At 62.0% G+C, this 115,343-nt stretch carries 99 protein-coding genes and 8 pseudogenes (1 of these 107 cut by a window edge); 43 read left to right on the top strand and 64 right to left on the bottom strand.

The genetic code is table 11. The annotated features are described in order from the left end of the window. Nucleotides 1-1,205: 1,205 nt before the first annotated feature. The 3 genes and pseudogenes from OKW40_RS24350 to OKW40_RS24340 form a co-directional block, all read right to left on the bottom strand. The gene (locus OKW40_RS24350) at nt 1,206-1,496 is read right to left on the bottom strand and encodes an FAD-dependent oxidoreductase (RefSeq protein WP_429492055.1); all 291 of its coding nucleotides are present in this window, start codon (nt 1,494-1,496) and stop codon (nt 1,206-1,208) included. Next, a complete protein-coding gene (locus OKW40_RS24345; protein WP_429491910.1) occupies nt 1,432-2,505 on the bottom strand; it encodes an NAD(P)/FAD-dependent oxidoreductase in 1,074 nt (357 codons plus the stop codon). The genes OKW40_RS24350 and OKW40_RS24345 overlap by 65 nt, the downstream gene beginning before the upstream one ends. A 1,641-nt stretch (nt 2,506-4,146) precedes the next feature. Next, a pseudogene (locus tag OKW40_RS24340) lies at nt 4,147-4,538 on the bottom strand (transposase); the annotation flags it as partial. A gap of 11 nt (nt 4,539-4,549) precedes the next feature. Between OKW40_RS24340 and OKW40_RS24335 the strand changes: the two are divergent. Further along, the gene (locus OKW40_RS24335; RefSeq protein ID WP_429491908.1) at nt 4,550-5,479 is read left to right on the top strand and encodes a tyrosine-type recombinase/integrase; all 930 of its coding nucleotides are present in this window, start codon (nt 4,550-4,552) and stop codon (nt 5,477-5,479) included. 250 nt (nt 5,480-5,729) lie between these two features. Here the strand turns inward: OKW40_RS24335 and OKW40_RS24330 are convergent, their stop codons facing one another. The 5 genes from OKW40_RS24330 to glnT all read right to left on the bottom strand — a co-directional run bounded on the left by OKW40_RS24330 (nt 5,730) and on the right by glnT (nt 11,779). Further along, on the bottom strand, nt 5,730-7,091 hold the full coding sequence (locus OKW40_RS24330; RefSeq protein ID WP_429492053.1) for an ammonium transporter: 1,362 nt from the start codon (nt 7,089-7,091) through the stop codon (nt 5,730-5,732). 291 nt (nt 7,092-7,382) lie between these two features. After that, nucleotides 7,383-8,744 (bottom strand): FMN-binding glutamate synthase family protein, encoded by a 1,362-nt coding sequence (locus OKW40_RS24325; protein WP_429406338.1) that lies wholly within the window; start codon nt 8,742-8,744, stop codon nt 7,383-7,385. Between the two features lie 49 nt (nt 8,745-8,793). Next, nucleotides 8,794-9,483 (bottom strand): protein glxC, encoded by a 690-nt coding sequence (locus OKW40_RS24320; RefSeq protein WP_429491906.1) that lies wholly within the window; start codon nt 9,481-9,483, stop codon nt 8,794-8,796. Next, complete coding sequence (locus OKW40_RS24315) at nt 9,471-10,379, bottom strand: class II glutamine amidotransferase (protein ID WP_429491904.1); 909 nt, start codon at nt 10,377-10,379, stop codon at nt 9,471-9,473. Before OKW40_RS24315 ends, OKW40_RS24320 begins: the two co-directional genes overlap by 13 nt. Nucleotides 10,380-10,390: 11 nt before the next feature. Next, the gene (glnT, locus tag OKW40_RS24310; protein WP_429491902.1) at nt 10,391-11,779 is read right to left on the bottom strand and encodes a type III glutamate--ammonia ligase; all 1,389 of its coding nucleotides are present in this window, start codon (nt 11,777-11,779) and stop codon (nt 10,391-10,393) included. A gap of 190 nt (nt 11,780-11,969) precedes the next feature. Here glnT and OKW40_RS24305 point away from each other — a divergent pair, with 190 nt between their 5' ends. Then, on the top strand, nt 11,970-12,572 hold the full coding sequence (locus OKW40_RS24305; RefSeq protein WP_184063039.1) for a helix-turn-helix domain-containing protein: 603 nt from the start codon (nt 11,970-11,972) through the stop codon (nt 12,570-12,572). A 231-nt stretch (nt 12,573-12,803) separates the two neighbouring features. Here OKW40_RS24305 and hutG read toward each other — a convergent pair whose 3' ends face one another. After that, complete coding sequence (gene hutG, locus OKW40_RS24300) at nt 12,804-13,598, bottom strand: N-formylglutamate deformylase (RefSeq protein ID WP_184063041.1); 795 nt, start codon at nt 13,596-13,598, stop codon at nt 12,804-12,806. A 24-nt stretch (nt 13,599-13,622) separates the two neighbouring features. Next, entirely contained in the window at nt 13,623-14,588 is a 966-nt protein-coding gene (locus OKW40_RS24295; RefSeq protein ID WP_184063043.1) for a LysR family transcriptional regulator, read from the bottom strand. A 202-nt stretch (nt 14,589-14,790) separates the two neighbouring features. Here OKW40_RS24295 and OKW40_RS24290 point away from each other — a divergent pair, with 202 nt between their 5' ends. The 6 genes from OKW40_RS24290 to OKW40_RS24265 all read left to right on the top strand — a co-directional run bounded on the left by OKW40_RS24290 (nt 14,791) and on the right by OKW40_RS24265 (nt 21,487). Then, entirely contained in the window at nt 14,791-15,978 is a 1,188-nt protein-coding gene (locus tag OKW40_RS24290; RefSeq protein WP_102633961.1) for an NAD(P)/FAD-dependent oxidoreductase, read from the top strand. A gap of 22 nt (nt 15,979-16,000) precedes the next feature. After that, the gene (locus tag OKW40_RS24285; protein ID WP_429492051.1) at nt 16,001-16,774 is read left to right on the top strand and encodes an electron transfer flavoprotein subunit beta/FixA family protein; all 774 of its coding nucleotides are present in this window, start codon (nt 16,001-16,003) and stop codon (nt 16,772-16,774) included. Beyond that, a complete protein-coding gene (locus OKW40_RS24280) occupies nt 16,771-17,703 on the top strand; it encodes an electron transfer flavoprotein subunit alpha/FixB family protein (protein WP_429355301.1) in 933 nt (310 codons plus the stop codon). Before OKW40_RS24285 ends, OKW40_RS24280 begins: the two co-directional genes overlap by 4 nt. Next, nucleotides 17,703-18,377 carry a HutD/Ves family protein gene (locus OKW40_RS24275; protein WP_429491900.1) on the top strand — a complete coding sequence of 225 codons (675 nt, stop codon included), beginning with the start codon at nt 17,703-17,705 and terminating at the stop codon, nt 18,375-18,377. Before OKW40_RS24280 ends, OKW40_RS24275 begins: the two co-directional genes overlap by 1 nt. A gap of 11 nt (nt 18,378-18,388) precedes the next feature. After that, nucleotides 18,389-20,056 carry an electron transfer flavoprotein-ubiquinone oxidoreductase gene (locus OKW40_RS24270; RefSeq protein ID WP_429491898.1) on the top strand — a complete coding sequence of 556 codons (1,668 nt, stop codon included), beginning with the start codon at nt 18,389-18,391 and terminating at the stop codon, nt 20,054-20,056. A 276-nt stretch (nt 20,057-20,332) separates the two neighbouring features. Next, on the top strand, nt 20,333-21,487 hold the full coding sequence (locus OKW40_RS24265; protein WP_429488527.1) for an IS110 family transposase: 1,155 nt from the start codon (nt 20,333-20,335) through the stop codon (nt 21,485-21,487). A gap of 388 nt (nt 21,488-21,875) precedes the next feature. Here OKW40_RS24265 and OKW40_RS24260 read toward each other — a convergent pair whose 3' ends face one another. Beyond that, complete coding sequence (locus OKW40_RS24260; RefSeq protein WP_128598348.1) at nt 21,876-22,169, bottom strand: DUF1330 domain-containing protein; 294 nt, start codon at nt 22,167-22,169, stop codon at nt 21,876-21,878. 250 nt (nt 22,170-22,419) lie between these two features. Here OKW40_RS24260 and OKW40_RS24255 point away from each other — a divergent pair, with 250 nt between their 5' ends. The 6 genes from OKW40_RS24255 to OKW40_RS24230 all read left to right on the top strand — a co-directional run bounded on the left by OKW40_RS24255 (nt 22,420) and on the right by OKW40_RS24230 (nt 28,785). After that, nucleotides 22,420-23,022 (top strand): amino acid synthesis family protein, encoded by a 603-nt coding sequence (locus tag OKW40_RS24255; protein WP_102633966.1) that lies wholly within the window; start codon nt 22,420-22,422, stop codon nt 23,020-23,022. After that, nucleotides 22,991-23,809, top strand: coding sequence for an alpha/beta fold hydrolase (locus OKW40_RS24250; protein WP_429491895.1), 819 nt, complete (start codon nt 22,991-22,993; stop codon nt 23,807-23,809). Before OKW40_RS24255 ends, OKW40_RS24250 begins: the two co-directional genes overlap by 32 nt. A gap of 1 nt (nt 23,810) precedes the next feature. Further along, on the top strand, nt 23,811-24,734 hold the full coding sequence (locus OKW40_RS24245; protein WP_429491893.1) for a flavin reductase: 924 nt from the start codon (nt 23,811-23,813) through the stop codon (nt 24,732-24,734). An 11-nt stretch (nt 24,735-24,745) separates the two neighbouring features. Next, entirely contained in the window at nt 24,746-25,783 is a 1,038-nt protein-coding gene (locus OKW40_RS24240) for an LLM class flavin-dependent oxidoreductase (RefSeq protein ID WP_429491891.1), read from the top strand. Between the two features lie 12 nt (nt 25,784-25,795). Further along, complete coding sequence (locus tag OKW40_RS24235; RefSeq protein WP_429491889.1) at nt 25,796-27,265, top strand: aldehyde dehydrogenase; 1,470 nt, start codon at nt 25,796-25,798, stop codon at nt 27,263-27,265. Nucleotides 27,266-27,372: 107 nt separating this feature from the next. Then, entirely contained in the window at nt 27,373-28,785 is a 1,413-nt protein-coding gene (locus OKW40_RS24230) for a purine-cytosine permease family protein (protein WP_429491887.1), read from the top strand. A gap of 86 nt (nt 28,786-28,871) precedes the next feature. Here the strand turns inward: OKW40_RS24230 and OKW40_RS24225 are convergent. The 12 genes and pseudogenes from OKW40_RS24225 to OKW40_RS24170 all read right to left on the bottom strand — a co-directional run. Continuing rightward, a pseudogene (locus OKW40_RS24225) lies at nt 28,872-29,969 on the bottom strand (methyl-accepting chemotaxis protein); the annotation flags it as partial. 505 nt (nt 29,970-30,474) lie between these two features. Further along, nucleotides 30,475-31,923 carry an MFS transporter gene (locus OKW40_RS24220; RefSeq protein ID WP_429491885.1) on the bottom strand — a complete coding sequence of 483 codons (1,449 nt, stop codon included), beginning with the start codon at nt 31,921-31,923 and terminating at the stop codon, nt 30,475-30,477. Between the two features lie 37 nt (nt 31,924-31,960). Next, nucleotides 31,961-33,421: an NADP-dependent succinate-semialdehyde dehydrogenase gene (gene gabD, locus OKW40_RS24215; RefSeq protein WP_429491882.1), complete on the bottom strand. Its 1,461-nt coding sequence runs from the start codon at nt 33,419-33,421 to the stop codon at nt 31,961-31,963. Nucleotides 33,422-33,534: 113 nt separating this feature from the next. Further along, the gene (locus OKW40_RS24210; RefSeq protein WP_429491880.1) at nt 33,535-34,695 is read right to left on the bottom strand and encodes a porin; all 1,161 of its coding nucleotides are present in this window, start codon (nt 34,693-34,695) and stop codon (nt 33,535-33,537) included. 154 nt (nt 34,696-34,849) lie between these two features. Beyond that, nucleotides 34,850-35,557, bottom strand: coding sequence for a GntR family transcriptional regulator (locus OKW40_RS24205; protein ID WP_184063065.1), 708 nt, complete (start codon nt 35,555-35,557; stop codon nt 34,850-34,852). A gap of 12 nt (nt 35,558-35,569) precedes the next feature. Beyond that, a complete protein-coding gene (locus OKW40_RS24200; protein ID WP_184063068.1) occupies nt 35,570-36,658 on the bottom strand; it encodes an ABC transporter ATP-binding protein in 1,089 nt (362 codons plus the stop codon). A 25-nt stretch (nt 36,659-36,683) separates the two neighbouring features. After that, nucleotides 36,684-37,478, bottom strand: coding sequence for an ABC transporter permease (locus OKW40_RS24195; protein ID WP_102634259.1), 795 nt, complete (start codon nt 37,476-37,478; stop codon nt 36,684-36,686). A gap of 1 nt (nt 37,479) precedes the next feature. Next, nucleotides 37,480-38,364, bottom strand: coding sequence for an ABC transporter permease (locus tag OKW40_RS24190; protein WP_027194702.1), 885 nt, complete (start codon nt 38,362-38,364; stop codon nt 37,480-37,482). Between the two features lie 80 nt (nt 38,365-38,444). Further along, entirely contained in the window at nt 38,445-39,476 is a 1,032-nt protein-coding gene (locus OKW40_RS24185) for an ABC transporter substrate-binding protein (protein ID WP_128598245.1), read from the bottom strand. A gap of 238 nt (nt 39,477-39,714) precedes the next feature. Next, nucleotides 39,715-40,671 (bottom strand): flavin reductase family protein, encoded by a 957-nt coding sequence (locus OKW40_RS24180; RefSeq protein WP_429491878.1) that lies wholly within the window; start codon nt 40,669-40,671, stop codon nt 39,715-39,717. Beyond that, nucleotides 40,664-41,557, bottom strand: coding sequence for an alpha/beta fold hydrolase (locus OKW40_RS24175; RefSeq protein WP_429406367.1), 894 nt, complete (start codon nt 41,555-41,557; stop codon nt 40,664-40,666). The genes OKW40_RS24180 and OKW40_RS24175 overlap by 8 nt, the downstream gene beginning before the upstream one ends. Before the next feature lie 315 nt (nt 41,558-41,872). Further along, nucleotides 41,873-42,559 (bottom strand): GntR family transcriptional regulator, encoded by a 687-nt coding sequence (locus OKW40_RS24170; protein WP_102634254.1) that lies wholly within the window; start codon nt 42,557-42,559, stop codon nt 41,873-41,875. Nucleotides 42,560-42,795: 236 nt separating this feature from the next. Here OKW40_RS24170 and OKW40_RS24165 point away from each other — a divergent pair, with 236 nt between their 5' ends. Further along, entirely contained in the window at nt 42,796-42,930 is a 135-nt protein-coding gene (locus OKW40_RS24165; protein ID WP_429491875.1) for a hypothetical protein, read from the top strand. Between the two features lie 1,093 nt (nt 42,931-44,023). Here OKW40_RS24165 and OKW40_RS24160 read toward each other — a convergent pair. From OKW40_RS24160 to OKW40_RS24140, 5 genes are all read right to left on the bottom strand, one after another. Continuing rightward, nucleotides 44,024-45,148, bottom strand: coding sequence for a porin (locus tag OKW40_RS24160; RefSeq protein WP_429491873.1), 1,125 nt, complete (start codon nt 45,146-45,148; stop codon nt 44,024-44,026). A gap of 789 nt (nt 45,149-45,937) precedes the next feature. Beyond that, nucleotides 45,938-46,648, bottom strand: a complete 711-nt coding sequence (locus tag OKW40_RS24155; protein WP_184063074.1) for a TetR/AcrR family transcriptional regulator — start codon at nt 46,646-46,648, stop codon at nt 45,938-45,940. A gap of 594 nt (nt 46,649-47,242) precedes the next feature. Next, entirely contained in the window at nt 47,243-48,208 is a 966-nt protein-coding gene (locus OKW40_RS24150; RefSeq protein WP_429491871.1) for an NAD-dependent epimerase/dehydratase family protein, read from the bottom strand. A gap of 24 nt (nt 48,209-48,232) precedes the next feature. Continuing rightward, entirely contained in the window at nt 48,233-49,849 is a 1,617-nt protein-coding gene (locus tag OKW40_RS24145) for a flavin-containing monooxygenase (protein ID WP_429491869.1), read from the bottom strand. Between the two features lie 560 nt (nt 49,850-50,409). Further along, nucleotides 50,410-51,945, bottom strand: coding sequence for a class I adenylate-forming enzyme family protein (locus tag OKW40_RS24140; protein ID WP_429491867.1), 1,536 nt, complete (start codon nt 51,943-51,945; stop codon nt 50,410-50,412). Between the two features lie 270 nt (nt 51,946-52,215). Between OKW40_RS24140 and OKW40_RS24135 the strand changes: the two genes are divergently transcribed. Beyond that, nucleotides 52,216-52,893 (top strand): nitroreductase, encoded by a 678-nt coding sequence (locus OKW40_RS24135; protein WP_184063082.1) that lies wholly within the window; start codon nt 52,216-52,218, stop codon nt 52,891-52,893. A gap of 271 nt (nt 52,894-53,164) precedes the next feature. Beyond that, the gene (locus OKW40_RS24130) at nt 53,165-53,353 is read left to right on the top strand and encodes a hypothetical protein (protein WP_184063084.1); all 189 of its coding nucleotides are present in this window, start codon (nt 53,165-53,167) and stop codon (nt 53,351-53,353) included. A gap of 92 nt (nt 53,354-53,445) precedes the next feature. Here OKW40_RS24130 and OKW40_RS24125 read toward each other — a convergent pair whose 3' ends face one another. Beyond that, a complete protein-coding gene (locus OKW40_RS24125; RefSeq protein WP_429491865.1) occupies nt 53,446-54,207 on the bottom strand; it encodes an SDR family NAD(P)-dependent oxidoreductase in 762 nt (253 codons plus the stop codon). A gap of 82 nt (nt 54,208-54,289) precedes the next feature. After that, on the bottom strand, nt 54,290-55,408 hold the full coding sequence (locus tag OKW40_RS24120) for an NADH:flavin oxidoreductase (protein ID WP_429491863.1): 1,119 nt from the start codon (nt 55,406-55,408) through the stop codon (nt 54,290-54,292). A gap of 100 nt (nt 55,409-55,508) precedes the next feature. Between OKW40_RS24120 and OKW40_RS24115 the strand changes: the two genes are divergently transcribed. The 3 genes from OKW40_RS24115 to OKW40_RS24105 all read left to right on the top strand — a co-directional run bounded on the left by OKW40_RS24115 (nt 55,509) and on the right by OKW40_RS24105 (nt 58,359). After that, nucleotides 55,509-55,919 (top strand): winged helix-turn-helix transcriptional regulator, encoded by a 411-nt coding sequence (locus OKW40_RS24115; RefSeq protein ID WP_429491861.1) that lies wholly within the window; start codon nt 55,509-55,511, stop codon nt 55,917-55,919. 182 nt (nt 55,920-56,101) lie between these two features. Next, the gene (locus tag OKW40_RS24110; RefSeq protein ID WP_429491859.1) at nt 56,102-57,529 is read left to right on the top strand and encodes an aldehyde dehydrogenase family protein; all 1,428 of its coding nucleotides are present in this window, start codon (nt 56,102-56,104) and stop codon (nt 57,527-57,529) included. An 89-nt stretch (nt 57,530-57,618) separates the two neighbouring features. Continuing rightward, nucleotides 57,619-58,359: an NADPH-dependent F420 reductase gene (locus OKW40_RS24105; protein ID WP_429491857.1), complete on the top strand. Its 741-nt coding sequence runs from the start codon at nt 57,619-57,621 to the stop codon at nt 58,357-58,359. 179 nt (nt 58,360-58,538) lie between these two features. Here the strand turns inward: OKW40_RS24105 and OKW40_RS24100 are convergent, their stop codons facing one another. The 12 genes from OKW40_RS24100 to OKW40_RS24045 form a co-directional block, all read right to left on the bottom strand. Beyond that, nucleotides 58,539-59,366, bottom strand: a complete 828-nt coding sequence (locus tag OKW40_RS24100) for an SDR family NAD(P)-dependent oxidoreductase (protein ID WP_429491855.1) — start codon at nt 59,364-59,366, stop codon at nt 58,539-58,541. 154 nt (nt 59,367-59,520) lie between these two features. Next, nucleotides 59,521-60,510, bottom strand: a complete 990-nt coding sequence (locus OKW40_RS24095) for a branched-chain amino acid ABC transporter permease (RefSeq protein ID WP_429491853.1) — start codon at nt 60,508-60,510, stop codon at nt 59,521-59,523. A gap of 2 nt (nt 60,511-60,512) precedes the next feature. Beyond that, entirely contained in the window at nt 60,513-61,385 is an 873-nt protein-coding gene (locus tag OKW40_RS24090; RefSeq protein WP_429357110.1) for a branched-chain amino acid ABC transporter permease, read from the bottom strand. Nucleotides 61,386-61,387: 2 nt separating this feature from the next. Next, nucleotides 61,388-62,104 carry an ABC transporter ATP-binding protein gene (locus OKW40_RS24085; protein WP_184069174.1) on the bottom strand — a complete coding sequence of 239 codons (717 nt, stop codon included), beginning with the start codon at nt 62,102-62,104 and terminating at the stop codon, nt 61,388-61,390. Beyond that, nucleotides 62,088-62,906, bottom strand: coding sequence for an ABC transporter ATP-binding protein (locus OKW40_RS24080; protein ID WP_429408424.1), 819 nt, complete (start codon nt 62,904-62,906; stop codon nt 62,088-62,090). Before OKW40_RS24080 ends, OKW40_RS24085 begins: the two co-directional genes overlap by 17 nt. A gap of 104 nt (nt 62,907-63,010) precedes the next feature. Continuing rightward, nucleotides 63,011-64,342: an ABC transporter substrate-binding protein gene (locus tag OKW40_RS24075; protein WP_429491850.1), complete on the bottom strand. Its 1,332-nt coding sequence runs from the start codon at nt 64,340-64,342 to the stop codon at nt 63,011-63,013. 302 nt (nt 64,343-64,644) lie between these two features. After that, on the bottom strand, nt 64,645-65,247 hold the full coding sequence (locus OKW40_RS24070) for a hypothetical protein (protein ID WP_429491848.1): 603 nt from the start codon (nt 65,245-65,247) through the stop codon (nt 64,645-64,647). Nucleotides 65,248-66,156: 909 nt separating this feature from the next. Further along, nucleotides 66,157-67,278 (bottom strand): thiolase family protein, encoded by a 1,122-nt coding sequence (locus tag OKW40_RS24065; protein WP_429491846.1) that lies wholly within the window; start codon nt 67,276-67,278, stop codon nt 66,157-66,159. After that, nucleotides 67,271-67,564, bottom strand: coding sequence for a hypothetical protein (locus OKW40_RS24060; RefSeq protein ID WP_429491844.1), 294 nt, complete (start codon nt 67,562-67,564; stop codon nt 67,271-67,273). Before OKW40_RS24060 ends, OKW40_RS24065 begins: the two co-directional genes overlap by 8 nt. 29 nt (nt 67,565-67,593) lie before the next feature. Next, a complete protein-coding gene (locus OKW40_RS24055; RefSeq protein ID WP_429491842.1) occupies nt 67,594-69,786 on the bottom strand; it encodes a 3-hydroxyacyl-CoA dehydrogenase NAD-binding domain-containing protein in 2,193 nt (730 codons plus the stop codon). A 595-nt stretch (nt 69,787-70,381) separates the two neighbouring features. Further along, complete coding sequence (locus OKW40_RS24050; protein WP_184066926.1) at nt 70,382-71,341, bottom strand: alpha/beta hydrolase; 960 nt, start codon at nt 71,339-71,341, stop codon at nt 70,382-70,384. 179 nt (nt 71,342-71,520) lie between these two features. Further along, nucleotides 71,521-71,883: a flavin reductase family protein gene (locus tag OKW40_RS24045; protein ID WP_429491840.1), complete on the bottom strand. Its 363-nt coding sequence runs from the start codon at nt 71,881-71,883 to the stop codon at nt 71,521-71,523. Nucleotides 71,884-72,544: 661 nt separating this feature from the next. Here OKW40_RS24045 and OKW40_RS24040 point away from each other — a divergent pair. From OKW40_RS24040 to OKW40_RS24030, 3 genes and pseudogenes are all read left to right on the top strand, one after another. Next, nucleotides 72,545-72,916, top strand: coding sequence for an AMP-binding protein (locus OKW40_RS24040; RefSeq protein ID WP_311734903.1), 372 nt, complete (start codon nt 72,545-72,547; stop codon nt 72,914-72,916). Next, nucleotides 72,868-73,119, top strand: a pseudogene (locus OKW40_RS24035) (AMP-binding enzyme); the annotation flags it as partial. The gene OKW40_RS24040 and the pseudogene OKW40_RS24035, both read left to right, overlap by 49 nt. Before the next feature lie 84 nt (nt 73,120-73,203). Then, nucleotides 73,204-73,467, top strand: a pseudogene (locus tag OKW40_RS24030) (glutathione S-transferase family protein); the annotation flags it as partial. A 43-nt stretch (nt 73,468-73,510) separates the two neighbouring features. On the opposite strand, the gene pqqD reads toward OKW40_RS24030, so the two are convergent. The 3 genes from pqqD to OKW40_RS24015 all read right to left on the bottom strand — a co-directional run bounded on the left by pqqD (nt 73,511) and on the right by OKW40_RS24015 (nt 76,327). Continuing rightward, entirely contained in the window at nt 73,511-73,792 is a 282-nt protein-coding gene (gene pqqD, locus OKW40_RS24025) for a pyrroloquinoline quinone biosynthesis peptide chaperone PqqD (protein ID WP_429357079.1), read from the bottom strand. A 161-nt stretch (nt 73,793-73,953) separates the two neighbouring features. Continuing rightward, nucleotides 73,954-74,028 (bottom strand): pyrroloquinoline quinone precursor peptide PqqA, encoded by a 75-nt coding sequence (pqqA, locus tag OKW40_RS24020; protein WP_090805708.1) that lies wholly within the window; start codon nt 74,026-74,028, stop codon nt 73,954-73,956. A gap of 313 nt (nt 74,029-74,341) precedes the next feature. Next, nucleotides 74,342-76,327, bottom strand: coding sequence for a sigma-54-dependent Fis family transcriptional regulator (locus OKW40_RS24015; RefSeq protein WP_429491838.1), 1,986 nt, complete (start codon nt 76,325-76,327; stop codon nt 74,342-74,344). A gap of 369 nt (nt 76,328-76,696) precedes the next feature. Here OKW40_RS24015 and OKW40_RS24010 point away from each other — a divergent pair, with 369 nt between their 5' ends. From OKW40_RS24010 to OKW40_RS23995, 4 genes are all read left to right on the top strand, one after another. Further along, on the top strand, nt 76,697-78,424 hold the full coding sequence (locus OKW40_RS24010; protein WP_429491836.1) for a methanol/ethanol family PQQ-dependent dehydrogenase: 1,728 nt from the start codon (nt 76,697-76,699) through the stop codon (nt 78,422-78,424). 116 nt (nt 78,425-78,540) lie between these two features. Then, a complete protein-coding gene (locus OKW40_RS24005; RefSeq protein WP_429491834.1) occupies nt 78,541-79,812 on the top strand; it encodes a c-type cytochrome in 1,272 nt (423 codons plus the stop codon). 86 nt (nt 79,813-79,898) lie between these two features. Then, nucleotides 79,899-80,213 carry a high-potential iron-sulfur protein gene (locus tag OKW40_RS24000; RefSeq protein ID WP_429491832.1) on the top strand — a complete coding sequence of 105 codons (315 nt, stop codon included), beginning with the start codon at nt 79,899-79,901 and terminating at the stop codon, nt 80,211-80,213. Nucleotides 80,214-80,405: 192 nt separating this feature from the next. Then, entirely contained in the window at nt 80,406-80,816 is a 411-nt protein-coding gene (locus OKW40_RS23995; RefSeq protein ID WP_184066908.1) for a GFA family protein, read from the top strand. A 9-nt stretch (nt 80,817-80,825) separates the two neighbouring features. Here OKW40_RS23995 and OKW40_RS23990 read toward each other — a convergent pair whose 3' ends face one another. Together OKW40_RS23990 and OKW40_RS23985 are read right to left on the bottom strand one after the other, a co-directional pair. Further along, the gene (locus tag OKW40_RS23990; protein ID WP_429491831.1) at nt 80,826-81,233 is read right to left on the bottom strand and encodes a GFA family protein; all 408 of its coding nucleotides are present in this window, start codon (nt 81,231-81,233) and stop codon (nt 80,826-80,828) included. Nucleotides 81,234-81,263: 30 nt separating this feature from the next. Next, nucleotides 81,264-81,548, bottom strand: coding sequence for a hypothetical protein (locus OKW40_RS23985; RefSeq protein ID WP_184066902.1), 285 nt, complete (start codon nt 81,546-81,548; stop codon nt 81,264-81,266). Nucleotides 81,549-81,630: 82 nt separating this feature from the next. Between OKW40_RS23985 and imuA the strand changes: the two genes are divergently transcribed. The 8 genes from imuA to OKW40_RS23945 all read left to right on the top strand — a co-directional run bounded on the left by imuA (nt 81,631) and on the right by OKW40_RS23945 (nt 95,740). Continuing rightward, nucleotides 81,631-82,338, top strand: coding sequence for a translesion DNA synthesis-associated protein ImuA (gene imuA / locus OKW40_RS23980; RefSeq protein ID WP_184029676.1), 708 nt, complete (start codon nt 81,631-81,633; stop codon nt 82,336-82,338). Further along, complete coding sequence (locus tag OKW40_RS23975) at nt 82,268-83,737, top strand: Y-family DNA polymerase (protein WP_429357073.1); 1,470 nt, start codon at nt 82,268-82,270, stop codon at nt 83,735-83,737. Before imuA ends, OKW40_RS23975 begins: the two co-directional genes overlap by 71 nt. Before the next feature lie 19 nt (nt 83,738-83,756). Beyond that, nucleotides 83,757-86,906 (top strand): error-prone DNA polymerase, encoded by a 3,150-nt coding sequence (locus OKW40_RS23970; protein ID WP_429491829.1) that lies wholly within the window; start codon nt 83,757-83,759, stop codon nt 86,904-86,906. A gap of 47 nt (nt 86,907-86,953) precedes the next feature. Continuing rightward, nucleotides 86,954-87,913 carry an SOS response-associated peptidase family protein gene (locus OKW40_RS23965; protein WP_429491827.1) on the top strand — a complete coding sequence of 320 codons (960 nt, stop codon included), beginning with the start codon at nt 86,954-86,956 and terminating at the stop codon, nt 87,911-87,913. Between the two features lie 231 nt (nt 87,914-88,144). After that, nucleotides 88,145-90,541 carry a phosphoketolase family protein gene (locus tag OKW40_RS23960; protein WP_429491825.1) on the top strand — a complete coding sequence of 799 codons (2,397 nt, stop codon included), beginning with the start codon at nt 88,145-88,147 and terminating at the stop codon, nt 90,539-90,541. A 33-nt stretch (nt 90,542-90,574) separates the two neighbouring features. After that, complete coding sequence (locus tag OKW40_RS23955; protein WP_429491823.1) at nt 90,575-93,070, top strand: glycogen/starch/alpha-glucan phosphorylase; 2,496 nt, start codon at nt 90,575-90,577, stop codon at nt 93,068-93,070. Next, nucleotides 93,060-95,156, top strand: coding sequence for a glycogen debranching protein GlgX (glgX, locus tag OKW40_RS23950; protein WP_429491821.1), 2,097 nt, complete (start codon nt 93,060-93,062; stop codon nt 95,154-95,156). The genes OKW40_RS23955 and glgX overlap by 11 nt, the downstream gene beginning before the upstream one ends. Nucleotides 95,157-95,272: 116 nt before the next feature. Beyond that, on the top strand, nt 95,273-95,740 hold the full coding sequence (locus tag OKW40_RS23945; RefSeq protein WP_090805706.1) for a DUF4440 domain-containing protein: 468 nt from the start codon (nt 95,273-95,275) through the stop codon (nt 95,738-95,740). Between the two features lie 123 nt (nt 95,741-95,863). On the opposite strand, the gene OKW40_RS23940 is transcribed toward OKW40_RS23945, so the two are convergent. Genes OKW40_RS23940 through OKW40_RS23920 form a run of 5 tightly spaced genes read right to left on the bottom strand, consistent with a single transcriptional unit; the run spans nt 95,864 to nt 101,143 of the window. Continuing rightward, nucleotides 95,864-96,244, bottom strand: coding sequence for a potassium channel family protein (locus tag OKW40_RS23940; protein WP_184066878.1), 381 nt, complete (start codon nt 96,242-96,244; stop codon nt 95,864-95,866). 52 nt (nt 96,245-96,296) lie between these two features. Next, entirely contained in the window at nt 96,297-97,310 is a 1,014-nt protein-coding gene (locus tag OKW40_RS23935; RefSeq protein ID WP_090804186.1) for a DUF2955 domain-containing protein, read from the bottom strand. A gap of 7 nt (nt 97,311-97,317) precedes the next feature. Next, nucleotides 97,318-98,454 (bottom strand): HlyD family secretion protein, encoded by a 1,137-nt coding sequence (locus tag OKW40_RS23930; RefSeq protein WP_429491819.1) that lies wholly within the window; start codon nt 98,452-98,454, stop codon nt 97,318-97,320. Continuing rightward, nucleotides 98,451-99,992, bottom strand: coding sequence for a TolC family protein (locus OKW40_RS23925; RefSeq protein ID WP_184066959.1), 1,542 nt, complete (start codon nt 99,990-99,992; stop codon nt 98,451-98,453). The genes OKW40_RS23930 and OKW40_RS23925 overlap by 4 nt, the downstream gene beginning before the upstream one ends. Before the next feature lie 29 nt (nt 99,993-100,021). Continuing rightward, nucleotides 100,022-101,143 (bottom strand): AI-2E family transporter, encoded by a 1,122-nt coding sequence (locus OKW40_RS23920; protein ID WP_429491817.1) that lies wholly within the window; start codon nt 101,141-101,143, stop codon nt 100,022-100,024. 210 nt (nt 101,144-101,353) lie between these two features. Between OKW40_RS23920 and OKW40_RS23915 the strand changes: the two genes are divergently transcribed. Continuing rightward, nucleotides 101,354-101,629, top strand: a complete 276-nt coding sequence (locus OKW40_RS23915) for a hypothetical protein (RefSeq protein ID WP_429491815.1) — start codon at nt 101,354-101,356, stop codon at nt 101,627-101,629. On the opposite strand, the gene OKW40_RS23910 is transcribed toward OKW40_RS23915, so the two are convergent. The 4 genes and pseudogenes from OKW40_RS23910 to OKW40_RS23895 all read right to left on the bottom strand — a co-directional run. Continuing rightward, a complete protein-coding gene (locus OKW40_RS23910) occupies nt 101,592-101,993 on the bottom strand; it encodes a GFA family protein (protein WP_429491813.1) in 402 nt (133 codons plus the stop codon). The genes OKW40_RS23915 and OKW40_RS23910 overlap by 38 nt on opposite strands. A gap of 93 nt (nt 101,994-102,086) precedes the next feature. After that, complete coding sequence (locus OKW40_RS23905) at nt 102,087-102,515, bottom strand: YybH family protein (RefSeq protein WP_429491811.1); 429 nt, start codon at nt 102,513-102,515, stop codon at nt 102,087-102,089. 183 nt (nt 102,516-102,698) lie between these two features. Next, nucleotides 102,699-103,631 carry a hypothetical protein gene (locus OKW40_RS23900; protein WP_090804177.1) on the bottom strand — a complete coding sequence of 311 codons (933 nt, stop codon included), beginning with the start codon at nt 103,629-103,631 and terminating at the stop codon, nt 102,699-102,701. 132 nt (nt 103,632-103,763) lie between these two features. After that, nucleotides 103,764-103,895: pseudogene (locus OKW40_RS23895) on the bottom strand (tautomerase family protein); the annotation flags it as partial. A 354-nt stretch (nt 103,896-104,249) separates the two neighbouring features. On the opposite strand from OKW40_RS23895, the gene OKW40_RS23890 reads away from it, so the two are divergent. After that, nucleotides 104,250-104,981, top strand: coding sequence for a GlcG/HbpS family heme-binding protein (locus OKW40_RS23890; RefSeq protein ID WP_184066861.1), 732 nt, complete (start codon nt 104,250-104,252; stop codon nt 104,979-104,981). A gap of 156 nt (nt 104,982-105,137) precedes the next feature. On the opposite strand, the gene OKW40_RS23885 is transcribed toward OKW40_RS23890, so the two are convergent. The 3 genes and pseudogenes from OKW40_RS23885 to OKW40_RS23875 all read right to left on the bottom strand — a co-directional run. Then, nucleotides 105,138-105,566 carry a YciI family protein gene (locus OKW40_RS23885; RefSeq protein ID WP_184066858.1) on the bottom strand — a complete coding sequence of 143 codons (429 nt, stop codon included), beginning with the start codon at nt 105,564-105,566 and terminating at the stop codon, nt 105,138-105,140. A gap of 106 nt (nt 105,567-105,672) precedes the next feature. Continuing rightward, nucleotides 105,673-106,711: pseudogene (gene pstS / locus OKW40_RS23880) on the bottom strand (phosphate ABC transporter substrate-binding protein PstS). Between the two features lie 268 nt (nt 106,712-106,979). Beyond that, a pseudogene (locus tag OKW40_RS23875) lies at nt 106,980-107,147 on the bottom strand (LysR family transcriptional regulator); the annotation flags it as partial. Nucleotide 107,148: 1 nt separating this feature from the next. Here OKW40_RS23875 and OKW40_RS23870 point away from each other — a divergent pair. Both OKW40_RS23870 and OKW40_RS23865 read left to right on the top strand, forming a co-directional pair. Next, a pseudogene (locus tag OKW40_RS23870) lies at nt 107,149-107,587 on the top strand (SDR family oxidoreductase); the annotation flags it as partial. A gap of 280 nt (nt 107,588-107,867) precedes the next feature. Next, entirely contained in the window at nt 107,868-108,170 is a 303-nt protein-coding gene (locus OKW40_RS23865; protein ID WP_184029736.1) for a DUF4148 domain-containing protein, read from the top strand. A 231-nt stretch (nt 108,171-108,401) separates the two neighbouring features. Here the strand turns inward: OKW40_RS23865 and OKW40_RS23860 are convergent, their stop codons facing one another. The 3 genes from OKW40_RS23860 to OKW40_RS23850 all read right to left on the bottom strand — a co-directional run bounded on the left by OKW40_RS23860 (nt 108,402) and on the right by OKW40_RS23850 (nt 109,379). Next, nucleotides 108,402-108,590: a hypothetical protein gene (locus OKW40_RS23860; RefSeq protein WP_018418322.1), complete on the bottom strand. Its 189-nt coding sequence runs from the start codon at nt 108,588-108,590 to the stop codon at nt 108,402-108,404. 115 nt (nt 108,591-108,705) lie between these two features. After that, a complete protein-coding gene (locus OKW40_RS23855; RefSeq protein ID WP_429491808.1) occupies nt 108,706-109,008 on the bottom strand; it encodes a hypothetical protein in 303 nt (100 codons plus the stop codon). Continuing rightward, nucleotides 109,005-109,379, bottom strand: a complete 375-nt coding sequence (locus tag OKW40_RS23850; protein ID WP_090804170.1) for a phage holin family protein — start codon at nt 109,377-109,379, stop codon at nt 109,005-109,007. Before OKW40_RS23850 ends, OKW40_RS23855 begins: the two co-directional genes overlap by 4 nt. Nucleotides 109,380-109,603: 224 nt before the next feature. On the opposite strand from OKW40_RS23850, the gene OKW40_RS23845 reads away from it, so the two are divergent. Beyond that, nucleotides 109,604-110,005 (top strand): DUF6566 family protein, encoded by a 402-nt coding sequence (locus tag OKW40_RS23845; RefSeq protein WP_429491806.1) that lies wholly within the window; start codon nt 109,604-109,606, stop codon nt 110,003-110,005. 148 nt (nt 110,006-110,153) lie between these two features. On the opposite strand, the gene OKW40_RS23840 is transcribed toward OKW40_RS23845, so the two are convergent. Together OKW40_RS23840 and OKW40_RS23835 are read right to left on the bottom strand one after the other, a co-directional pair. Beyond that, on the bottom strand, nt 110,154-110,399 hold the full coding sequence (locus OKW40_RS23840) for a hypothetical protein (RefSeq protein WP_018418326.1): 246 nt from the start codon (nt 110,397-110,399) through the stop codon (nt 110,154-110,156). Nucleotides 110,400-110,517: 118 nt separating this feature from the next. After that, a complete protein-coding gene (locus OKW40_RS23835; protein ID WP_429491804.1) occupies nt 110,518-111,927 on the bottom strand; it encodes a 3-deoxy-D-arabino-heptulosonate 7-phosphate synthase in 1,410 nt (469 codons plus the stop codon). A gap of 371 nt (nt 111,928-112,298) precedes the next feature. On the opposite strand from OKW40_RS23835, the gene OKW40_RS23830 reads away from it, so the two are divergent. From OKW40_RS23830 to OKW40_RS23820, 3 genes are all read left to right on the top strand, one after another. Further along, entirely contained in the window at nt 112,299-113,549 is a 1,251-nt protein-coding gene (locus OKW40_RS23830) for an MFS transporter (RefSeq protein WP_429491802.1), read from the top strand. 332 nt (nt 113,550-113,881) lie between these two features. Next, on the top strand, nt 113,882-114,745 hold the full coding sequence (locus OKW40_RS23825; RefSeq protein WP_429491801.1) for a TetR/AcrR family transcriptional regulator: 864 nt from the start codon (nt 113,882-113,884) through the stop codon (nt 114,743-114,745). 212 nt (nt 114,746-114,957) lie between these two features. Further along, nucleotides 114,958-115,343, top strand: the 5' end (the start) of a protein-coding gene (locus OKW40_RS23820; RefSeq protein ID WP_429491799.1) for an acyl-CoA dehydrogenase. 2,113 nt of this gene lie beyond the right edge of the window; the window shows 386 of its 2,499 coding nt (coding positions 1-386); it begins with the start codon at nt 114,958-114,960; its stop codon lies off the right edge, out of view.

The following is a 115,343-nucleotide window of genomic DNA, read 5'->3' as shown; positions in this document are numbered from 1 at the left end:
CGCCCAGCGCCGCGACGACCGCATCGACGATGCTATGGTCGCTGCAAACTGCGTGAGCGTTCGCCAGGTCTTCAGGAACAGCACGGTCAATCAGAACGACAATCTGCTCTCCGCTGCGCGTCATGATGCCCGATTCCCGCGTACAGAAATCGCGAGCGCGCCTACATACAACATGCCTGACGGTCAGCGCGGTTGCGGTGCCGTAAGCGCTTTCAATGTGCGCGAGGTTACGGATTGACGCCACGATGCACAGTGGGTTCCCGCGTGCAGTGCTCTCGGACACCAGACTTTCGTTCGCTGCCTCGCATGTGCCCTGCACATTTTCCTCCTCCGCTATCGAAAGCGATCTGACCTCCGTTGGCCGGCGGACGAGCCGAAGGCGATTGCTCATCGCGGCACCGTAGGCCGCGATGCGTGACGGAAGGCAAGCTCGTGCACGCAGGCTGTTCTACCGCTCAGTGCTCCTCGAATCACTTCGAGACGTGCACGGCCAGAAGGTTCTTTAGCACTGCGCCGCAGCACAAAGGTGCACACATCCGGGTTATCAAGCGCGCTGCCGCTTGATCGGCGGCAAAGATAGTTGAATTAGTGACCACAAGACATCATCGGGTATCGGTTTAACCATTGCATCCTTCCAAGGAGGCAACGATAAGGGAAGCGGAGCATAGTCCGGGCAACAGCTCCGTCGGCCTATTGATTTACGCTTTCGTGTTCAACACAATGCCCCGCAACCTGCATGGCGGGTCTTTCTGGCTGTGGCGGGAAGATGCACCATGACCCGTCACGGTGGCGAAAAAAGAACATTGCCCTTGAGCCCGCCCCATTGTCTGCGACGACACAAACGTAGCGCCCGTGTCCGGATCGTCCGACGTGACTGACTCTAAACCCTCGTTTGGGATCGGGTGCCAGCCAATCCTGAACCATATTTCTCAACGACCTTCCTACGCTTCCCATGACTTTCTCCATCCTGTTTCAACCTCAGTGCGGCGATCGTACGGATCTCGCAGATGTGACGCTCTCTTTCCAGCTGTGCCTTGCCAGCTGTCAATCATGGATTGCGGCGCTCCCGCATTCGGCATGTTGAATCCCGCCGGCGCCCCGCAAATCGATTCAACGCTTTGATGCGATCACCGCGTATCCGCTGCGCGAGTTCCGCCGTTTCGTCACTCGCCGTGACATTGTCGGCAAACATGCTCTTCTGCCGTTTATGCCGCTCGCAAAACTGCCTCGCTGTTAGTACTTCTGCTGAACCTTTGGGAGCTGAGTTCGCTTTCATAGCTCGATGAGCCATTCGTCACCAGATCCGCAAGGATGCCCGACGAGACGGCAGCCAGCGTGAGGCCCAGATGCCCGTGCCCGGTGGACACAAAGATGGAACGATGGCCTGGAACGCGCTCGATGACCGGCAAGGAGTCCGGTGTACTGGGGCGCTCACCGCTGCGGTACCTCGAATCCTGGTCGAGCTCTGAGACCCGGCAGGGATTTGCGCACGCGATCCAGCGCGGATAACAGCAGGTCGGGCCGCGCTCGGAAACCTGGCAGCCCGAAGTGACTGAGGCCGGAAATCCTGGCTCCGCGTTCACTCGGCGTCAGAATCACGCCAAGGCCTGATAGCGAAACAGGCCTACTGATAAATCCGGGCTCGACGTCCAACTCGATGTGGTACCCGGTTTCGGCAACTAGCGGAATGCGATGATCGCAATCTGCCAGAAGCCGGTTCGAGTGTGCGCCGGTCGCGAGAACAACGGTTCCGGGTGAGTAGTCTCCCCGGGCACACTTCACGGCGACCTTTCCGCATCCTGCGCTATTAAGGCCCTGTACCCTGTCGAAGCACAGGAGCCCGCCGCGTTGGACAAATACGTCCGCAAGACTGGCAACAAACGCAGCGGTATCTGTCACGTGAGCCGCCCCTGCCAGGAAGGTAGCTCCGGCCGCACTTGGCCCAAGCGCGAGACGGCAAATCGCAGGCTCTAACGCGGCCAGTTCTCCGCCAGACACTATCCTGACAGCCGCGCCGAGCGACGTGCGAATCGAGTTCAGACATGTTGCCCGATCGACTTCGCAAGAGGAGAGATGAACCGCCAGGTGACCGCATCTGCTGAGGGGCGGCAGGTCCGAGCCAAGCAGCAGTTCGAGAGAACGAAGTGAGTCCCGACAGAGTTCATGAAGTAGGTCCGTGCCATGCCAGACGATGTCCGACCGCGTTGCTCTCGCGTATTGAACACACCACGAAAGCAGGCCTGGAGCTGATCGCCAATCGAGGGCGGCAGACGAACTAGCCTTGAAGAAAGCGGCGGGAAGCTCCGGAATGCGATAGTACGTGCTGGACGGGAATGCGTCTGGGTAGATCACGCCCGCACTGACAAAGCTGCAGCCCTGCGCGACAGACTGCTGGTCCAGCAGCATGACCTTCAACCCACGCTGTTGAAGTTCCAATGCCGCGGTGATTCCTATTACTCCCGCTCCAACGACGATTGCATCCAACTTGAGACTCCATGCCGTCACAAAAAACCGCGGTAACGAAATGTCCGGCTTCCTCGAGACAATTCCGCTTAGCCGATGTCGAGGGCCGGTGATGGTTAAACAAATCGGCGGTCGGCGGGCCGAAAGCCAGAACCCGCATCTAGCATCGCGCTTGCGTGCCACGCTTGCACCGTCGGCTCAATATCTGCGATACATGCTAATCCCGCACATTCTTGTCCCGCAGCGCAAGTTCACGACTTCGGAATATTGCTACTACAACGCGAGCCCACTGGATGCGGCGCCGTCCGCCCGTAGATTTCCCGAGGTGACTTGGGCGGTTAGTGCCACAAATCGAGCTTTGCACATTTCCGTTGCAACAGCCACTGTGAGCAATAGATGGCCGATAATCGCGAATAGCCAGACCGCCCCTCGGATTAACGCAAAAAAAATGCGTTTTCTCAGACGTTCATCTTCCCGAACGCGCCACATCCTGTTCAGGATGAGTGACCGCTGAATCGTCTGAACTGCTCGCCGCCCAAGTGTTCACAGAAAGCGTCCACTCACGATCGTTGCGACGACGCAGAGCTCCCCGACCGATCCGGCAGGCTCCGCTGGCGCGTCGATTCGCGTGGGCATCGACCGCTGGCACGAACGTGGACGATCTTCCCTCTTTCTCTGACCGTCGAAATTCGCGTTGCACGCGTCACACTTACTGTCACAGGCCTCCCGCCCGGCAAGCCGAATCGGTGCGGATGTGGGCAGTTCGTGAGCAGGATTTTCGGACGGCTCCATATTCACCTCGATATGCTAAACATCCACACGTACTTTTCGCTGCACGCCGCGTAGCCGCGCGTGGCGCGGAACACGCATTCACCGGTTCCCGGCCGGCACGTGTTCGATGATCGCAGCGAACCGGCCACGCAACCACGATCAGGACGTGGAAAAACTGACCGCGATCAACGATCGCTCACCCACAGCACACGAAGAAAGTCCCTGGCGCATCGTCGGTGGCACCGACCGAGCTCTGAATGTTCAGCCTGACGCTTGTTTTCACCCTCAGTCCCGGGCATACGAAATCTCGGCGATGCGTATGGCAGGTCTCTCTGGATCGGGTGGAAAGACGCACCATTTTCCGTTTCGGTGTCGAAAAAAGAACATCGCCCTTGACCCGCCTCCGTTGTCTGCGACGACGCAAACGTAACGTCCCGTGCTGGATCGTCCGTAATGGCTGACTCGAAATCCTCTCTTCGGGTCGGGCGCCAACCCTCCACCATATTTCTCAACGACATTCCCACAATCGTCATAACTTCCTCATCCTTTGTGAAGGTCATGGCCTGATCAATGAAGGCTTCATTTCCGTTCGGTTAGGCTAACGTCGGCATATTCGAATACCTATGTATGTAGCCGACCCGCTCTCGTCGGGATACGTCGGCAAGATTGCCGAACGGCATTGCGATTGGTTACGCGCTTTAGGCGCCTTCAGTACCTCTGTATAGCCACCGGCTCACAGCACCCGATCCGCGGCGAAGATCTGCGCACCGGGGCCAAACACGAATCTGATTCACGCGAATAACGCTCGTCGGATAGGAGTAGAGCCGGTGATAAATATCCCTCAAAGCGCATGACGTGCAATCCGCACTGCACTCAGGCACAGAATTAAGGGTCGCGCTCGCGCGAGCCGCCCACCCAGCTGCGCGCGGCGAACGGGTATCGAACGCCTTGCGGGTAAGCGGGCCGGTACTTCATGGGCTTGAACAGCGACTCGGAACAGGGGTTGTCGTTGCTCACGCCCGGGCGACTCAACGACGGCATGACACCCAGCGCCTGGAGTGTGGCAAGCATCGCCGCGCCTTTCATCGGGCCGCCGTTATCCGAATGCAGAATCACCCGGTCAGGCTGTATCGCTTCACGCGGGCAGAGGTCCCTGAGAACCTCGCTGGTCAGCGCGCTGCTTTCCTCCGCATAGATCTGTCAACCCACGATCTTGCGAATACATCCAGAAACAGGCACAGATAAAAGTAATGCCCACGGATCGTCGTCGGCAAATACGTGATATCGCAGGAATACAACTGGTCAATATATTGCCATGCACAGCCCGGGGTGGAAAAACCCCAAGCACGCCGACCAGTGGACCAATACCCTCGACACTTACGCGATGCCCGTCATCGGCAAGCTCGATGTCGGGCTTGTCGATACCCAGCATATCGTGCAGATCCTGGAACCGATCTGGGTCAGCAAGAACGAAACTGCGTCCCGCGTACGCGGCCGCCTGGAGCGCGTGCTGGCGTGGGCCAGAACCCGCGGCCTGCGCACCGGCGACAACCCGGCGACCTGGCGTAATCATCTTGATACCCTGTTGCCCCGTCCCGCCTCGGTACAACGGCAGAAACATCACGCAGCCCTTCCCTTCAAGGACATCCACGCGTTTGTCACCGGGCTGCATGCGCAGCCCGGCGTGACGGCGCGAGCGCTCGAATTCACGATTCTTACTGCGACGCGCACCGGCGAGGTCATCGCAGCCACCTGGGAAGAGATCAATCTGCGGGAGGCGGTATGGATCATTCCGAAGACACGGATGAAGGCGAAGCGCGAACACCGGGTCCCGCTGTCCAGCCGCGCGATCGAACTTCTGACGCAGATGAAGAAAGCACGCAGGAGCGATTTCGTTTTCCCGGGATGGAAGGCGGGAACCGGCCTGTCGAACATGGCCATGCTTCAGTTGCTGCGCAAGGCAGGCTATCCGGAACTGACGGTTCACGGATTCCGCTCCACGTTCCGCGACTGGTGTGCCGAAATGACTGCCTACCCTCGCGAGCTCGCCGAAGCAGCGCTTGCGCATACGCTGAGCAACAAGGCAGAAGCCGCCTACTTCCGCAGCGACATGTTTGAGAAGCGGCGCGAAATGATGCAGGCCTGGTGCCATTACATCAGCATGGCGCCAGCCGGAACACGGCGACCTCGCACCGCCGGACCCGACCGAGCCGCGGAGCCCTCGCGGGAGGTTGTTTCCGGCTAACGTGGAGCATGCATGCGACCATGCCTGGTTGTCCAAGGTGCGGTCGACATTTTGGGGCCACAGGACGGGAATTTTCGTTGCAGCTGCTGGCGAGATGGTCTCTCACTCTACGCTTGATTGCCGACGTCTATCGCTCGAATCAACATTCGTGACATGCAGCATAAGAGCCGGCACCTTTCATGTCCCTTGTCACCGGCCACGTAGTGCCAATTTTTGCACCCCAAAGCCAGCTCCTTCACGCTGCCGAATGTCAGGAATGGTAGGCTGATTCCCCATGCGAACTGACATCGAGCCCTTCCCGCTCACCCTCCTGTTCGATACGCAGTCCGACCGTCATGTCGACCAGCTTGAACGCGACGATCGATACCACCGCCGACCAGACCAGGGAGATACCCACGCCCCAACACTGCGCGATCAACTGGGCGAACATATCGTAGTCGCCGACCTTGTTAGCGACATAATCGTAGACACCGGTGCCACCGAGTCTCGGCGACGCAAACACGCCCGTCAGCAGTGCGCCAACCACTCCCCCGAGACAGTGCACACCAAACACGTCGAGCGAGTCGTCGACACCAAGCAGACGCTTTAGCCCGTTCACGCCCCAGTAGCAGACGGCCCCGGCTATCAAGCCCATCACGATCGCCCCCATGGGCCCGACGTAGCCGCATGCGGGCGTGATCACGACGAGTCCGGCAATCGCGCCGGACACCGCGCCGAGCATCGACGGCTTCTTCTTCAGCACCCATTCCACCAGCGTCCACGATACGGTGGCCGCGCATGTGGCGAGCAGGGTCGTGATGAACGCCAGCGTGGCCGCGCCACTGGCTTCGAGGTTCGAGCCGACGTTAAAACCGAACCAGCCGACCCACAGCAGCGATCCGCCCACCATTGTCATCGTGAGGTTATGCGGTGCCATCGTTTCGCGACCGAAACCGGTACGCTTGCCGATCATGACCGCGCCGACCAGCGCCGCGATGCCCGCGTTAATGTGCACCACCGTGCCGCCCGCAAAATCGATCGCACCCTTCTGGAACAGGAAGCCCGCGGTCGCGGTCGCCTTTTCGCCCGCGGCAGCGCTTGTGTAGGCATCGGGACCAGGCCAGTACCAGACCATATGTGCAATCGGAAGATATGAGAACGTGAACCACAGCACCATGAAAAGCAGCACCGCGGAGAATTTGGCGCGCTCAGCGATGCCGCCGATGATCAACGCCGGGGTAATCGCCGCGAACGTCAACTGGAATGACACATAGATGAATTCCGGAATCACGACACCCTTGCTGAACGTCGACGCCGTCGAGTCCGGCGTAATGCCGGCAAGAAACGCCTTGCTCAAACCGCCGAAGAAGGCATTGCCCTCGGTGAAGGCGATGCTGTAGCCATACACGGCCCACAATACGCCAAGCAGGCAGAACACCACGAGTGTCTGCATCAGCACGGACAACATGTTCTTGGCACGCACCATGCCGCCGTAAAACAACCCGAGGCCCGGCGCGGCCATCATCACGACGAGCAGAGTGGCGACGATCATCCAGGCGGTATCGCCCTTGTTCGGCACTGGTGCGGCTGCGGCGTTCTGCGAGTACACCGGCACAGCGAACGCCAGCATCATGAGTAACGCAAAAACCCTGTTCAGTCTTTTCATTGCGCGATCCTGTAGAAAACGTCGAAGCGTGCTCGTGCGCGATGGACCATGCGCAAGCAGGCGGTGACCGTGATGAGTGTGGGGTAAAACAGAATCCAATGGCGACTGCTACGCTGGTCTAAACCAGCGGCGATACCCGACCGCCTCGGCGCGGTCCTGCGTTAGCGCCGCACACAATGCATCAACCTCCGCGACAGTCCCGACGCCCGGCGTTACTCGCATTGCGAGCCCCGCACCGGGCGTCGAATCCTGCACCGATCAGTACGTCTGCCCCGGAATCCACGACGTACCGGCGAGCGGAATACGCGCCATGGCAGCGGCTTCCACCGTCAACGCAACGAGGTCCTCCGGCTCGAGGTGATGCACGTTCTGCTTGCCGCAGGCGCGCGCTATCGTCGTCAGTTCCATGTTCAGCGTCTTCAGGTAGTTGCGCACGCGGCGCGATCCTTCTTCCGCCTGCACGCGCTGTTCGAGCACGGCGTCCTGTGTCGTCACGCCGACCGGGCACTTGCCGGTGTGGCAGTGATGACAGAACCCTGGCGACGTGCCGAGCGCGGCATAGTCCGCAGTCGCCGGATGCAGCGCGCCGTTCTGGAAGTACGTGTCGCTATTGCAGCCGAGCGCCATCAACATGCCCTGCCCGATCGCGACCGCATCGGCGCCCATGGCGAGCGCCTTGGCCACGTCCGCGCCGGAGCGGATACCGCCCGACACGACCAGTTGCACCGTGCCCTTCATGTTCAGGTCCTCGAGCGCGTCCACGGCCTGACGAACCGCAGCCAGCGTTGGAATACCCACGTTCTCGATGAAACACGTTTGCGTGGCGGCGGTGCCGCCCTGCATGCCGTCGATCACCACGACATCGGCGCCGGCATGCACGGCCAGCTTGACGTCGTTGAACGTGCGCGTCGCGCCGACTTTCACGTAGATCGGTTTTTCCCAGTCGGTGATTTCGCGCAATTCCTGAATCTTGATCGCCAGATCGTCGGGACCGGTCCAGTCCGGATGACGGCTCGCCGAGCGCTGGTCGACGCCCGCGGGCAGTGTGCGCATGGAGGCGACGCGCGGGTTCACCTTCTGCCCGAGCAGCATGCCGCCGCCGCCCGGCTTCGCGCCTTGACCGATCACGACTTCGATCGCATCGGCGCGGCGCACGTCGTCGGGATTCCAGCCGTAACGCGACGGCAGGCACTGATACACTAGCGTCTTCGATGAGCGTCTTTCTTCCTGCGTCATGCCGCCGTCGCCGGTGGTTGTGGACGTGCCCATCGCGGTGGCCGCCTGGCCGAGCGCTTCCTTCACGTTCGCCGACAGCGCGCCGAAGCTCATGCCCGCAATCGTGATCGGAATATCCAGCACAACGGGCTTCTTCGCGAAGCGCGTGCCGAGCACCGTTTGTGTCGTACACTTCTCGCGATATCCTTCGAGCGGATAGCGCGAGAGCGACGCGCCGAGAAACAGCAGATCGTCGAAATGCGGCACGCGGCGTTTCGCTCCGAGACCGCGAATTTCATAGAGTCCGCGCTGCGCGGCGGTGTGGATGTAGTCAATTGTCTTGCGGTCGTAGCCTTGCGACTCTTCCTGCTGCAAGCGGGCGAAATGGATGGGTTTGGCTTCCATGGAAATCTTCTCTGTGAACTGGTTGTTCGGTTGCAGCTGCAGGCAGCGCTCAATACTCCTGGTCCGCGTCAGCGTTCCAGTGGTAGAGCGTGCGCGCCGATGCAATGCGCTTGAACGAGCGCGGATCGTGATCGAGGCCCGCCGCGTCGAGCAACGCTTCGACCGCCGTCACGTCCGCGTCGGTCATCGGTTCGTACTGCGCATCCGCGCCGAGCGACTTCACCTCGCCACGCACATACAGCACGGCTTCGTACAATGAGTCGCCCAAGGCATCGCCCGCATCGCCGCAGATCACCATGCGCCCCGCCTGAGCCATGAAGGCGGAGAAACTGCCCACCGAGCCGCCGACCACGATATCGCCGCCCTTGAGCGAAATCCCGCAGCGCAAGCCCGCATCGCCGTCGATCACGAGCAGGCCGCCATGTGCGGAAGCTCCCGCGCCGTTCGATGCAAAGCCCTTCACGTGGACCTTGCCGCTCATCATGTTTTCCGCGACGCCGGTGCCGGCGCTGCCTTCCACGATGATCGTCGCGAGCTGGTTCATGCCGCCCACGTAATAACCGGCGTGTCCTTGCACCGTGACCGTCACGTGCGCGTTGACGCCCACCGCGATGTTGTGCGCGCCGTTCGGCGACGCAATGTCGACCTTCACGCCTTCGAGCGCTTCTTTCGCGCCATGCAGGTACTGGTTCAGCGCGCGGACCGACGACCCCTCAAGGTCGAACTTCATGCTTTCCATACATACATCTCCTCGGGTGCGGGTTCGAATACCCTGGCGTTTTTGATATCCGGCAAGTGCGCGAGCGAGCGGAACTCGGAGGCAATCGCGACGTAGTCGTCGTTTTCCGCGACCACCGCGGGTTTGCACGCGAACGGATCGCGAATCAGCGCGAGTTCGGTCGAGGTGCCCATCAGGAACGTGTAGAAGCCGTCGAGTTCTTCGAAGCCCTTCTGCAACGCGACCGGCAGTTCATCCCCTTCACGCAGCCGCCATTCGAGAAAGCGGCACGCGGCTTCGGTGTCGTTGTCCGTCTCGAAGCGGATACCTTGCGGCTCCAGCTTGCGGCGCACGCCATGCGCATTCGAGAGCGAGCCGTTATGCACGAGGCAGAAGTCTTCGCCGGCCGTGAACGGGTGCGCGCGATCCGGCGTGACCGCCGACTCGGTCGCCATCCGCGTATGGCCGACGAGATGCGAGCCGGTCAGCTTCGAGAAGTCGTAACGTTGCGCGACGTCGGCAGGTGAGCCGATGTCCTTGTACAGATCGATCGAACGTCCGGTGGACAGCAGAAACAGCTTCGGAAAATGCTCGGTGAGCCACGCCTTTACAGCGTCAACATTGCCATTCACCGTCAGCACCGCATGATTGCCTTTCGCCTCAACGCGCGCATTCATTTCGATCGCGCCGTTGAGCGCATCGATCAACGCGTTCCAGTCGAAGTCGTTTCCCGCGTCAGTAAAGCCCGCATACAGGCTCAGCTTGCGCTGGCTTTCGTCGACCGCGCTGCCGAACACGGCGAGTCCGGCCGAGTCCGGGCCGCGCTCGGTCATGCCGATCAGCATCGGCACCATCAATTGACCGAGTTGCGCGCGCAGTGCCTGCGTCTTGACCAGCAAGCCTACAATTCCACACATAGTCGTACCCCTTAGAAGAATTCCAGATAACTTTTCATTTCCCAGTCCGAGACATGACGCATGTACTCGAGCCATTCCATCCGCTTGAGCTTGATGAATTCGTCGGCGACGGGGCCGAGCGCATCGCAGATCAGTCGATCACTTTCGAGTGCGTCGAGCGCCTGTTCGAGGTTCTGCGGCAGGATGCCGATCTGGTGCTCGCGCAACTTCGCGGGCGACCAGTCGTAGAGGTTTTCATTGGCCGGTGCACCCGGTGGCAATTCACGTTCGACGCCGTCGAGACCCGCCGCGATCACGGCGGCCGTCGCGAGATACGGATTGCACGCGCCGTCGGGCAGACGCAGTTCGATGCGCTCGCCGGGCATGCGCACCATCGTCGAGCGGTTGTTATCGCCATAGCTGATGTAGGCCGGCGCCCATGTCGCGCCCGTCAGCGAGCGGCCCACCACGAGACGCTTGTACGAATTGACGGTCGGATTGCATAGCGCGGCGAGTGCCGGCGCATGCGCGAGCAGTCCCGCGGTGAACTGGTAGCCGAGCGTGGACAACCCCATGCCGAGCTTGTCGCTTTTGTCCGAGAACAGATTGCGCTCGCCATCGCCGATCGACATATGCATGTGCATGCCGTTGCCCGGACGGTTCGCGAACGGTTTGGGCATGAACGAGCAGATCATGCCTAACTCGTTTGCGATCTCGGAGGCGGCCATCTTGAAGAACACGTAGTGATCACACGAAGTCAGGCAATCGGTATACGTGTAGTTGATTTCGAACTGGCCGTTCGCGTCTTCGTGATCGATCTGATAGACGTCGATGCCGACCGAGCGCATCGATTCGGTGAGCCTTTCCAGGAAGACCCGCGTACGCGACAGTCCCTTGTAGTCGTAGCACGGCTTGGCGAGCGTATCGCTCGGGTCGCACGGTTCGATCGCGCCCGTCACCGAGCGCTTGAGCAGCGAGAACTCCGGCTCCAGTCCGGTGAAAAGCGTCCAGCCGCGTTGTGTCATGCGCGCGACCTGCTTCTTCAGCGTGACGCGCGAGTCGTATGCCCACGGCTGCCCGTCGACGTGGCCGTCGCAGACGATTCGCGCGAGACCGTCCTGCCAAGGCACCGGCGTGAGCGTCGACAGATCGCCCACCGCCATGTAGTCCGGACCGTTCGGCTCGATGCCCACGCCCCAGATCGCGAAGCCCGCAAAGCCGGCGCCCGCCTTCAGCACACCCTTGAGATGCGCGACCGGGACCGACTTGGCCTTCGCGACCCCGTGAATATCCACGAATTGCGCCAGCACGTATTTCACGCCGCGTTGCGTGAGATAGTCCTGGGCCTCTTCAGCCGAGCCAAAGCGGGGCACGCTACCCAACTCGTTGACCGGCAGCTTGCTCGCATCGTTCAGGTTCATCGTCACTCCTTGCACCACCATCGCTGGCTGATTGGCGAGTCATGCCCCATTGCACGACCCCACTGCGAGCCTGTTCGCAGCATCAATACAAATTTATTACCGTGCAACAATAGTTCCCAACAAGAAACATTCAGGGCGCAATGCGGCCTTTCTTATCTGCTACCCTCACGCCTTTCAACGAGGTTCAACCATGCAAAACGGCGAAGACAGCAAAAACTCGCTCGAACGCTATCTGGGTGCCACGATCCGCGAACTTCGCCAGCGCCACGGGCTGACCATCGCCCAGGTGTCGGAGCAGGCCGGGATCAGCCGCGGCATGCTCTCGAAGATCGAGAACGCCCAGACTTCCACCGGGCTCGACGTGCTCAACCGGATCGCCAATGCGCTCGGTGTGTCGATGTCCACCCTGTTCCGCCGCTTCGACGTTCCCGAAGGCGGCGCCCAGCTCGTGAAGAAGGGCGAAGGCATGGAGGTGGTCCGTAAAGGCACCAAACGCGGCCACACCTATCACCTGCTTGCCTACGACCAGGGCCCCAAAAAACTGTTCGAGCCGTTCCTGATCACGATGGACGATGAATCGGAAACCTTCCCCGTCTTCGAACACCAGGGCACCGAGTTCATCCACATGCTCAAGGGTGTCATCGAGTACCGGCACGGCCAGCAAACGTACATCCTGCATCCCGGCGACACCCTCACCTTCCAGGCCGACGTGCCCCACGGTCCCGAGCGGCTGATCAAAATGCCGATTCAGTTCCTGTCCATCTTCGTGTACGGCGAAGGTGACCGGGACTGATGCGCCTTCATTCGCCGCTACCTCTTATGCAACCTCCATGCCATGATTACCCGTAGGAACATAAGATTCATGATGGGAAACACTTTGGGCGAACCGACGGCATGAAACGGGTGACTTCCGCGGATCCTCACCGCATCAAAGCAGTGCGGTTTACCGACCTGCGCGGTGCCTCGCTGCACAGGAACGGCACCTCGGGTTCAGATACATCAACAGCATGACTTATACAAGTGGTCACAGGTGCTCGAGCGCATTCAGCGCGCCGCCCACCATGCGTTGCAGCGTCGGTTGAAGCGCCGCGGCGCGCGCGTCGTGATAGGAGAACGGCGCGTCTTCATTCATGTAGATGCACTGACACATTTCAAGCTGAACCGCGTGGATACCGCGCTCGGGTTCGCCATAGTGACGCGTGATATAACCACCCTTGAAGCGCCCGTTCGCGACCCACGTATAGGCGCTGTCCGCAGCGGCTCGTTCGGCTGCGTTTTGCACGAGCGCGTTTGCGGTGCGGCCGTCTTGCGTCCCGAGATTGAGATCCGGCAACTTCGCGTCGAAAAGGCGCGGCAGTACGCTCGCGATCGAATGTGCTTCCCATAACAGTACATTCGGATGCCGCTCGCGCAGCCTCGCCAACTCCGCTTGCAATGCCGTGTGGTATGGCTGCCAATAGGCAGCCACGCGGCGTTGCTTCTCCGCCTGATCGGGTTCCTGGCCGGGCCGGTAAACCGCTTCGCCCCGAAACGTTTCCGTCGGACAAAGGCCCGTCGTCGTTTGGCCGGGGTACAGACTCTCGTCGTTCGGCGGCCGGTTCAGGTCGATCACGTAGCGCGAGAGTCGCGCACCCAGCAAGGTCGCGCCCAGCGCTTTCGCAAAGTCGTAGAGACGGTCGAGATGCCAGTCGGTGTCCGCCACACTCAGTGCCACCTCCGAATACCCATGCTTCAACGACGACGGAATCTCCATGCCGAGATGCGGGATCGAAATCAGCAATGGCGCATCGCCGATATGCAGCTTGTAAAGCTCGCTCATCGTTGACTCCTTTAAATTTATTTCTCAGCGCAGCGCGCCATCGGGCAAATGCGGCAATACGCGGGCCAGCGCCGGCCGGATACTGTGATCGAGCACGCCACGTGTGAGTGTGATGATCTCCGACGCGAAATCGTCCCATTCACCCTGACGATGCAGCAGAAAAAAATCACGACGCCCAAGACGGCTATCGGGCAGCGGCAATACGGCAATGTCGTCGAGATAATGACGCGCCTGCCACAAACAGAGCGGCGTCGAAATGGCGAATCCGAGCCCGGCGGCCACGAGACTCAATAGCGGATCGGTCGCGTCGAATTCATAGCGCCGCGCGCTCTCTATGCCAAGATGCCGCGCGAACCGCTCAACCTGCTGGCCGATCACGGAGCGCGCCGTATAGCGGATCAGCGGCAATTCCACTGCGAGCGTGCGCCAGTCGACGTTCTTGCGCTGATCGAGATAACGTCGCGCCACGACGGCCACGAAGGCTTCCGAAAACAGCGGGACTTCGACAATCCGTGCGTCGCTCAATAACGTCTGCGTGCAGATCGCCACGTCCAGTTCACGGTCGTGCAGCTGCTTGCTGAGGCCCGGCGTCAGACCAGACCAGAGCGAGATCTGCCGCGCCGAGCCCGATACCGCCCGGATCAGTTCGGGCCCCACGGTGGCCGCGAACGAATCCACGCAACCGAGCCGCACCGGCAGCTTGCCTGCATGCGACGCATCGCCGACGCGTGCGCTCACCATCTGCGCATGTTCGATCAACGGACCGGCCAGTTCCAGCAATGCGCGTCCAGCGATATTGGGGCGTGGCGGCCGGCTTTCGCGATCGAACAGATCGACGCCTTGATCGCGCTCCAGCGCGCTAATGGCCTGGCTGATCGCGCTCTGGCTTACGCCCAACTGCTTCGCCGCGCCCGTCATGGACCCCGCCTCGCAGACTGCGATGAAAGCCTGCAACGCGCGCAGGTCGATGGGAGGTTGGGTTCGTCGCATGAAAACTCCGCTGGTTATCGCGTCTGGCGCCTTTCGCCTTCTTGCCCTCTTTTGTCACGGAAGAGCGTGCATGATGCTTTTTTTCTGCCGGCACTTGCCGACCATGAGCAATCCACGGTCTGCACCATAAGTTTGCCTAATACAAAAGTCCCGTGGGGTTCGGTTGCCTAGAATCGGCTCCATCTTCAACGCAGAGGTTCACATGAGCCATTACGATTTTGTTGTGATCGGAGCCGGTGTGATCGGAGCCTCGGTAGCCCATCATCTGGCCGCGCTCGGCGCGAAAAGCGTGCTTGTGCTTGAACGCAGCACCATTGGCGCGGGCACGACGTCACAGTCGTCCGGTCTGTTGCGCACCCATTATTCGGTGAAACAGAACGTCGAACTGGCTCGCTCGTCGTGGTGGGCTTTCAACAATTTCGCCGAATATGTTGGCGACGACGAAGCGTCGTGCGGTCTCGTCAAATGCGGCTACATGATTTCCGCACCGGACGGCGGCAAGATCGATCCGCTGCGCGCATCGTTGACCGCACAGCAGGACATGGGTATCGAGGTCCAACTGCTGGACCGGGCCGAGGCGCGCGAACGCCTGCCGATCGCGCAATTCGACGACGCCGCGTTGATCGGCTACGAGCCGGAAGCGGGCTTCGCCGACGCGTATCTGGTTGCGACCAGCTTCGCTCGCGCGGCGCGCCGGCAAGGCGTCAAGATCATGGAGGGCGTGAGCGTCACCGGCGTAGTGCGCGAAGGCCGCAAGGTGGTTGGGGTTCAGACGTCGGCGGGCTCGTTCAGTTGCGGCGCGCTGATCAGCACGCAGAACATCTGGACGCCGGAGATGGCCGCGTGGATGGACGTCGAATTGCCGGTCAAGCCTGAACGTCATACGGTGCTTGCACTGGAATGCGACGCAGCCGCCTATTCGTTCAAGATGCCCGCGTTCAAGGATCTTGGCTCAGCCGGGATGCTTTACTACCGCAGCTATGGCGGCAGCCAGATGCTCGTGTCCGAAGGCGTGGTCGGCGAAACGTTGAATGCGCCGGAGACCGAGCAAGGCGATATCTCGCTCGATTACGTCGGAGAAGTCGGAGCGCAAGTCGCCGAACGCTTTCCCGCTTATGAGACCGCAGGTCTGGCGTCGTCATGGACGGGTGTGTACGACGTCACGCCCGACTGGAATCCGGTGCTCGGCTCAGTTGGCGATATCGAAGGACTGGTGGTGGGATTCGGTTTCTCGGGACACGGTTTCAAGCTGTCGCCGGGGGTCGGTAAGATTCTCGCGCAGCATGCGCTCGGACTGCCCACTGACGTTTCGCTGGACCCCTATGCGTTGAGCCGGTTCGCGAGCGGCGCGCTGCTGGTCGGCAAATACGGCGCGGGCGCCGTGTCCTGATCCGGAGCCTATCCACATGACCATTCGAATTCTCGTTCCCGTCAAACGGGTCGTCGATGCCAACGTGCGCGTGCGGGTCAGCACGAGCGGCGCGATCGACACAACCGGTTTGAAGATGTCGCTCAACCCCTTCGACGAATGCGCGGTCGAAAAGGCGCTGCAACTGAGGGAGGCAGGCGTGGCCTCCCAGGTAACGGTGGTGACGTGCGGCCAGTCCACCAGCCAGGACGTGTTGCGCACCGCCCTCGCGATGGGCGCCGACGACGCCGTGCTGATCGACACTGGCGCCGCCAGCGCCACCGTGGACTCGCTGGCCGTCGCGCGCTCGCTGCGCGCGTACATGGCAACGAGCGACTTCGGCCTCGTCCTATGCGGCAAGCAGGCAATCGACAACGACATTGGCGGCGTCGCCGCCATGCTCGCGGCGTTGCTTGGCTGGTCCCAGGCGCTGAACGCAAGCGCGTTGTCCGCACGCGACGCTCACTGGCAGGTGACGTGTGGCGATGACGGCGGCACATCCGTGTGGGAACTGGACGGTCCGAGCGTTATCAGCGCGGACTTGCGTCTGGCCGAGCCGCGTTGCGTCACGCTGCCGAGCATCGTCAAGGCGAAGCAGAAACCGCTTGTGACGATCGACGGCGCATCGCTCGGCGTCGATCTGACGCCGAGCACGACGATCGTCGAACTGCGAGACCCGCCTGTGCGCGAGGGCGGCATCAAGGTCGCGAATACCGTCGCGCTGCTGGATGCGCTCGCCGCACAGCGTCCGTTGGACAACCTGGGAACACCGGTATGAGAAGCCTTGTGGTAGGGGAATGGGAGCATGGCGAGCTCGCGGAATCGACGCGGCGCGCCGTCACTGCGGCGTTGCAACGTGGTTTGCCGGTCGACGTCCTGGTACCGGCAGCAGGCGCCCACGCTGCGGCCAGCATCACCGGCGTGGAGCGCGTGCTCGCCATCACGGGCGATGTGGCTCATGTTCAGGTACCCGAAACGCTCGGCATGCAGCTTCAGGCCGTCTCTCACGATTACACGCTGATCGTCGCGAGTCACCGCAATCTCGGCCGCAGTGCGTTGCCGCGTGCCGCTGCGCTAACCGATGGCGCGTTTCTCGCGGACGTGACCGGCATCGACGCGCAAGGCCGCTTCACGCGAGGTCTTTATGCGGGCAGCGTCATCGCCAAAGTATCGGTCACAGCGCGCGTGACGTTTGCCACGGTACGAACCTCATCTTTCGTTGCGGCGCGGGCATCGGGCGGTGCCGCCGCGATTGTCGAAACGGAACCGGTCGCCGCGTTCAAGAAAACGAAGCTACTGGAGCGCCAGGCATCCGGACAATCCGGACGCGATCTGAGCACGGCACGTGTCGTCATCTCGGGCGGCCGCGGACTGGCATCGAAAGACAACATGGTCCGTCTCGGCGAGTTCGCCGATCGCATAGGTGCCGCACTCGGCGCATCGCGAGCCGCCGTGGATGCGGGTTATGCGCCGAACGCCACGCAAGTGGGACAGACCGGCAAAACCGTCGCACCCGATGTGTACTTCGCATTCGGCATTTCCGGCGCGATCCAGCATCTGGCCGGCATGAAGGATTCGAAGGTGATCGTCGCCGTCAACAAGGATCCGGACGCGCCGATTTTTTCGGTGGCGGATTACGGCATCGTCGGCGATCTGTTCGATGTATTAAGTGAACTCGAAGCCCACGCCGGCGCAGGGGCAGCGTGATGGAACTCGACCTTCCGAACCCCATCTCGCGCGATAGCGGCGAAGCGCTGGGTCATCTGAAAACGCATCGTGCCGACGACAACCTGCCGTCGGTCCGCTTTCTCGACTGCACGTCGGTCTCGCCCGAACCATGGGTCAACGGCGGCGGTACGACCCGCACCCTCGCTCGTGGTGCGAATCCGGCGGGCGTAGCCGACTGGCGCGTGAGTCTGGCGGACCTTAAGGGCGCCGCGCGGTTTTCGCAATTCCCTGGCTTCGAACGCACGCTGCTGCTGATCGACGACGGCACAGTCGATCTGCATTCGCAGGATGGCCAGTTGCTCGCGCGAACCGGCCAGCCTGTGCAGTTCTCCGGCGACCTGCATGTATGGGTCAGCTTGCCGACGAAGCCCGTTCAGGTACTCAACGTGATGGCCCGGCGCGAAGCCTGCCGCACGCAAGTCAGTGTAGCGACGAACGCGCTGCGGATCACGCCAGCAAGCGTGCAACTGTTGATCAGTCTCTCCGGACGATGGAGCCTGTCGAGTGAGTTGCTGAAGAACGTCACGCTGTCGCCGATGCATGGCATCTGGATCGAAGGCCGAAGCGAGGAGCTGGATCTGCATCATGTCGGCCCCGGCGCAAAGCTGGTGTCGATTGCGATCGAACCGAACGTCCGGACGCCCGCGCAATAAGGCATTCGACCATGCACAACCTCATTGAGCAGTACGGTCCTCGCGAGTCGATGGAATATGACGTCGTCATCGTCGGCGGCGGCCCTGCGGGCCTGTCGGCGGCCATTCGCCTGAAGCAGCGCGCCGCCGAACGAGGCGCTGACATTGGCGTGTGCGTCCTCGAAAAAGGCTCTGAGATCGGGGCCCATATTCTGTCGGGCGCGGTGATGGACCCGCGCGCGCTGACCGAGCTGATCCCGGACTGGAAGGAAAAAGGCGCGCCGCTGACGGTCGACGTGACCGAAGACCGCTTCCTGTTCCTGTCGGCGACGGGCGCGAAGAGCGTGCCGACCTGGGCGCTGCCGGACAATTTCAAGAACCACGGCAACTACGTGATCAGCCTCGCGAACGTGACGCGCTGGCTGGGTCAGCAGGCCGAGGCGCTCGGCGTCGAGCTATTCCCGGGCTTTCCGGCGGCCGAAGTGCTGTACAACGACGACGGCTCGGTCAAGGGCGTCGCGACCGGCAACCTCGGCATCGGCAAGGATGGCGAACCGACCGGGAACTTCCAGCTCGGCATGGAGCTGCACGCGAACTACACGCTGTTCTGCGAAGGCGCGCGCGGCCACCTCGGCCGCCAGTTGAACGAGAAGTTCAAGCTGCGCGACGGCGTCGATCCGCAGGTCTACGGCATCGGTATCAAGGAGCTGTGGGAGATCGATCCCGCCAGGCACAAGCCGGGTCTGGTGATGCACACGGCCGGCTGGCCGCTCGAAAACGACACCTACGGCGGCTCGTTCCTCTACCACATGGACAACAACCAGGTCGTGGTCGGCTTCGTGGTCGGCCTCGGCTATTCGAATCCGTATCTGTCGCCGTTCGAGGAATTCCAGCGCTACAAGACGCATCCGGCGATCCGCGCGATTCTCGAAGGCGGCAAGCGCGTGTCCTACGGCGCGCGCGCGATCACCGCGGGCGGCCTGATGTCGTTGCCGAAGCTGGTGTTCCCGGGCGGTGCGCTGGTCGGCGACGACGCGGGGTTTCTCAACGCGTCGCGCATCAAGGGTTCGCACGCCGCGATCAAGACCGGCATGCTCGCCGCCGATGCCGCGTTCGACGCCGTCCAGGCCGGCCGTCAGTCGGACGAACTGAGCGCCTACCCGGAAGCGTTCAAGACGTCGTGGCTCTACACCGAGCTGTATCGCGCGCGTAACTTCAAGCAGTGGATGAGCAAGGGTCTCTACCTCGGCACGCTGATGGTCGGTCTCGAGCAGAAGCTGCTCGGCGGCAACGTGCCGTGGACGCTGCATCATCAGCATTCCGATCACGAGATGCTGAAGCCGGCTTCGCAGTGCAAGCCGATCACGTATCCGAAGCCGGACGGCAAGCTGACGTTCGATCGGCTGTCCTCGGTGTTCATCTCGAACACGAATCACGAGGAAAATCAGCCGGCGCACCTGACGCTGAAGGATCCGACCGTGCCGGTGAACGTGAACTGGCAGACCTACGCGGGACCGGAGGCGCGTTATTGCCCCGCTGCAGTGTACGAGTTCGTGAAGAACGACGATGGCAGCGAGCGGCTCGTCATCAATGCGCAGAACTGCGTGCACTGCAAGACCTGCGACATCAAGGACCCGACACAGAATATCGTGTGGGTCGTGCCGGAAGGTGGCGGCGGCCCCAATTATTCGAACATGTGACCATGTCAAATTAGAAAGCGGCTTCAACTTTGAAGCCGCTGTCTCGTAAATACTGACGAATCAACAAGCATTTGCCACCACCACCATGGCACGGGGCCCTTTTCAACGTATTACAAAGAAACGAGAGTAAGCGGTTCGCGTCGACGGTCGCAGGCAGTGACTGACATAAACATCAAAGCAGCCTCTTGAACGACACTAGATCCTATGCACGAAGGAGCCACTAAACACGCCGATCATAAAATCAGCCCGTGTGGATCTTACTCAAAGGAGAGAATCATGCGCACAGATCATGCAGACACGACCCATCCCGAAGCGCTTGTGCTGGCAGTCTCGCTGGAACTGGCTGCGACAAAGTGGAAGGTCGCGCTGCACGACGGCCGCCGCGACAACCCGGCAGTGCACACAGTGGCGGAGCCACAAGCCGCATCCCGCCTGCAGGCTGTGCTGGCCCTGATTGCCCAACACAGGGAGAAGTGGGCACTGCCGGCGGATGTGCGGGTCGTCGTCAGCTACGAAGCCGGCCAGGACGCATTCTGGATCTATCGCGCGCTGCAGGCTCGCGGGATCGAATGTCATGTCGTCGATCCCGCGAGCATTCCCGTTGAGCGTCACAAGCGCCGCGCGAAGACCGACCGGCTCGATGCCATCAAACTGGTCATCAACCTGCGTGCGTGGCTGCGCGGCGAACGCGACCGCATGCGGGTAATCCGCGTGCCGTCACTGCAGGACGAAGCCTCCCGCCATCTGATGCGTGATCGCGGACAACTACAAAAGGAAGTGCTGCAGCATCGCGACCGTATGCGCAAGCTGCTAGCCACGTTCGGTTGCTGGGATGAGGTCGGCAGCAGGAAGTTCGCCGACCGCCTCATCCGCGGCGAGGTACGGTGTCACGATGGCGCGCCGCTGCCACCCGAGTTCCACGAACGGCTCGTACGCGAGTGTGAACGGCTCGCACTGGCTGAGGAGCAACTGGCGGCACTCGAGAAGACGCGCCAGACCAGTCTGCCCGAGCCTGCGCGCACCCGGATCAGTCATCTCACGCGCCTGAACGGCATCGGGCAGGTTGGGGCCTCAAGACTGGCGCTGGAACTGTTCTGGCGGGAGTTCAGCAACCGCCGTCAGGTCGGCGCGTGCGTGGGCCTCGTCCCGCAACCCTACGACAGCGGCGAGAGCCAGGTGGACCAGGGCATCAGCAGACAGGGCAACCGGCGGGTCCGGGCCCTGCTTGTCGAGATGGCCTGGTCCTGGATTCGCTACCAGCCCACGAGCGCGCTGACGCAGTGGTTCAACCACCGCACCGAGGGCACAGGCCCGAACCGCCGGGCCCGACGGATTACGATCGTCGCGGTGGCACGGCGCCTGGCGATTGCGCTGTGGCGCTATCTGAAGGATGGCGTGATTCCCGCCGGAGCACAGCTGAAATCCGCCTAACCCCTCAGACTCCCGGGAGGTTTGTTCAACGATGTGAGATGAAGCAAATATGGTTTGAAGCGAGCATGCCCGTGTGAAGGACTGGTTGCGCAGCCAGCAACCGATTTTCTAGATGGGGCATGCTCCCGGCGATCTTACCGGCGTAACGCGCATACAGGATGAGGCTGGTTTCATGCCAGCGGATAGAAGTTGGTGAGACGTCAGGTCTCACGGGCGCAAGGATCGACTTCAACCATCGGTGGGTTCAGCGCAACGGCGCCCACTCGCGGTACGAACTGTGAGGAGAGTTCGCTTATCGATGATCAGTCAGTCTGTAAAACGGCTTGACAAGGGACTACTCATAGAAGACCTTCATGATCTCGCTTGCGCAATACGGCCCCCCGCAAGCCTATCCGCCGTCTAAGCCCTCGACAATCGACACTTGCGCGATGCAGTGTCCGTCTCGCGCCTGCTTGGCCGACTGATATTCGGGTGAACTGTAGCAATCCAGCGCTGTTTGCATGTCGCTGAACTGGATAACCACGTGGCGCTCGAACGACTCCCCTTCGAGCACTTTCGACGCGCCTCCACGCGCCAGGAAAACCGCCCCGAATTTCTTGAATGCCAGCGGTGCGATGTCGGTGTAATCCTTGTATTTCACAGGGTTGAGCACGGTGACATGAGCAATCCAGTATGCAGTCATCTTTCCTCCTTTCCACCTTCAAAGATCTCTTAGCCATTACCGCCTGACACGCTGACGTCGAATTTCCGGCTCCTTCGCGCGACGCTCGTCAGCGCACATTGCCCCTCGCACGAGTGCATTTCATGTCCTGAGCGCGGGCGACGCCATTTTCTGGGCCGCCATCCGTGCGCTAGGGTTAACACTCATGGTACGCCGTACTATGGCATACCACAATACTTTACATCAACAACTGACCTTGGGACACCTTGCTATGAGCCTGATTCGCAAATCTATTCTCCATGTCGAGACGGTCTTCGTGGATGGCGACAAAGCCGCCGCGAAGCCGCTGAAGATGATCGGCGCGGCGGCCGTCATCAAAAACCCGTGGGCAGGCCGAGGCTATGTCGAAGATCTGTCGTCCGAGATTCGCGCAATCGCGCCGCAACTCAGCGAGCACCTCACGAAGCTCATCCTTGACGAGGCGGGGTCAGGCGAAGCGGTCGAGGCGTTCGGCAAGAGCGCGATTGTCGGCCTCGACGGTGAGCTCGAGCATGCGTCCGCGCTGATCCACACGCTGCACTTCGGCAACATCTATCGCACGGCCGTCGGCGCCAAGTCGTATCTGGCTTTCAACAACACGCGCGGCCCGGCAAATGCGCCGCTGCTGATCCCGATGATGGACAAGAACGACGAAGGCCGCCGTTCGCATTACCTGACGCTACAGTTCGCGATCGCCGATGCGCCGGCGCCGGACGAACTGGTTATCGCAATTGGCGGCGCGACCGGCGGCCGTCCGCATCACCGCATTGGCGATCGTTACAAAGATCTGGCAGAACTCGGAAATGACCTCAACAATCCTGCATCTGTCAAGTAATCGCGTCGCGCACTATCTCGAGCAGGGAACTGGGGAGCCACTGGTCCTGATTCATGGGGTGGGCATGCAGGCGCGTGCGTGGCACCCGCAGATCGACGATCTGTCGGCCGAATTCAGGGTGATTTCGGTCGATATGCCCGGGCACGGCACGAGCACCGCGCTGGACGCGAATGCCGGATTGCAGCAATTCGTGAATTGGGCCATCGAATTCATCGAAGCACTGAACGCAGGCCCCGTCAATCTGGCGGGTCATTCGATGGGTTCATTGATTGCCGCGGGCGTGGCCGTCACACGGCCCGATCTGGTCAGGCGCGTAGCCGTTCTGAACGGCGTGTATCGTCGAACACCGGAGGCCCGCGACGCCGTACTGCAACGCGCGGCCGAACTTCGATCGGGAACCATTGACGTCGAGACACCGCTCAAGCGCTGGTTCAATGCCGGGGAAACGCAGCACATCGCGGCGCAAAAGGTCGAGTCCTGGCTGAAATCCGTCGATCCGGCAAGTTACGCCACGGCCTATACGGCCTTCGCGAGTGGCGATGAAGTGTATGCCGACGGCTGGCATACGATTGCCTGCCCTGCTCTCGTGCTCACCGGTTCGGATGATGCGAATTCGACCCCGGAGATGGCAGAACAGATGGCCAGTGCCGCCCACAACGGTCGTGCCGTCGTAATCCGCAACGAGCGCCATATGGTGAACCTGACCGCCCCCGAGGAAGTCAATCGCGCCCTCCGCGCCTGGCTGCAGACCGAGCATCTCGCCGAAACGTTAAAATCGGAAGTGTGATATGACCCAAGAGACCGCCAGAATCAATCCTCGCGAACTGCGCGATGCATTCGGCGCCTTCATGACAGGCGTCACGATTGTGACGACGGCAGGAGACGACGGCAAGCCGCTCGGCTTTACCGCAAACTCGTTCTCGTCAGTTTCGTTGGACCCGGCCTTGCTGCTCGTGAGCATCGCAAAGACGTCGAGCAACTACCAGACGTTTTCCACGACGGGACACTTCGCCATCAACATTCTCGCGGAAGGCCAGAAGGATCTATCCAATACCTTCGCGCGGCCCAGCGACGATCGCTTCGCCGACGTGAACTGGCATCTGAGCGCGAACAACAACCCGCTCATCGGCGACGTCAGTGCGTGGTTCGACTGCACAACGCACACGGTGATCGATGCGGGCGACCACGCGCTCATCGTCGGCAAGGTCGAGGCATTCCACTCTGCTGGCTACGCGGGCCTCGGCTATTACCGCGGCGGCTATTTCACGCCCGCCAAGGTATCGGCCGAAGTGATCGCCGGCCCGAAAGTCATCGTGAGCGCGATCATCGCGCGGGACGACAAGGTGCTGCTCACGCGGGACGCGGACAACAGATGGCGTCTGCCTTCGAAAGAAATCGGCAAGGAAGGCGCCGACAAGGCACTCGCCGAGATCTTCGCGAAGTACCAGCCGGACGCATCGGCAAGCTTCATCTATTCGGCGTACAACAACACCGAAACCCACTACCAGTACATCTCGTTTCTCTGCAGCGCGCCGGATGAGGCCGCTGTTGCGGGCGAATTCGTGAGCCTCGAGGAGATCGGCTCGAATCAGTTCCAGGACGCCGCCGTCGCCAGCATGCTCGAACGCTACCGCAAGGAAAGCCAGTTGAAGAGCTACGGCATGTACTACGGCGACCATAGCCAGGGCACCGTCCGCCCGCTTCTTTCCTGAAAGGTTACCCCATGCGTTTTTCACTTTTCGTGCACATGGAGCGCGTCTCCGACCAGACCAGTCAGAAACAGCTTTATGACGAGATGGTCGAGCTTTGCCAGATCGCGGACCGGGGCGGCATGCACGCCGTCTGGACCGGCGAGCACCATGGCATGGACTTCACGATCGCGCCCAATCCGTTCCTCAACCTCGTGGATCTGGCCAACAAGACCCAGAACGTCAGGCTGGGCACCGGCACGGTCATCGCGCCATTCTGGCATCCGATCAAGCTTGCTGGCGAAGCGGCGATGACCGACATCATCACCAACGGCCGTCTGGAATTGGGCATCGCGCGCGGCGCGTATTCGTTCGAATACGAACGTCTGCTGCCAGGCCTCGATGCATGGGGTGCCGGCCAGAGAATGCGCGAACTCATTCCGGCAGTGAAAAAACTGTGGGAAGGCGATTACGCGCACGAAGGCGAGTTCTGGAAATTCCCTCCGACAACGTCGTCTCCGCTACCGCTCCAGCAGCCGCACCCGCCACTCTGGGTAGCCGCCCGCGACCCGAACAGCCACGAGTTCGCCGTGGCGAACGGCTGCAACGTCCAGGTCACGCCGTTGCATATGGGCGACGAAGAAGTGGAGAAGCTCGCCGGCCATTTCAACGCGGCATGCGAGAAATTCAGCGACATGCCTCGCCCGCAGATCATGTTGCTGCGCCACACCTATGTCGCGAGCAGCGAGGACGACGCGCAACTGGCGGCCGACGAAGTGAACGTCTTCTATAACTACTTCGGCGCATGGTTCAAGAACGAACGTCCAGTGAGCCGTGGCATGATCAAGTCGCTGAGCAAGGAAGAAATCGCCGCTCACCCGTTCTACACGCCACAAGCCATGCGCAAGAACAACGTCATCGGTACGCCCGATGAGGTGATCGCGCGCCTGAAGGCATACGAAGCGCTCGGCTTCGACGAGTATTCCTTCTGGATCGACACCGGCATGAGCTTCGAGCGCAAGAAGGCGTCGCTCGAACGGATGATCAACGACGTGATGCCGGCCTTTCAGTGAGGACGTAATTCCATGAGTTTTCATTTTCAGCTTTATATCGACGGCCAGTTCGAATCGGGCGCCGCGACGTTCGGAAGCGTGAACCCGGCTACGGGCGAAGTGTGGGCGCAGATGCCCGAGGCCAGGAACGACGAGGTCAACCGCGCCGTGGACGCCGCCAGCCGTGCGCTGACCGATCCTGCGTGGGCCGGCATCACCGCGTCGGCCAGAGGAAAACTGCTGTACAGGCTTGCCGAACTCCTCGAAAAGGCTGCGCCGCGACTCGCTGAAATTGAAACCAACGATACCGGCAAGATCATCCGCGAGACGTCCAGCCAGATCGCGTACGTGGCGGAGTACTACCGCTATTACGCGGGCATTGCCGACAAGCTCGAAGGCAGCCATATTCCCGTCGACAAGCCGGACATGCAGGTCTGGCTCGACCGCCAACCCGTTGGCGTGGTGGCCGCGATCGTTCCATGGAATAGCCAGTTGTTCCTCTCCGCAGTGAAGCTCGGGCCGGCGCTTGCCGCCGGCTGCACGGTGGTGCTCAAGGCATCCGAGGAAGCGCCCGGCCCGTTGCTCGAATTCGCCCGCGTGGTCCACGAAGCCGGGTTCCCTCCGGGTGTCGTCAACGTGGTCACGGGCTTTGGCGCGCAATGCGGCGCCGTGCTCAGCAGCCATCCGAAGGTGGACAAGGTGGCCTTCACGGGCGGGCCGGAAACGGCGAAGCATATTGTCGCGAACACGGCAAATAACCTCGCCAAGGTTTCGCTGGAGCTGGGCGGCAAATCGCCGTTCATCGTATTCGCTGACACCGACATTCAAAGCGCCGTGAATGCACAGGTCGCGGCCATTTTCGCTGCCAGCGGTCAGAGCTGTGTCGCGGGCTCGCGTCTGTTGATCGAAGCATCCGTCAAGGACGAGTTTCTTGCGTTGCTGGTCGAACGCGTCTCGCGCATTCTCGTCGGCTTGCCCAACGACATGGCAACGGAATACGGGCCGCTTTGCACCGAGCGGCAACTGCGTAATATCGAGTCGGTCGTTGCAAGCTCCGTGCGCCAGGGCGCCAAAGTGTTGACGGGGGGCAAGGCTATCGAGCGCGCCGGCTTCTACTACGCGCCCACGATTCTGGACTGTACCGGTGTCGCGAACGCGGACAGTATTACGACGGAACTCTTCGGGCCGGTGCTTTCGGTAGATACGTTCGCCACCGAACAGGAAGCAATCGAAAAGGCAAACAGCACAGCCTACGGTCTTGCAGCCGGCATCTTTACTACCAATCTCACGCGTGCCCATCGCGTTTCAAAGCGCGTTCGATCGGGCATCGTCTGGATCAACACGTATCGGGCGGTTTCGCCGCTCGTCCCATTCGGCGGCTTCGGACTGTCGGGGCATGGCCGTGAAGGCGGATTCGCCGCTGCGCTCGAATACACGACGACGAAGTCCGTGTGGCTTCGCACCTCGGACGACCCGATCAGCGACCCGTTCGTGATGCGCTAGACGGGCGCGCTCCCCTGCCGTATCGATTCAAAGTCGTAAAGGCTGCGCTGTCGCCACACGCATTGCGTTCGTGGTGCGGCGCAGTCTGGTATAAAAATGGAGACATGATGACAAACCCGGCGAACGATAACAGCGTTCTGACCATCGAAAGCAACTCGATCGAGTATGTTGCGCCGGAAAACCGGCACGGCAAACCGGTCGATCTCTTCACCTTGTGGTTCTGCACGAATGTCGCGCCGCTGGCCGTGATTTCCGGCGCTACCTCAGTGCTGATTTTCCACCTGGATCTGGTGAGCGCCATTCTTGCCATCGTCGTCGGGCAATTCTTCGGCGCGATTTTCCACGCCCTCACCTCCGCGCAGGGGCCGCTCGTCGGCGTGCCGCAGATGATTCAGAGCCGTGCGCAATTCGGCCGGTATGGGTCGTTGCTCGTGGTGGGATTCACCACGCTGATCTATCTCGGGTTCTTCGTTTCGAACATCATTCTCGCGGGCAAGACGCTGCACGCCGCTATCCCGCCGATTCCCGTGCCGGTTGCGACAGTGATGGGCGCCGTTCTCGCGACGCTGGTCGGCGTGATCGGCTATCACTTCATCCATCGCTTCAACAAGGTTGGTGCGTGGTTCATGGGCAGCGCGCTCCTGATCGGCATGATCCTGATGGCGCCGGGCCTCGACGCCCACGTCTTCCAGCAGGGCCATTTCGATCTCTCCGGCTGGTTCGCGATGTTCGGACTCTGCGCGGTGTGGCAAATCAGCTTCGCACCGTATACGTCCGACTATTCGCGCTACCTGCCGAGCTCCACCGGGTTCGTCAAGACCTTCGCATTCACCTACTTCGGCACGTCGCTGGGAACGATCTTCGCATTCGTGTTCGGCGTGGTCGCCGTGAGTACCGGCCATACCACCGACGCCATGCAGGCCATCCGCACGCAGACGGGCATGTTCGGCTATGTGCTGATCTTCCTCTTCCTCGTCAACATCATCGGCCATAACGGCATGAATCTGTACGGCGCTGTGCTGTCCTTCATCACCGCCGCGCAAACGTTCCGTCCGCACTGGATGCCTGGCCGCAACGTTCGCGTCGTCGTGTCGACGATCCTGCTGATCGGGTCCACCGTCACCGCGTTGTGGGCGTCGAGCAACTTCATCGCGATCTTCCTGAATGCAATCTTCGCGATGCGCATCGTGCTCGCGCCGTGGATTGCGATCAATCTCGTCGACTTCTACCTCATCAACAAACGACACTACCACGTCGCTGAAATCATCAGCAGTGACGGCGGCATGTACGGCTCGTTCAATGTGACGGCGATCGCACTGTACGTCTTCGGCATTGCGGTTCAGGTGCCGTTCATGGAAGAGAGCTTCTTCCACGGCCCTTGGGCGTCGCTGCTTGGCGGTGCGGACGTTTCCTGGATGGTCGGCCTCGTTGCGACGGCGCTTGCCTACTACCTGCTCGCGCCGACCAACGGTTCACGCTCCCCGCGCCGCGCTCCAGCAGGCGCCACGGCGTCCGAGTAACCGCGCCCGTTGAATCGCGTTTATTGAATTGCGATCTTCAGCCGGCTCGTTGCTGCAACGAGCCGGTTCTGCGTTGCCGCTACGGTCTACGCGTGTTGCCCAGCGTGATCCGCGAGATTGAATACCGCAACGGCATTTTTCAGATCCATCGCGTGGTCTTCCAGCGACTGGGCCGCCGCGGCAGCCTGCTCGACGAGCGCCGCATTCTGCTGCGTGACCTTGTCCATCAGGTTCACAGCCTGGTTCACCTGCTCGATGCCCCTGCTTTGTTCGTCGGATGCTGCCGCGATCTCGCTTACGATGTCGGCCACCTGCCTGATCGCGAGCTTCACTTCGGTCATCGTGCCGCCTGCGTTATGCGCCCGCCTCGCTCCGCTCTGGATTGTCTCCACCGATGACCCGATCAGTTCCTTGATTTCCCGCGCCGCCGTTGCCGAGCGCTGGGCGAGCGCGCGCACCTCGTTCGCCACGACGGCGAAGCCGCGTCCCTGATCCCCCGCGCGCGCGGCTTCGACCGCCGCATTCAAGGCCAGTATGTTCGTCTGGAAAGCGATGCCTTCGATCACGCCGGTGATTTCCGAAATCTGGTCCGAGCTGCCGCTGATGCGTTCTATCGTCTCGACCATGCCGTGCACCGCTTCATTGCCGGCGTCCGCCATGCTGGACGCGCGCGTCGCCAGTGTACTGGCCTGACGTGCGTTGTCCGCATTCTGGCGCACGGTTTCGGTCAGTTGCGTCATGCTCGCGGCCGTCTCCTCCAGCGAACTCGCCTGCTCCTCGGTGCGCGAAGACAGGTCGAGATTACCAACGGCAATCTCGCTGGACGCAGACGCAATGCGATCGGCGCTGGAGCGAACTCCGCCCACGATGCCCGCGAGACTCTGGTTCATCGCCTTCATGGCCAGCATCAATTGTCCGGTTTCGTCCGTCGACGTCGCTTCGATGCGATTCGTCAGATCGCCTTCGGCGACACACGTCGCCACCGATACGGCCTGTTTCAACGGCCGGGAAATCGTGCGCGATAGCCATCGTCCTGCGAGAATCGACGCTAGCACGGCAATCGACGACGCGCAGAGCACGCTAGCGTAAATCGAGGTGCGCAGCGAATCGAGCTGCGCACGATTCGCCGACACTCTCTGCTGCTCATAGCTTTCCAGCTTTCCGACCGCCGCAATCAGTTTTTCGGTTCCCAGATATGAGCCGAAACTCTCGGTCAACGTGGAGAGGTCGCTCACGTTCACCGAAAAAGCGTCCACCTTCTTGCGCATCTCCACGAGCGGGTCGACGACCGTTCTTACCCACGCGTCGTATTCCCGCTGACCTTCGTTGACCAGTGCCGCACCTTCGGGCGTGGGATCCATCGCGCGGAGCTTCGTCAATTTTTCGCCAAAGTCTGGGCGGTGATCGACGATCCATTGCCTGTGTGACGCCTTCCCGTTGAGGTTGTTCGCCAGAACCGCCCAGATTATGTTGAGATAGTCGCCCGTCCCGTCTTTCAAAAGACGCAACATCTGTTCCGATGCTTCGATCTCTTTCTGCTTCTGATCAATGGCCCGAACGCTGTAAAGACAAACGCACGCGCTGACAATAAAAACGAAAATCGCGCCTGAAAACGCGATGAAGATCTTGCTGGAGATGGAGACGCTTTTAATGATTTTCATGTTGAAACTGGCAAGTTGTGGTTGTAGTTCAGTCTCGTATCGGCCTTGTGCGATTGCCCGGTACCATCAGCACGGCGATTGCCGCCAGCAGACCCGCGGCAGCAAACACAAAGAAGTTCCACGCGAGCACGACGTCCCATTGCGCCAGAACGCCACCGATCAATGGTCCCGCGATCGCGCCGAAGCGTCCTATGCCGAGCGCCCAGCCGATTCCAGTCGCCCGACTGTGAGGCGGGTAGTACTGCGTGATATAAGCGCCAAGCAGCATGGTGTTGCCGATCGTGCCAACCCCCGCGATGCTGACCAGCACATACGTGAGCACCACGCCATGGGCAAACGGCAACGCGCATAGGCTCGCAGCCGCCAGCAGATACAACACGCTGACCACGCGTTTCGAACCGATGCGATCGGCCAACGCACCGCCGGACAGCGAGCCCAGCGCGGCGGCAAGATTGAGCGTCATGAGCAATGCGAGGCTCGACCCGAGCGGATAGCCCGCCTTGCGCATGAGTTGCGGCAGCCACGTGCTCAGGCCGTACAGGAGAAGCAGGCCCATAAACATCGCGAGCCAGAACGCCAGCGTGGCATGAATGAAGGAGCGATCGAACAACGAACGCACAGGCGCGGGGGCGCTTTTTTCAGCGATACGTACTGCGTCGCCGCCGCACTCGTTTTCAAGCCACGCGTGCCGGATCCGCAGCGCACGCGCCAGCGACCGCGCTTCGTCAAAACGTTTTCGTGCAATGAGGAAATCGATCGACTCCGGCAACGAAGGCCCCGCCGCGAGCACCAGCAGCAGAGGCAGCGCGCCCAGGCCGAACAGCCATCGCCAGCCATGCGTCGGCAACCAGGCGATCGCGAGCAGCGCGACGAGAATGCCGCCGAGCGAATAGCCGGTGTAGATCAACGCGTAGTTGAACGAGCGCCGGTGCGGTGGAGAATATTCGACGGTGAGCGCCGCGGCGGTCGGCACGACGCCGCCCAGCCCCAACCCGCCCACGACACGCGCGACGACGAAGACCGTGGGCGTGGGCGCCAGCGCCGCCGCAGCCATCATGGCCGAGAACAGCGCCACGCTGCCGAGTAATACCCAGCGCCGGCCGATCAGGTCGCTCACCGTGCCGGCACACATCGCGCCGATCATCATGCCCGCTAATGAGCAACTCGCAATCGCGCCCAACTGGAATGGCGAGAGCGACCAGTTCGTGCCATGCGTCAGCATGGGCAGCACGGCGCCGTAAATTGCGACGTCGTAACCTTCGGCGAGGATCATCGCCAGACAGATCGCGACGACGCGTATCGTTACCGGCAACGGTATGCTCACCGCGCCGGGTTCGGTGCGATCGAGCGCCGTGTCGTGCAAACGTATCGTTACCGGCAACGGTATGCTCACCGCGCCGGGTTCGGTGCGATCGAGCGCCGTGTCGTGCAAACGGGCCGCGCCCGCTTCATTGTTTCCGGATGACCAGGTATTCATGTTCGAGCGTCCGCTTTTGCACCCCGCTTTTTTCAGGTCAAACCGCCATGCACAGATATTTGATGACGACATAATCGTCGATGCCGTAGTGCGAACCCTCGCGCCCCATGCCCGACTGCTTCACGCCACCGAACGGCGCGACTTCGTTCGAAATCAGGCCCGTGTTCACGCCGACCATCCCGTACTCCAACGCTTCCGCAACCCTCCAGACGCGGCCGATGTCCCGGCTGTAGAAGTACGATGCGAGACCGAACTCGGTGTCGTTCGCGAAGCGGATCACCTCGTCGTCGCTGCTGAATCTGAAGAGCGGCGCGAGTGGGCCGAAGGTCTCGTCTTTTGCGACTCGCATCGCCGGGGTGACGTCCCGGAGCACCGTCGGTTCGAAGAAGCCGTGGCCGAGCGCATGACGCTTGCCGCCCGTGACGACGGACGCGCCCTTCGCGAGCGCATCCGCGATGTGGGCTTCAACTTTCTGCACCGCTGCCTCGTTGATGAGCGGGCCTTGCGCGACATCGGGTTCGGTGCCGCGTCCGACCTTCAGGCGGCTGACCGCTGCGGCGAGCTTTTCCGCGAACTGGTCGTACACGGTGTCGTGCACGTAGAAGCGGTTCGTGCACACGCACGTCTGCCCGCTGTTGCGGTACTTCGATGCGATGGCACCCTGGACGGCCGCATCGACGTCGGCATCGTCGAACACGATGAACGGCGCGTTGCCGCCGAGTTCGAGCGACACTTTCTTGACCGTCGACGCGCACTGGCTCATCAACAGGCGGCCCACCGGCGTCGATCCCGTGAACGAGAGCTTGCGCACGACGGGATTCGACGTCAGCTCCGCACCAATCGACTTCGGGTCACCCGTCACCACGCTGAACACACCGGAGGGCACTCCTGCACGCTGGGCCAGCACGGCCAGCGCCAGCGCCGAGAACGGCGTCGCTTCGGCGGGTTTGATGACGATGGTGCAACCGGCGGCGAGCGCGGGTCCAACCTTGCGGGTAATCATCGCGGCCGGGAAATTCCACGGCGTGATCGCGGCGCACACACCCACCGGTTCCTTCACCACGACGATGCGCTTGTCGCTCGCCGGCGTCGGAATCGTGTCGCCATACACGCGCTTGCCTTCTTCCGCAAACCATTCGAAGAACGACGCGGCATAGCCGATTTCACCCTTCGCTTCCGCAAGCGACTTGCCCTGCTCCGTCGACAGGACCAGCGCAAGATCATCGGCGTTCTCCATCATCAGATCGTGCCATTTGCGCAGAATGGCGCCGCGTTCTTTCGCGGTCTTTTTGCGCCACGCGGGCGAGGCCGCGTTCGCTGCGTCGATCGCCTGACGTGTTTCGCTCGCGCCCATCAAAGGAACGTTGCCGACGAGCGCGCCCGTTGCGGGATCGCGAACCTCGAATGTTTCGGCGTTGGCTGCGCTTTGCCATTCGCCGTTGACGTAGGCCTGTTGTCGAAACAGCAGCGGATCCTTCAACCGGGTTGCCAATTCCATGGTCATTCCTAAAGGGGTTGCAAAAAAGTGTCGCGCACCCCGATGCTGGTCAGGGCGCGCGATATCAAGCTGGGTCGAAACCGTGCTCCGCGCCAGGACGGAGCACGCTGCTATCAGAACTGGTGATACATACCGATACGCACCGCGGTCTGATGATTGTTCGACGACGCCGATCCCACCGCGCCATCGAAGATGTCGGCATTCGACGCCGCGCCCGCTGCCTTTTGCCAGACGCCCATCGCGTATAGCGAGGTGCGCTTTGACAAGGCATAGGCCGTCGTGAGTCCCACCTGGTGGTAAATCGGAATCGACTGGTCGTAGCCGACGTTGCCGTGCGTGTACACGTACTGCGCACCGACGTACCACGCCGACGTCAGGTTGTAGCGGCCCCACGCTTCGTAGTTCGCAAAAATCACCGTGCCCTGCGTGCCGTTGGCGTCGTTGAACTTCGTGTTGGTGTAATCCAGACCGAGCGTCGCCGAACCCAACGCGTAATTGATCGCCGCACCGAAGATCTGCTCATTGGCCGGATTGCCCACGTAGCTAAACGGGCCGCTCGCGCCAATCGCCGCGCCGGTGGTGTTGCTCACGTAATTTCCGTCGGTCAGAAGTGTCGCGGGATGCTTCGCGTACAGGTAAGCGCCCGCGATGTTGAACCCGCCAAAAGCGTAATTCGCCCCAAGGCTCCACAAGCCGGTCGTTCCACGGCCGGGCGCGTTCGTATTGGTGAACGAATAGAGGCCGCCAAAGGTCAGGCCGCCGATCTTCGGACTCGCGTATTTGATCGAATTGTCGACGCGAAAAGAGTTGTCCGTGTTGTCGATGTCACCAGCATGAACGAGCGGTCCCCCGAGTTGTCCGGGCGCGGTGAGCGGTTGCAGATAATCGACCACCGAGTCGTACTGGCGCCCGAGCGTGACCGTGCCGAGGTGCGCATCCGAAAGCCCTACGTAGGCCTGACGGCCGAACAGGCGTCCGCCCTGGCGGCTTTGGCCGTTTTCCGTGCTGAAACCCGATTCCAGCTTGAACAGCGCGCTCAGACCGCCGCCGAGATCCTCGCTGCCCTTCAAACCCCAGCGGCTGCCATAGACGCCGTCATACGTACCGTCGCGCATGCGCCAAAGCGAATGGCCGCCGCTGTTGCTGACGTAGTCGATGCCCTCGTCGATCACGCCATACAGCGTGACGGACGATTGCGCGTGCGCGTTCAACGCGACGAAAGCGCTCCCCGCCAATAACCACATAGCAATGTTCTTCTTATTACGACGTTTCATGCCTTCTTCTCTCCTTGTCAAATGCGCTGCTAACCCGCCACGAAACGTGGGGGCGTGTGGGTGAACGTGCTTTTTTCTTCTGAACGCTTCGTCGTACCGAGCCGTTTTTTCTTTTCTATCGCCGCTTCTGCGCAAGGAGCAAAGGGCCCGAAGATTACCCCGCGCGTTTCAGGAGCAAGAGGCCCTGCCCTTCAACCAACAGCTTCCTGGCGATTTCCGCCACCCCGCTGATGTGCGTGACGGCGGCGCTGTGCGCGGCGACCGCGTCCCCCGCGCGTATCGCGGCCAGGATCTGACGCATTTCCAGAACTGCCTGGCTGCCGCGATCGTCGGACGCGATGGTCAACGCTCGCAGACGGTTGATTCTTGCCGTCAGCGACTGGACGATTTCCCACGCGACATGTTTGTGGCCCGCGGTGAACATGCGCTCGTAAAACGCTGTCGTGAACGCCAGCACTGCGCGATAGTCCCGGTCATCGAAAGCGAGCTGAATGCTGTCGATCAGTGCGTCCAGATCGTCGACGGTGCGTGCGTCGGCAAGCCGCGCACAGGCGGACGCCGCTTCGCCCTCCAGCAGGCCGCGAATTTCGTAAATCTCCGTTGCGGTCTTGAGATCGAGCACGGCAACGATGGGCCCCTGATTCGGCAGGGTATCGACGAGCCCCTCCGTCTCCAGATGGCGCAGCACTTCGCGCACGACCGTGCGGCTCACGCCCAGCTCTTCACACAAGGTCCGCTCGACCAGCCGGGCGCCTGGCTGAAAACGCGCGTCCAGGATGGCGCTACGCATTTTCTCGAGCGCAAGCGCTCTGAGCGTGGTCGTTCGGCGCTCAACTTTCAGGGACGAGATCGGTTGGTGCATTGCTGTATCCGATCAAGCCTGCGCGAACAGCCTCGTGTCGCGCGCATCCCAGTCGATCCAGGCCTGCGTGCCGATGACGATCCCACTGTCCCGATGATCTCCCGCAGGCATCCGCACTGACATGTCCTGTGCCCACGGCGTCGTCACCGAGTAGTGCATGGCGTCGCCGAGATAGGTGATGTCTCGCACGGTAACTGGCAAGCCCGCCGTGTTTTTGGCCGCCCCGGCAGCGCGAATGCGGATCTGCTCGGGGCGAACCATCAGCGTGCCGTCGCCGCCCACCGAAAGCGTGGCATCGCCGGTGGCCGCGATTGCATGGCCGCTCGGGAAGACGGCGCTCGATTGCGCCGCGTCGCGCGCGGTGATGCGAACAGGCAGGAAGTTCGAATTGCCAATGAAGTTGGCGACGAAGCGCGAAGCCGGATTTTCATAGAGCTCTTCGCCGGTTCCGCATTGTTCGATGCGGCCCTTGTTGAACACAGCGATACGATCCGAAAGACGCAACGCCTCTTCCTGGTCGTGCGTCACGTAGAGAATCGTCACGCCGGTCTCCTGGTGGATGCGGCGCAATTCGAGCTGGATTTCCTCGCGAAGCTTCTTGTCGAGCGCGGACAACGGTTCGTCCATCAGCAGCACAGGCGGGTCGTACGCCAGCGCGCGCGCAATCGCCACCCGCTGTTGCTGGCCGCCCGAGAGCTGGCCGGGCATGCGATCGCGGAACTCCGCGAGATGAAGCAGCGCGAGCATCTGCTCGACCTTCTTCTTGATCTCCGCCTCGGGGCGGCGGCGCACCCGCAAGGGGAAAGCCACGTTTTGCCCGACGGTGAGATGCGGAAACAGCGTGTAGCGCTGAAACACCATGCCAATGTTGCGTTTATTGGGCGCGACCGACAGCAGCGGTTTGCCGTCGAGCAGCACGCGACCCTCAGTCGGCTCCTGAAAACCCGCGACGATATAGAGCGTCGTGCTCTTGCCCGAGCCCGACGGCCCGAGGAAGGTCATGAACTCGCCCTTGCGCACATCGAGCGAAACCTGGTCGATGGCAACGACGTCGTCGTAGGTCTTACGCAGGCGCTGGATTTGCAGGAATGCGGAAGTCATGGCTAATCACCTCATTGTTCGGGCGTTATCGGGCGCGGCGCAGCACTGCGCCCGCCAACATCAAAACGGTCGTCAGTCCAACGAGCAGCGAGGATGCTGCCGCGACGACGGGAGTCAGGTCCTGCCGCAGCGTCGCCCAGATGCGCACGGGCAGCGTCTGCAAGGTCGGACTCGACATGAAGATCGACACCACCACCTCGTCCCACGACGCAAGGAACGCGAAGATCGCCGCGGCGAACAGGCCAAGCCGGATCGCCGGCAATGTAACGCGCAGCTTCACTTCGAGCGGCGATGCCCCGCAGATCAACGCTGCGTCTTCCAGTGCGGTATCGAAGCTCGACAGCGAGTTGCTGATTGAAATGATCGAAAACGGCAAGGCGATGATCAGATGGCCGATCACGAAGCCGGTCATCGTGCCGGTCAGGCCGATGCGCAGAAAGAACGCATAGAGCGCCACAGCCAGCACCACCACGGGCAGCACCATCGGCGTCAGAAAAAACGCCTTCACCGCGTTGCGGCCGCGAAACTTGCCGCGAACGAGCGCAAGCGATGCAAGAAAGCCGATCAGCACCGACAGCACTGTCACGATCACCGCAAGTTTGGCGCTCGTGAGCAGCGAGTCGAGCCATCCCGGGTCGGTGAAAAGCTGGCGGTACCACTCCAGCGTCCAGCCCGGCGGCGGAAAGATCAGCCACTGCGAATCGCCGAACGACAAGGCGACGATGAACACGATGGGCAACAGAAGGAAAAGTGCAACGGCAGCGCCGATTGCAAGCAGCGCCCAGCGCAACGCACCTAAACGGTCGAAATCGAGCAACATGTCAGAGGCCTCCAGCAGTGGCGCGCGCGCCGCCTGTGAACCGCAGTTGAAGCGCGTAGAGCGAGAGCGTCACGGCGAGCAGCACGAAGGCGGCGGCACCGGCGAGACCCCAGTTCAACAACTCCTGCACGAGCTGGGCCACCAGTTCGGCGAGCATCATGTATTGCGCGCCGCCGAGCAATGCTGGGGTCACGAAGTAGCCGAGGGCCATGACAAATACCATCAATGCGCCCGATGCGATGCCCGGCATCGCCAATGGCACAAGGACGCGCCAGAAGGCCTGCCAGCGACTCGCGCCGCAGACCGCCGCGGCGCGCAGTGTCGAGGGGTCGATGCTGCGCAGCGTCGCGTGCAGCGGCATGACGAGAAATGGCAGCATGATGTACGTCATGCCGATCGTCACACCGATCAGGTTGTTCACGAGCGGCAGCGGCTCGTGGATGAGGCCGATCGCCATTAACATGCGGTTGATCGGGCCCGTCGACTGAAGCAGAACCATCCAGGCAAACGTGCGCGCCAGCAGGTTGGTCCACATCGAAAGCAGCATGATCGAAAACAGCAGCGAACTCAGCCTGCGCGGCGCAATGGCGAGCAGCCATGCGGTCGGGAAACCGATCGCCACCGTCACCACGGTCACGACGGTCGCGACCAGGAACGTGTTGCCGAACACGCGCAGGTAGGTGGAAGAGCCGAGAAGCTGCTCGTAGTTGTGCAGCCCCGGTGTGGGCTCCAGCACGCTGCGCAGCAGGAGCGAAAGCACCGGCAGCATGAAGAAGATCACGAGGAGCACGAGCCCCGGTATCAACAGGCGAATGTTGCGCCAGTCGCGACGCCGACGCGTGGGTGTCGCCGGCGGATGGGCCGCGGTACTCAGAACATTGGGCATGGTATCTCCTGCATTCTCCAGTTGCTGCTACGCGCCTTCTGCCTGACCGCCGCTTCGGGGCACGCCTCTTTCGCTGACGCTTATTTCGATTGCCACGCGTACCAGCGCTTCGCAATCGCGTCGCGATTGTCCGCCCAGTACTTCATGTCCAGGTCGATCTGGGAGGTCTTGTACTGGTCCGGCATCGTCTTCGCGACTGCAGCAGGCATCAGCGCCGCCGACTTCACGTTGATCGGCGCGTAGCCCGTATCCTGCGCGAACTTTGCCTGCGCCTGCGGACTCGTCGCGACGGCGAGGAACTTCATCGCCTCGGCCTTGTGCTTCGCGCCCTTCGGGATCACGAGCATGTCCGCGGCAGTCAGGTTCTGGTTCCACGAAACGCCGACCGGCACGCCCGTCTGTTCGAGCGCATGCAGACGGCCGTTCCAGAACATGCCGACGGGCGCCTCTCCCGATGCGAGCAGTTGCTGCGACTGTGCGCCGCCGCTCCACCAGACGATGTCGCTCTTGATCGAGTCGAGCTTTTTAAATGCGCGGTCGAGGTCGAGGGGATAGAGTTTGTCCGGCTGCACGCCGTCGGCAAGCAGCGCAATTTCGAGCACGCCGGGTGCGGACCACTTGTAGAACGTTCGTTTGCCGGGAAATTTCTTCGTGTCGAACAGATCGGCCCACGCCTGCGGCTGCGCGCCCTTGAAGCTCGATTTGTTATAGCCGAGTACGAACGAGTAATAGAAGCTGCCCACCGCATCGGCGCTCGAGAAGCGTGGATCGAGCTCGCCCTTCTTGACCACGGTGTAGTCGATAGGCTCGATCAGCCCTGCCTTTTGCGCGGCATAGGCAAAGTCGCCCTCGACGTCGACGACGTCCCAGCTAACATTGCCGCTGTCCACCATCGCCTTGAGCTTGCCGTAGTCGGTCGGACCATCCATCAGCACGGTGATGCCGCTCCCCTGGGTGAAAGGCTGCGCCCAGTCCTTTTGCTGCGACGATTGCGTCGTGCCGCCCCAACTCGTGAACACGATGGGATCTGCGGCAAGCGCCGGCGTCGCCATGAACGCTGCCGCGCACAGCGCGAACAGCGGAGAAATCATCAGACTGCGGGTGCGGGTCATATCGGTATCCTTCAAGTCGGTTTGGTCGCGCTAAATTGACTGCGTGGTCGTCGAATCGGTCGTCTCTGCGGCCAACGGCGAAGAACGCGCTGGCTTCATGTTGCTGTTTTCCATCTTTTCCTTTGTCTCCCCACTGCGATGCTGGATTGATGGATCTTTTTGGTGGATTAACCCCAGACAAACCGGTCGTCGCAAAGCGTATCCGGATGACGGCGGCAGCCGTGCGACACCGGGCATCTCAATGTGCTGTCGCGAGCGTCTGGACCTGTCCTGCCTCTGTGTCGCCGACGTAGATGCCGAAGGCGTCTTCGCTGCGCTCGCGCACATAGCGCTGCAGCATCGAGCGCACGGCGTCGTCGCGCAGTTCGCTCCATGGAATCCGTGGCAGCGGGACGATGTGGATCGCGGTGTCCATCATTGCGGCGAGGCTGCTGCTCACGCGTCCCCGGTAATAGACGTGGACGCTCGCCGACGGACCACTACCCGATTCGAAAACGGCAAAAATGAAATCGAGATGCGCGGTGAGACCGAGTTTCGCCAGCACGCCGCGCAGGCTCCCCGCATCACTTTCGGGTTCGAGCTTGACGCCGGTCGGCAACTGCAAACCGTTTTTCGTTTCAAGCAGCACCAGGCCGTCGCGATGCTCGAGAATTGCGCCGACCTGGGCGCGCGCGCCGGTTGCCGCGAGCGCGTCCTGCGAGAGACTGAAGTTCACGTACGCGCCACGGCAGTAACCCAACGGCGACGAATTCGTATGCACGAAGTCGACCACGCGCCCGATCAGAATGATGTGATCGCCGGCATCCACGACGTCGTGCGTCCTGCAATCGAACGTCGCCGCCGCGCCCTCCATGATCGGCGCGCCCGTTGCGCGGACGCGCCATGAGACCTGCGCGAACTTGTCGACCGACTTCGACGCGAAGACGCCCGACACGGCCTTCTGCTCCCCCGCCAGCACGCTGACTGCGAAGTGATTCGTGGTGGCAAAGACCGCGTGGCTCGACGCGCTCTTCGCGATGCACACGAGGATCAGCGGCGGATCGAGCGAAACCGAGGCGAACGAGTTGGCCGTGAAGCCGCGCGGGGAACCGTCCGGCTGGATCGTCGTGACAACAGTCACGCCGGTGACGAATGCGCCGAGTGCGCGGCGAAATTCGAGAGTGTCGAAAGTCTGTTCGATGATCGGCTCAGACATGGTCTTCCCCCACGTTCGTTGCATTTGCCCCGTTTCGTTGCGCTGCTTCGGCGAAAAAAGCAAGCAGGCGTGCGGTGACTTCTTCTGGATGGCTAACGTTCATCATATGACGCGCACCCGCAATCACCTCGGCCCGACCGAACGGCGCGGCCTCCGCCATCGCCCACGACATGTCCGGACTCGAGTTCAGATCTAGCTCGGCGGTCAGGAACAAGGCGGGCACAGCGAGGCTCGTCAACCGACCGACGTGGACGTCGTCCGAGCAGGCGAAGAGACCGTAAGTCCGCGCATAGCCGACCGGATCGACCGAGAGCAGCAGGTGCCGCACCGCTTGCGCCGCCTGCGTCAGATGCGCCGGCACCGGGTCACCGAACCAGCGTTTGAGCGTGGCGTCGACGCCCGCAATCGCGCCCGTATCGGCCGGTGTATCGCCGAGCGTCGCGGCGCGCGACATTACTGCTTCGCGTTGTGCAGGCGAGCGGTCGTAGACCGCGTTCAGTGCAGCGACGCTCAGCGTACGCGGCGCACGAGTCAGCGCGAACTCGAGTGCGACGAGTGCGCCCATCGAATGACCGGCGACGTGCGCCTGCTCGATGTCGAGGCCGTCGAGCAGGCGTTCGAGCTGGGCGGCGTAATCATCGAGCGTCGGCTCGGCCGGAGGCAGAGCACTGGCGCCATGACCGAGCATGTCGTAGACCACGACTTCGTAGTTTGCCGCCGTCAACGGCTCGATCTGCGACGACCATACGCTCTGATTCATCCCCACGCCGTGAATCAGGACAACTGTTGCCGGCGCTTCGCCCGACTTCGGCGCATGCACGCTGTAGCTCGTCCCTGCAATCTCGCCGCGCGCTGCGGCAAGCCTGGGCGTCCGGTCAGGATTCATTCGGCTCATGCTCCACAAGATTATGGTATGCCATACTACAGCAAACTTTTCGCGTCAAAATATTATGGAATACCATAATTTCGAACGGAGAACTGGCTGGCATGGACGTTGCTGACGGCACGCGGTTGCCGGTCGGAGCCTCGCGCTGAAAAACCAGGAGCGCCTCGCGGCCGGGTCGAGCGAAGACAACGCCGCGAGCGAACGGCGCGTTATGGGGAGTGGAGTGGGAGTGGTCTGGCGCTCGGAAGGAGCGCGCGGAGCGCGCCGCGGAACCGCGGCGCAGACAAGCGGTAGAGAATCGTCAGGCCGTTCGCGTCAAGCTTCGGCCGCCCCTTCGCTTCGTTGAGCAAGCGCCGCAAGCGCAAGCTCCGCCGTGCGCCTGATATGCGCGATCGAGGCGGAAGACGCGGCATCGCCGTCGCGCCGTTCGATGGCATCAAGCATCATGTTCATCTCGCGATTCGACTCCTGGCTGCGTCCCGGCGTGGCTATCGTGAGTGCGCGCAATCGATTGATCCGCGCATTGAGCGTCTTGACCACGGCCAGGGAGACGGTCCGTTGCGCGCCCTCGAACAACGCCTCGTAGAAGTGTTCCGTGTAGGCGAGCACCGCTGGCAAGTCTTTGACCTGGAACGCTGCTTCGATCTGTTTGCGGATCTCCCGCAGTCGCCTCACGAGTTCGGGTGTGGACTGCTCGGCACACGCGCGTGCGGCATTCGCCTCCAGTAGCCCGCGCAGTTCGTATATTTCGCTAACCTGGCCGGCATTCAGTTGCGCGACGACCGGCCCTTGGCGCGCGATAACATCCACCAGCCCCTCGGTCTCGAGGTGCCGCAATACTTCGCGCACAATCGTGCGGCTCACCCCCAACTCGTCGCACAGCGTGCGTTCGACGAGGCGTGCGCCCGGCTGGAAATACCCCTGCACAATTGCGTCGCGCAGCTTGTCCAGCGTCAGTTCACGAAGGGTTTTGGTTTCGCGGACAACTTTAAGATCTGACATAAGTAAAAAAATGGACAGAGAAAGCTCGGGTCACACCATGGCGTGATCGGAGCGTGGAATGCCATATTATCCACCATAAAGGAAGAGATTAGATGCGGTAAGGAGCGCGGATCGCACATTGCCGGTATGCAAAGTGCAGCCATAAGCGTTAAACATGTCTCCTCCGGCGCGAAGACGCACTCGACTTCGCAGACTCCGTCCTCTGCATCCTGAGCTGGCGCATCTTCTGGCTCACGATGATCAGCCGCGCAGTTCCACAGGCCACGCCCGAAGCGGTATTCACGAAAACGGAAATCGAGTTACTGGATCGCCTGGATCTCGCCTGGGCGTTCATCGAAGCTGCGGCGTGCGACTTATTACATGATGCGTGATGACCAACCATTCGAGGTAACGCGATGCTTTAGCCAGGTTTGGCGGGAGACTGAGAGCCCGGTAGAGTCGTTGGTCCGAAACCATTGAGTTGATTGTGCCCAGTCCCCGGCCATCCCGCTGCTGCGAACACCGAGACGCCCAGGTCATGAGCCGATAGCTGTCTGGTACCGCCATGCGGGCGACCATGGAATTGACATGTATCCCTCTGGACATTGGCCCGGCACCGACGATTCTCTGGAGCTCGACTGAGCCAGGGGTGAATACCGGAAAGCGGAGGTTCACCTTGATCCCGATGAGTGACTGGTGCGGATCAGTTCCGCAGCCAGACGACGAGAAACCGGACGCGCCACCAAGCTTCGCATTGCCAGGATGGCCAAAAAAAGTACGCGATGCAGGGCTCGGTCCTTGAGGGGAAGATTTATTCACTTACTCCAGTCTTGCAATGGGTGACAACTCCGCGGACCTGCGTAGGCTTCACTCCGTCTGGCAGCGATGGCCGGTTTCAAGGTCAAACGATCATGCGCTCACATGAGGTCGTGGCCGCAAATCGGCCATGGTGGATATCCGCTGCATTCACCCGTCACGGATCGCTGGATCGGCCTCCCCATAACTCCATTCGAATCCTCTGCCAACCCGCTTTACCGTGCCCGCCGATGTTTCCGCGAAATGCGCGGCAAATACTGTCGCGCCCGTTTCTAGTGAGAAGCGGCAGACGATGTTCATGAGCCTGAGCAGCGGTCCACCGCCTACGGACATGGCGGACAAACGCAGGCCGGGCCAAGCGCGCTGACGGAGGCGCTCGCTATGGTTGACAAAACGGGGGGCGTTATTAGCGCAAGCGTGCTTTCAACACGCGATCGCAGTCGCCGGCCATCAAGCCGCGAAGTCGCTCGAGCTGCGCGCCACGTTGAACCTCCTGCGCCTGTGGCAAGCACAAGGCAAGAGTGAGGCGGCCCGCCAGCGGCTCGCTGGAACCTATGGCGCTTTCGCGGAAGGCTTCGACTCCACCGACTTGCGAGAGGCGAAGGCGTTGCCCGAAGAGCTATGAGCTGTCTCGTGCAATCGCCACGATGCAAGCCGGGGGCCCTCGCCTCAGAATTTCGTCCGCATCCCCACCACCCCGAACACTTGCGTTTTCGTGCTGGAAGGCGACAGCGAATAGATCTGTGCGAACTTTGCATCGCCGGCCGCGCGCTGGTAGGTGCCGACGAGAAAGAGGTCGGTCCGCTTGCTCAGGAAATAATCGATCCCGACATTGATCTGGTGCCATTTCGGGTCGACAGGTTGTGGGTGATAGCTGCCTGATGTGTAGATGTAGGCCGCGCCGGCGAGCAAGTCGGGTAACACATAGTCCACCAGCGAGACCTCGAAGTTGTTCAGGTCTAGCCTGGACGTATCGAGGTAGTCGAAGCGCGACTTCGTATAGAGCACGGACGCGCTTGCCGCGCCGAACTTATAGGCCCCGCCTGCGCCGAACATCCACTGTTTGGCGACGCCTGCGCCGGTCGCCGGATTAGTGATGAACGGCGAAGTGAAGCCGTAGTCGCCGGAAACGGCGCCGCCGGTGTTATTCGGATCGTTCGGCTTTGTGACCTGGTTATAGGCCGCGCCGAGCGACAGCCCGCCGTTGTGGTACGACACGCCGGCGCTGTAGCTGCTGTTGTCCGAGAACCCGTCAGCCTTGTTCGAGAAGCCATACAGCGCGGCGACTTGCAACCCGCGATAGTCGAGACTCTTGAACTGGACAGCGTTGTTGATGCGGAACGTGTCGAACACGTTGTCGTTGTCGCCGATATGAGTGCCGTAAGCGGCGAACTGGCATGCCGACTCGTAGCCATAGAGGGTTGCGGCGCCGAGGTCGTATTGCCTCCCGATCGTGAGCGTGCCGATCCTATCGGACGACAAGCCGACGAACGCCTGCCGCCCGAACATGCGCCCGCCCTGCCCAAGCGATCCATTGGTGATACTGAAGCCGTTCTCCAGCGTGAAGATGGCATGCAGCCCGCCGCCGAGGTCCTCGGTTCCCTTCAGTCCGAAGCGTGGCGCCTGCATCGGGCCGTTTGCCACGTACCATGAAGAGGCGCCTTTCTGATTATTCGCATAGGCGATGCCCGTCGAGATCAAGCCGTAGAGGGTCACGCTGCTCTGGGCACTCGCCAGCCCGGCGAAGCTCAGTAGGCCCGACGCAACAAGAAGATTGGCCAATTTAGATTTCACGCGTCTGTCTCCATTCCATTTATTTAGTAAGACTGACTACCGTCTCTATGCCGACGGATTCACATTCCGCCGTGTTCTGAACGAGCCGATGACGCCCCCTGCGGTCTATGGCCATCCGGCGCGACATCTGCCGTTCAGTGCGGTTCGCGCGTGCCGGCTTCCGCGCAATTCGTCATCGCCTCAATTGTTTGGCGTGGGCGTAACCGCCCACCTTGCGGCGCAGTTCCTAGCCCTCCCTGGCAAGAACGCCATGCATTCTTCGGCAAGTCGCTGAGGGTCAAGAGCGAGACCTTGCTGTGCCACCGCAGCGGGCGTTTGGAAGTCCGGCCCATTGGTAGCCATTAGAGCCTATCGGCGCCCATAAGTAAATTGCAATTCACTTTTGGTTTACCCGAACTGTGCTGCCAGTAACGACCTGCGAGTTTGTGCTGCGCAGACGCGAAGAATCGGGGGGTGAACCGTTAGACACCGCAGCCCGTCGCAATACACGAAGCGCAACGATAGGCGTCAGTCGAAGTTGAGTTGAGCCACGAAAGACGGACTCTGTGTCGGCACGGGCAAGCATCGAAAGCCTCGTGCGACGGATATCCAGGCGGAGATGTGGAGTTCGTGAAGACTGGGCGCACGCCCAGACAATTGGTGCGCGAGTTCTCGAGCCGACAGCAGAGGATCACCAACTGGGTGGCGCAGCCGGTCCCCGAAACGTGCATGCGCTGAACGCGACTTCGCGCGTGGCCTCCGGCCCCCCATGCATTTCGAGGCCTCAACCACTACATAAGATTCGCCGGCTCAGCGGCGCTCCGATTTTGCACGACGCCGTACCGGATCGCGGCCGGGTTCCTTGTCTGCGGGAGACGCGGCTGTTGTCTCAGCGGCGCCGCCTCTCACACCGTTCAGGACCAGTCGAGTCAGTACCTCAATAGCGGCCCCGTCGTCAATCAGCCGGTCTGGGAAGTCACCGGCGCGCGCAGTCCAGTTGTAGCCGGTGTATTCGAGCATCGAACACAGTGCCGAAGCAATCAGTTCGCTATCGAGCCCGGCGCAATAGCCTTCCTTTTGGAGGAGCTTGATCACGCTCGACATGCCTCGTATGCCCTGTTGCCTCACACCATGCCACGCACGAGCGAACTCGCGATCCGCCATCGACATCTGAAATGCTGCAGTTGCCACAGGCCAGTCATCGCGATAGATCTTCCAGAACGCACCTAACCGCTCTTTCAGGTGTTCAAGCGGGTCCCCACGCGTGTTCAAGGGGCGGTTTACTTCTGCCTTGAGGCGCGTGCGAAATTCGTCAAGCAGCTCGTGCAGCAGTGCTTCCTTGCTTGGATAGTATTTGTAGAAGGCACCCGGTGAGCGGTTGACGCTCGCCATGATGTCGGCGATTTTCGCGTTCGAAAACCCATCTACTGCCAACGCGCGCTTCGCCGCAAGCTTGATCGCTTCTCGCGTCGTATTGCCCTTCGGTGTCCGCCGGGTCGCCGGCTCGATGAGTTCGTCCATAACGAGAACAATCGTCCATTAGTCTGACCGGCACTTGGCCGGAATATTCGTCAATTGCGGCTTCCCGCTGTTCAACGGCTTTTCGACATCACTCAGTCTCGAGGAATCCAGGTCACGCCGGGGCGCCCGCCCCCCCAGATTCAACGCCCGAGTGCGTGTCAAAGCGCCGCCTGAGCCGCATGGATCGGGAGTTTCCGCTGACGTCCCCGGGACGCGTAATTGTAATTCAGATTCACTTTCGCCGGCATCGAAACCATGCACGCCCTTTCGGCCATGCCGAGAGCGTCTAGCCAGGACTGGCGGGTAACGGCGGGGACGAACACCGTAGAATTTACTGTTCACTTTTGGAGGTGCGGTGCTTTGACTCGTACGTCGGGAAAGCCAGCCGCGTGATGGAGTGCTCAGTGCGGTCAACTGCCGGCAGGATGGGCAGGCCATCGAAAGTGGCGGGCTCGAGAAACTCGGCCTGCCGCGGGAACGTGAGGTCCTCATGCGCGGCGCGGATTACTCGGCCACCGAAACTCCGGTGGCCGCCACCGCGTGGGCCGGCGGCCCACTGACCTCATCGCCTTGCGCTGCTCTCAAGCACGAAAATCAGACGTCGTGGGATTGCAGCCATTGCACATAATCAGCAACGCCGGTCGCAACCGACCATCGTGGTTCATAGCCGAGCGCACGCACGCGCGTTATGTCCAGATAGCGTTGGTCGCTCGAAGGCCCATGAGGGTGCAGCGGCAACGGCGGTATCGCGCCTGGGAACAGCGCGTTGACTGCATCAGCGAATTCGTCCAGCCGCGTGGTTTTGCCACTGCCCACGTTGTAGACCTTGTGCTCCGGGGCAATCGCCTGATGGACCAGCGCCATGCCGTATGCATGGTCCTTGACATAGTTGAAGTCCCAAGCCATGTCCGCGCATGGCAAGCGCCCTTTGTCCGAGGTCAGATCCATGGGGACGCCGCGCACGGCGGCGTGAACCATCCGCGCGACGACGTTGATCATCTTGTTGTAGAGCGGCCCGTATGTGCCGTCGATTCTCACGATTCGGATGTCGAGGTCCGTCTGGCGCTGAAAGATGGCGGCGATCGCCTCGAGCAATTTCTTGGGCCCAGCCTGAATGTAGTGATGGTCCTTCTGTTCAGTGATGGCGATCGGGCCGGCCTCGCTATACGGATAGTATTTTGAGTCCAGGCCCCAGTAGATGTCGCTGGAACTCGTGATTGTCAGCTGTCCGACATTCATGATTCGACAGGCTTCGATCACATTGAGCGCACAAGCCGTTCGTAAATGGACTTCACGCGCCGGCGACATCGATTTTGGGGCATACCCCGACGCGTCGAATACCTTATCGGGCTTGATACGGGCAATCGCATCGAAGACGTCATAGCTGACGGTCAAATCAATTCGTTCCTGCTGCGGGGCCTCTCCGAAAAACTCCCTGAGTTCCGCAGGCGAGCGTTCAGCTCTGGCACCTGCAATCACAATCTCTTCGCCCCTCGCGGCAAGCTCGCGCGCGACATGCATCCCTATGAAGCCAGTACCGCCCAGGACAAGCGTTTTCATTCAGGACTTCCTTTTATCCGTGTTTCAGGAGAGCACGAACCCGCGGTATCCGGCATCGGCCACCTCGTTCAGAATCTTGCGGTAAGCCGGTACCCCGCCCACGTAGGGCATGAAGATTCGAGGCTTGCCGGGGATATTGGCGCCGACGTACCACGAATTGCCGCGTGGGTAGAGGGTGCGATCGGCCACCTCGTTGACGTGGTGAACCCACTCGTTCTCCGCCTCGAGGTCGCAAGCGACGTAGGCCCTTTTGGTCTCACGCGCGTGCTGAATGAGCCGAGTGACCCAATCGACGTGCTCTTCGATGGAGTGCACGACGTTGCTGAGCACCGATGGGCTGCCGGGCCCCGCGATGATGAACATGTTCGGAAAGCCCGCGCACGATACGCCCAGGTAGGTGCGTGGACCGTGCTGCCACCTTTCCCCCAGCGTCACGCCTCCGACTCCGCGGATGTCGATGGCACGCAGCGCACCCGTCATGGCGTCGAAACCGGTCGCGAACACGAGGATGTCCAGCTCATACACTTGGGCGCTCGTGCGCAGCCCACGCGGGGTCACTTCCTCGATCGGCGCAGCCTTCACGTCGATCAGCGTCACGTTGGGGCGGTTGAATGTTTCGTAGTAGCCGGAGTCCACACAAAGGCGCTTCGTGCCGAAGCGCAGCTCCTTCTTGGGGCAAAGCAGCTCGGCCACATTCGGGTCGCGCACGATCGCACGGATCTTGGAGCGCACGAAGTCGGAGACATACTCGTTGGCTTTTTCATTGACCAGCAGGTCATTGAATGCGCGGAGCATCCGGAATCCACCACCGGCACCGCGCCAGCGGAACTCGAACTCGCGCAGCCGCTCCTCTTCTGAAACCTCGAGGGCCGATTTGTCGACTGCCTCCAGATACAGGCCGTTGTTGGCTTCTCTCGCGCGAGCCCGCCGCTCACGGTAGTGGGCCTTGGCATGGCGGACGGCCTCATCGTCGAGCGGCTCGTTCTGCGACGGCACGCTGAAGTTGGCGGTGCGCTGGAAGACTGTCAAATGGTCGGCCTGCTCCGCGATCAACGGAATCATCTGCACACCGCTAGAACCCGTGCCTATCACCCCTACCCGCTTGCCAGCGAAATCCACGCCCTGTTTCGGCCAATCGGCGCTGTGATACCAGGTGCCGGCGAAGCTGTGCAGGCCCTTGAAATTCGGGGCTTGCGCGATCGAAAGGCATCCAGTGGCCATAACACAGAACTGCGCGTCGAATGACTCACCCGCGTCTGTCTCCAGGGTCCATCGCTTTGCCCGTTCGTCAAATACTGCCCGCGTCACACGCGTGCGAAACTGGATGTCCCGCCGCAGGTCGAATCGCTCGGCGACGTGGTGGATGTAACGCAAAATTTCCGGCTGCGTCGCGTAGCGCTCGCTCCAGGTCCATTCCTGTTCGAGCTCCTGGTCGAAGGAAAATGAGTAGTCGAGGCTTTCTACGTCGCACCGCGCGCCAGGGTAGCGGTTCCAGTACCAGGTGCCGCCGACGTCCTCGCCGGCCTCGATCACGCGGGCAGTCAGGCCCGCCTTGCGGGCGCGGTGCAACTGGTAGAGGCCGGCGAAGCCGGCCCCGACGATGACGACATCAAGCGACTTTTGTTGATTTGATGCATTCATTCCGGGGTCTTCCGATTCAGGTTGACAAAGCAGTAGCGCGCTGCGATCGCACCTCAGGAGCATCGGGCGTTCGATGCAGCCCGCGCGCGGTGATATCTTCGAGCAGCCCTCCCCACGCGGTGCCTAAACATCTGTCCTGAAATCCTCCGATTTCTGTGCACGGTGATGGGTCCAGCGCGGCCCATGAAACGTATTACAATGCATGGCGCACAAAAAGTAAATCTAGATTCATTTATCGGAAACCCTTATTTGAAGTGATGGTAGCTTCGTCGAACTGGCGCTTGGTTAGCCGACCATGCCGCCCCTTCACCGCGGGAGAGTCGCGGCCATGCGTGCAGACCAAAGCGAGAGGCGATCAAGCAGCGCGCCATGCGCGCGACATCGATGGCTTTGCCGCCGCGAAGGCCGCGGACGTCATGGCGCAGGCGGATTCAACCCCCGGTGGTCCTACTATTTCAAGATGAAGGAGTCGATCAGCAATGCGTCATACGCCGCAGCCAACCAAGGTCTGAGGACAAGCAACTTCGGTGGGAGAAATTCCGTCCGATGCGGTTTTCCGGCTAACCGGCTCTGCTCTTTTCAGCGGCAAGCCACGCTTCCCGCAGTTGGTTCTTTTGAACTTTGCCGATACTTGAAAGTGGTAACGGCTCGCTGCGGATGTCGTAGCTGCGTGGAACCTTGTAGCCGGCAATCTGCGCCCGGCAATGTGCGTCCAGTTCTGAGATGCTCAAACTCGCGCCAGGTTTCGGAACAACCGCGGCATGCACCCGATCTCCCCAGCGCTCATCGGGCAGACCCAAGACTGCGCAGGCGTCTACCGAAGGGTGCGAAGCCAACGCGTTCTCGACTTCGGCGCAATAGATGTTCTCGCCACCACTGATGATCATGTCCTTTATCCGATCGACGATGTACAGAAAACCGTCCTCGTCTAGATAGCCCGCATCACCGGAATAGAGCCAACCGTCAACGAGCGTCTGGGCGGTCTTCTCGGGCGCCTTCCAATAACCGCGCATGATAGCCGGGCCGCGCAGCAGGATCTCGCCCGCTTCCCCCGGTTTGCATGGGCGAGATTGATCGTTTGCAATACGGATCTCAAAGCCGGGCAACGCCTGCCCTGCCGATTTCAGCTTTCCCGCCTTGGGGCCGCTCAAGACATGCCGGTCGGGGGGCAAGCTACAAATGCCTCCGCATGCCTCGGTCATTCCATAGAACTGGTTGATCCGCGCATTGGGAAAGGCCTGCAGCATTCGAGCAAGCAACGCCTGCGATATCGGAGCAGCACCGTACTGGATCGAGCGAATTCGCGATAGAAGCTCGTCATCGCGCTCGGGCCCGTCCAGGACCATCGCAACCATCGTTGGGACGAGCTGAACGTGCGTGACACCATCGTCGCGCAGGCGCCGATAGAAAACCTCCGGCTTGAATTGCGCTATGAAGCTGTGCGTGCCGCCGCCAAGCGTCACAGCCAGCCCATTTGCAAGGTCTCCCAAATGGAACATCGGCGTCGAATGGAGATAGACCGTGTCCTGGTTGTACCCGAGTTCGCGATGCAGGCTCATCGCGGCGAAGCTGAAGTTCAGGTGCGTCAACTCCACTCCCTTGGGCAGTCCGGTCGTCCCCCCTGTGTAGCAGATCCCGGCTAGCGAATTGAGGTCACCGCAAGCATCCTCAACACGCGGGTGCTCGAGCATCGCCGCATACCGCGCCTCGTCGAAGCGGATGAATTCCTTTAGAGACGGCAGAACCTCAGCCATCCGCGCTCCGAACTCCTCGAACGACTCGTCGCTGAACAGCAGCACGGAATCGGAGTGCTCCACGATGTGGCGAAGCTCCTCGAAGGCCAAACGCGTGTTGAGGGGAACAATCACTCCGCCCGCCCACCAGATCGCCATCAGGAGTTCAAAATAGCGAGGCGAATTCCTCGCCAGCGTGGCTACCCGATCACCGCGCTCGAGCCCCGCAGATTGCAGGGCGCCAGCCAGCGCTGAGACTCGTCCCAACAGCTCGGGCCAGGTGCGCCGTTCGTCACCACTGGAAATGGCCAGCCCTTTTGGACAAATGCTCGCCGCTCTGCGCAGCGCTGCCGTCGACATCATAAATGGCGCTCCATGATCGTAAAAACTGAAGATTCAGTCGAACAGGCGAACCCGGCTTCATGGCCGAAGCCCCGCCGCACATCCGAAGCCGAAAAGGTGGTTTGCCGCAAGCCTGTCCGCTTCCACAGCGAATTGTCTCATCATCCATCCTTAAAAGTAAATCTTGAATTACCGTGAAAAACCCTACCACATTGGCGCCGTTGCCCCGTTGCAGTAGCCAAGATTTGCGTGTAAATTCTGATTTACTTTAAACAACCATTCTTCAGCGTCATGACCCGTCCGCCGAACACACTAAACGATTTGATTTCTCGTCGACACACCTGCAGAGCCTTTCTGCCGACTCCCGTCGCGCGCAGCACCATCGAGTCCATCCTGGAGGCCGCGCAGCGAACACCTTCGTGGGGCAACGTGCAGCCCTGGCAGGTGACCATCGTTTCGGGTGACGCCGCCGATACATTCCGAGAGGCGTACACCCGCTTCGCTCAGAAAAACGAACCGATTGCGCCCGACTTCGAATTTCCGCAGTCCTATGAAGGTGTCTTGAAAGATCGCCGTCGGGAATGCGGCTGGCGGCTCTATGAAAGCGTGGGCGTCAAAAAGGGCGATCGCGAAGGTTCGGCGCGTCAAACGCTGGAGAACTTCCGTTTTTTTGGCGCTCCACACGTGGCGATCATCACGACCCACCGTTGTCTCGGCACGTACGGTGCCGTCGACGCCGGCGCCTACCTGGCGAACTTCATCCTTGCGGCACAGGATCTTGGAGTAGCCTCTGCGCCGCAAGCAGCCTTGGCCTCGTATCCACGGTTCATACGTTCCCATCTGGGTATTTCCGACGATCGACATGTGGTGGTTGGCATCTCTTTCGGGTACGAAGACACCGCTCACGCAGCGAACAATTTCAGGACGGGACGTGCTCCACTCGATGAAGTGGTGACCTGGATCGATTGACGCCGGAGAAAGCGGGAAGCTGCCCCTGCGCGCCGATATCGGCCGTTCCGAACAGCGACCGCATGAACACGAACTCCGATGCGTCGAGACGCTTTTGGGCATGAGGGGATTGACGTCCAGCACCGCTGGGGCGTCGATCAGCGCAAAGCGGCCCTGCGGCGCGATCCATTCCACGATGTCGGCGAGGTGCGCATAGGTGTTCGTCGTGCAGAACACGAGAGCCGGTGGCGCATTGAGCGACAGCGCCTCGCCCCCTAGCCGGCGATGCCGAATGATCGACGACAAGATGTGCGCCGAGCGACCGAACCCACTCGATCGTCTCGGGCCGCGAGGCGGTGGCGATGACGGTGATATCGGTCAGGACGCGTGCAAGTTGGACGGCGATCGAGCCGACGCCACCTGCGCCGCCGACGATGAGGAGCGCCCGGGCCGCACCGGACACACTCCTATTCACGTCTAGCCGATCGAACAGTGCTCCCAAGTCAACTGGCCGCCCCGCTCTCCAAGCACGTTGTCTCGATCCATGATTCTGGATAACGGGCGGCACCGCGATCAGCGGGGGACTTGCCCGCCATCGACGGTGAAGGTCTGCCCCGTGATGAACGACGCTTGGGACGAGCTGAGGAAAAGCACCATGCCAGACATTTCCTCAGGCTCCGCTGGGCGGGCGAGCGGGATGGTCTGCAACAATCTTTGACTGAACTCAGCGTCTTCCAACCAACCCTTGGTCATGGCAGTGGCGACCAGGCCAGGAGCGATGGCATTCACGCGGATGCCCTGAGTGGCATAGTCGAGCGCGGCTGCCTTTGTAAGACCGATCACGCCATGCTTGGCGGCGACGTAGGAAGACGTGTTCCGGCCGGCGATCAGCCCGGCCACTGAGGCCGTGTTGACGATCGAGCCGCCCCCCGCCGTCAGCATGTGCGAGATCTGATACTTGAGGCAGAGAAACACGCCGCGCAAGTCGATCGAGATGACCTTGTCGAAGTCCGCGACCGACATTTCGGCGAGTGGGGAGGCTGTCGGCAGGATGCCGGCGTTGTTGAACGCGCAGTCGAGGCGGCCGTAGGTATCGACCGTGGCCTTGACGAGGGCTTCGACCGAAGCAGGATCGCTTACGTCGGTCCGCACGAACAAGGCCTCGCCGCCAGCCCGCTTGATCTGCGCGACGGTTTCCGTCGCGCCCTCGTTGACGTCTCCGATCACGACCTTCGCGCCTTGGCCGGCGAACGCTTTCGCGGTCGCTTGTCCGATCCCGGTAGCGCCGCCGGTGATCAGCACAACTTTATCCGTGTAGTCTAAAAGGTTGAGCATTTCCTTCATCCATAGGAAAGTATGAAGTCCGAATCACGACGAGGACGGGTTCCAAGAATGTTCCCCGTCCTCGAACTCACCATCAGACCAATTCGGCGAGCGCCGCTGCGTCGAACCCTTTCAGCGCGCCGTATTCGCCGTGTTCGACCTTTTTGACCCAGCTTGGGTCGTTGAGAATGGCTCTGCCAACGGCGATCAGATCGAATTCGTCGCGTTCCATTCGCTCGACGAGACGGTCCAGGCTCGCAGGACTCGATCCCTCGCCGGCAAAAGAGGTGGCGAAATCCTTTTCAAGCCCGACCGATCCGACGCTGATCGTCGCGGCACCCGTCACCTTCTTGGCCCAGCCGGCAAAATTTAGCCCATTTTCGCCATCGATCTCAGGAAACTCGGGTTCCCAGAAGCGTCGCTGCGAGCAGTGCAAGAGATCGACGCCGGCTTCAACCAGCGGCAGTAGCCAGTCCTCCATGATCGCCGGGGTCTCGGCGACGCGCACGCTCAAATCCTGCTGCTTCCACTGACTGAACCGCATGATGATCGGGAAATCCGGACCGACGGCGTCTCGCACGGCAGAGACAATCTCACTTGCGAAGCGGGACCGCTCCTTGATCGTCGGCCCACCATAGCGATCGGTCCGCTGGTTGGTCCCCGACCAAAAAAACTGGTCGATCAGATAGCCATGGGCGCCATGGATCTCTGCCGCGTCGAAGCCGAGCGCTTTGGCGTCTCTTGCCGCCTTGGCGAAGGCGGCAACCGTATCCGCGATGTCCTCTTCGGTCATAGCCACGCCGCGAGGGTCGCTAGGCGCCACTAGCCCGGATGGGCTCTCGACCGGCGCATCGGGCTCCCAGTTGTTGATGTAACGGGTGGAACCGGTGTGCCAGATCTGCGGCGCCATGCGTCCGCCTGCGCCGTGGACGGCATCGATCACATCTTTCCAACCGGCTAGCGCGGCCTCGCCATAAAACAACGGAATGCCGCCGTCGTTGCGTGATGCAGGACGGTCAATGACCGTCCCTTCGGACAGAATAAGCCCCACGCGCCCTTCCGCGCGGCGCCGGTAATAGATGACGTTCGCGTCGCCAGGCACGCCCTCGGGGGCAAAGAGCCGCGTCATCGGGGCCATGACGATCCGGTTCTTCAGGTTGAGCGAGCGGATTGAGAAGGGACGAAACAGGGTGCTGGTATCGGGGTGAGACATTGAAGAGGCTCCGTTGCAAACAAAGGCATCATGGTATATGTTTGATACCTGCCGTCAATTAGGCACCTGAAGTCGCCCAGGTGTATCGAAGGAAACCACCATGCCCGTTCCCGAACTGAAATGCTTTTCGTCTGACTGTCCCAGCCGCGCACTCTTCGACCAGATCGCGGACAAGTGGTCGATGATGGTTCTGGTCGTGCTGGATGACGGGCCGCAGCGTTTCAACGCCATCCGGCGGCGCCTCCAAGGCGTCACGCAGAAGGCGCTCACTCAAAGTCTTCGCCGGCTCGAGCGCAACGGCCTGATCTCGAGGACAGTCGTTTCGCTGTCTCCGGTGGCGGTGCAGTATCAGATCACGCCTCTTGGGCGTACGTTGCAGCCGCCATTGCGGGCACTGCATGAGTGGACGCTCGTCAAGTTTTCCGAGGTCGAGGCCGCACGTCAGGCGTTCGACGCGGCGGCGGGTGGAAGCGCGTTGGCGGAAGGATTAGAACATCGGCAGTTTGCTTGACGCGCGCCTGCGGGCCCTTGTCGACCAGGACCTGTGAGGGCGACCGGGACACTACCGCCGAACGGGTTGGCCCACGGCACCCGGTATCCTCAAGCCTACCAGCGCTACTCCAGGTGCCTAATTGACGTCTAGGTCTACGACATATACCTTGGCCTCCTTTGACGGCGATGGAGAGTCCAGATATGCGCAACAATCTTCAGTTCTATATCAACGGATCGTGGGTAGAGCCTGCCGGCGACACCGTGATCGATGTCATCAACCCCGCGGATGAATCTGTCTCCGGCCAAGTCGCGATCGGCGACGCCCGCGACGTCGACCGAGCGGTCGCCGCAGCTCGCGCTGCGTTCGAGACCTTCTCGCTGACTTCGGTCGAGGACCGTCTTGCGCTCTTCGACCGTATCATCGCCGCCTACCAGCGGCGTGCCGGAGACCTGGCCCACGCGGTTTCGGAGGAGATGGGCGCGCCGCTTTGGCTTGCCGAGCAGTATCAGGTGCCCGTCGGCCTCGGCCACCTTCAGATCGGTCGGACTGCGCTCGCGGGCTATAGCTTCGAGGGCCCCCACGGCACTGCACACATCGTGCGTGAGCCGATCGGGGTCTGTGCGCTCATCACCCCTTGGAACTGGCCGCTCAACCAGATCGCCTGCAAGGTCGCCGCGGCGCTGGCGACCAGTTGCACGATGGTCGTGAAGCCGTCGGAAATCTCGCCGTATTCGGCGACGATCTTCGCCGAGATCATGCATGAGGCTAAGACGCCTGCCGGCGTGTTCAACCTGGTGCAAGGCGACGGAGCAGGCGTGGGCAATGCCCTGACCGCACATCCCGATGTCGATCTCGTCTCGTTCACCGGATCCACGCCAGCCGGCATCCAGGTGGCGCGCAACGCAGCCCAGACGGTGAAGCGCGTGCATCAGGAACTGGGCGGCAAGTCGCCCAACATCCTCCTGCCCAGCGCCGATCTGGCGTCTGCTGTTGCGGCGGGCGTCGCGGGCGTCATGATCAATAGCGGTCAATCCTGCGGTGCGCCCACACGGATGTTGGTTCCCGCCGAGCGGATGGCGGAGGCCTCCGAGCTTGCCAGGGCCGCAGCCGAGCAATGGACCGTGGGGCATCCGGCTAGCAGCGCGAAGATGGGACCGGTCGTATCTGAGGCGCAGTGGAACAAGATCCAGCGCCTGATCCAGTCCGGCATCGATGAAGGCGCGACGCTCGTCACCGGCGGTCCTGGCCGACCCGAGGGACTGGAAACGGGCTTCTATGTTCGCTCGACCGTCTTCGCCAATGTGAAGAACGATATGGCGATCGCACAGCAGGAGATCTTCGGTCCGGTTCTCGCAATCATCGGTTATGCCGATGAAGCCGACGCCATCGCAATCGCCAACGACACGGTTTTTGGGCTGGCGGCTTACGTCCAGGGCGAACCGGGCCAGGCCGAGCGCGTTGCGCGCAGGCTGCGCGCCGGCCAAGTCACACTGAACTATGCCGACATGGACTTTGCTGCGCCGTTTGGTGGGTACAAGCAATCGGGCAACGGACGCGAATGGGGCGAGGTTGCCTTCGGCGAATACCTGGAGACCAAGGCGATCATCGGCTCTCGTCGGGCCGTCTGACGTAACGTACACAGCCTCGCTTCGGCTGCAATCAACTTCACCCTCGTTGGCTTGCAGCCGACACTCGCGACACTTAGGAAGAGACGAACATGAAAATAGGCATCATCGGCGCAGGCAACATCGGCGCAACGCTCGCGCAAAAATTTTCCGCGAACGGGCACAGCATCAAGCTGGCCTCAACCCGCACCCCCGACGAACTACGCCAATTGGCGCAAAAGGTGGGCGCGGAACCGGTCACCCCGGACGAAGCAGTCAAGAACGTCGACGTCGTCGTCGTTTCCATTCCTTTCAAGAACAACCCGGAGCTCGCCGGCCTGTTCGCCGATGTGCCGGCGGACGTCGTCGTCATCGACACCTCGAATTACTATCCCGTGCGCGACGGCAATATCGCCGAAGTCGATGACGGCAAGCCCGAGAGCGTCTGGTCTAGCGCCCAGTTCGGCCGCCCGGTAGTGAAGACGTTTAACGCCATTCTGGCTGGCGTGCTTGCGGACGGGGGGAAAGCGCGCGGCGCAGCCGATCGCATTGCCGTACCGGTTGCTGGCGATGACGCGGCCGCCAAGGCGATCGCGCAGACGCTGGTGGACGAAACCGGGTTCGAGCCGGTCGATGCGGGAAGCCTTGCCGACTCCTGGCGTCAGCAGCCGGGCACGCCGGCCTATTGCACCTCCCTGACAGCGCATGACCTGCGCAAAGCGCTGGCGGCAGCGGACAAGGCCCGTGCGCCGCAGAACCTCCAAGCGCTCATGGATCGACTCAGCGCGTACCCCGCTTTCCCGAGCACCGACGAAATGACCGCGCTGAACCGAGAACTCAATCGCGGGAGCTAAGCGGTGCACTGAGCCGATGACGCCGATCAGCGGGAACGCAATGATGGGCGCTTCGACGTGCCGACAACGGAACAGGCCATCGCTGCGTGCAGCAAGAGCCAACCACGCGTTTGCAATGACCATCGTATAGGTCAAACCAGGGCGAGTCTCCGGCTGCGCCAGCGGCTCACCTCACTGAGTTAGCGGGCGGTTATGCCGCCATCATGAACAAACACTTGACCCGTGACATAGCTCGAGGCATCGCTCGCAAGGTAGATGACGAGGCCCACGAGGTCAGCCGGCCTACCTCTATAGCCGAGCGGCACCTCCCGCTCGACAAAGGCGTCCATCTGCGCGACGGCCGCGGCGCCGCCCGTCGTGTCGCGCTCACGTCCAAGGCGCGTGCCACTATGCCAGCCCGGCGCGATCGCGTTCGACCGCACTTGCTCGGCCGCATACTCGATTGCGAGCTGCCGCGTGAAGCCAATCAGTCCGGCTTTCGATGCCGCATAGGGAATCGCGGTGACTGGGAAGCCTGGGTAGACACCGACGGTGCCGAGATAAGAACTGATGTTCACCACTGAACCGCGCCCGCTCTGAATCAATGCCGGCAGCAGTGCCTGCGTAACCAGGAAGGCGCCGCGCAAGTTGATCGCGAAGACACGATCCCAGTCCTTCGCCTGGACGTCCAGCAAACGCCCGGGCCGAGTTGCGATGCCAGCGTTGTTGATCAGCACGTCTAGCTTTCCGCCACACCAGGCAAGGACTTTTTCTGCCATCTGTGAAACGCCCGCTTCGTCGCCAAGATCAGCGACAACGCGGCAATCGCAGACGCCTACGGCCTCGCAGGCCGCGAGCGCCTCCGCCTCGCGATCGACCCAAGCCACCGCTGCGCCAGATTGGGAAAGCGCTTCGGCAAACATACGGCCCAAGCCGGATGCAGCACCGGTCACGACAACTTTCCTGCCGGCCAGGTCAAAGAGAGCGCCGGGCAGACCGCTCTGTGGTGTGTTATCCGTCGACATCATCGCGCACCGCCCTCACAGTCACAACGAATCAATCCGCATCGCGACGTATTGGATCGAGCGAATGCGCCGCGGATTGCCGACGCTGCCAAACCGGCTGCGTTTATCTTCTTCATGTCACTTTCTCTTTGTCTTCTTTTGGCTCGGCGCACGGACATTAGCGGTGCGACCTCATCAGGCGATAGCGATTGCCCAAGGCCGCGATGCCACCAGGAAGAACATAGACTGAAACAATCAGAAGCACCCCATACACGACCCAAGGGGCTGACTTGGAAACGCTCTCCGAAAAAGCAGGTATCACCATAATGAAGACCGCGCCGAAAGCGGCGCCCCACAGCGTTCCGACACCGCCCACGACAATCCCGACCAGGAGAGTGATTGACAGAAACAGGGAGAACGAATCGGGCGCCACGAACTGCACGGCCAGTGCTGAAACGGCGCCACCCACGCCCGTATAAGCGGCGGACAAGGCAAAGGTCTTCGTTTTGACGCTCGTTATGTTAAGACCCGTTGCCTCGGCCGCCAGCGCATGGTCACGGATCGCGCGCATGGAGCGACCGGCAGCCCCCCGAAGAAGGTTGTTGGCCATCCAGAACACGATCGCGCAGATCAAAACCGCATACAGAAACAGCCATTGATCCTGCGACAAAGGCAACCCCAATGGCACCGCTGGCTTTATCACTGCAATGCCTTGAACACCGCCTGTCCATTGTTCGAGTAAGCGGCACTTCAAAAGCTGTGGAGTCGCCACGCCAAGGCCAAAAGTGGCTAACGCCAGGTAGATTCCATCGAGCTTGAGGGCTGGCCAGGCAAATGCGTAACCAATGACCAGCGAGACGATTCCGGCCAGCGGCACCACGAGCCAGTAGGGCAAACCAAATCGATCCATGAGAATCGCAACCGTGTAAGCACCAATGCCAAAGAATGCTCCATGTCCGAGGGAGATTTGCCCGTTGTAGCCGGTCAGCAGGTTTAGGCCGAGTAGAGAGACCGCATACGCCAGCAGCATCGTCGCTTGAAAAAGCTGATACCCGTTGCCGACAAAGAGCACGCCCGCTGCGACCACGAACAATCCCGCCCAGCAAAGGCGGAACGGAATGCCAACAGCGCGCTGTGCGGTATATGCACGATCGAGGAAATTGCTCATGATCAAACCCTCGTGACGACCCGGCGGCCAAACAGGCCGTCCGGCGCAAATATCAGAACGACCACGATCAGCAACAGCGCTATCGATAGCTTTAGATCGGTGCCGACCACATAGGTCCCCAACAGATTTTCGGAAATTCCGACCAGGAATCCTCCAACAACGGCGCCAGCAGGATTGCCGATCCCGCCCAACAAGGCGCCGGCGAATGCATAGAGAACCGCTCCCATCATCATGGACGGGTCCAGGAAAACCATCGGCGCCACCAATAAGCCCGATACAGCGCCGATCGCTCCAGCGAGGCCCCACCCTAGCATCAGCATCTTGCCGACAGAAATGCCGACCAACTGAGAGGAAACGCGATTTTGCGCAACCGCGCGCATTTTCAATCCGAGGCTCGTTCTGTAAAAAAAGGCGAATAACAAGGCGACCAAAAAGAATGTCAGCGCAATCGAGCCGGCCTGATGAGCCGACAACAGCTGTGGAAATCCCCATGGCAGGTTGGCAAACGGACTGGGGAAGTCGTGGCTGTCATAGCCGAAGAGCCAACCGGCCATGCCGTGGAAAGTCACCAGCAGGCCGATGAATACCACCACCATGGACAGATCTGGGGCGTCGCGAAGAGGTCGAATCACGACCAGCTCCAACACCGCCCCCATGACGAAGGAAACGGCGACAGTCACGAGGAACGCGGCCCAGTACGGAATGCCAGCCTGGATCAATACCCATGCGAGATACGTCGAGAACATCGCCATTTCCCCCTGAGCGAAGTTCACGTGATGGGTCGCCTGGTAGATCACTGCGAGCGCGAGCGCCACGATCGCATAGATGCTGCCTGTGCCTACTCCAGCGAGAAGCTGTTGGCCAAATGCTTCCATTCTCAGTCCCCTAGATAGGCTTGACGAATGCGCGCGTTCTTGCGCATGTCGTCGGCTTTGCCGCTCATGACGATGCGGCCTTGTTCAATCAGGTAAGCGCGGTGCGCTAGATCCAGCGCGATGTTGGCGTTCTGTTCGATCAACAGGATCGCCATGCCCTCCTCCCTGTTGATCCGCCGCATGATGCTGAAGATGTCCTGAACGACCAGGGGGGCCAGGCCGAACGAGGGTTCATCCAGCATCAGCAGTTTTGGACGCCCCATTAGCGCACGTCCAATCGCCAGCATTTGCTGCTCGCCGCCGGAGAGCGTGCCGGCCTGCTGCTTACGGCGCTCGCGAAGGCGCGGAAAGTAGCCGTACATCCTCTCGATATCGGAAGCGATGGCCCGCGCCCCGCCTCGCGAACTCGCGCCAAGGAGCAGGTTTTCTTCAGTGGTCAATCCAAGGAAAGTTCCTCTTCCGTCCGGAACATGAGCCACTCCCGCCCTTGCGATTCGCTCGGTCGTACAGCCATCGATTCTTTGCCCGGAAAAAGTCACCTTGCCTTCCGTCTTGACCATCAACTGGCACAAGGCACGCAAGGTGGTTGTTTTGCCCGCTCCATTGGCACCGAGCAGAGCGCAGATCTCGCCGTTATCCACCTGAAGATCAACACCATGGAGCACGCTTGTTGAGCCGTACCTGGCCGCGAGCTGAGTCACGTCAAGCAACATAGGAATGCTCCGCTGACTTGCCCAGGTAGGCCTCGATAACTCGACCATCATTGCGTACCGCTTCCGGCGTGCCTTCGGCAATCTTGCGACCGAAATTCAACGCGACCACCTTGTCGGAAATTGACATCACCAAGCCCATGTGGTGTTCCACAAGCAGCACCGCGAGCTTGAACCGCTGCCGTACATCTTGCAGGAGCCCCCCCAGCGCCTCGACTTCCTCGTGATTGAGACCGCACGCGGGCTCATCAAGCAGAAGTAAGCGAGGACGCGATATGAGGGCCCTCGCCATCTCCACTCTCTTCTGTGTCCCAAAGGGCAGCTCCGACACTGTGCGTTCCGCGACGGCCGCCAGCCCCAGGCTATCGATAACCTCCTGCGCGCGCCGCTGATGGTCCGCTTCGACAACGCGTTCAGAACGAAATCGCCAAGCGCTTGCCAAGAAACGCGGTTGCACCCGGCCATGCACGCCGAGCAGCACGTTCTCACGCACAGACATGGTCTTGAAGAGCGCAAGATTCTGGAACGTGCGACCTATACCCATGTGCGCGATCTCGTGCCTGGGTCTCGACAGTGTGGATATGCCGCCGACTTCCACGCTCCCCTCGTTGCAGTCATACAGCCTCGACAAGCAGTTGAATAGCGTGCTCTTGCCTGCGCCGTTCGGCCCGATGAGTCCGCAAATCTGTCCGGCTTCGACGTCGAAGGAGACCTTGTCGAGGGCGACGACGCCCCCGAATCGGACGCTGACATCCCTGATGCGCAGAAGAGGTAGGCAAGAGCCAATCACCCCCGTGTTTTCAGCGTCCATCACCGCCCCTCCAAGAACGCTTGGCGCTTGTTGGCGGATCGCTCCGGCGCGTTCGACTGTGCTGTGGTCGTGATCATTCATCAGAATCCATACGCCGCGGTATTTCAATTCGAAAGAAGCGCGCCTTGCGGCACCCATTTGGTCCCATCAAAGCGAACAATCTGGAACTGCTTGATGGGATCGCGATCCGAGTCGCCGACATTCACCGTGATCCCAGGCAGCAAGAAAGGACTGGCTACTTTGCTCAAACTGGTAGCCTGCTTGATGATGTTGGCACGAGTGAGGTCGTCGCCGGATTGCTCGATGATTCTGGCCAGAAGCGAGGCATCAAAATAGGCGATGGCCGCATTCCTGGACCGGGGATTTACGTCCGGCACATACTTCTTCATGAACTCAACGAACTGCACCATGCTGGGTTCGTTGGAGTAGGCAGGATCGCTCGGCTCCTTGAAGTAACTCGCAGTGATGATGCCTGTGGACTTTTCGAGGCCAACGGGTTTCAGCACCGCTTCGATCGATGCCCAGGGCGAGTCGAGGATCTGCAGCGGCCTCCAGCCGATTTCATATGCTCTGCGGATGGACAGGCTCGTTGCACGTCCCGTGGTGAAGTTCATAAAGACGTTGGCGCCGGATGCCTTCAGCGAAATCAATTGCGAGTCGAGCGTTGGATCGGTGGGCTCGTAGCTCACTTCTTTTACGATCAGCGAGGCGGCTTTGGCGCCCATGCCCGCTTTCACGCCTTTGACGAAATCCCGGCCGAAATCATCGTTTTGGTAGAGGATTCCGACCTTCGGAGCGTGCGAGGAGGAAGCCGGGTCTGCCGCCAGCTGGGCAACGTAGCGCCCATAGATGGCGCCCTCCCGTTGATAAGCGGGCAATGCGGCGGTCGTCCAGGGCCAGGTCTTCGCGTCAACGAATCGAGATCCTCCGCTCGTCACGAGGATCTGAGGCACCTTGGCGGCGTTGAGGTAACGTTGAGTCGCCGCATTGGTCGGCGACCCAAAAGGCAGGGCAATGAACAGTACGCCATCCTCCTCTACCAGCTTTCTCGTCTGCTCCATGGTTCGCGGCGGGCTGTAGCCATCGTCCAATGTGATGAAGCGGATTTTCCGGCCGTTGATACCTCCTTTCTCGTTCAGGCGCTCGAAATACGCGGCCTGCACTTTCGTTTCGTAGGCCTCCGATGCGACTGGACCGCTGAGCGCCCATGTCTGCCCGATCTTGATCTCGGTGTCGCTCGCTCCTCTGTCATAGCGTTTTTCTGCCATGGCATGCGAACTGAGCAGAGCCGCAACCAACGCGGAAGTCAAAGCCCCTAAGCAACCCTTGTTTTGAAAATGCATGTCTGTCTTCTCCTTGTTGACGGCAAGCTTCGCCGGCGGTCGGTGCCGCCTTAATCCGGCCATGTGCGACTGGTTAAAGTAAGCCACGGCCATGTCTTAAAGTAAATCTCGATTTACCCGGCATTTACCCGATGTCTATCTTGCTTTCATGACATGACGAGGTCGACCGTCTGCCGCGCAACAGCGCTTTAACGGCCATTCACCTATTGCAGGGCGTATCGCCTACTTGCGCACAGGCACCTAGGTCGCGCAACCGAAGCCGAGACCGAGCGACTGGCACATGCCCATGCAACCTTTGCCGCGAAGGCGGCCCACGGTTCCACCGCCTCGAGCACCGGCCGCTCGCGATCTCGGGACGGCCAATGCTCGAAGACACCGAAATCGAATGGAGGCCTTTAACCGGGACTGATTTCTTGTTTCATTGCTATTTGAAGACCGGATCTACCGAGCATAAAAACCGCCACTGCGGCGAGCGCGAAGGGCACGGCAAAAACAGTGTAGAGCGCGTGACCGCCGCTGCCGGTGTCGAGCAGCACTCCAGCGGCAAACGGCGAGATCATGGCACCGACGCGTTCCATGCCGAGCGCCCATCCCACTCCTGCCCCCCTACTTTCAGTCTCATAGGCAGTCGGTGCTAGCGAGTAGATGCCTGCCAGCGCACCAAACGAAAGCATTCCCACGGCAACGGCAAGAGGCAGAACCAGCGCAGGATTTGTCATACCCTTTCCGAATAAGATCGTTGCGATAGCGGTTATCCCAAACAGAAATACTGTTAGCTTCCTCAGATTGAAAAATGGAGAGAGGACACTGAATGCCAGGCTTCCCATAATTCCTCCAATGTTCAACGCAACGCCTGCGTGAACCGCCACGGATTGCGTCGAGGTCGACACGGCCAAAAGCTTCGGTGTCCAGCTGAAAAGAAAGTAAAGACCCATCAGATGCAGAAAAAACGCGCTCCAGATAAGGAGAGTCCTGGTGCGGTACTTCCGATCAAGCAATCGCCCGACGCCTGATCTACTTTTCATCACTGTTGCGACGCGCGGAGGAAGCGCCGATATTGACTTGTCGAGATCGGGACTGCAATTCCGCTTACTATGCCCCTCGCAGGTCTTCCATCTATGCCTGGCACCGTTTGTCTCCATTATTTGATAGTGACGTACAGTTATCGAGGACCTCTCAGGGGCACGAGCAATAGCTGACGCCGAATTTCTCCGACTTAGCTTGCACATCATTTGGATCGCACTTCAGCAGTGTCCGGTTCATTTGAGATCCCCAGGCCGGTGAGCGCCTGAGATGCGGGTTTCGAGGGTTTCATGGGTGTCCACGATTTGAATTTCGAATTCAGCATTTGCGATCCTTTCCGGTTTGGGCGACCTGGGGCGGTAGACCTTAACAGGAGTCCCCGCATGTACCGCAATCACGCTGCGTGCAAGTAAACACCCATCGCAGGCCGTTCGGGGTTAGGCGGGAATACGTTCCATGTGCCGTCACGGTGGCGAAAGAAAAACATCGAAACCGAGCCCGTCGGCCAAAGTGCCTCGACGCGTACATAGCGCCCCCGATGTGAGCGGAAGTGCCCGAACTCGATGACTCGAACCGCCATCGCCCGATTCGGTGCGAGCCAATTTTCGACCATCAAACGCAGAGGTTTTCCTGTGCTAGCCATCGTCTCTTCCTTCATTTCCCTTGATCGGGATCGATCCTATTACCGTAGCCGCGATGCAATTTGTAGGACAGGGAATCGAATTGCTCTGCACCCTGCTACAGATTCTTTCGGCCTCCGATGTGCGAGAAAACGGAGATCTCGCGCGCTTTGCGGCCCGATCCATCACTCCCGGAAATGCCGCAATCCGCTAACCAACTGAATATGCGAAATTAAACCGACACTACTTACCACACTTAAATCCTTAGTCGCGCACCAGCACCTGAACCACGCAGACGGAGCCGGCGCCAAGCAGATGGCACATCCCCACACGGTCCTTGCCGCGCAGGCGCCGCACTGTTTCCCAAATCTGTGCGAGGCCGGTCGGTCCACCCGGATGACCACGCGCAAGCAGCCCGCCGTCGGTTGAAAATTCCGGCAGGCCAAAGCGCTCCCGCGAACCGGGTCCGAATGCCCCTTCGCCGACTAACGCTTCCGTCTGGCCCGGTTCGGAGAATCCGAGGAGCTCGTAGTACATCAGTTCCTCCACGGCGAATGCATCGTGCACCTGCACGACGTCCACATCGGAGCGTTTCACTGACGCCTGGGTCAACGCCTGGGCCGCGGTTCGCTGCGAAAGTTCCGGCGGACCCACAATCGCGCCCTCGAGGATTAATTCAGGGGAGTACGCGTCGCTTCCGAATGCGCTGCCGGCCAGACGTATCCGGGGTTGCGTCGCGCCCACCGGCCAACCGTCGTCGCTGCACAGCACGGCCGCGGCCGCACCTTCTCCCCAAGGCGTGCACATCATCGACGTGAACGGATCAGCAATCATGCGGCTGCCTAGCACCCGCTCGATCGTGACCGGCTCGGGAGCGCGGCGGGCAGCGAAAGGGTTCTCCCGCGCATAGTTCCAATTCTTTGCCGTGATGGCGGCAAGGTGCTCGCGCGTGGTCCCCGATTCATGCATGCGACGTTTGGCCCAGAGCGCGAACGAAACGACCGGTGGCAAGTTCCCTTCAGCCACGATGATGTCCTCCACCGGTACTGCCTTTTGCGGCGAGTCCATGCCCACGACGAGCACCCGTCGTGCATCGCCCGAGAGAATTGCCTGGCGGGCGCAGTGCATCGCCGACAGCCCGGTGGCGGACGCGTTGGTGACATGCTGGACTGGCACGCCCGTTAGCCCGAGTTCTTTAGCGACAAAGATTCCTCGCGGCGACAAGGGATGCGCTGTACCGACAACCACGGCGTCAATCTCGGCGTAGGTCAAATGGGCATCTTGCAATGCCGCGAGAGCAGCATCGCGCCCCAGCTTCACGCCAACGCCTGGTCCGTGATTGCCGAATGGGACCATGCCCACGCCTGCGATCAAAACGTCATTCATGGGAGAATCTCGTCTCATTGTTGGTGTCACCGGTTTTCGCAATCACGCGATCTCCGATACGATCGGTGCCTGCCGCAAGAAGGGCCTGGATACGAGCGCCGCAGTCGAGATCCACGATCCCATAGGCTTGGCCATTGAAGGTGGTGGCGCTATATAACAGCCCCTGCGCGGCAACTTCGATCAGGTCCGGCTCCCGCAGGGAGCCGTCGGCAACGAGGCTGCGGGGCGGCACATAGACTTGGCTCGTACTGGAATCGCGGGCCGCCTTGAGTTGTACGACTGGCAAGTTGTTTCTCCTGTTTCCGATAAAACCGATTAGTGCGAGGCGTGAAATGAAGCGCCCGATGCGGCCATCTCGCGCAGGAGTGCGGGAACGACGTAGCGGGGGCCGAACTCCGTCGCCATCTCATCGCTGCGTTTTACGAACTGGCGGAGCCCCACCTGGTCGATATGCGCCAGCACGCCACCTCGGAATGCGGGATAGCTCCAGCCGAGCACTGCACCGAGATCCAGTGCGAGTGGATCGCTCGCGATGCCTTCGGCGACCACATGCGTGGTTTCGATAGACTGCATGTTCAGCAGTCGCTCCATCACCACGCTCGCTTCGGGTTGTTGCCGCTGTGGAGGGAAAACAGACGGCAGTTCGTCCCACACGGTCTTGCCCGTGGGCCCATAGCTGTAGACGCCCCCGGCACCCTTGCGTCCAACTCGTCCAGCCCGCAGCAACCGATCAATCACATCCAGCGCCGGCTGCGACTGCACGGCCGTGCCCCGTCCGGCCTTCGCAAGGCTGGTCAAGATGTCCTTCAGCAGATCGTAGGAAGTGAGGTCGCCCATGGCCAAAGGTCCGATGGGGAATCCGGCCATCGCCGCCGCTTTGTCGATCAACTCTGGCGAGATACCTTCGCCCAGCATCTGCAGCGCTTCGCGGGAGTAGGCCGCTACCACCCGGGATGTATAGAAGCCTGGCCCATCATTGACCACGACAGGCGTCTTGCCGAGCAGCTTCAGCAGAGACTTCGAGCGAGCGAGCGACTCAGCGCTCGTCTGACTGCCCATCACGACTTCCACGAGTGCCATCCGGTCCACCGGCGCGAAGAAGTGCAAGCCGATGAAGTTTCCAGGTGTCTGAACCGTCCCGGCCATCTTCGTGATCGATAGCGTCGAGGTGTTGCTCGCCACGAGGACGTCCGGACCCGCCGCGTCGAAGATCTTCCTGAACACCTCGCTCTTCACTTCCGCGATCTCCGCTACTGCCTCAACGACGGCCTGGCATCCCTCGAGGCGCCCGAAGTCAGTCGTGGCTTCAATGCGGGAGAGGGCCTCGTCGCGTTGCCCGTGCCCCATCAGTTGTCGCGCCACGGCAGCGTCCAGCGTCTTGGCGATGCGATCCAGTCCCTTGCGCGCCTCTTCGTCTGTGCGGTCGATGAGCACGGTCTCTATGCCGGACCTGGCACACACCAGAGCGATACCGCCTCCCATTGTCCCGGCACCCACGACCCCGATGCGCGTTGGCGTGAACGTCGCCGCGCCGGCTCCGGATTGGCCCGCTTTCCTCACTGCGCCCGTTGCGATGAACTGCGTACGAATGCGATTCTTGGCGGAGGGCGAAATCGCCACCGTCCCGAAACGGCGGGCTTCGATCGCGAGCCCTGCATCGATGTCGACAGCCAATCCCTCCCTCAGCACCTCCAGGACGGCGTGGGGCGCGACATCTTGCGGAGGCGATTTGCGCTGCCGCTCCGCGAACGCTTTGTCGAAGAACGCTTGGCCTTCGGCCGAGTGCGGCTGGAATCCCGGGTACTGGAACCCCTCGCGATCCCACGCTTGCTGTGCTGATGGGTGATCAAGCACCCACCGGCGCGCGGCATCCAATGCCTGGTCCGCGGGAACGATCTCATCCACGAGGCCGCAGCCGAGTGCCTCCTGCACGCCTATGGGCTTCCCTTCAAGCAACATCTTTGTCGCGGGCGCGATTCCTATGAGCCGCGGCAACCGTTGCGTGCCACCCGCACCCGGGATCAGCCCAAGATTGACTTCCGGACAGCCAAGCTGCACCCGCACGTCGTCGCTTGCCACTCTTCGGTGGCAGGCGAGCGCAACTTCGAGCCCTCCTCCAAGCGCCGAGCCCGTGACGACTGCGACGAACGGCTTGGATGAGCGCTCGATCGCGCGTAGGCACGCGCCAACCGGAGCCACCATGGCCTGAGCTTCTTGTGGCGTCTGGATTGCGTAAAGCGCCATCAGATCGCCGCCTGCGACATAGTCGCGCTTTGCCGACCGGATCAACGCCCCTTTCACTGCGTCATCGTTGATGGCGCGGTCGACGGCGCGTGCGAATGCATCGATGGCCGCCGGGGTCTTGACGTTCACAGGACCGTCCGGGTTGTTCCAGATGATGTGTGCGATGCCATCCTTGTCCAGTTCGTAATCAATCACTTCTTCATTCCCTTTCGTTCGTTGCCGTTGCGGGTCCCGTGCGGACAAACCAAATTCGGACAGTGGCATGGCGCATAGGGGTGCTCCCTTTAACGCCGCTCCGATGACCTGGTGTCCCTTGAGCGGGGCCTCTCGTGAGCATTGCTCTGCGCTTAACGGCCATGGGGGTGGCAGGTCCGCTGAATAGAAGTAAATCATGATTCACATGCAAAAGTAAATGGCGCGTCACATAGGGTTTTCCCCTTCAAAGCGCTGTGCCACCGAGCGCAACGGGCCAGCGTGGCAACGAACAGATGCGCGACCCGCCCCCAATAAGGCGCAAACCGCTCCAGCGGAAGACGTGAACAAGCGTTCAATTATTGAGCCGTGTACAGTCCCGACCATGTGCAGGTGAGCACACTCGGCGGACTCCTTTGCGGACGTCCATGCCTGCAGAGCTTTTCGGAACTCACTGTCCGGCGCAGCAGCAGCTAGTCGACCCCGAGGATTGCGCAGAGAACACCTTTGTCGGGGAATCGCGACCTTGGCCGGTGGCCTGCGGTTCGCAGGTGAAGGCAAACCTATTCAGTCATAGCCGCGCCCCGTCCGCGATATTGGGTCGGACGCTTACCGGCAACTCAGTCTCGTCAGTCGGCATTTGTACAAGGATGCGGCACGGGGAAATTCAATAGGACGTCTTTACACACGCCTGCACGAACGTCGCCATCTCAACTCCCAGGTCGTCCGAGTCGACGCCGAGGTGCTGGACGGACGTAAAATGATTTTGGTCTGGAATCAGAAACGTCGTGGTCTTAGCGCCTGGTGTCGACGTTCTGGCGCTGACCACGGTTTTCCATTGGCTAATGAATTCCGGTGGATCCAATTCTGCCGCGACCAGCAACAGAGGAGCTTCAGTCGCACCGATGCCATTAACTGTTGAATAGCGGCCTGGCGTTAAATCGTCGCCGTAGTAAGCAAACGCGCCTTGAAATGGAAGCAATGAAGGGGCAAAGATACCTGAAATGAGCACGGCCCCACGGAGGGCTGACGAATCAGGGATTCGGCCATGATGTCCGGACAGCCAAGAAGCGAGATGCGTTGCACCTGCTGAATGACCGATGACGATCAACTGCTCAGTTGATATGCCGAGTTGCCCGGAATGCATGGCCAGCCAATCAATCGCTCTCTCGATATCCTCGGCACCTGCTGGCCACTGAGCTGCAGGTGCCAAACGGTAGGACATCAATGCTGCCGCGAAGCCATGAGAATTGGCCCACGCAGCAACGTTGGAATAAAGATAACTGCCCGGTATGCGGCGGTTCCCGCCGACAAACCCACCACCGTGGACGAAAAGAACGAGCGGCTGGCTCGGTCCCGCTGCATCGACTGTGCGATAAAGATCCAGACAATGCCGGTCATCGGGTCCGTAGCGCAGATCTGGCGTAACCGTGCTGCACGCCGCTCCTACGTCGCGCGAGTGGAGCGGCGCGCAAAGGGTGAGCGACGCTTGAAAGCTCTCCGGAGAGAGTGTCCTCGGAATTCTTCGGATTTCGGCGAGATACTCAGGTGCCAGCGGTGGCGCAGCTTCAATTCTCAAATTTGACATCGTTTTACGCAGCACTGCGTTCCGAAAGGTGGTTTGCAAGATCCGATGCGAATGCCCTACTCACAGCTGAGCTACCGACTCGAAACCATGGTCATCCGGGCCTTGTGGCAAAGGCACCTGCAAAACGACCGTACCGGACGATGGAGGCTCGCGTTAAGCGTTCTGAACCGGTTGCGCAGTTCTTGCGGGCTCTCTCTCGATCGACATTCTGGTGGATGTCATTCAGCAACGGCATCAACAAGTCCCAGGAAGCCCCATTGCTTGCCCGGTGCCAATCCCGCCAATTCCTTTCCGCACTCGCTGAGCATCACGGGCGACGAGGTGACGTGTTGGGAACCGGCGTCCATGTCCCTATAGATCCGCTGTTTTGAAGAAAGAAACGAGATACCGAAGTCCGCATCCGCAGAATTCAAGAGGGCCAGGAAACCTGCGGTATGCGCAATCGAGACAACCACGAGCGGCGGGTCGAGGTAAACGGACGTGAAGGCATTTGCAGTCATTGAGCGCACACCGCCAGAATGGGAAACGCTGAGCACTGTCACGCCACTGGCGAAGCGCCCCCATCGCTCTTCTGAACTCACCGGCAGACAGTGCCTCGCCGGTGAGGCTATCCCACTCTGCTTTCTGACCTGTGCCGATGCTCCGCTCTGGAAGACTCATTTTCGAACCTCACAAGGTCGGCCGCTGTGACATTAAAGCCGACCCGCGCTACAAAGTAAATGTAGATTTACACCTAGTTTACCCGAGCGTTGCGGTCAAGCAAGGATCCGCGCGCTGCGGCCTAACCTACAGGAAGAAGAGCGGAAGAAGAGCGCGGCTGCGCCACCGAGGTCGGGCGATTGTGGGACGATGACAGGGCAAACGCCATGTAAATCAACATTCACTTTTACAGATGACCATGCTTTAATTCACACTGCGGTCTGCGCCCACGCCGAGCTTCACACAGCTCAGCCGAGGACAAAGCGAACCCGATCATGCATGCAATTGCTTTCACCACGTTGCACGACGGTCCGAGCTGCGAATGCAACCTCAAGATTAAGAATGACCGGCGCGAGGTTCGCCCAACCCACCGACACCACAACGGCGGCACGCTCATGCTCGCTGCCGCGATCCGCCGTGCCGCAACTGTACGGCCGGATGGATGGGCCATTACCAGTGGTACGGAAAGAACGACCTGCGGCGAATTCAGGGCAAGTGTCGCTACGTGGTCGCCGGGTCGCAGTCCCGCAGCGTTAAGTGCGGATGCGAGTGATGCGATTCCCCCAGGCATTTCGCGCCAATTCAACAGTTCTACGGCATGACTGGTGCAGCGGCGCATGCGCATGCCTCTTACCGGAGTGGCATTCAACGAGCGGTCCGAAAGCAGGGAAATTGACGTCAGTCGGACAACCGACGTCGAGCTTCGAGATACGGATCGTCGACGAGCAGGGCTGCCTCTGCGAGACCGGGACGGTAGGCGAGATCCAGATCCGCGGCCCTGCGGTCATGCGGGGCTACTGGCGGGACCCACTGAAAACGTCGGACACGATCAAGGATGGTTGTTGCGGTCGGGTGACGCGGGGTATATGGACGACGAAGGGTTTCTCTTTGTGGCAGATCGAATCAAGGACATGATCATTAGCGGCGGCGAGAACATCTATAGCGCCGAAGTCGAGAAAGTCTTGAGCATGCACCCGGCGGTAAGCCAATGCGCAGTGATCGGGGTGCCGGATGAGCATTGGGGTGAGCGAGTGCATGCCGTTATCGTCATCAAACCCGGGGCCTTCGCAACCCCCGCAGAACTGGACGCCCACTGCAGAGCCCACATTGCAGGCTACAAGGTGCCACGCGGATATGACATCCGCACCGAGCCACTGCCTCTATCTGGAATAGGAAAAATACTGAAAAACAGACTGCGCGACGTGCTGTGGGACAAATAGGAGAAGACGATCGTCAATAACGAATCGTCGGAAATCATTCGTATGTTGAACTCGGCCTTCGACGGTCTCGGCACCACGCCTGGCGATTACTATCCGGCGCCATTACGCCGCAAGATCGACGAACTAAACGACCGCGTGTACGACACGCTGAATAACGGCGTTTACAAATCCGGCTTTGCAACGACGCAAAGCGCGTACGAGGAAGCAGTCGAGCCGCTATTCGAGACGCTGGCGTGGCACGAGGAGCCGCCGCACGCGCACGGAAAGACCGGGATGGTCGTGGGCCATCTCAGGCTAGCCAGCCGCGCAGCCGCGCGTGATCGAGAAAGCGATAGACGTCGGGCGCAAGTTCGGACGTGCCGAAAAGCCGTTCGAGTTCGCCGATGATGTCGTCGAGCTCGTGTTCTCCGTCGCAACGTGCGAGGATCGCGCCGGCGCTAGCGTTGAGCTTCACCATCCCTTCGGGATAGAGCAGCACGTAGGCGTCCTGCGCCACTTCCCACTGCAGGCGGAAGACGCTCCGCAGGCGGGGGCGCAGTGGCACGCCGCTATCCGCGTCACGCGTGTTCATAGGGGCCAGGCCTTTTCGACCGCATCGAGGATCGACCAGAGAATTATCGAGTTTGAACCGCAGGATATCGAGCGCGCGCTGCTGCGCCTCGGGCGTGCCCGGCGTGGCGAGCGCCGCCCGCGGCGCCACTACGGCACTGCGGGCGGCATGCCGCAGCCCGCTCAGCGATTGGCGATATACATCGTGACTTCAAAGCCGAAACGCACCTCGGCGTACGACGGAGTGATCCATTGCATGGCATGTCTCCTTGTTTGCGATGGGACGGAAGAACCGCACTCGATGCGCGGCCGTTCCCTTCAAAGCAAAGGACATGCCGATGTCGCCACGCGAGGCTCGTTTGGCTCGCGCAGGCTCGCGCACAAGCCTTCGCCTGGGTATGGGCGCCGACATCGTCAATTCGCTGACGTAAGCGGGACAAACGCGTCGCCATACGACGCGTTCGGGAGATGGGCAGTGTTGATTTTTGGAGCACCACTGCTGCGGGATGCAACAACGGTGTGACAGCACGTGGGCGAAACAGAAGTGCTGATGAAAGCGGCGCGGCGGGGCTCAGAAGTCGTCCACCTCACGATCCGGCTCGACCGCGGGCATCTTGCGATAGATCGTGTTGCGCGACACGCCGAGCTCGCGCGCGGCCGCCGAAACGTTGCCGCCATGCCGCGCGAGCGCGGCGGCAATCACCGACACGGTCACGTCCTGCAGGCGCGCGCACTCCGAAGCGAACGCATTGCCCGAGCCCGGCGTATCCGCCGCGCCGCTCGACGAAACGCCGCAGCGCAGATCATCGAAGAAGTCATCGGGCAAATGCTCGCGCCGGATCTCGCCGTCCGCGTCGACCATGGCCGCCGCGGTGCGCAGCAGGTTGCCAAGCTGCCTGAAGTTGCCCGGCCATGGACAGCGCTCGAACATCGCCATGACATCGGGTGCGACGTGAAGCGGCCGTCCGCTCGCGCTGGCGATCGATTCGCGCAGCAACATCTTCTGGATCACGACCGCGAGGTCGGTACGGTCGCGCAGCCGCGGCAGACGCACCACGAGGCCATTGAGCCGGTAGTAGAGATCCTCGCGGAAGCGGTTTTGCGCGATCATCTCGCGCAAGTCCCGGTGCGTCGCGCAGATGATCGCGACGTCCACCGCAATGCTCCTCGTCGAGCCGAGCGGGTTGACGACGCGTTCCTGCAGCACGCGCAGCAGCCGCACTTGCAGCGAGTACGGCATGTCGCCGATCTCGTCGAGAAACAGCGTGCCGCCGTTTGCCTGCAGCAGCTTGCCGATCGCGCCTTTGCGCCGCGCCCCGGTGAATGCGCCCTCCTCGTAGCCGAACAGCTCGGATTCGATCAGCGTCTCGGGAATCGAAGCACAGTTGACCGCCACGAACGGCCCGGCGCAGCGCGGCGAATCGTTGTGGATCGCCTGCGCGAGCAGTTCCTTGCCCGTGCCGGTCTCCCCATTGATCAGGATCGGAATGTCCTTGCCGATCACCCTCCTGACCTTCGCAATGACCGCGGCGACCTGCGGGTCACCCGTGTCGAGATAGCTCAGACGCGAGAGTCCGGCGGCCGCCTGCGGCGGCTCCTCGCGCGCGAGCGCGCGGGCGCCGTCGTGCACGGCGACCGGACGGCTGCCCTCGGCGAGCGACGCCCGCCTGAACTGCACGCGCGCGCAGACGACCGCGCCGCTGCTCAGATTGAGCATCAGGTGCGCGTCGAGGCTCACGCGCGCGCGATCGATCAGTTGCGCGCTCGTGGTCTGGAACAGCGACGACAGCGTATGCGCGCGCAGCCCGGCGAGCGACATGCCGAGCTGGAACTGGGCACTGCGATTGGCCGACAGAAAGCGTCCGTCGCTCGTGAACGCCACGATGCCTTCCATCAGCGTGCCCAGAAACTCCGGACGACTATGGAAGGACACTTGCAGCGTTTCGTGAAAGGTGGTCGTAAAGAGATGATTCTCGATCATCTGCACCGACATTTTGGCGAGCGCCATCGTGTGCTGATGGTAGCTGCGATAGTCGCCCGTCACGTCGAGCACCCCGATCGCGTCGCCATACGGATCGAGAATCGGCACGCTCGAGCAGGTCAGGAAGCGGTTTGCCGCCAGGTAGTGCTGGTCGCCGTGCACGACCATCGCGCAGCGCTCGGCCAGCGCCGTACCGATCGCGTTGGTGCCCTGGCGGTCCTCGGCCCAGTTCGCGCCGGGCCGCAGCGCGACTTTCTCCGCGCGCGCGAGGAAGTCGTCGTCGCCGATCGAATGCAGGATCAGCCCTTCGGCATTGGTCAGCACGATCATGCTTTGCGTGTCGGCGATCTGCTCGTGCAGCGACTCCAGCACCGGCATCGCATGCGCGCACAACACCCGGTTCTGCTCGCGTTTGAGCACGAGACCCGCGTTCGAAAGAACCTCGTATTCCGGCCGCGCCGACGCGCACAGACCAAACGTTTCGGAGCGTTCGTGCGCTTTCTGAATTGCCGGCATGGAAAAGTCATTGGACCGTACGGCAGTCTGAGCCACGGCCCGGTGAACGTCATCGCGCATTGTCTCCCTCTTGGAAAGCCTGGTACCTTGCCGGACTTTTCTCCGTCCTCTTAAGCAAGCTCCGGGCCATCCATTTCAGCGACAGCTTCGCCCGCGATCCCGGCGTCGCCCTCGACCCGAGCCATGCGCGCCAGCGCTGCAACTGTCCTGTTTCTCAACACTCCATCGCCCGGCGTTGTACCGGGATGCAACACATGGAGCGCCCTGCGCGCGATATGTGCCGCCGCATGTTTCAGGCGTGCCGCCCTTTCGGACTCGCCCACAAAAATGGCATGTGACTTGCAGTAACGGCACCGCAACCGGATCGACACGGAACAAAGGGGCGACGCCTCTGCCGGCACTGCATCGACAAACACTCAGGAGACGACCATGAAGAACCGTTCGCCCGCCGCAGGCCGGCCGGCTGTCCTTGGAGCGAGCATCGCGATCGCGATGGCACTGAACGTGGCTCCGGTGCACGCCGCCCCGGACTACCCCGCCGTGACTTACGAGCGCCTCGCTCATGCACAGAGCGACCCAGGCTGGCTCACCTACTACCGCAGCTATAGCGGCCAGTCACATTCGCCACTGAAGCAGATCGATGCATCGAATGTCGCCGGGCTCAAGGAGGCCTGGAGCTATCAGTTCCCCCCGGAACTCAAGCAAGGCTTCGAAGCAACTCCGATCGTCAATGGCGGCTACCTTTTCGTCAGCACGCCGAAAGACAACGTCTATGCATTCGATGCCAAGAGCGGCACGAAGCTCTGGAAATACGAGCCGAAGCTCGGCGCGGAATCGTTCAGGACCGCATGCTGCGACGTAGTGAATCGCGGCGTCGCGCTGTATGGCAAGAACGTCTACGTGGCCATGCTGAGCGGCGAGGTAGCCGCGATCGACGCGCAGAGCGGCAATGTCGTATGGAAGAAGCAGATGTTCGAACCGGGTCTCGGCTACGCGTTCTCGCTCGCGCCGCTCGCGCTCGACGGCGCGATCGTGGTCGGTACATCAGGCGGCGAGTATGGGATTCGCGGCTATATCGCCGCACTCGATCCCGACGACGGCTCGATCATCTGGAAGCGCTATACGATCCCGAATGCCGGCGACAAGGGCGGCGATACGTGGCCCGACGGCATGCAGGAACATGGCGGCGGCGCGGCGTGGCTGACCGGCACCTACGACGCCGCCACGCAGACGCTGTACTGGGGCGTCGGCAATCCGGGACCGTGGCTCGCCGCGCTGCGTCCCGGCGACAATCTGTACTCCGATTCCCTGCTCGCGCTCGACCCGAAGAACGGCGACCTGAAGTGGCACTATCAGTACACGAGTAACGACACGTGGGACTACGACGGCGTCAACACGCCGGTTCTTGCCAACATCAGCTACAAGGGCAAACAGTATGACGCCATCATCCATGCCGACCGCAACGGCTTCTTCCACGCGATCGACCGCAAGACCGGCAAGCTGATCTACGCGGAGCCGTTCGTCAAGGCGCTGTCGGTGACGGGCTATACCGCCGACGGCAAACCAGTTCAGGACGCCAGCCGGTTTCCCAAGGCCGGCACGACGATCAACACCTGTCCGAGCTTTCTCGGCGGCAAGAACTGGTGGTCGACTTCCTACGATCCCGAGCGGCACATCGCGGTGGTGCCCTCGCTGCATGCGTGCATGAGCCTGTCCGGCAAGTCGGTCAGCTACATGGAGGGTCTGCCCTACCTCGGCGAAGGCTTCGAGATCCAGCCTGAACCGGGCAGCCAGGGTTACGGCGAGCTTCAGGCCATCGATGTCAATACGGGCAAGAAGCTGTGGGGTCACTGGACCAGGATGCCCTGGAACGGTGGCGTCGCCACCACGGCCAGCGGCCTCGCCTTCAGCGGCTCGCTCGACGGCCATCTGTACGCGTTCGACGTGACGACGGGCAAGGTGCTGTGGGAGAGCCCGCAACTCGCGAGCGGCATCGTCGCGCAACCTTCCGTGTTCGAAGTCGACGGCAAGGAATACGTGGCCGTGCTCGCGGGCTACGGCGGTGCGAATCCGATCTGGGGCGGCCCGATGGCCGACGTCGCGAAGGACGTTCCGCGCGGCGGCACGCTGTACGTGTTCGCGCTCGATCGCAGCTAGGCGCAGCCACCGCACCCGCATCGTTCTGCCCATCCGGCCTTCGCAGCCGCATCTTTCCGCGCCCGCGCGCAGCCCATGCGGGCGCGGTGTTCCCGCCATCACAGGAACGCACCATCATGAACATTCGATTCACTCACCTTGCTCTCGCCAGCGCGCTCGTCGCCGGCGCCGCACATGTTGCCGTCCAGGCGGCCGCGCGGACGTCTTCCAGCGTCCGTGTGTGCACGATGCCCGGCAGCCCTTCGGCCGAGTTGGACAAGTCCGTTGCACGCGCGGTGTTGAGCGCGGCGGGCATTACCGCGACATTCGCGCCGCGCGGCATCGACGACGACGGCGGCGACGACGGCATCTCCGCTCGCGAGCTCTCGACATCGCTGCAGCGCAACTGCGACGTGATCGCGGGCTTTCCGCGTTCGAGCGTGGCCGACGGCTCCGACTCGCACCTGCTCTTTTCCGACAGCTATCTGCACTCCGGTTACGTCAGCGTCACGCTGCGCGGCGCCCATGCGGCCAACACCCCGGTCACGGCGCCGGACGGCAAGATCACCATTGCCGCCACCTGGTCGAGCCCGTCGCAACTGATCGCGGTCCAGCAGAAGAACGCGCGCTTCGATCTGGAAACCACCTCCGAGCTGACCGTCGACGCCCTCGCGAAAGGGCGCGCCCAGCGCGCGATCGTCTGGTACCCGGCCGTGGTGGCGTATCGGCATGCGCACCCGCAGCAGCACTTCGACGTTGCCGTCGCCGAGTCGCCCTATGCCGACTGGAATCTGGTGTTCGCGTCGGGGCCCGACACGCAGCCGCTGCAAAAGCGCATCGATGACGCGCTCACGCGTCTGCGCAGCGATGGCCGGCTCGCAGCGCTCACGCGCAACTGGGCGCTGCCAACCACCCTCGCGAGCGGTTCGGCGACCGCGGCCAGCACTCACGCGAATCTCGCACGCTATCTCGACGGCCCGACCCAGGCGTCGCCGCGTGCGGACCTATGGCGCGTGGGCGGCATGCCCGCCGCCGGCGGCTTCATCAAGGTTGCGGCGACGACCGAGACACCGTCGTTCGATCACGATCAGGTCACCCACGGTGAACATCTGTATGCCGATTCGTGTGCGAAATGCCACGGCGAGAAGCTCGAAGGCAACACCGCGCCGTCGTTGATCGGACCGGCCTTCGCGCCAGCGGCGAACTCGCATCTGACGATCGGCGGCATTTACCAGTACATGTCGACCAACATGCCCGCGGATCATCCCGGCAAGATGAGCGACGAGGAGTACGCCGATCTGATGGCCTTCCTGCTCTATACGAATGGCTACGACGCCGGTAGCGCGAAGCTGACCGCGCAAGCCGCGCAATCCTCGACCACACCGCTGAACGCCGGACCGCGCCACTAACACGTTGCTTCGCACCGCATTACGACGCCACGCCGCTTCAAGCGAATGCGGCATGGACGACCCATTTCTTTTCTCAGGGCATCACCATGGTCTCTCACAACCGCAGACACTTCATTCTCCAGGCCGCGGGCCTGTGTGCCGCGCTCGCCAGCGCCGAGCTCGCGTTAGCCGCGCCGCCCGCCGTCGATGAAAACGACGCCACGGCCAGTTCGCTCGGCTATCGTGCGAAAGCGAGCAGCGTCGACGCAGCGAAGTTCCCCAAGTACCACGCGGGCCAGAGCTGCGCGAACTGTCGTTTCTACACTGGCGCAGCGGGCGAGGCTTCAGGACCGTGCCCGATGTTCCCAGGCAAATCGGTTGCCGCCGACGGCTGGTGCAACGTCTATGCGCAACGAGTTTGAGCGCTGGTCCGTGGGTGCGCCGCGAAGCGGCGCACCCACGACGGCAGGCGAAGACACGTCGCCCCTGGACCCTTCGCTCGCTGATTCGATGCGATAGCTGAACGACGTTCGAGCTCTGCTAAGCTACGGTCCGCCGCACCTATTCTTAGGCTCCCGAACAAACCGCGAGATCATTTGAACCGGAGAAGATCAATGTCGACACCCTGGCTGGGGCGCTGCCTGTGCGGCGCGGTGCAATACGAAGCTCGCGGTGATTCACTCGCGCAACTGATCTGCCATTGCCGCGATTGTCAGCGCGCGTCAGGTTCCGCGGGGTTGCCGGTTGTCGTAGTGAGAGCCGCCGGCTTTTCGTTCAAAGGCGACGTCAGGCCTTATACGAAGATCGGCGGCAGCGGAATGCCCACGACGCGCAACTTCTGCGCTCATTGCGGCAGCCTGCTATTCGCTACGCCGCATCATGCGCCGGACATCGTGACCCTCTATGCCGGCACGCTCGATGATCCTGCGCGGTTCAAGCCCGAGTTCGCCCAGTTCACGTCCGAACGCCATCAACTGGATGCCCACCAGCCTGACATTCCCCACCATCCGCGAAGAGCGCCCTGACCGGTGCAATCAAAGATGCCGTGTTTGCGCGGGCGGATTGCCCCAGTCGTCGTGCAGCCCATCGCGATAGGTGACTGGCGCATTCAGCGCGGCATCGAGATCGAGTTCATCGAGGCACATGATGTTCACGTTGATATACGGATACCCCGTGCCGTTTGGCATATCGATGCGATCGAATACGTGAACCCCGCAGCGTTTGCAGAACGGGTGATGCGCGACCGCATTGCGCCCCTGATATTCGCTGAGCGCGGCTTCATCCGAAAGAAGGCGAAAATCTTCCCGGCGAACCTGCACGTGCCAGAATCGCAGCCTGCTGCAGTAGCTGCAATTGCACTTCGACGTGCCCTCGTCGAAATCGATGCGTGCCTCGAACTTCACGAATTGGCAATGGCAACTTCCGAGGTACGTGCGCAACATGGGGTTCTCCGGGGTTGAGGGCCGCTGCCATTATGGACGGCACGACTTCGCGCTGCCAATGCACGAGCCGTCGCAACCCTCGCAGTAATGGCGGTCGCGCACCGCGCGATCCACGCGCCAGACGTTCGCCGCAACCGGCGCCGCCGTCCCCGCCGAGCGTCCGTTTTCCCGCGCATGAAAGGTCGGCTCGCCCGCCTTACCGCGGCGAATCGCTTCATCGACGTCCTGCTCGCCGAACACCGCTTTCAGTTCGGCCACGAACGCCGCGATCTCCGGCATCGGATGCCCGGCTGGCTTGCGCACTCGCATGTCCATGAACCCGCCCCCCAAAAAGTGCCTGTTCGCTATCTCATAAAACCATGTAGGATACTGTATATCCATACAGGTATTTTCGCAAATGACAGCCGCCCTGCCAGCACCGGAAGCCATTCACCCGTCCTTGTGGCGGGCGTCCCAGCTTGGCGCTGGCCGCGGCCGCAGCGTCGATACCGGTTATCCGGCCCTGTCGGCGGAGTTGCCCGGCGGTGGCTGGCCGCTCGGCGCGCTGGTCGATCTGCTCGTGCAGCAGGCCGGCGTCGGCGAACTGCGGCTGTTGCAGCCGGCGCTCAGCGCCGTCGGCGAGCGTCCGCTCGTCTTCGTGCAACCGCCGCATACGCCGGACGGCCTCGGGCTCAACTACATCGGCCTGTCGCTGCAGCAGGTGCTGCGGATCAATGCGCCGAAAACCGCCGACGCGCTGTGGTCCGCCGAGCAGATCCTGCGCGCCGGCAGTTGCGGCGCGCTGATCTTCTGGGCGCAGTACGCGCAGGCGTCCTCGCTGCGCCGTCTGCATCTGGCCGCGCAGTCGTCGGAGACGCTTTTCATCATGGTGCGGCCGCTCGCCACCGCGCAGGAGGCATCCCCCGCGCTGCTGCGGCTCGCGCTCAGGCCATCGGCCGAAGGTCTCACCATCGACATCGTGAAACGACGAGGGCCCGCTCGCGCAGAGCCCCTGTCGATTCCCCTTCAACCCACTCCCGTTCTGCTTTCCCGACATGCGCGTCTTTCTCGCCGTTCATCTGCCAAAGTTGCCGCTCGAGGTCTTCAGACCGAAGTGGTCGCCTGAGCCCGTGCATGGCTGCGCGGTGCTGGAGAAAGACAAGGTGGTCATGGCCGACCCCGCCGCGCGCTCGGCAGGCGTGCGTCCGGGCATGAAGCGCGGCGGCGTGTTGACGCTGTCGCCGCAGACCGAGATGTATGAGCGCGATAGCGGCCGTGAAACGGCAGCCCATCGCGAGGTGGGTATCGCGCTGATGCGCTTCTCGCCCGAAGTCGCGCTGCTCGATGAGGCGACGGTCGTCGTCGAGATCGGCGCGAGTTTGCGGCTCTTCGGCGGCCTGCTCGCGCTGTGCCGCGATACGAAAACCATCCTCGACGCGCTCGGCTTCACCGCGCGCATCAGTGCCGCGCCGACCGGCCAGGGCGCGTGGCTGCTCGCGAAGTTTGGCAACCGGCGCGTGCTGAAGCTCGCGTCGCTCGACCAGCGCCTGTCCGCCCTGCCGATGCTCGCCGTGCCCGAAGTCCGCCCGTTCGCCGACTGGTTCACGGGCCTCGGTTGCGAGCGCATCGCCGATCTGCGCCGCCTGCCCCGCGCCGGCTTGCAGCGCCGCTGCGGCGAACATCTGCTCGACTCGCTCGACCGCGCGTTCGGGACCGCGCCCGAACTGTTCGACTGGCTCGAACTGCCGCCCACGTTCTCGGCGCGCATCGAGATGCCGGACCGGCTCGAACACGCGGATGGCGCGGTGTTCGGCGCGCAGCGCCTGATCGTGCAACTGTGCGGATGGCTGTGCGCAAAACAGCTCGCGCTCACCGGCATTCGCCTGTCGCTCGAACACGAGCGCGGACGCGCTGCGATCGAGCCGACCACGATCGACGTCGCACTCGGCGAGCCGACCTGGCGCGAAGAACATCTGATGCGCCTGCTGAAGGAGCGGCTGCATCGTATCGAGCTCGCCGCGCCCGTGATCGCGTTGCGGCTCGACGCGTCGAACGTCGAGTCGGCCGCGCCCGCGTCCGACACGCTGTTTCCCGAACCGGGCGGCTCGCAGGAGGATCACGCGCGGCTGCTCGAACTGCTGGTCGCGCGGCTCGGCGAAGAGAACGTGCTGAAACCCGCGCCGAGCGCCGATCATCGTCCGGAGATCGCGAACCGCTGGCTGCCGGTGTCGCAGCCGGTCAAGCCCGGCCCGCTGCCGCAGAATCTGCCCCGCCCGACGTGGATGCTCGACACGCCCGTGCGTCTGCTGATGCGCCAGCACCGCCCGTTTTATGGCTCGCCGTTGCGCATGGTGTCGCCGGGCGAGCGCATCGAGAGCGGCTGGTTCGACGGCGAGCTCGTCACGCGCGACTACTTCGTCGCGCAGGCGGACGACCAGAGCTGCTACTGGATCTACCGCGAGCGCGTGAGCAGCCGCGACGCGGAAGAAGAGCAACGCTGGTTCCTGCATGGCCTGTTCGGCTGATAGGCGCGGATGAGCGGCCATGGACACCACCTTCACGATGCTGCCGGCGTATGCCGAGCTGTTCTGCTTTTCCAACTTCACGTTTCTGCGGGGCGCGTCGCACGCTGAGGAACTGGCCGAGCGTGCCGCGCAACTCGGCTACTCCGCGCTCGCGATCACCGACGAATGCTCGCTCGCGGGAGTCGTGCGCGCGCATGTCGCGGCGAAAGAAGCGAAGCTGCCGTTTATCGTCGGTTCGTATTTCCGGCTCGTCAACGCCGATGGTTCGCCGGCGTTCGGGCTGATCCTGCTCGCCCGCAACCGCAACGGCTACGGCAATCTGTCCGAGCTGATCACGCTGGCGCGCATGCGCGCGCCCAAGGGCGAATACCGGCTCACGCCGCAGGATCTGTCGCGGCCGGAGAAGGAGTATCGCCACCTGCTCGGCATGCCCGACTGCCTCGCGATTCTCGTGCCGGATTTCCCGGCCAGCGAAGACGCGCTCGATGCGCAGGTCGAATGGCTCGACGAAACGTTCACGGGCCGCGCATGGGTCGGCCTCGTGCTCCATCAACGCGCGATGGACGACCTCCATCGCGGCGCGGTCGAGTTCGTCGCGCGCAGCCGCGACCTGCCCGTCGTCGCGCTCGGCGAAGTCGTGATGCACGTGCGCTCGCGCAAGCCGCTGCAAGACACGATGACCGCGATCCGGGTCGGCAAACCGGTCCATCAGTGCGGCTATGATCTGGCGCCGAACGCCGAGCAGCATCTGCGCTCGAGGTTGCGGCTCGCCAACCTGTACCCGCAAGACGCGCTGGCCGCGACGGTCGACATCATGAGCCGCTGCACGTTTTCGCTCGACGAGCTGCGCTACGAGTATCCCGACGAGCTGGTGCCGGCCGGCCATACGCCGGCCTCGTATCTTCGTCAGGAAACCTATATTGGCGCGCAGCGGCGTTTTCCCGCGGGGATTGCGCATCACGTGCAGCAGCAGATCGAGCACGAACTCGAACTGATCGCGGACCTGCAGTACGAGCCGTATTTCCTGACCGTCTACGACATCGTCCGCTTCGCGCGCAGCCAGCACATTCTGTGTCAGGGGCGCGGGTCGGCCGCGAACTCGGCGGTCTGCTACTGCCTCGGCGTGACCGAGGTGGACCCCGCGCGCGGCAACATGCTGTTCGAGCGCTTCATCAGCAAGGAGCGCGGCGAGCCGCCCGATATCGACGTCGACTTCGAGCACCAGCGGCGCGAAGAAGTGATCCAGTACATCTATCGCAAGTACGGCCGCGACCGGGCGGCGATCGCGGCGGCGGTGTCGACCTATCGTCCGCGTGGTGCGCTGCGGGAAACGGGCAAGGCACTCGGCGTCGATCCGCAGATCGTCGATGCGGTCGCGAAGTCGCATCACTGGTTCGATACCAGTCGGGATCTGCTCGCGCGTTTCGCGGAATCCGGCCTCGATCCGAACCAGCCCCTGATTCAGGCCTGGGCGAAGCTCGCCTCGCAACTGCTGAATTTTCCGCGCCACCTGTCGCAGCATTCGGGCGGCTTCGTGATCAGCCGCGGCAAGCTCACCCGGCTCGTGCCGGTGGAAAACGCGGCGATGGCCGACCGCTCGGTGATCGAGTGGGACAAGGACGACCTCGAATCATTGGGCTTGCTGAAGGTCGACGTGCTCGCGCTCGGCATGCTGTCGGCGATCCGGCGCACGCTCGACCTCGTTTCGGAACAGCGCGGAGAACGTTTCGAAATGCAGGACATCCCCGCCGAGGATGAGGCGACCTACGCGATGATTTCGGCCGCCGATACGGTCGGCGTGTTCCAGATCGAATCGCGCGCGCAGATGAGCATGCTGCCGCGCATGCGGCCAGAGAAGTTCTACGACCTCGTCATCGAAGTCGCGATCGTGCGGCCCGGTCCGATTCAGGGCGGCGCCGTGCATCCCTATCTGCAGCGCCGTCAGGGCTTCGAGCCCGTGACCTATCCGAGCGACGCGTTGAAGACCGCGCTGGGCCGCACACTCGGCGTGCCGATCTTCCAGGAGCAGGTGATGCAGGTGGCGATTCTCGCGGCCGGCTTCACCGCCGGCGAAGCCGACCAGCTGCGACGCGCGATGGCCGCGTGGAAACGCAAGGGCGGACTCGAAAAATACTATGACCGCATCGTGCTCGGCATGCAGGAGCGCGGCTACGACCAGACCTTCGCCGAGGCGATCTTCGAGCAGATCAAGGGCTTCGGCGAATATGGCTTCCCCGAAAGTCACGCGGCCAGTTTCGCGCTGCTGGTCTATGCGAGCAGCTGGCTCAAGCGTCACGAACCCGAAGCCTTTCTCGCCGCGATGCTGAACAGCCAGCCGATGGGCTTCTATTCGCCGTCGCAACTGGTTCAGGATGCGCAGCGGCACGGCGTCACGGTGTTGCCGGTCGATGTGACGATCAGCGGTTGGGACTCCTCGCTCGAACAGCGTGCGGGGGCGACGCGCCCCGCCGTGCGTCTCGGTCTTTCGCTGCTGCGCGGCATGAAGGACGGCGCCGCCGAACGGATCGAGAACGCGCGCGCGGTTCGCCCGTTCGCGAGCGTCAACGATCTCGCGCGCCGCGCGCAGCTCGACCGCAAAGACCTGCATGCGCTCGCGGATGCGAATGCGTTGGCAGCGCTCGCGGGAAACCGCCGCGAAGCGCTGTGGCAGTCGGTCGTCGCGGTGCCGGACAAGGATATGCTCGCGGCCGCGGCGACTCAGGACGAAACGCCCGAACTGGGCGCACCGGGCGAAGCGAACGACATCGTCGCCGACTACCGTTCGCTCGGCCTGACGCTCAACCGCCATCCGCTGGAACTGCTCCGGCCGCAGTTGCTCGCGAACCGGCTGATGCCGGCCTCGACGCTGCGGACCTATCGCGACGGCCGCCTCGCGCGCGGCTGCGGACTGGTGACGGTGCGTCAGCGTCCCGGCACGGCCAAGGGCGTCGTGTTCGTCACGCTCGAAGACGAGACCGGCAACGTCAACGTGATCATCTGGCCGAGTCTGCTCGAAAAACAGCGCAAAGAAGCGTTGGGCGCCGCGCTGCTCGCTGTGTACGGCACATGGCAGTGTCAGGGAGAAGTACGGCACCTCGTCGCGCAGCGGCTCGTCGACATGTCTCATCTGTTGGGCGAGTTGCAGACGACGAGCAGAGACTTCTGCTGACGCGAGCGCGCAAATGCGTATCATCGGAACAGCAAACGGAGGCATCCATGTGCTATTCGGCTCAGATTCTGGCGGACTACCGGCGCTACGTCCGCATGTTCGGCGCGCACATGAGCATCGAGGAATTCGCGCGTCTTTTCTTCGAACGCGCAGAGGACGGTCAGGCCAGGATTCCCAAAGCGATGGAAGACGCCTTCTCGGAACCGCAGTCCGACGCGCAACGGGAAGTCTGGGCGCTGATCGAGCGCTTCAGATCGCAGCAGACCGTGAAGCTCGAACAGGAACTGTTCAAACAGCGCACCCGCTTCGCCGATGCCGAGCGCTCTTTGCAGACCAAAGCCACCAAGGCGGCGACCGAGAGCAAACGGATCGCCAAAGACAAGATCGACCGCACGCTCGAGCGACTCGACGACCTCGGCCGAACCGCTCCCAAAGCAGACGACTCGCGCATCTTTCCAGGCTACTACGCGCCGGTGATGGTGATGGAGCATGGCCAGCGCGTCGTCAAACCGATGCGCTATCAGTGCCGCCTGGCCGGCAAGCCCGCATCGTACGACACCCGCTATCCCGGCACGTACAACGCTCGTCGGGACAGTCTCGAAAGTTTCTGGAAAGCGCTATTCGGCTATTCGCATGGACTCGTGCTGGCCAGTTCTTTCTATGAGAACGTCTCTCGCGCGCGAATGGAAGGCCGCGAACTGGCGCCCGGCGAGAAAGATGAAAATGTCCGGCTCGAGTTCCGGCCCAATCCGCCTCACGACATGCTGGTCGCATGCTTATGGTCCCGCTGGAGCGGCAAAGGCGAGCCCGATCTATTGTCCTTCGCGGCCATCACCGATGATCCGCCACCCGAGGTGGCCGCTGCCGGCCATGATCGCTGCATCATTCCGATCAAGCCTGAGCATATCGACGCGTGGTTGAATCCCGATCCGCGCGATCTGGCAGCGTTGTACGCGATTCTCGATGATCGGGACCGGCCGTTCTACGAACATCGGATCGCGGCCTGAATACAAGACGCGGTTTCGCAGGCGCGCGACACGGTGTCGGATCATCCTTGCAATCTTCGCGCAGTAACATATTCTGCGTTATGGATGTTCATCGGCTGGCGAAGAATACCCGGTTGTAGAGGTCCGCCAACAGGCGCGACTCGGACCCCATCAATCATCGAAGCGCCTGCGCAGCGCACCCGACGCGATCCACACCCTCGGGTTGCGGCTGCAAGCACAGGAGACGTCGGTATGGGCAAACATCCCGCGGCGGACGCTTCGCAGCAGACCGCGCTCGGCAGCGACGAACTTCAGCTGATCGATGCGTGGTGGCGCGCATGCAATTATCTTTCGGTCGGCATGATCTATCTGCTGGACAACCCGCTGCTGCGGGAGCCGCTGAAAGTCGAACACGTCAAGTATCGCCTGCTCGGACACTGGGGCGCGAGCCCGGCGTTATCGTTCGTCTGGGCGCATCTGAACCGCGTGATCAAACGCGACGATCTCGACGTCGTCTTCATGGCCGGTCCCGGACACGGCGCACCGGGCGTGCTCGGCCCCACCTATCTGGAAGGCACCTACTCGGAGATCTATCCGGACAAGAGCGCGGATGCCGAGGGCATGCAGAAGTTCTTCAAGCAGTTCTCGTTTCCCGGCCATATCGGTTCGCATGTGACGCCGGAGACGCCCGGGTCCATCCATGAAGGCGGCGAGCTTGGCTACAGCCTGTCGCATGCGTATGGCGCCGTGCTCGACAACCCGGACCTCATCGTGGCCTGCGTGGTCGGCGATGGAGAAGCGGAGACCGGCCCGCTCGCCACCGCGTGGCATTCGAATAAATTCATCAACCCGGCCCGCGACGGCACCGTGCTGCCGATCCTCAATCTGAACGGCTACAAGATCGCCAATCCGACCATCCTGTCGCGCATCAGCAGCAGAGAACTGGAAGCGCTCTTTGTCGGCTATGGCTACACCCCGCATTTCGTCGAAGGATCGGATCACGCGGAAATGCATCGGAAGATGGCGCACACGCTCGATACCGTGCTCGGCGAAATTCGCGCAATTCATCAGCAGGCACGCGCGAACGGCAATCTCGAGCGGCCGCTCTGGCCGATGATCGTGCTGCGCACGCCCAAGGGCTGGAGCGGACCGAAGCAGATCAACGGGCACAAGGTCGAAGGCTCGTGGCGCTCGCATCAGGTGCCTTTTTCCGATGTGCGCAACAACTCCGCGAATCTCGAAGTGCTCGAAGAATGGATGCGCAGCTACCGGCCCGCCGAACTTTTCGATGCCGAGGGCCGGCTGATCCCCGAACTCAAGGCGCTGTCGCCCCAAGGCCCGCGGCGCATGAGCGCCAATCCGCACGCGAACGGCGGCGTGCTGCGCCGCGAACTGAAGCTGCCCGACATCCGCGCGTACGCGGTGGATGTGCTGCACGCGGGCAAGGTGCTGCAGGAGAACACGCGGCCACTCGGCGAATTTCTGCGCGACACGATGCGCGCGAACATGAACACCTTCCGCGTGTTCGGCCCGGACGAAACGGCCTCGAACCGTCTGCAGTCGATCTACGAGGTCAGCAAGAAGGTGTGGATGGCCGAGATGCTCCCCGAGGACGAGGACGGCGGCGAACTGGCGCGCGACGGCCGCGTGATGGAGATGCTGTCCGAACATACGCTGATGGGATGGCTCGAAGGCTATCTGCTGACGGGCCGCCACGGCTTCTTCCATACCTACGAAGCGTTTGCGCACGTGGTGGATTCGATGTTCAACCAGCACGCGAAGTGGCTCGACATCAGCCGCAATCACGTGCCATGGCGCGCGTGGGTGTCGGCGGAAAACATTCTGCTGTCGTCGACCGTGTGGCGGCAGGATCACAACGGCTTTTCGCATCAGGACCCCGGCTTCATCGATCTCGTCACCAACAAGAGCCCCTCGGTCACGCGCGTCTATCTTCCGCCCGACGCGAACACGCTGCTGGTGGTCGCCGACCACTGTCTGCGCACCACCGACTGCATCAACGTGATCGTCGCCGACAAGCAGAAACACCTGCAATTCACCACCATCGACGAAGCCGTCGTGCACTGCGCCAAAGGCATCGGCGTGTGGCGGCGCGCGAGCAACGACGAGGACGCCGAACCGGACGTGGTGATGGCCTCGTGCGGCGACGTCGCCACCCAGGAAGCGCTGGCGGCGACGGCGATCCTGCGCGAACGTCTGCCCGAACTGAAGCTGCGTTTCGTCAACGTGGTCGACCTGTTCAGGATGCAGCCGGCGAGCGAGCACCCGCACGGCTCGACCGAACGCGAATTCGACAGCCTGTTTACGACCAATAAGCCGGTAATCTTCAATTTCCACGGTTACCCGTGGCTGATCCACAAGCTCGCTTATCGCTTTCGCAATCACGAGAATCTGCACGTGCGGGGCTACAAGGAGAAAGGCAACATCAACACGCCGCTCGAACTGGCGATTCTCAATCAGGTGGACCGCTTCCATCTGGTGATCGACGTGCTCGACCGCGTGCCGCGCTTGCAGGGCAGATCCGCGCATCTCAGGGAAGACATGAGGAACGCGATCGTCAGCAACCTGAACTATGCGCATACGCATGGCACGGACCGCGCCGAGATCGTCGACTGGGTCTGGCCCTTCTGAACGTCACGCGCAGCATGCACCGAGGAAAGCATCATGGCCGACGCTCCCACCACGACCTCGCAGCAAAGCGCGGATGCAGCGCGCACCGGCCTGAGCGCCGCCGCGCTGCAACGCGGCGTGCTCGACAATCTGCTGTGCCTGCGGGGCCGCTATCCGGCGATCGCTTCCCCGCATGACTGGTACATGGCGCTCGCGTATAGCGTGCGCGACCGGCTGCTGGCCCGCTGGGCAACCTCCGTACAGACCTACGCCGGAAGCGATGTGCGGGTCGCCTGCTACCTGTCCGCCGAGTTCCTGATCGGCCCGCAACTCGGCAACAACCTCGTCAATCTCGGCATCGAGGCCAACACACGCGAAGCGCTGCGCGCGCTCGGCGTCGACCTCGATATGCTGCTCGAACTCGAGGAAGAGCCGGGGCTCGGCAATGGCGGACTTGGCCGCCTCGCGGCCTGCTATCTGGATTCGCTCGCAAGTTTGGAAATACCGGCCATCGGCTATGGCATCCGCTACGAGTTCGGCATCTTCGACCAGCAGATTCGCGACGGCTGGCAGGTCGAAACCACCGACAAATGGCTGCAAAAGGGCAATCCATGGGAGATCGTGCGCCCGGAGGTTGCGTACTACGTGGGGTTCGGCGGCAGCACCCACAACGAAACCGATGCACGCGGGCACCTGTGCGTGCGCTGGACACCCACACGGCAGGTCAAGGGCGTGGCTTGCGACACGCCGATGCCCGGCTATCACGTCAACACGTGCAACACCTTGCGGCTGTGGAAGAGCGAGGCGGTCGAGTCGTTCGACCTGCAGGACTTCAACGCCGGCGACTATTACGAGGCCGTCAACGAAAAGGTCATCTCCGAGACGCTGTCGAAGGTGCTGTATCCGAACGACGAGCCCGCGATCGGCAAGCGCCTGCGTCTCGCGCAGCAATACTTCTTCGTGTCGTGCTCGCTGCAGGACATGCTGCGCCTGCTCCAAATCAAGGGCGAACCGGTCGGACACTTCGCGCAGTTGTTCAACGTGCAGTTGAACGACACGCATCCGTCGATCGCCGTCGCCGAGCTGATGCGTCTGCTGGTGGACGACAGGCAGGTGCCGTGGGACGAGGCCTGGGACATCACGCGGCGCGCGCTCGCGTACACCAATCACACCCTGCTGCCCGAAGCGCTTGAAACCTGGGGGCTGCCGCTGATGCGCAACCTGCTGCCGCGCCTGCTCGAAATCATCTACGAGATCAACCGCCGCTTCCTCGACGAGGTCCGGCAGCGCTATCCGGGCGACGACGCGCGCATCGAACGCATGTCGCTGATCGACGAGCGCGGTGACAAGCTCGTGCGCATGGCGCATCTGGCGACGGTCGGGAGCCACGCGATCAACGGCGTCGCCGAACTGCATTCCGGGCTGCTCAAGCAGACCGTGCTGCGGGACTTCGCCGAATTGTGGCCCGAGCGCTTTCACAACGTCACGAACGGCGTCACGCCGCGCCGTTTCATGCTGCTTTGCAATCCGGCGCTCGCGCGGCTGCTCGACGAGACCATCGGCGCTGGCTGGGTCACTGATCTCGCGCGACTGCGCAAGCTCGAAGCCTATGCCGACGACGCCACGTTTCAGCAGCAGTGGCGTAGCGTGAAGCAGTCGAACAAGGCCGTGCTCGCCGAGCATATCCGGAGCGTCACGGGCATCGGCGTCGACACCGCCGCGCTGTTCGACGTGCAGGTCAAGCGCATCCACGAATACAAGCGGCAACATCTGAACGCGTTGCTGATCGTCACGCTGTACCGGCGCCTGCTGCGTGATCCGCAGCTCGCGCTGACACCGCGCTGTTTCGTATTCGGCGGCAAGGCGGCGCCCGGCTACGCGACGGCCAAGCTGATCATCCGTTTGATCAACGGCATCGCCGAAGTCGTGAATAACGACCCGATGGTGAACGGGCGGCTGAAAGTCGTGTTCTATCCGGACTTCAATGTGAAGAACGCGCACTTCATCTACCCTGCCGCCGACCTGTCCGAGCAGATTTCGACGGCCGGCAAGGAAGCATCGGGCACCGGCAACATGAAGTTCATGATGAACGGCGCGTTGACGATCGGCACGCTCGACGGCGCCAACGTCGAAATCCGCGAAGAGGTCGGCGACGAAAACTTCTTCCTGTTCGGCCTGAGCGCCGACGAAGTGGAACGTGTGAAGCGCGCGGGTTATCGCCCCGCGGACTATGTGAAGGATGACGCGGAACTGAGCGAAGTGCTGCAACTGATCGCCGACGGTCATTTCTCGCGAGGAGACCGCGAGATGTTCCGCCCGCTGATCGACAATCTGACGCACGCGGACCCGTTTCTCGTGCTCGCCGACTATGCCGCCTACGTGGCGTGTCAGGACGACGTGAGCGCCGCCTGGCAGGACACGCGGCGCTGGACCCGGATGTCGATCCTGAACACCGCGCGCTCGGGCAAGTTCTCTTCCGACCGCGCCATCGGCGAATACTGCGACAAGATCTGGAAGATCCGCCCGATGAGGATCACCCTTGATCAATGACCCTGAAACGGGATCGGTGCGTGCTCATGCGGTTCGCTCCGGGTCGCGGTTTCCCGTGGGCGCGTCGGCGGTGCCCGGCGGCATTAATTTCTGCATCTTCTGCCGTCACGCGACGCGCGTCGAGCTGTTGCTGTACGACGCGGCTGACAGCCCCGAGCCGTTCCAGATCATCACGCTCGCCGCCGCTTGCAACCGCACCTTCTACTACTGGCACGTGATGGTCGAAGCGCTGCCGTTCGGCACCTACTACACGTGGCGGGCGGACGGTCCGCGCGATACGCGCTCTAGCGGCCACGCGTTCGACCCCGACCGCGAACTCCTCGACCCGTATGCCCGCGCGGTCAGCGACGTGCTGTGGACGCGGCCTGCGGTCGGCCAGCCGAATCCGGACGGGCACAAAACCCACCGCGCGATCGTGACGGAACCCCTGCCCTCGCCCCTTGGGCGTATCTCGCGCGGACTCGACGACGCGATCATCTACGAGCTGCATGTCGGCGGCTTTACACGTGATCCGTCGAGCGGCGTGCAGCATCCCGGTACCTTCGCCGGCCTGATCGAAAAGATTCCGTACCTGACGCAGCTTGGCGTGACCCACGTCGAGCTGCTGCCGGTGATGGCCTTCGACGAACAGGACGTTCCGCCCGCCACGGCGGCCCTCGGCCTGAGCAACTACTGGGGTTACAGCACGCATAGCTATTACAGCCCGCATCCTCGCTACTGCCGCGATCCCGCGCGCGCGCCCCAGGAGTTTCGCGCGCTGACCGACGCCATGCACGCCGCGGGCATCGCCGTGCTGCTCGACGTCGTGTTCAACCATACGGCCGAAGCGGGCGAGACGGGCCCCGTCATCAACTTCAAGGGGCTCGTCAATGATATCTTCTATCACCTCGACGCGGCCGACCGGCGCCGCTACCGGGACTACACCGGCTGCGGCAACACGATCAATTGCAACCATCCACTGGTGACGACGTTCATCGTGCGCTGCCTCGAATACTGGGTGGAAGAACTCGGCGTCGATGGCTTCCGGTTCGATCTGGCGAGTATCTTCGCGCGCGACCAGCGCGGCGAGCTGATGGCCGATCCACCGCTGCCTTGGGCGATCGAGTCTTCGCGTGTGCTGTCGCGCGTTCCATTGATCGCGGAGGCGTGGGACGCCGCCGGCATGTATCAGGTCGGCGCCTTTCCCGGCATGGCGTGGGCCGAGTGGAACGGCCGCTATCGGGACGTGATTCGCCGTTTCGTGCGCGGCGACCCGGGGCTCATCGGGGCGGTCGCGACCTGCATCGCGGGCAGCTCGGACCTCTATGCGGACGACGGCAGGCTGCCCAACAACAGCGTCAACTTCGTGACGTGCCACGACGGCTTCACGCTGATCGATCTCGTCAGCTACGAATCGAAGCACAACGAAGCCAACGGCGACGAGAATCGCGACGGCAGTTCCGACAACCTGTCGTGGAACTGTGGCGCCGAGGGCGAGACCGGCGACGCCGGGATTCTCGGTCTGCGATACCGCCAGGCGCGCAACGTGATGGCCATCCTGTTCCTCAGTCTGGGTGTGCCGATGACGCTCGCCGGCGACGAGGTGCTGCGCAGCCAGCGCGGCAACAACAACGCCTATTGTCAGGACAACTCGCTCAGTTGGTTCGACTGGACACCCACTGAAGCCGGCTCGGCCATGTCGCGCTTCGTGCGCGAGCTGATCGCGATGCGCAAGCGCCACGCAAGTTTGCGGCGGCGGTATTTCCTGACCGGCCGGCCCTCGCCGGGGCAGACTCGGCCGGATGCGGCATGGCACGGCGAGCGCCTGAACGAGCCGGGCTGGCACAATCCAGGCGCGCGGCTTCTCGCCGTCACGCTGGGCGGCGAAGAGCCTGGCGAGCCGGCACTGCACGCGGTGTTCAACATGGACGATTGCGCCCGCACGGTCCAGTTGCCCGCGTCCGACGGGCGGCACTGGCGGCGTATCGTCGATACCGCGCGCGACAGTCCGCATGACATCGTGCAAGCGGCGCAACAGGGCATTGTCGAAAGCGATCAATTTCGCGTGGAGGCACGCAGTGTCGTGGTTCTGGAAGAAGCGAGCTGAACCGACGCAAATAACCCGGGTTGTTGTCCTCTAATGTCGATGCTGTGGCGGATATGCCGTGCGCAGTTTCGATTTACTGGCGGAACAATCCACCGGCAACGATCGCGGAGGGCATCATGAGAATCAGCGTAGACGGGCCGTCCGTCGTCTTTGCGATGGTTGCGGTCGTGGCCCATGGCAGCGCATTCGCGAGGTCCGAAGCCTGCCATCCCACCTCCGAAAAGCAGATTTCCGCACTGTTCGATCGCTGGAACGACTCGCTGAAAACCGGCGACCCGCAGAAGGTCGTGGCGAACTACGCGCCGAACTCGATCCTGCTGCCGACCGTCTCGAACAAGCCGCGTTTGACCGCCGACGAAAAACTCGACTATTTCAAACACTTCCTCGAAAACAAACCGGTCGGCACGATCGACTTCCGCGACATCATGATCGAATGCAACACGGCGATCGACTCGGGGCTCTACACCTTCAAGTTCGCGGACGGCTCGGTCGTCAAGGCGCGCTATACGTTCACCTACGCGTGGAATGGGCACAAGTGGCTGATTACCAGCCATCATTCGTCGAAAATGCCGGAAGGCAATTAGCCGATGTGGTTTAGAAAAAGTCAGGCTGGGACTTGAACCTCATTCACGAATGACCTGAATACGTCCCGCCTTGACTGCCGCCTTCAATACCGTCCAGTCCGCCTCATTCTGTTCCGCGCCTCGCTATCCCGTCCTTTCCGCCCGATGCGCGGCCTCCTGCACACCTCGTACAGCCGCGGCCACGATCAAGCCGGTGAATACCACGCCGATCAGCCCGAGGCATGCGGCGTCGATCCGGCCGAACGCCGAAGTGGGCACGACATCGCCGTACCCGATGGTGAGCGCCGTGATCGCGCAGAAGTACACGGTTTCACCCAACGGCGACGGTGTCCGGTTCGCTGTCTCGACGGGCGCGCCCCAGTAGTCCATGCCAATCGTCAGCAAGACGAACAGTAGAAGCAGACCGATCAGAATCGCTCTCAGATACCACAGGGTTATCGCCATTTCCTTCAGAATCTCACTAGCCCGAGGACGGACCGCGCCATCGCCTGTCGCATTTCCCATTGCACGCTCCTGTTGCGATCACCGGATCGGCTTTGCAGCATGCCGCACCGCCTCACTCCGCACGGCGGTGCTGCTCGAAAAGCAGAAGCATCAAATACGCATAGGCCGTTACGGCCAGAAAGAGCCCCATTCGCACGGCAAACGCGGTGTAGACATCCTTGCCCGCCACGCTGTCCTGCACCGATTGCCCGAGCAGAATGATCATCGTCACGAGACTGTTCAGCCAGAAGCCCGGCGAACAACGCGTGGGTTGCAGGCCGTACAGCTTGCGTCCCACCAGCAGGCCGAACAACAGCATCCACAGAAAGAACATCCACAGATGCACGAACAGCCTCAGCGCAAACCAGAACGCGATGGCGAGCAGACCGCCGAGCAGCGTCGAGCCGATCAGATCGCGTGCGGCGCCGCGGGCCGAGGTCGTGCAGGTTTGTCTGCCGAGGCTGACGGACTTCATGATGATCGGCATGTAGTTCGCCGGGTCGGTCATCGCGAGCAGATAGGCCGGCATGACGACGAGCGCGGCACGCAGCGCGATATAGGCCGCCTCGTCTTCCGCCATCGCTGCCGCGGCGGGCTGTTCTCGCGCGCCCATGCTTTCAGGAAACAATCTGTGCGCCAGCGTCGACGCCAGCACGGCAAGCAGAAGTCCCTTCGCCAGCGCGCCGACGACCGTCAGGGCCAGTTCGAAGTCGGCCGTGCCCGCGGCGGAAATCATCGTCAGTCCCGCGACCAGAAAAGTCGCGACGAGATTGTTGCCGCCACGCAGCCCGTAACGAAACGCGAAGAACAGCATGAGGCCGACGATCATGATGCCGGCCAACGCATAGTGACGAAGCAACGGAACGAGGAGCAGGCCGCTGCCGGTGGTCGACGCCACGACCAGCGAAAGAATCACGCCGGCCTTCAACGATAGCGGGCGATTCTGCGTGGCCAGCAGAAAAACCGTGAATACCGGCGCGACGACGGGTATCGGGAAATCGAGTCCAAAGCTGACGGCAAGAGCGATTGCCGTTCCGATGGCCACACGTATCGCGCGATAACCGAGGCGCTGGGTCACGGGTTGCATGGGCTTCTCAATAGACGTAGGAGAGCCAGCTCATCAGCCGGATGAACGCGTGTCCCAGCGGATTGAGCGGATTGCCCTGGGTCGGAAACGCCATCACTTCGGCCTGCCCGCCCACCCGCAGATTGCGCAGACGCGCGCGCTCGCTGTCGTCGAATTCGACGATTACCGGGAAACGCTGCGCGGGACGCAGCCAGTCGCGGCTATTCTGCACGGTGGGCAGGCTGCCCGCCGGCGTGCTCTGCCCCACACTCACGCCATAGCCGATACTGCGAACCCGCCCGCCGAACACTTCGCCGGGCAGCACGTCCAATGCGATCTCGACGCGCGTGCCGGGTTTGAGATGGCCCAGATTGTTCTCCGTCATGTCGGCGCTGACCCACACGTCGCGGATCGCGATCAGCGTCATGACCGGATTGCCCGCCGCGGCGAACTGACCGACTTCCGTGCGCAGATCGGTCACGACGCCGCTCGAGCGGGCTCTGATCCGCGCGTTGGCGAGATCGAGTTCGGCCTTCTCCAGCGCGCCAGCGGCGCTGCGCAACTGCGCATTCTCCGCCTCGCTTCCGCCCTGCTGCTCCCGCGCCCGCTCGACTTCGGCACGGGCCCCGTCGACCTGGCTTAGCGCCTGTTCATGCGTCGCCCGCGCGACCTCGAGGCGTCGCAGGGAGACGGTGCCCTCGTCTTCACGATAGAGCCGCTCGAGACGGTCGCTGTCCTGGCGCGCCTTGACCTCGTTCGCGATGGCGGCCCGCAACGCCGCGACTGCCGACTCGATGCCGGCCGTGCTGGCACCGAGCTGCCGGCGCGTGGACTCCAGATCGGCGCGGGCGCGGTCAGCGGCAATGCGGTAGGGCTCGCTATCGACTTCGAACAGCACGTCCCCCGCGTTGACATCCTGGTTGTTATGGACGAACACCCGCGTCACGCGTCCCGACACCTCGGCGGCGACGGGCACGACATAGGCCTGAATCCGCGCCTGCTGCGTATACGGCGTGAAGCGGTCGGCGAGCAGATACCAGATCAGGCTCAGCACGATCAGACTGACGACCCATTTGACCGCCCTGCCCGAAGGGTCGGCGGCAGGCGTCGACGACTTCGGCGGGGCGGCGGTTCGAGGCTCGCGGGTATCCTGGGTATCGCTCATCGTGACGCCCCTTCGGCTTGCCCCGGCGTACCGGAAGACGGCGCCGTCTGGTCGAGCAGGTCGCCCCAATCGGTGCGTTGCCGCATCTGCGCGCGCGTCGCCGCGTCGACGAGCGGCTGTTCGGTTTCCCAGCCGCCTCCGAGCGCCTTGTAAAGCGCGATCACACTGCCGAGCGCATTGCTGCGATTGACCACGTACGCGTCCTGCTGCGCGAACAGCGCGCGCTGCGCATCGAGGACCCGCTGGAAGTCCGAATACCCTTCCCGATAGATCGTATTGGCGAGCGTCAGCGAGCGCCGCGCCGCGCCCTGCGCGTCATTCAGAATGGTGTCGCGCTGCAAGGCGGCGAGCAGCGCCGTCGCGGCGTCGTCGGCCTCGCGCGCCGCCTCGCGCACCGTGTTCTGATAAGCGAGCGTCAACTCTTGCAGCCGTGCGTCCTGGACGCGCACGTTGTTCGTGATCCTGCCGTAATCGAACACGTTCCACGTCACGCTCGGGCCCGCGGCAAAGAGCAGTGTGCTCGGTGCGCCCGCGAGCGAACTGGCGGTCCACGTCAGCGTGCCGAGCAACGATACCGACGGGTACAGATCCGCTTTTGCCACGCCGATGAGCGCCGACTGCGAAGCCATCTGATACTCGGCCGCGCGAACGTCAGGGCGGCGCAACAGCAGATCGGCCGGCACGTCCTGCAGCACCGCATGATCCACCAGCGGCACCACGCCTTCCTTGCCCGACTGCACGTCGAGTTCCGGCAGCGGACCCGGCGCTCGCCCGATCAGCACCGACAGCGCATGACGCGCAAGCACGATCTGGCTTTCGAGATCGGGGATGCTGCTCAGCGTCCCAAGGTACTGCGTCTTCGCCTGCTGGAAGTCGAGTTCGTCGGATTCGCCAGCCTTGAAGAGCTTTTGAGCGATGTCGTAGCTGCGTTTTTGCAACTGGGCGTTCTCGCGAGCGATACGTAGCCGCGCCTGCGCGACCCGCAGCGTGAAATACGTATCCGCGACCTGCGCGTGCAACAGAACCAGCGCATCGTCGCGGTTGGCTTGCGCGGCGAAGAACCCGGCGTCGGCCGATTCGATCGCGCGGCTGAAGCGTCCCCAGAAATCGAGTTCCCAGCCGATGCTGAAGCCCGCGCCGTACTGCACGAAGGCGCCCGAGCGCGGATTGGAACCATCCGAGCGCTTGCGCGCCGAAGCCAGTACATCGGCACTCGCCTGCTGCACCTGCGGATAGCGTCCCGCGAGCGCGATGCCGAGCTGTGCGCGCGCCTCGAGCACGCGTAGTCCGGCGATTTTCAGGTCGCCGTTGTTCGCGTCGGCTTCGGCGATCAGACGTTCGAGATTCCTATCGTCGAAGATCAGCCACCACTGGCGCACATCGGGCTGTGCACCCTGTTGCGTGACCCGCGTGATCGATTCGCTACTCCAGTGCTCGCTCCACGCTTCATGCTGCGGCTTGAAGTCCGGGCCCACCCGCATGCATCCGCTCAGGCCAACCGCCGCCCCGAACAGCACTGCGATCCCGTACGGACGCATCAACGGTGACACGGAGCCATCCTCGAGCTTCAGGTCTGCTTCTGTTCGTGGGTCTGCGTGGGTTGCGTGGGTTGCCTGGGTTGAGGCTGGTCTCGGACCCAGCGCCAGAACAGCTGATAACCGACGGCCAGCATCACGGGCCCAACGAATAGCCCGATGACGCCTCCCGTCACCATGCCGCCGAGCGCTCCGATCAGCACGACGGGCATCGGCACCGCGACGCCACGGCCCAGCATCAATGGCTTGAGCACGTTGTCGGCGAGGCCCGCGACGAACACGTAAACCGAGAAGATGATGTTTGCGGTGCTCACGCCGTCCGTGACGATCACGAAGGCGATCACCGGAATGGTGATCAGCGTGGCCGGCAATTGCATGATGCCGAGCAGCAGCACGGCCAGCGCGAGCAACCCCGCGCCGGGTATCCCCTTCACGACGAAGCCGATGCCGATCAGCAGCATCTGGATAAACGCGATGCCCACTACCCCCTGGGCCACCGCGCGAATCGTCGCCGTGCACAAGTCGGCGATCTGAGCGCCGTTCTCGGGCCCCGAGATGCGCGAGGCGATCTGCACCGCGCTGTGATAGCCCTTCTCACCGTGGGCCATCAGGATGCCTGCGACGATCAGCGCGACGAAAAATATCACCAGGCCGGCACCGAGACCCGTCACCGTTGCAAGCACAGCGAGCCCGGCCTCCTTCAACTGCGGGGCGAATTTATGCGCAAGACCGGTCAGGTCCGTCGATGCCTGTTGCCAGAAGTCGTACACACGCTGGCCGACCAGCGGCCAACTCGCCACCGAGTCCGCGGGAGGCGGAATCCGGAAGCTACCGCTCCTGGCAATGGCTATCGATTTCTCGACCGAATCGGCTACCGCAAGACCCAGCGCATACGTTGGCACCAGAATCACGACAAGCGCGACAAGGACGATCAGCGTGGCGATCAGGCCATCCTTGCCGCCGAGCATGGAGCGAAGCAGGACCTGCAGCGGATAGAGCGTGATCGCAAGAATCACCGACCAGGCCATCAGGTTAAGAAACGGCGCGAAGATCCGAAAACAGAATACGGCCAGGACCGCGATGAGTCCGGCGCGGATCAGGACGTCGAGCATCTCTCGGGATGGAGTCCGTTGGGGAATCGGTGTGAGCAGCATAAGTTGTTCTCCCGCCAGGTCGCGTCGCGGTTCGGCGGCGACACCGTGATAGGCCTGCAATCGCGAAAACTCAAACCCACTGGAACGTTCTTGACGCCAATACCAAGGCCTGCCTGCAATTCCGGCATTTTAGGAAGAGGATCGCGCCGGCTTTGTCGTCGACAGAACGCGGCGTTTCACTACTATTGAACCCGCGCCTGAAATATTCAATTGGACTTTGGTCTCATAGACCTCGAGCCGTCCGGAGCTCAGCCCGCCGAGCCGCCGCTCACTGCCGGAATCCTGTATCCCACCGATGCGCCGGCCACGCCGCACGCCTTGGGCGACGTCACCCAGACCGTCGCGGCCGGCGCGCCGATAGCAGGCCATCACCTGCCGCTGATCGTGCTGTCGCACGGCGGCGGCTGGTACGGCGCCTTTCGAGTCGATGTTGCGATAGGAAGGAGACTCACCCGAATTCGTCGTGTTGCGGCAATTGGTCAGTGATCGAACACCACGGTGCCTTTGAACCCACGAAAATGTGGGCAGTGGGAGACATGGCGGGCGAGTCCGTGAGTGTTCCCAGCGTGACGTGAACGTATTGCCCCTGACGAACCACCGAGAACATCAGGCTTCCACATATTTTGCAGCGCACATCATGCGACGCTCGTGCATCGCCGAACATCAAAAGGCTGTCTTCGCCCCGCGTGATGCGCAGCTTGTCGCGCTCGATTCCCGCGAAGGGTTTGAACGCCGAGCCGGTCGCGCGCCGGCAGTTTGAACAGTGGCAGTTCAACGCATAGACGAATTCGTCTCTTACCGAGTAATGGACGGCACCGCAAAGGCATCGGCCGGCAAGCAATGGTGTCATGGCTGCTTTTAAACTGAAGGTACGTTGCAAATTGGAAAGTCACGCAGCCGTGATTATTCGCGAGCCGACGCGCGATGTCGAACCGCCAGACCGCTAGCGCCTGAAAATGACCTGCGCCGTGCCGACCTCGATCGGAGAGGAGGTGTGCTGGTGGACAATTTTCCATCCGTCGGCCTGCTGCCTCAGCGTCATGGTCAGGCGATTGTCCATGGAGCGCAGTTCCAATCCGTCGGCGTCGACGGCTTTATATGTCGCGAAGGCGTGAACGACGGCGAGGTCCGCGGCGACGATCGTTTGCGCCGCGCTGAAATCGACTATCACACGTTCCGTACCCAGCGAACCGAACCAGCCCTCCACCATGGCGCGCCACGATGCGATGCCGTGGTACGACCATGTCCCCCACATGTCGAAGACCACCGCATCGCGGTCGTATAGCGCAACGAACGCGTCCACGTCTTTTGCCAATACCGCGGCTTTGTAGCCTTCCAGGACTTGCAGGATCGGATTGTCGAGTCGGTTCACGGTGTGCTCCCAGGTCGGATGACGATGGCGGCCAGACCTGGCGCAAAACGGCAGATCCAAGGTTCCTGGCCAATTGTCTTACCAGGTAACGACGATCGACGCACCATCGGATCGACATTCCCCCGAAAAAACCTTCAACACGATATTGCGTTGCATTGATCAGATCCCCGCCCGCTGCGCGGATCACTGGGCGATCTGCTGACGTTGATACTCGTCGTGCTTCATTTGCATATAGTCGGCGCGGCTGACCTCGTGCAGTTGCCGCGGATACTGCTCGGTCGCATCGAACCAGTCAGCGAGGCGTTTGTCGAGGCGGGCGTTGGGCGGGCTGGAAAGCGCGCCAAGATAGGCATCGATGGCGAGGTAGTAGCGCATCGTATTGCGTTCGACCAGGCCGCGCACGCCGCCGATGTATTGCGGCTCGCTCGTCGACGAATCGGGCGTAGCGGAAAAGCCGACCTTGTCGCTGCCGATCGTCGCCAGGTAGGTTTTCATGGCAATCCGTCCCGCCGTGCCATATCCGTACGCGTAGGTCAGGTGAATAAACGTGCGGTTATCGCCCACCGGTATCGCTTCCAGCACGATACGGTAGTCTTTCGTGCTCAGCGGACCCTTGGCGGCAGTGAGCTCGACGCGAAAATAATCAGGGGTGCTCGCTACCGCACGAAAGTTGAATTGCACGCGGTACGACGACGAAAGCGATTCCTCGGTTTTCTTGCCGATGTTCACGGTGAGGATCGTACCGCTGTCGCTGGTCGACGCATGGCAGTATTTGGTGTTCAGATGCAGGATCAGCACGTCGCACCAGTTGGCCGGGCCCTGAGTCGGGTCGTTGAGCGCGCCGCTGACCACCGCGAAAGGATAGTTGAGCACCCCGTAAATATCGCCCTTGAGCGCCGACGGCAACTCCTGCGATTCGAGGTACAGCGGTCGCTGAAACTGGTTGTGCGCGAGTTGCTGCGTCAGACTTTGATATTTCGCGTGCAGGCGAGCGGCGCCGTCGTCCGCTTGCGCGACGACGCTCTGGCATAAGAAACAGAACACCGTCGTGATCAAGACAATCCACCACGGTCGCGTCCGCCGATTACCTGCCGGGGATGTCGCAAGCCTGCTCATGGTCCTCCTCCTACTTTGGCTCAGGTCGTGGCGCAACGGAGGCGGATCCGATCCTGGCGCCCTCGTGGTTCCGGCATATCGCCGACGTCATACGGCCATGCGCAAATACAGGCCGCGGAACCCGGACCCTCATCGCTCGCCTACGCTGATTCGCCTGACGTCCACCGACATCATCCGAGCATAGGTCTCACTCATTTTCGCCGCGAGCAGTCTTTTGCTCTCGACAGAGTAGTGATCGTTTACATCAAGCTGTAGATAAGGCATTGCGTCGATCTCCAATGAGAGTGTTGCGCACGCGCCAACTATATGCCGCGCCATCCAATCGATCAAAACCGTCGCCGCACCACGCTCTGGCGAGCCGATCGTCGCTCGCGTCCGTAGCAGTGTCGAACGCCAGGCAGGCATGGCTGACGGGCACTCTGTTTTGGCCAATTGCCCTTGCATAATGGTCTTCACTATTTACACGAAGTCCCAGATCAATGAGATACGTTCGCTGCCGGGAACTCGCCACCGACATTCAACAGCGATGAGTCGTTTATTTCATTGGCTGTCCTATTGTTTGTTCGCGTTCTCGCCCACAGCGTGCCTGCTGTCAAATCGATCGTCAGGAGAATCGTCATGCGTAAGATGCTTACCGTCGCTGTCGCAGCGTTTTGTATTGCGTCCTTTTCGCACGAAAGTCGTGCCTCTGGCGATGATGATGTCCCACAAGCCCGATGCACGCTACCTCAAGGTACGGTCGCATTGGTGGAAAAGCAGTTGCATACGGTCGTGAACCTGTCCGATGCGAACGGCGGGATCTTCAAGCCTAACCGGATGTGGGCGGCCATTGTCGATCGGCAGGGGCATCTGTGTTCGGTGATCGTGACCGGCGACGCCTGGCCCGGTAGCCGGGCCATTGCAATCGCGAAGGCTTATACCGCGAACGGTTTCAGCAACGACGCACTCGCCCTATCGACGGCAAATCTCTACGCGGCCGCCCAGCCGGGCGGCTCCCTTTACGGCCTGAATAATTCGAATCCTTTTGACGCGCGCTTCCTCGAACAGGGCAGCGGCATCGGACACACGCTTGGCGGCGTCATTACCTTCGGCGGCGGCGTCGCGCTTTATGCAGCAGGGAAAGTCATTGGAGGATTGGGTGTGAGCGGCGATAGCGCCTGCGCCGATCATGCGATCGCCTATCGCATGCGCAAACTCGCGGGGCTCGGCACTGTACCCGCCGGCCAAGGCCCGAACAACACGGATAACATCGTCTATTCAACGAGCGGATCTCCGATCGGCTTTGAGCATCCTCATTGCTTCCCGAGCGACCTGAGCGCCGATAAGATCGAGCAGATACCTTCGCACTGACCGGCTTCGAACGGTTGGCCGGCGACACCCACTGACGACGGCAATCATCGACCCGTGGCATCGGGCTTCCGGACAACGTATCGGAAGCCCGCGTAGCGTCTCGGACAGTCGGATCTGGAGTGCGTTCGTACCCGCAGACTGATGCGGTGAAAATCGTCAACGCATCTGCCCGTCAATTTGCCTGCGCAGACGATTTTCCTCGTCTTGAAGCTCGGGCGTAAAAGCTTCGCCAAAATCCGCAGGCTCAAAGAACGGGCGAATCTCGATCTCTGAATCACTGACCATCGGATTCGGGCAGCGCTTTACCCATTCAATCGCTTCGTCCATCGATTGAACCTGCCAGAGCCAGTACCCGGCGATCAATTCCTTGGTTTCCGCAAACGGGCCGTCAATGACGGTGCGGTCCTTCCCTGAGAACCTCACGCGAGCGCCGGCCGAACTCGGCTTCAACCCGTCGCCGCCCTGCATGATGCCGGCCTTGACCAATTGCTCGTTGTACTGCCCCATCGCCGTGAGGAGTTCGGTACTCGGCATTTGCCCGGCTTCCGATTCGGGGGTTGCCTTGATCATGACCATGACGCGCATTTGGGTTTTCCCTTAGAAGACGAAAGTGTCTGGAGGCAACGGCGCCTCCAGTGACTACGACGAATGATCATAGGGGAAATCGACATGCGCCAGACACGATTGCTGGTCACGGCACTGCGAACGCGTTGTGCACCGACTTTTCGCCTGTATCGGCGGGCCATTGTGCGCGGATCTTCGTCACGACCAGCTCCGGAAGCGGTATGTAATCCAGCGCGTTGACCGTCGGCCCACCATGACTCAACGCCCATTCGAAAAACTTCAAGGTGGCTTCGTCGTGGCCCGGCTTGTTCGGCATCGCGGGGAAGCAACACATAAGTCGCACCCATGACCGGCCAGGCATCCTTGCCCGGCTGGTTGGTCAGCGATTGCGAGAGAGAGCCCGACCAGTCGGCGCTCGCCGCGGCTGCCTTGAAGGTCGCGGCGCTGGGCTGAACGACATTACCCGCCGCATTGGTCATGGCAACGTACTTCAAGCGGTTCTGTTTCGTGAAATCCCATGCGACATAGCCGATTGCGCCGGGCAGATAGCCGACATACGTGGCAATGCCCTCGTTGCCTTTGCCGCCGATGCCGAGCGGCCACCGCACGCTGGTGCCTTCGCCTACCCTGCGCTTCCATTCCGGACTGACCTGCGCGAGGTAGTGAGTCCAGATCAGCGTCGTGCCCGAGCCATCCTGGCGACGCACCACGGCAATCGGGTAATTAGGCATCTTGATCTTTGGGTTCAACCGCACGATTGCCGGGTCGTCCCAGAACTGAATCTTGCCGAGATAGATGTCGGCGACGACCGGCCCCGTCAACATCACCTCGCCGGCTTTGAGCCCCGGAAGGTTCACGACGGGTACCACGCCGCCGATTACGGTTGGAAATTGCCGCAAGCCGTTGCGGGTCAGTTGATCGTCGGTCAGTGGCGCGTCCGAGCCCGCAAAGTCGACTTCCCGGGCGATGACCTGCTTGAGCCCATCGGACGAACCCGTGCCCTGATAGATCACCGTGCTGCCACCCGACTTCTGGTAGTCGGCGGCCCATCGGGTGTAGAGAGGAGCGGCGAACGTGCTGCCGGCTCCCTTGATGTCGGCGGCGTAGGCCGCGGCTGCGCATGAACAGCAGATCAGACCAGCCATGATGGCGTCGATTGTTCTCACGAATGTCTCCCGTCGGTTCTTGTTCCGGGACATCGCTGATCCAGACCTGCTGCGTCAACTCGTTGGAGGGCGACCGTGCCGGCGATTCAATGTGCAGTTTTCATCGGGTGTGTCAGGTCTCCGGCATGACGCGCCATACGACACATTAAAGAACGGTGACAGACCGAATTCCAGTTGAATCGTGCTATCGAACGCGCCGTGCCCGGCGGCCTCTTCCCCAATTGCAGGCATCCGGTTTCCGGATAGCCGACACACCTCAGACATCCCTTCACGTCTCGTCCCACGGTGGCACGCCCGAGAACGCGTTGACCAGGAAATCGATTGCCGCACGAACTTTTGCGCTCACGTGGCGACGGCTCGGATACAGCGCGAGCACATCGATATCCGGCAAACGGTATTCAGGCAATACCTGGACGAGCCGGCCTGCGCGTAGGTCAGCGACGCTGGCCACCAACCTGACGAGCGCGTTTGTCGGCGCCAAGCATCAGATTCCTGAAATGATCAAGCAAGGCGGTGGGTCGATCATCTTCACGTCGACGTTCGTCGGCTACTCGTTCGCCTTCCCGGGGACCGCCGCCTATGCCGCGAGCAAAGCCGGGCTGATCGGACTGACGCAAGCGCTCGCGGCTGAATACGGCCCGCAAGGCGTGCGCGTCCAACGCGATCCTCCCGGGCGCGGTGGACACGCAGATGTATCGCGGTATGAACGATACGGCCGAATCGCAGACGTTCGTGACCGGGCTGCACGCGCTCAAGCGGGTCGCAAAGCCGGAAGAGATTGCCCGCTCGGCGCTCTACCTTGCTTCCGACGATTCGTCCTTCGTGACGGGTACCGCTTCGTTGGTGGACGGTGGGGCTTCGATTACGCGCACCTGAGCTTTCTTGACGACGGCACCCGCGGGAATGCGGATGTTCGACGACGACCCGCGAACGGCTGCTTGACCCACGCTTCGATGATGTCGGCTCGTGTCCTCGGATGCGCGGCCGACATCGGAGCGTTCGGGCGCTAGCGTCGACCAGCGTCGGCTGATGGACGAACCCCCTACCATGGAAAATAAACGACCACTGTGCGGTTCCTCACCTAACCTTTGATCAGTTGAACCGCGAAAAGCAAAGCGCGAGTCAGCCGGAGTAACCAACAAGGAGGCGGGCCATCATGAAGACGTTAGTCCACACAGCTTGCGCGGTCGCGGTCATGGCTGTGTCAGTTGCATCGCTGGCGCAGTCGGACGGGGCGCTGACGCACGCGCAAGTGCAGGCAGAAATCGCTCAGCTCGAGCAAGCCGGCTTCAATCCGGCCAATGCGAATACCGTCGACTTTCCTACCAACATGCCGACCACCAACGCCACTGCCGCAGGCCAAAGCAGCGGCTACGGCCCCGCGACCAGCGGTACGCAGCAGATGGGTAATCCGGCCAGCACGAGTGGGATGAAGCCGGTGTTCTTTGGCGGATCGTAAGCCTGCTCGCCTGACCAGCTCGACGATGCAGAGCATGCCGTCCCCGCCGGGGACGGCGTGGAGTGTCGTGCTATGCGCGCTTGCAGAGTGGTTTCGGCCGCCGCCTGAATGCCCGAAGCCGTCATGACGACGATTTCGGACGCACCCGACCCGAGCGCCATGTCGCATGGCGCCTGTTGTATTGCCAGCCTTGTTTCGCTGAGCGCCTGGGCGCAAACAGCTAACACCTCGTCAGCGTTTGTTAACGTCGATGGTCAGGATTTCGTATCCGGGGTCGGCGTGCTCGTTCGCGACTTTATTCGCTTCCTCATACGAGCGAAAGGACGTGGCTTCCTTAATCTCCGGTGCCATGCCGATATCGCCGTCCTCTGCCGTGCAGAGGAACTTTTCGCCGGTCTTTACGACGTAGACGGTCGTCATATTTCCCTCCATGGCTTGCAGGGGAACTTCCAGTCTAGCAGGCTGGTAGGGTTGCACACGGTTCGCTGAGGCGATTCTGCTTTGCCTGGTCCGATCGCTGCATTCGCTCAGGGCGTCACTGCGCGATCGACCGCCGCACATTGCGGGCGATCCACGCCGCAAGACCGGAACGGCCCGCGATCGACAGCGTGCGGCGCGGCCCCAGCACGATGCCGCCGATCACCAGCGCGAGAAGCAGCGCAACATGCGGCGCCTCGGCGAGCGACGCGAGCACATTGCCGGCGGAGTAGCGCGAGGCGGCCCGCACCGCCGGCAACGCGGCAGTCTGGTTCGCCGCGACCAATGCGGCTCGCGATGCCTCCATGCGTTTCAGAATGGTGACCCGGGCAAGCTCATTTGCGTGATGTGGCTGACTCATTTGAGCGACTCCCTGAGAGCGTCAAGATCGGAATGAATCTCGGCCTTGAGCACGTGAAGCGATTGCGCCGGTTTCTGCGCCCGCAAGACGAGCAAGGACACGATGCACACGAGCAGCCACGCGGCGGCAACGCCCCAGACCACCGCAAGGAAGTAAGGCGTCTGCCACGCGGTGGCGATGATCGCGATGCAAATGAAGGACAGCGTGAACAGGCCCGCGACTGCCAACGCCATGAGTGCGCTCAACTCGCGCACCAGACGCTTTCGCGTCTCCTCGACTTCCAGCGCGAGCAGTTCGCTATAGTCGGTTACACGTTCGACGCAGAATCGCCCGACGTTGCGCCACCTCGTGACCTTCGCATGGATCGACATTCCCTCCTCCTTACGATTCATTTGCGCCGGCCGCCATCAGCAAAGACTTCGCCTCTCGACCGACAGAGCGAAGCGACGCCAGCGTTGAGCGCAGCGCAAGAGCCGGGCCCGCGCTGAGCGATCGCACGCCGCGTGCCCGTTTCTGGACGGATGCCTGCACGCGTTCGCCCTGTCGGCACAGCGCTTGCTCGAATCAGGCAGATCATTCGCTCGCCGAGGACAGCATGACCCCGCTCCCCCCAACTGAGCACACTGACCGCAGCGCCGGCGCAAGCATCGGCGAGACCGGCTCCGATATGGCTAGCGCGGACGGACGCGCGATGCCGGCCGCGCGCGCCGAGCCCGGCTCCCACCACGCGATGCATGACGCGCACCGCGGCGCGCTGATCACGGTGACCGCCCATCGGAACTCGCGAGGCGCCTGGATCGCCGATGTGTCGATTTCCCGCGAGGGCCGGCCGCTGGAGATACCCGCCAATCTGGCCAACGCGGAGCCCGTGACGCCGGAATGGCTCACCGAGGCGGAAGCGTTGCGCGCCGGCATCGAACAGGGCCGCTATCTGATCGACCGGACGCTGGGCGGCGGCTCCGCACCTCTGTCGGCGTCGCTGGGGCCGGTGCGCTGACGCGGGCGTCGCCACACGCGCACGTTGCAATACGCGCACGTTGCAAATGTTGTAATTGCGGGTTCGACGGATTGTCCGGGTCGAGATTGTCTTTTTGATCGCCGAGGCGTTAGAACCGTGCCCGCGCCGGCGACCCGGCGCAAACGTGTTACTCGTCGCTATCGAGCCCGCCCGGCGGCGGCCCGATCGTCATGCCCGCGCCCGACCCTGTGCGGGTTCCGGGGGGATAGGCATCGGTTGCTGTCTCGGGCGGAACGTCCGCGACGCAGCGGCTCGCGTCGCCGTCGCGCAGACATTGCACGAAACGGTCCGCCTCCTGTGGCGAACGAAATCCGTAGATCTTGCTGGCAACCTGCACCTGTGTGTCCGACAGTCGCTTCGACGGCGTTTCCATCACCACTCCTTTTTGCTCGAAGATATATTGCTACGAGCAACGCGCGCGCCACCTCCAATGCAATCGCGCCGCGACTGCGGCACAGCGCTTGCGTGGGCCCCAGGCAGACCTGGCAGGCCTAGCGCGCCGCGCTCAACCGTCTTGCGTCGGCGATGCCGACGGCGGCCCGCAAGTCGTCCGGATGAACCATCAATTCGCGGACCTCGCGCAGCGTCGCGTACTGGTCGAGCGCCGTCCGCCATCTCGGCGATTCGAGCAACTGATGCCACACCGGTTCCAGCACCGCGCAATCGGCATCACGGCCATCCGCCAGTGCGGCCGCGAAATCGAGGCTGGCGTGCGCCGACAGCAGCTGCATCCGGCTCGCAGGGCCCAGCACGCGCGGCGCCGCTTCGACGGGTGCGTCGCAGCAATAGAGCACGGTCCTGCGAAGACCGGCCCCGTCGCTCGTCAGCGCGGCGAGCGACGCGCCGCTCAATCCCACCGTCCCCTGCTGCGTCCGAAACGGGTAGACGGTGTGCGGGTCCGCATGCGCAAGCAGCGTCAGTCCACGCACGAGCCGCGGCAGATCGGTGGTGGCCGCATCGACCGATGCCTTCGCTTCGACGAGCAGGCAGACGTCCCACGCCGCCGCGTCGGCCGGGGGCTGTGCCTGGCGCAGCAGCACCACGTCCCATTCGGTTTTCGCGCGCTCGTGGCTCGCGGGTATCGCGGCCGGCACGCGCATCGAGTTCACGACACGGTACGAGGCGAGCGCCCCCTGCGCGTCATTGAGGCGCCGCGCGAGCGCGTCGAGCGCATCGGCGGCCGATGCCTCGACCGCGGCGCCGCGCTGCTTCGAACTCAAGCCTCGTGCCACGGCAGTCGAGCTTCCCGGGCGCGGCCCCTGACGATCCCACAGCGTCTGGTACTGACGCACGCGCTCGTCGGACGCGAGCGCGTAAAGACGGCGCAAGCGCTGCAAAGCGGCACTCTCCAGCAATTGCGCGAGGCCGCGTTGCAGCGCCGCGTCGTGCGCGATTTGCGGCGTATCGATGCAAGCTTGCACGGCTTCGGCCAGCGCGGGCCACGCTTCGGCGAACGCCAGCGCGTGCAGATGCGCCAGCGCGTCGCGTTGCAGGCCGGGTAGCAGCCTCTGCTGTTTGGCCGGATGTGCGATCGCATTGACGGCCGCGTAGATCAGCCGGCGATCGACGCTCGCGTGCGCGGCCAGCGACGCGTACTCGCGCACCACCGTGCTGCGGTGCCGTAGCAGCATCGCCTGAAACACCGGGTCGCCGGCTTCCTCGCGCATCGCCTCCCGAATCATGCGCGCGAGCGCCTCGACGAAGAAGCGCTGGTTCGCCGCATCCGGCGCTTCGCCACGCGCGCTCGCCTCGCGAGCCTGCTCGATCGCGAGCGCGAGCACGGTGGCGGGTCTCGCTTGCTGCGTCGGCGCGCAGACGGCCGCAAGCGCCGGCAGGCGATAGCGACGCGCGACAGCGTCGAGCATCTCGTCGAGCAACGAAGGCGATGGCGTCAAGGACATAGCGATATGTCGATCAGTTGGCGAAATAACTGTACATGAAGGTTCGATGCGGCGCGCGGACCGGCACGGGCCGCCCCGTCAAAACGCCATTGCCATAAACTTCATGAAAAATGGGCGCTGGGAAATCCCGATAAACATTACAAAATACAAACATGAATCGAACCGGCAATTACATTTTTCCGACATTAAACATGCACTACGAATTCAGCACGAAAATTGCTCTCCGGATTAACACGGAGAAAACCGGCTTCAACCATGCAGATGCTTAACGCTCGGCGTACACTCGCCGGGAAGCGCTTGCCATAAGGCGCAAGGGCTACGGTGCCGTCCGCGATCAAACGCGGTTTTGTGGAGACTGAGGAGAACAATCAATGAGCTGGACTCGGGAACAGAGAAACGTCACGATCGCCGCCTATCTAGGCTGGACCCTCGACGCATTCGATTTCTTTCTGATGGTGTTCGTATTGAAAGATATCGCGCAGGAATTCAATACGGACATTCCTTCGGTCACAGTCGCGATCATGCTGACCTTGATGATGCGCCCGCTCGGCGCATTGATTTTCGGCTGGCTCGCCGACAAATACGGCCGTCGTCCGACGCTGATGGTCAACATCGCGTGCTTCTCCCTGCTCGAACTGCTGTCCGGTCTGTCGCCGAACCTGATGACGCTGCTCGTGCTGCGCGCGCTGTTCGGTATCGCGATGGGCGGCGAATGGGGTGTCGGCGGCGCGCTGACCATGGAAACCGTGCCGACGAAGTCGCGCGGTATCGTGTCGGGTCTTCTGCAAGCCGGTTATCCGAGCGGCTACCTGCTCGCGTCGATCGTGTTCGGCCTGTTCTATCAATACATCGGCTGGCGCGGCATGTTCTTCGTCGGCGTGCTGCCCGCGCTGCTCGTGCTGTACATTCGCGCGCACGTGCCGGAGTCGCCCGCGTTCAAGACGCTCGAGAAGAAGGTCCGTCCTGGCCTCGTCGCGACGCTCAAGCTGAACGTCGGTCTGTCGATGTACGCGATCATCCTGATGACCGCCTTCAACTTCTTCTCGCACGGCTCGCAGGATCTGTATCCGACCTTCCTGCGCGTACAGCGCCAGTTCGACGCGCACACGGTGTCGTGGATCACGATCACGCTGAACATCGGCGCGATCTGCGGGGGTCTGTTCTTCGGCTGGGCGTCGGAGAAGATCGGCCGCAAGCGCGCGATTTTCATCGCCGCGTTGATCGCGCTGCCGGTGCTGCCGCTGTGGGCCTTCTCGACCACGCCGACCCTGCTCGCGCTCGGCGCGTTCCTGATGCAGATCTCGGTGCAAGGCGCCTGGGGCGTGATTCCGGTGCACCTGAACGAAATCTCGCCCGATGAAATCCGCGCGACCTTCCCCGGTCTCGTGTATCAGCTCGGCAATCTGATCGCGTCGGTCAACGGTCCGCTGCAAGCGAAAATCGCCGAAGTGCACGGCAACAACTACGCGCTCGTGCTGGCGATCGTGGTCGGCATCGTCGCGATCCTGATCTGCGCGCTGATTCCGTTCAGTCGCGAGCGCCGTGGCATCGACATGACGCAGTCCGCGCGTGAAGTCGTCGGCGCGGAATCGACGGACGGCGCGGTCGGAGGACGAGTTTAAGAGCTTGAGGCTTTCGAACTGGACGGCTAGCCAATACGCGTCAACGCGTGGAGCCGGGTCAACCCGGTCGTCGAGCGCAAGGCCAGATTACATCGCAACACGACACGAGGCCGTTCCGATTCGTTCGGAACGGTCTTTTTATTTTCCGCGCGGCATGACGCGCCGCGCTTCGCCAGCATGGCTCCCCGACAGGTCTTCTAGAGGAGTTCGTCGAGCCCGTCCCTTGATCGCACCGACCATCCTTTCTTATCCTAAAAAAAACGGTCGTTTCAAATATCGATTTGAATCGCGTGTTTGCGAGCCGGCAGCCCCGGCAACTGGGAGACGGCAACATGGCAGTTCGCACAGCCGGCCGGCATGCCGGCGATACGAAGTCACGCATTCTCGACGCCGCGGAGACGCTGTTCATCGAATGCGGCTATGAGGCGATGTCGCTGCGCCAGATCACTTCGCGCGCCGAAGTCAATCTCGCGGCGGTCAACTATCACTTCGGCAGCAAGGAATCGCTGATTCACTCGATGCTGTCGCGCCGGCTCGATCAGCTGAACCGGGAGCGCCTGAAGCTGCTCGACCGTTTCGACGTCATGCTCGGCGCGCGCCTGACCTGCGAGCACGTGCTCGGCGCGATGTTCATTCCGGCGCTGCGTCTGTCGCGCGATCCGCGTGTCGGCGGCAAAGCGTTTCTGCGCCTGCTCGGGCGCGCCTACACCGATCCCGCGTCGTTCATCCGCGACTTTCTGAACGCGCATTACGAAGCGGTGGCGATGCGCTTCTTCGACGCGTTCCAGCGCGCGCTGCCGCATCTGCCTCGCGAGGAGCTCGGCTGGCGGTTGCATTTCGCGATCGGCGCGCTGTCGGGGGTGCTCGCCGGCACCGATACCGACACCCTGATTGCCGAGTTCTCGCAAGGCAAGTCGATGAACGATCTGCAGCTCATCGCGCGCCTTGCGTCGCTGATGGTCTCCGCGCTGAAGGCGCCGCTGCCGGACGGCTCGCAACTGGCCGTGTTCGGCGCCGTGCTCGGCGATGCGACCGACGGCGGCGTGGACGGCACGTTCGCCAGTGCGCAAGAACATACCAGCGGCGAGGCGGCCGCGTGCGCAGTGGCACGCGACACGTTCGACAGCAACAGCCGCGGCGGCACGATGGAAGCGGCGCCGGCAAGCTATCAGCATGGGCTGCACGGCACCGCCTGACGACGTCTCACGGCGTCATTGCGTCATCACTCGACGTAACCACCACACGTCGTACATGGAACCCGATCGAGCTCGCTTACCCGAGCAGTACATTTACGTTGCGCAGCTGCGCCGTGCCCGTCAGTCGAATCGGTAAGACACGGTAACGCCCGACGCAAGTGCGCGACTCGCAGCTGGCCCGGCGATTGCGTCACCACAGAGGAGGAAACGTCATGCCGTGGTTCATCCTGGCGCTCGTCATCGCCGCATTCGCTCTCGTCTACGTTCAGGCCCGCGCCTCATGGTGGCTCGCGGCGCTGATCGTCTGGGTCGCGGCCGCACTCGTGAGCGGCGCGGCCGGCCCGCTGCTGACGACACTGCTCGCGATCGTGTTCGTACTCCCCGCCCTCGTGCTGACGATCAAACCGCTGCGCCGCGCATGGCTCGCGAAACCGGTGCTCGACACGTTCCGCAAGATCCTGCCGCAGATGTCGCCGACCGAGCGCGACGCGATCGAGGCGGGCACGGTCTGGTGGGATGCCGAGCTGTTCTCGGGCCGCCCGCACTGGGACACGCTGCTCGGCTATGGCCCGGCCATGCTCAGCGCCGAAGAGCAGAC

Source organism: Paraburkholderia sp. RAU6.4a (genome assembly GCF_050435625.1).
GTDB classification, from domain to species: Bacteria; Pseudomonadota; Gammaproteobacteria; order Burkholderiales; family Burkholderiaceae; genus Paraburkholderia; species Paraburkholderia tuberum.
This window is presented reverse-complemented; position numbering and strand designations above follow the sequence as displayed.

What these genes read in the sequence shown, in the direction of transcription:
- OKW40_RS24010 (WP_429491836.1), top strand. Translation starts at nt 76,697, where the DNA reads ATGAAGAACCGTTCGCCCGCCGCAGGCCGGCCGGCTGTCCTTGGAGCG.
- OKW40_RS24165 (WP_429491875.1), top strand. Translation starts at nt 42,796, where the DNA reads ATGATCAGCCGCGCAGTTCCACAGGCCACGCCCGAAGCGGTATTCACG.
- OKW40_RS24180 (WP_429491878.1), bottom strand. Translation starts at nt 40,671, where the DNA reads ATGTCTGAGCCGATCATCGAACAGACTTTCGACACTCTCGAATTTCGC.
- OKW40_RS23850 (WP_090804170.1), bottom strand. Translation starts at nt 109,379, where the DNA reads ATGTCGATCCATGCGAAGGTCACGAGGTGGCGCAACGTCGGGCGATTC.
- OKW40_RS23970 (WP_429491829.1), top strand. Translation starts at nt 83,757, where the DNA reads ATGGACACCACCTTCACGATGCTGCCGGCGTATGCCGAGCTGTTCTGC.
- OKW40_RS24090 (WP_429357110.1), bottom strand. Translation starts at nt 61,385, where the DNA reads ATGGAAGCATTTGGCCAACAGCTTCTCGCTGGAGTAGGCACAGGCAGC.
- OKW40_RS23855 (WP_429491808.1), bottom strand. Translation starts at nt 109,008, where the DNA reads ATGAGTCAGCCACATCACGCAAATGAGCTTGCCCGGGTCACCATTCTG.
- OKW40_RS23920 (WP_429491817.1), bottom strand. Translation starts at nt 101,143, where the DNA reads ATGCTGCTCACACCGATTCCCCAACGGACTCCATCCCGAGAGATGCTC.
- OKW40_RS24040 (WP_311734903.1), top strand. Translation starts at nt 72,545, where the DNA reads ATGCGAGTGATGCGATTCCCCCAGGCATTTCGCGCCAATTCAACAGTT.
- OKW40_RS23865 (WP_184029736.1), top strand. Translation starts at nt 107,868, where the DNA reads ATGAAGACGTTAGTCCACACAGCTTGCGCGGTCGCGGTCATGGCTGTG.
- OKW40_RS24315 (WP_429491904.1), bottom strand. Translation starts at nt 10,379, where the DNA reads ATGTGTGGAATTGTAGGCTTGCTGGTCAAGACGCAGGCACTGCGCGCG.
- OKW40_RS24055 (WP_429491842.1), bottom strand. Translation starts at nt 69,786, where the DNA reads ATGCCACTGTCCGAATTTGGTTTGTCCGCACGGGACCCGCAACGGCAA.
- OKW40_RS23990 (WP_429491831.1), bottom strand. Translation starts at nt 81,233, where the DNA reads ATGTTGCGCACGTACCTCGGAAGTTGCCATTGCCAATTCGTGAAGTTC.
- OKW40_RS24295 (WP_184063043.1), bottom strand. Translation starts at nt 14,588, where the DNA reads ATGCGACGAACCCAACCTCCCATCGACCTGCGCGCGTTGCAGGCTTTC.
- OKW40_RS23930 (WP_429491819.1), bottom strand. Translation starts at nt 98,454, where the DNA reads ATGAGCGATACCCAGGATACCCGCGAGCCTCGAACCGCCGCCCCGCCG.
- pqqD (WP_429357079.1), bottom strand. Translation starts at nt 73,792, where the DNA reads ATGAACACGCGTGACGCGGATAGCGGCGTGCCACTGCGCCCCCGCCTG.
- imuA (WP_184029676.1), top strand. Translation starts at nt 81,631, where the DNA reads ATGACAGCCGCCCTGCCAGCACCGGAAGCCATTCACCCGTCCTTGTGG.
- OKW40_RS24015 (WP_429491838.1), bottom strand. Translation starts at nt 76,327, where the DNA reads ATGCGCGATGACGTTCACCGGGCCGTGGCTCAGACTGCCGTACGGTCC.
- OKW40_RS23965 (WP_429491827.1), top strand. Translation starts at nt 86,954, where the DNA reads ATGTGCTATTCGGCTCAGATTCTGGCGGACTACCGGCGCTACGTCCGC.
- OKW40_RS24005 (WP_429491834.1), top strand. Translation starts at nt 78,541, where the DNA reads ATGAACATTCGATTCACTCACCTTGCTCTCGCCAGCGCGCTCGTCGCC.
- OKW40_RS24065 (WP_429491846.1), bottom strand. Translation starts at nt 67,278, where the DNA reads ATGAATGACGTTTTGATCGCAGGCGTGGGCATGGTCCCATTCGGCAAT.
- glnT (WP_429491902.1), bottom strand. Translation starts at nt 11,779, where the DNA reads ATGAACCTGAACGATGCGAGCAAGCTGCCGGTCAACGAGTTGGGTAGC.
- OKW40_RS24110 (WP_429491859.1), top strand. Translation starts at nt 56,102, where the DNA reads ATGCGCAACAATCTTCAGTTCTATATCAACGGATCGTGGGTAGAGCCT.
- OKW40_RS23900 (WP_090804177.1), bottom strand. Translation starts at nt 103,631, where the DNA reads ATGAGCAGGCTTGCGACATCCCCGGCAGGTAATCGGCGGACGCGACCG.
- OKW40_RS24115 (WP_429491861.1), top strand. Translation starts at nt 55,509, where the DNA reads ATGCCCGTTCCCGAACTGAAATGCTTTTCGTCTGACTGTCCCAGCCGC.
- OKW40_RS24075 (WP_429491850.1), bottom strand. Translation starts at nt 64,342, where the DNA reads ATGGCCGTGGCTTACTTTAACCAGTCGCACATGGCCGGATTAAGGCGG.
- OKW40_RS23840 (WP_018418326.1), bottom strand. Translation starts at nt 110,399, where the DNA reads ATGGAAACGCCGTCGAAGCGACTGTCGGACACACAGGTGCAGGTTGCC.
- OKW40_RS24125 (WP_429491865.1), bottom strand. Translation starts at nt 54,207, where the DNA reads ATGCTCAACCTTTTAGACTACACGGATAAAGTTGTGCTGATCACCGGC.
- OKW40_RS24140 (WP_429491867.1), bottom strand. Translation starts at nt 51,945, where the DNA reads ATGATGTCGACGGCAGCGCTGCGCAGAGCGGCGAGCATTTGTCCAAAA.
- OKW40_RS24155 (WP_184063074.1), bottom strand. Translation starts at nt 46,648, where the DNA reads ATGGACGAACTCATCGAGCCGGCGACCCGGCGGACACCGAAGGGCAAT.
- OKW40_RS23985 (WP_184066902.1), bottom strand. Translation starts at nt 81,548, where the DNA reads ATGGACATGCGAGTGCGCAAGCCAGCCGGGCATCCGATGCCGGAGATC.
- OKW40_RS24230 (WP_429491887.1), top strand. Translation starts at nt 27,373, where the DNA reads ATGACAAACCCGGCGAACGATAACAGCGTTCTGACCATCGAAAGCAAC.
- OKW40_RS24195 (WP_102634259.1), bottom strand. Translation starts at nt 37,478, where the DNA reads ATGTTGCTCGATTTCGACCGTTTAGGTGCGTTGCGCTGGGCGCTGCTT.
- OKW40_RS24095 (WP_429491853.1), bottom strand. Translation starts at nt 60,510, where the DNA reads ATGAGCAATTTCCTCGATCGTGCATATACCGCACAGCGCGCTGTTGGC.
- OKW40_RS23910 (WP_429491813.1), bottom strand. Translation starts at nt 101,993, where the DNA reads ATGACACCATTGCTTGCCGGCCGATGCCTTTGCGGTGCCGTCCATTAC.
- OKW40_RS23975 (WP_429357073.1), top strand. Translation starts at nt 82,268, where the DNA reads ATGCGCGTCTTTCTCGCCGTTCATCTGCCAAAGTTGCCGCTCGAGGTC.
- OKW40_RS23945 (WP_090805706.1), top strand. Translation starts at nt 95,273, where the DNA reads ATGAGAATCAGCGTAGACGGGCCGTCCGTCGTCTTTGCGATGGTTGCG.
- OKW40_RS24260 (WP_128598348.1), bottom strand. Translation starts at nt 22,169, where the DNA reads ATGACTGCATACTGGATTGCTCATGTCACCGTGCTCAACCCTGTGAAA.
- OKW40_RS24105 (WP_429491857.1), top strand. Translation starts at nt 57,619, where the DNA reads ATGAAAATAGGCATCATCGGCGCAGGCAACATCGGCGCAACGCTCGCG.
- OKW40_RS23935 (WP_090804186.1), bottom strand. Translation starts at nt 97,310, where the DNA reads ATGCAACCCGTGACCCAGCGCCTCGGTTATCGCGCGATACGTGTGGCC.
- OKW40_RS24270 (WP_429491898.1), top strand. Translation starts at nt 18,389, where the DNA reads ATGCACAACCTCATTGAGCAGTACGGTCCTCGCGAGTCGATGGAATAT.
- OKW40_RS24210 (WP_429491880.1), bottom strand. Translation starts at nt 34,695, where the DNA reads ATGAAACGTCGTAATAAGAAGAACATTGCTATGTGGTTATTGGCGGGG.
- OKW40_RS24265 (WP_429488527.1), top strand. Translation starts at nt 20,333, where the DNA reads ATGCGCACAGATCATGCAGACACGACCCATCCCGAAGCGCTTGTGCTG.
- OKW40_RS24290 (WP_102633961.1), top strand. Translation starts at nt 14,791, where the DNA reads ATGAGCCATTACGATTTTGTTGTGATCGGAGCCGGTGTGATCGGAGCC.
- OKW40_RS23885 (WP_184066858.1), bottom strand. Translation starts at nt 105,566, where the DNA reads ATGCGCGTCATGGTCATGATCAAGGCAACCCCCGAATCGGAAGCCGGG.
- OKW40_RS24175 (WP_429406367.1), bottom strand. Translation starts at nt 41,557, where the DNA reads ATGAATCCTGACCGGACGCCCAGGCTTGCCGCAGCGCGCGGCGAGATT.
- OKW40_RS24130 (WP_184063084.1), top strand. Translation starts at nt 53,165, where the DNA reads ATGATCGACGACAAGATGTGCGCCGAGCGACCGAACCCACTCGATCGT.
- OKW40_RS24325 (WP_429406338.1), bottom strand. Translation starts at nt 8,744, where the DNA reads ATGGAAGCCAAACCCATCCATTTCGCCCGCTTGCAGCAGGAAGAGTCG.
- OKW40_RS24190 (WP_027194702.1), bottom strand. Translation starts at nt 38,364, where the DNA reads ATGCCCAATGTTCTGAGTACCGCGGCCCATCCGCCGGCGACACCCACG.
- OKW40_RS24330 (WP_429492053.1), bottom strand. Translation starts at nt 7,091, where the DNA reads ATGATGCTGGCGTTCGCTGTGCCGGTGTACTCGCAGAACGCCGCAGCC.
- OKW40_RS23890 (WP_184066861.1), top strand. Translation starts at nt 104,250, where the DNA reads ATGCGTAAGATGCTTACCGTCGCTGTCGCAGCGTTTTGTATTGCGTCC.
- OKW40_RS23925 (WP_184066959.1), bottom strand. Translation starts at nt 99,992, where the DNA reads ATGCGTCCGTACGGGATCGCAGTGCTGTTCGGGGCGGCGGTTGGCCTG.
- OKW40_RS23845 (WP_429491806.1), top strand. Translation starts at nt 109,604, where the DNA reads ATGACCCCGCTCCCCCCAACTGAGCACACTGACCGCAGCGCCGGCGCA.
- OKW40_RS24185 (WP_128598245.1), bottom strand. Translation starts at nt 39,476, where the DNA reads ATGACCCGCACCCGCAGTCTGATGATTTCTCCGCTGTTCGCGCTGTGC.
- OKW40_RS24240 (WP_429491891.1), top strand. Translation starts at nt 24,746, where the DNA reads ATGCGTTTTTCACTTTTCGTGCACATGGAGCGCGTCTCCGACCAGACC.
- OKW40_RS24245 (WP_429491893.1), top strand. Translation starts at nt 23,811, where the DNA reads ATGACCCAAGAGACCGCCAGAATCAATCCTCGCGAACTGCGCGATGCA.
- OKW40_RS24335 (WP_429491908.1), top strand. Translation starts at nt 4,550, where the DNA reads ATGCACAGCCCGGGGTGGAAAAACCCCAAGCACGCCGACCAGTGGACC.
- OKW40_RS24235 (WP_429491889.1), top strand. Translation starts at nt 25,796, where the DNA reads ATGAGTTTTCATTTTCAGCTTTATATCGACGGCCAGTTCGAATCGGGC.
- OKW40_RS23960 (WP_429491825.1), top strand. Translation starts at nt 88,145, where the DNA reads ATGGGCAAACATCCCGCGGCGGACGCTTCGCAGCAGACCGCGCTCGGC.
- OKW40_RS24135 (WP_184063082.1), top strand. Translation starts at nt 52,216, where the DNA reads ATGACCCGTCCGCCGAACACACTAAACGATTTGATTTCTCGTCGACAC.
- OKW40_RS24305 (WP_184063039.1), top strand. Translation starts at nt 11,970, where the DNA reads ATGCAAAACGGCGAAGACAGCAAAAACTCGCTCGAACGCTATCTGGGT.
- OKW40_RS24250 (WP_429491895.1), top strand. Translation starts at nt 22,991, where the DNA reads ATGACCTCAACAATCCTGCATCTGTCAAGTAATCGCGTCGCGCACTAT.
- OKW40_RS24170 (WP_102634254.1), bottom strand. Translation starts at nt 42,559, where the DNA reads ATGTCAGATCTTAAAGTTGTCCGCGAAACCAAAACCCTTCGTGAACTG.
- OKW40_RS23830 (WP_429491802.1), top strand. Translation starts at nt 112,299, where the DNA reads ATGAGCTGGACTCGGGAACAGAGAAACGTCACGATCGCCGCCTATCTA.
- OKW40_RS23825 (WP_429491801.1), top strand. Translation starts at nt 113,882, where the DNA reads ATGGCAGTTCGCACAGCCGGCCGGCATGCCGGCGATACGAAGTCACGC.
- OKW40_RS24255 (WP_102633966.1), top strand. Translation starts at nt 22,420, where the DNA reads ATGAGCCTGATTCGCAAATCTATTCTCCATGTCGAGACGGTCTTCGTG.
- hutG (WP_184063041.1), bottom strand. Translation starts at nt 13,598, where the DNA reads ATGAGCGAGCTTTACAAGCTGCATATCGGCGATGCGCCATTGCTGATT.
- OKW40_RS24000 (WP_429491832.1), top strand. Translation starts at nt 79,899, where the DNA reads ATGGTCTCTCACAACCGCAGACACTTCATTCTCCAGGCCGCGGGCCTG.
- OKW40_RS24320 (WP_429491906.1), bottom strand. Translation starts at nt 9,483, where the DNA reads ATGGAAAGCATGAAGTTCGACCTTGAGGGGTCGTCGGTCCGCGCGCTG.
- OKW40_RS24275 (WP_429491900.1), top strand. Translation starts at nt 17,703, where the DNA reads ATGGAACTCGACCTTCCGAACCCCATCTCGCGCGATAGCGGCGAAGCG.
- OKW40_RS23940 (WP_184066878.1), bottom strand. Translation starts at nt 96,244, where the DNA reads ATGGGAAATGCGACAGGCGATGGCGCGGTCCGTCCTCGGGCTAGTGAG.
- OKW40_RS24220 (WP_429491885.1), bottom strand. Translation starts at nt 31,923, where the DNA reads ATGAATACCTGGTCATCCGGAAACAATGAAGCGGGCGCGGCCCGTTTG.
- OKW40_RS24100 (WP_429491855.1), bottom strand. Translation starts at nt 59,366, where the DNA reads ATGATGTCGACGGATAACACACCACAGAGCGGTCTGCCCGGCGCTCTC.
- OKW40_RS23995 (WP_184066908.1), top strand. Translation starts at nt 80,406, where the DNA reads ATGTCGACACCCTGGCTGGGGCGCTGCCTGTGCGGCGCGGTGCAATAC.
- OKW40_RS23835 (WP_429491804.1), bottom strand. Translation starts at nt 111,927, where the DNA reads ATGTCCTTGACGCCATCGCCTTCGTTGCTCGACGAGATGCTCGACGCT.
- OKW40_RS24200 (WP_184063068.1), bottom strand. Translation starts at nt 36,658, where the DNA reads ATGACTTCCGCATTCCTGCAAATCCAGCGCCTGCGTAAGACCTACGAC.
- OKW40_RS24150 (WP_429491871.1), bottom strand. Translation starts at nt 48,208, where the DNA reads ATGAAAACGCTTGTCCTGGGCGGTACTGGCTTCATAGGGATGCATGTC.
- OKW40_RS23860 (WP_018418322.1), bottom strand. Translation starts at nt 108,590, where the DNA reads ATGACGACCGTCTACGTCGTAAAGACCGGCGAAAAGTTCCTCTGCACG.
- OKW40_RS24145 (WP_429491869.1), bottom strand. Translation starts at nt 49,849, where the DNA reads ATGAATGCATCAAATCAACAAAAGTCGCTTGATGTCGTCATCGTCGGG.
- OKW40_RS24205 (WP_184063065.1), bottom strand. Translation starts at nt 35,557, where the DNA reads ATGCACCAACCGATCTCGTCCCTGAAAGTTGAGCGCCGAACGACCACG.
- OKW40_RS24280 (WP_429355301.1), top strand. Translation starts at nt 16,771, where the DNA reads ATGAGAAGCCTTGTGGTAGGGGAATGGGAGCATGGCGAGCTCGCGGAA.
- OKW40_RS24120 (WP_429491863.1), bottom strand. Translation starts at nt 55,408, where the DNA reads ATGTCTCACCCCGATACCAGCACCCTGTTTCGTCCCTTCTCAATCCGC.
- OKW40_RS24080 (WP_429408424.1), bottom strand. Translation starts at nt 62,906, where the DNA reads ATGGACGCTGAAAACACGGGGGTGATTGGCTCTTGCCTACCTCTTCTG.
- gabD (WP_429491882.1), bottom strand. Translation starts at nt 33,421, where the DNA reads ATGGAATTGGCAACCCGGTTGAAGGATCCGCTGCTGTTTCGACAACAG.
- OKW40_RS23955 (WP_429491823.1), top strand. Translation starts at nt 90,575, where the DNA reads ATGGCCGACGCTCCCACCACGACCTCGCAGCAAAGCGCGGATGCAGCG.